Genomic DNA, 115,343 nt, shown 5'->3' with positions numbered 1-115,343 from the left:
TGGAGCGCCAGCCCTGGGAGTTGTTATCGATCAACATGCCTTCGTCTTCTTCCCTGTAACGTACATAACCAACTGCCAGATCATTGTTATCTGCTTTGGAAGCACCTGTGAGCCTGTAGTTGTACAAGTCGCCGGTGCCACCGGTTTCCATAAGATTTTTTAAAATAGAAGCCGCTTTATGATAATCATTTCTCCACAGGTAAAGCTCGCCCAGTAAGGCTTCTTTGTTTACGAAAAACTTCTTTGTGGTATAGCCATCTACTGTTGCAACCAAACTTGATGTAGCTGAATAAGGTTTTATGTATGGTAAGCCTTCCATTGTTTTGATCAACTCATCCAACAATTGATTGAACGGAATGCGTGGCATCAATCCTACATTTTGCATGTCGGTTGTTGTAGATAAAGGGTCTGTAACATAAGGCACACTACCGAACTGTATACCTAGTTGCAAATACACCCATGAACGCAATGCAGCTATATCAGAGTAGCGCATATTGTATTCTTCCTGCTTCAATTTTTTATCACGCAACATGATGTCGAAGTTCGCCATCACATCATTGCAATTCATGATAACAGTATAAAACGGTTTTGGATTGGCATAGAGGTTGCCTTCTTTTACATCATGCTCGTTCAGCTGCTTCAAATATTCATCAGCAGTTGCAGTAGTGCTCATGAGATCGGCCCTTACTTCATTAAGCACTATGTAAGGGGTGGCAAGACTCATGAATTTTCCATACACGCCGATCACTGCGGCATCTGCATCAAATACGTTACGGTACATGTTCTTTTCCTCCAGCACATCTTTCGGAGCTACGTCGACCAATTTATTGCACGATGCGATCATTGCTGATAAAGCCAGTGCAGGAACAATATATTTATATGCTTTAAAAACTCTCATAACTTCTAAGCAATTGTTTTATTAAATGATTACAAACCAAGGCGCAGGCCCAACTGAAATGATTTATACTGTGGCTCCAGCACGGCATCAACTCCCTGACCAAATACACTTGATGTAGCGCTAAACTCAGGATCGTACCCAAGGTATTTTGTGAACGTGAGCAAATTATTTGCAGTAGCATAAATGCTCGCATACTTTACAAATCGTGGCTTCATTGGTACATCGTATGAAAGCGATGCTGTTCTAAGGCGTATGTATGAGCCATCCTCGATCCATCTGTCGGAGAAACGGCTGTTGCCCGCAGGGTCGCCCCAGGTTGCTCTTGGCACATTTGTTACCTGCCACTCTGTTCTCCATCTGTTAACCGCGGCTAATGTTTGATTCTCGTAGCCACTCATTGATTCAAGCTGGCGACGTGTATAATTGTACACATCATTTCCTTTGCTGTAAGTGAACAAGAGATCAAGTGAGAAGTTTTTGTATGACAAATGGCTGGTGATAGCCCCAAAGAAATCAGGGTTTGGATTACCGATAACCTGTTTATCTTTTTCGTCGATCACTTTATCCATGTTGCTGTTTACAAATTGTACATCCCCAGCCCGGAATGCGGTGTAGCCTCCGGTTGCGTTCTTTGTACTGAGTCCATCACCAAGCGCCTGAGCAGAAGTAGCATAAACCCCTTTTGTTTTGTAACCATAGAAAAGATTTGGCGCACTACCTACTTTAGTAATGATGGATGCATCTGCGAAATCAGTAATGATTTGGTCCACAGGCAACTTCGTGATGGTTGATTTGTATTGTGCAATGTTGAAACCAAGATCCCACTTGAAGTTTTTGTTGTTGATCAAACGTGCATTTACGTTTACTTCATAACCGTTGGTTTTCATGCCACCGCTATTGGTCACCATGTAATCCATACCGGTTGCTGTAGCTGCCGGTTCATACACAATCATCTTGTCTGTTTTGTTGTGATAAACGTCAGCGCTGATGCTGAGTCGTTCGTTGAACAATGAAACATCAAGACCACCGTTCAGTTTTGTTGCCGCTTCCCACTGTAGAGAAGGATTGCCTGCATTACCGCGAACAAGCCCTTCGATACCCAACAAGTTTTGTGAGGTATAATATTTACGGGAAGTAAAGTTGCCTATATCATCATTGCCGGTCATGCCAACAGATGCACGTAATTTCAACAGGTTGATCCATTTTGCACGTGACATAAAATTCTCAGATGACACCAACCATGCACCTGAAAGTGAAGGCATCAACGGATAATTGTTGTTTCCAAAATGTATAACAGTAGCGTCTGTCACGTCTGTACCAAATCTTGAAGAACCGTCTATTGCCATGTTGAATGACAGGAAATATTTGCTGCGCAAATTGTAATCTGCGTTAAAATAAGTATTGAACCATCTCCACTCTCCCATGGTTCCACCAATGCGGCGTAATGAGTTCAAGCCATAGCCAACGCCTTTCATATCATCTGTTGCAGAGTTATAGCCAAAACCATTATCCTGCTCGCTTGTGCTTTTGATATAACGGAAACCAACTCTTGCTGCAAATGAATGGATGTTGTTGATCGTTTTTGTGTAAGACAAACGGGTGTCATTGGAAACAGAGAACATTCTCAAAACCTGCGCTCCGGACTGGTTTAAAGCAATCGCATTATCCAATGTATCGCCTACTACACCAGCCTGTGGGACAAAGAAAGATTCTCTCACTTTATCCATAGTCACTGCAAGCGTAGAAGCTAAAGAAATATTTTTATTGATGCTGTAATTGAAATTTACCGAACCAATAAAGCGATAATTCTTATTCAACGCTTGCATATTCTGTATAATCGCAACCGGATTGCTTTTGCCAAAAATATCAGCATCGGCAAGTGATGGTGATTCTATTCCGTTGTCTGCAACTTCGTGCGTTGACAGGAACGGCGATTTAATTAATGCAGCGTAAATTGGATTCGTTTTGTAATTGGCTCCCTGATCTTTTAACTGCTGCTCCGTGTAGGTAAAACTTAAGTTGGTAGCTGCGGTCAATCTTCTGCTCAAATTAAAATCTGCGTTGAAGCGGGTATTATATCTTGACAAACCTGAAGATGCGATCACTCCGTTATTTTTTAAAAAGCCCATTGACAACGCATACTTCGCCACGTTATCACCACCGGTGATCTTCAAATAGCCATTCGCAATCGAACTGTTTTTCAGTACTTGTTTTTGCCAGTCGGTACTGTTATGATACATGTAGTAACCTGGCTTTGACGGATCATCGTTCATGTAAGGCAATGACTGAATGTCTTTTGCGGTCATGCCTTTTGACTGCAATAACTCATCAAGCATGATGCGGTAATCGCTGGCATTCATAACCGGCAAGGGATCTGGAGCAATGTTTGCACCGCCATATAAAGCAACATCAATCTTTGTTGCTTCTTGCCTTGCACGTGCAGTAGTGACAAGTATTACGCCGTTTGCACCTTTCGTACCATAAGTGGAAGAACCATCTTTTAATACGGTAATGTTGTCAATATCTTTTACGTCAATGTACTGTAACGGATTGTTGTAATGATTTTCAATGAGCGAACTACCATAAGAAGAAATATCAAACACAATACCATCTACTACGATCAACGGTTGATTGGTAGCATACAAAGAAGAGTAACCTCTTAAGAAAAGATTCGCTCCGATGTTTGGCGTTCCTGAACGACGAATAGCATTCAAGCCAGGAACTTTTCCCTGCAAGTAAGAATCCGGCGTTTCGCCCACCAAAGAGCTATTGTTTGTTACCTGCACAGATGTAGCAGCATTGGTAAGCGCAGATTTCGGCGCAATATTAAACGGCAAACTTATCTCATCATAGTAAGATGTGAAGCCGTTCTCATACAGCGCTGCCATTACATTATGCTCGCCTTTCAAAGCAATTTCTTTTGCCTGGTAGCCGTCTGCTTCTACGTGCAACGTCACTTTGTAATCCGGAACTTTGATAGAAAAATTTCCTGCACTGTCTGTGATCGTCGCTGCACTGTTCAAATAACTAATTTTTGCGCCATTCAACACTTTGCCCGTTGCTGCATCTCTGATGGAGCCTGTCGCCACGCCTCCTTTCGATGCTTTTTTCCCATCCTGAGCATGCACATATACACCGGAAGAAAGCAAAACTGCTATCATCCAAAATCTTTTTATGTTAACCATTCGTAGCATTTTTTCTTTGTAATAGACCTGGGTTTTCTTGATTAAAACGATGGAACGAATTTGAGATAATCGAGTGTGAGGTTCAACGGCACACCAGTTGTGGCAGTAGCCGGAGCAAGCAGCCGGATACGCTTCATCGACGCTGTATCTGAGCGATCAGTTGCCGGTGGCGCAGACAATGGATAATCATAGCTTGCATTTGTATAATCTCCCAAGTACACTTCACTATACACTCTCGGTGTAACAGCCATCTGTTTATTAAACACCGGGGTATATACCGGGCTAAAGCTGTAATCACCAATCTGCAATATCTGCTGCAATGTGGAGTCAGTGCCATACGGATCATCGCCTTGTCCGGAAATTGTTTTATCGCTGAATGCCACCCAGTACACCTTGTATTTTCCGGTGTACAATTGATTGGTCAAATAATCAACGTAATAATTAGCCCCACTGGATCCCAGGTTCATGTAGATATCTTTAAAGTTCAAACCAGTCAAGGTATTGAGGCGATTCCTGTAAAATATTTTTGTCAGGTATTTATCGGCAGTACTTGCAAATCTTGAAGGATACTCTCCTTCTACTTTGAAAGAAGGAATTTTTTCTGCCATGTCGCAAGCTGCTTCGCTAAGTACATACACGATGCCATTGCTCACTTTACGCGTTTCAACAATCTTCGCCTGGTTGATCGGAACATGTACGCCAAACTTCGACAACAACGCTGATGGTAATTGTGACGGTGTGTACAGTCCTGAAATGGCAAGATCCTTCACTACGTTCCATGATGAGTTATTCGTTACAATGTCAGTCTTGCTGCTTTGGAAATAAGGTCTCTGCCTGTCTACTTCAGAATTAAATCCAGGGTTTGTTAAAACGATGTATGTATATAAGCTGTCTTCAGCAGCAATGTCGTAAACTTTTGTTTTGAACGTATTCACCACTACCATTCCGGTATTTGGTTTGAATACAGAATCGCCTGTTATTGGATTGATGCTGTCCAACACTGCTTTGGTACGATCCTGCTGCAAAAAGTTCAGTGAAGAAATGTAGCCGTTTTGTGTATACGTACTTGCAGATGTTACTACATAATCCCAAACGTTTGGCAATGGCGTGATCACCTTATCTATTATGTGCAATACACCGTTGCGCACAGCAATGTCTGCATCTTTGATATTAGCGTCATCAAACTTTTTGTTGTAAAAAAATACACGTTTGCCGTTTAACATTGCTACCCTTATAGAGTCCATTGCATTGCGTGTGAAAAATTGCTGGCTTGCTATCATGTTTTGCAGCACAGCTTTCAGCTTTGCTGTATCACTTACCACATCTGCCGGAAGTGCTGCCAGTGCTTCATTTACAGGCGCAAATACGGTGTAGTTCTTCGAAGAGCTAAGCACTTTATCCAAACCTGTTTTTGTTAAATACTCACTGAATTTGCTGAGGCTTGCATTTTTATTGATCTGTTCGAGCAGGTTTTCATTAAGTGCCTGTTGACCTACTGTATTGTGCTCATCCCATTTTTTACAGGACCATGTTCCTGTCACAGCTATGAAAACTACCAGCAATATATATTTTGTTGTTGACCGCATTTTTCAAAAAAATTTATAACTACAATTCTTATCACCTGTCATTTGTGATGACGCTTATTAATACTCAATCGATCCATCCGGATTGAATCTCGGAACGGTTTGGTTCATGCCTACAGGAATGAAATGTACCATGTCGAAGTTGCAATCTGAGTTACTTCCGGATACAAGGTCAAATCTGATCTTGTGTCTGCCTGTAACTTTCACGTCTACGATTCCAAGCATACGTGCCGCAGTAGAACCGGATTTTTTTGCAGCACCTGCCCACCATTTCCAGCCAAGTGCTTCCTGCTCTGCTTCTTTCAGCGGATCTATTGTTGATATTTTTGCGTGGAACTGTATCAACGCACTGTTCAAAGGAATGGAATCAAATGAGCCCTGTACAGCGATGATCTTGCTTGTATTTTGCGTGAAGTATGTGAACCACACTTTGTATTTTCCTTTTACCAACAAAGGCGTTGTGAATTCAATCCATGTGTTACCCGCACAGTCACCAAGGTTATCGGTGTTACTTCCTTTTGTTCCAAGCCCCATCTGCCAGTAATCGCCCAAGTAACCAGTAACACCTGCTCTGTATTTTAAACAGCTTTTTTCCCATTTCACATCTTTCAAAGTGTTACCATCGCCATAATCAAACAGGTAAGTTTTCTTTTTGTACACCGCTGTAAGCCTTGTTAATTCAGGCACTTCAGCGCACAGATCCCAATACACAGGGAACGGATTTCTCACTTTGATCTTCAGGTGACCCAATGCTTTGTGCAAAACACCATTCGTTGCTGACACATCACTGCCGGCTTGCTCAAGCTCTACACCAGGCTCATGCACGGTGCCGTCGATAGTGCTGTACTCATCGTCATTGAGCAATACTTTTTTGTTGATCATTTTATCTGTAACCACTTCAAGTGGTGCGAGTGTTTGATGTGAACCTGACATCACGATGTCTGCCAGGTATTTCACATTGTCGAGGATATGATAGGCTACATATAAATGCAGACTATCTTTGGGATTTTTAGGGTCTCCTGTGTTGCAATATTTCGCTTTTAGCTCCGCATAATTATGGAAGCCTGAGTCAGCCAATGCTTTGTTGGTCTCTGCAATGAGCGTGAGCCATCTTTGAGAACCATTAGCATATTTCATGGAGTTCAATGTATCGTAGTAGCCTGTTCCCTTCAGGGCTTCTGTGAAAACTGAGTAGTCCGGGTTTTGCGCGGCCAGTTGAGCCAGCGTATAAGTAGTAGGTGTCAGCACAGCATCAACAACTTGTATGATACCGTTACCTACAATTATGTTTGCTTGTTTTACCAAAGCCTGGCGATTCACCACAAAAGAAGAAATACCATCTTTATTGCTAACGCCGGTTACAAGAAACTGTCCATACATTGTTACAGATGGAAGCTTACCATCGTTGAAATCGGCAGTACTCACGATTTCTTCCAGCATATGGAAACGGATAATGTCTTTCATCTGATCAACTGTCAGCTGATCAAGAGATGATTTTCCAATAGATTTGAGGTAGCTATTTATCGCATCGTCTGTCGGTGCAAATAAAGTGTAGGTACCATATGCATTCAGGAATGCATCGTAGCCTGTTCTGTTTACAATATCTATCAACAAAGAGAATCGCTTCAAAGTATCCTGTTTCAGATAGTCGAGCATGTTCACATCTGTTGTTGTAGTTTCTTTAATATCAACTTTTTTACAGCTTTTCAATGTAACACCCGCCATACAGGCAATAGTGATGATCATTAAAAGAAATAAAATCTTTCTCATAAACAAGCGATGTTATTATTTGTAAAATGGGTTTTGAACCAATGCTTTGTTAGTTTGCAATTCGTATTGGTATATCGGGAAATAATGACTGTTGTGATCGAGCATTTTTGCCTGCGCAGTACGAACCATGTTCGCTGGTACGATGCCCGCAATCATGTCTTGCAAATAAGCAATGTTCTCGTAGTTGTTTTTCTTCACATAACGCAGTACATCGTACCAGCGTTTTCCTTCAAACATAAATTCGCGTGCTCGTTCTTCGAGAATGAACAGAGACACTTCATTAACATTCGCAGGATCGGGATTGTTATCTGTTCCCGGCAATGCGTTTCTGTTGCTACGCAGTGCTCTTACGATGTCAAGTGCTGCGGAACCTTGTCCTTTTTGTGCAAGTGCTTCTGCTTTCATCAACAAAACATCTGCAAAGCGATATACAAACCAATGGGCATAAGAATCGCCGGGTGCAATCATGTCCTTATCATTTTTGCCAATGTATTTCCAGATCACGCCATCTTCTGCACGAACAGATACTCCATCTGCACGAATATCTTTTGCTCCAAAAACCGCATCACTTGTGTACACCTGGTCCATCACTCTGTTAGCTGCAACGAAACGCCTAGTGCCTATTCCGAACATGTAATAGAAATCATTTACCTTTTGAGCATTGTATTGCACTTCAAACATACTCTCTGTAGAGTTACCTGTGCGGTAAACGGTATTGTACCATGCGCTTGATGGTGCCAATAAACCAAAGCGACGAGAGTTGATCACTTTGTCGCAGGCAGCAACAGCTTCATCATACTTTTCCATCCATAAATAGACATCGGCCTGAATTGCATTTACAGTGTATCTTGTAAGGCGCCCTTTGTCAGATGCATTGTCGCCGTATGTGAGCAGTATTTTTGGTTCTGCTTCATTCAAGTCTTTAATGATTTGTGCCAGCACATCCTGCTGCGAACTTTTTGCAATGGTCACTATCTCCTCATCGCTTGATGTTGATTTCAATTTTAATGGCACATCACCAAAGCTTCTTACGAGATAAAAATACATGAGCGCTCTCATCGCCTTTGCTTCTGCCACATAAGCATCCAATGCTTCCTGTGTAAAAGTTTTATCTGAAGCCAACACATCGGGAGCAAAATCAATGACTGTGTTGCAATAGTTGATGGTTCTGTAAACCGGACGCCAGTTAACGATTGAGTTGCTGGGTACAGTGTTCACATTCATCACTTCAAACTCTTCGGCAATCGTTCCAGTTGAAGGAGCGAGCATGTCTGCACGCAACTCTCCCCACAGGAAGAACTGCTCCGGCAATGATCTGTCCTTGCCGGTTGGATCATCGAGCAGAGATGCGTAAGTGCCTATTACCGCTGCCTTCACCTGTTCTTTCGTGTTCCAGTAATCTTGTCTTATGATGCCGTCCGATGGTTTCAGATCGAGCCACTTGCTACAGGAGGCTGCACTGAACAGAACCAACAAAAGACAGCATGTTTTCAACCAATATTTTCCTTTAAACATCTTTATCCGTTTTGAAGTATTTTTAATTAGAACGAAGCAGTTAACCCAAGTGTGAATGTTTTTACCGGCGGTGTCATCGCTTTATCTGTGGCTACACGGAACGGATCTGCACCACGCATGTTCACTTCAGGATCCTGTCCTCTGTACGTTGTCCATGTAAACATGTTTTCAGCTGTGAGGTAAGTGCTTAGGTTTTTAATTTTCAGTCTGTCAGTTATTTTCTTTGTAAATGTGTAACGCAATGTTGCTGTTCTGAAACGAAGGAAAGAACCATCCTGTACGTATCTGTCAGAACCAAGCCAGTTGTAACCTGTCTGATACAATGCACGTGGAATATCTGTTTCGTCACCTGGTTGTCTCCATCTTCTCAGCACGGCTGTACTTTGATTATCGTAGTAGTACATGTTTGTACTTGCCATTTCAGTTCCGTTGATGATGTCATATTTGTAACGGAAGTTGAAGAATGTAGAAAGTCTGAGCGTGTTCTTATAACCGATGTTAAATCCGAAACCACCGGTAAACATTGGGTTACTATTACCAAGGTATACGATATCGCGATAGTCGATATTACCATCGTGGTTTACGTCTTTATATTTCGCATCGCCCGGTTGGAAAGTGTAGTCAGTTGTAGGATAGTTAAAACGCATATACACTCTGTCTCCTTTTGGAGAAACGATTTGCTCGCCTTTTTCATTTTTTGCTACTGTCGCGTCAAGATCTTTATACACGCCTTCGTATTTGAAGCCATAAAAAGAGCCGAACGGATTATTTACCTGCATGTATGTTTTATACTGTCCGTTCTGTGTGATGTTTCCTTTTTCCAGCGGATAGAATTCTGATATTTCACGGATAACGTTTTCGTTACGTGCGATATTAAAATTCACATCAACAGTCCAGTTTTTTGTTTTCAACGGAGTAGTGTTCACACCCAACTCCCATCCCTGGTTGTCCATGGTGCCCACGTTCATGTCCACATTGTTGAAACCATTGATGGAAGCGATCTGCAAGCCATAGAACAACAGATCTTTTGTACGATTTCTGTAGAACTCCACATCGATGTTTACCCTGTTTTTAAACATGACAAGGTTTACACCTGCGTTTGCGCCAACTACAGTTTCCCATTTCAATTGATTGAGCTGCATATTGGAGGAATAAACGCCTGCCTGATCAAGATAGTTCCATGCAAAATTGTTATAGGTGTTGTAGAAAGAATAATCGTTCTTAGGTGCGTTACCGCTGCGGCCATAACTCAACCTGAAGCTCAAATCATCTAGTTTATTTCTATAGCGTTGCATGAACGATTCGCCGGACACGCGCCATCTACCTGATATAGAAGGAAACAAACCATAGCGGCTATTCGCAGAAAGTCTTGAGTTACCATCGCCACGTACACCTACGTTGACGATGTAACGATCAAGGAATCCGTATTGCGCGTTGAGCAATGCGCCCACGCTTCTTGATTGTTTTGTAACTGAAGTTAAATTTGAACCAGTACTTGTAGCACGCGAAGGCACTGATGGATCCTGCAAATCAGAAGATGCGGTGTTGCTTGTCAGCGCCTGATACGAAACGGTTTTGTTATCGTAGGTCATCACATTGAACAATGCAACCAGCGAGTGTTTTGGACTTTTAAATTGTGGTGTGTACACCAAACTTGTTTTTGTCTGCACGTTGAATGCATCGTTATCCCCGTCATACGCTTTGTTTACCACAGCTTCTGTCCATGGTCTTCCGGTTGCAACCTGTGGCAGGAAGCTTTTATTTTTTGTATTACTGATATCGAACTGTACATCTGCAGTAAGCATCCAGATGTTTGGCACAAAGCTGTACTGAAGATTGAACTTAGGAATAACTCTTTCCGTGATCACATTATTGGTGGCTTTGCTTGCCATTGCCATAATGTTGTAAGTTCCCGGATATTGACCTTGTATATTAGCTGCCGGTGAAAAAAAGTTAGGTGTCAGATTTCCGTACTCATCATATTCGTAAATGCTTTGGTTAGGCATTTTGATGTAACTGATGTTGCGCAGTGCATCAGAATAGTTTTTATTGTTTTCAGTATGCGCATAAGAAAGATCTGTTCTGATTTTTATTCTTTCAGAAACGTTGTAATCCAGGTTGATCCTTGTGCTGATCCTGTTAAGATCTGTTCCAAGTGTAACCCCTTTCTGATCGAAATACCCCAGTGATGCATAGTATCTCGCCTTATCGCCACCACCAGTTAGTGATATGTTATGATCCTGAATGGTACCGTTGCGTGATATCGCGCCGATCCAGTCTGTGTTGTTGCTGTAGTTGTAATACCAGTAAGGATCGTTGGGATCAAAACTAAATTCCTTAACGGTTTGTGTATTTAAAGGAATACCGTTTCTATTCATGAACTCTTCCGGAATCAGTGTCGAGTACTGATCACCTGTAAGCATTGGAAGCGGTTTTGCTTTTGCAGAAAGTGATCCTTTAAATGTATAGGTTAAAGAAGGTTTGCCTTTCGCGCCTCTTTTTGTAGTGATCACCAAAACGCCGTTTGCTGCACGTGAACCCCATACTGCGGTAGCAGCTGCGTCTTTCAAAATGGTGATGTCTTTAATATCAGAAGGTGCAATGTTTAATAAGGATGCGTAGCCCTGATCATCTGCTGTACCGAAGTTAAAATCTGATGGAACCTGTGTTTCATAAGGCATTCCATCTACTACGATCAATGGATCGTTAGAAGCATTGATAGACGATGTACCCCTGATGCGTATCTGCATGCCGGCACCGGGATCACCTGAGTTTGCTGAGATATCCACACCCGGCATACGACCTTGCAATGCCTGATCAATGGATGATGCCTGCATTTCTTCCATCTCTTTTGCATTGATCTTGGATGCGGCGATTGTAAGGTTTTTCTCAGCAACCGGCAACATGCCGTTGTCAATTCTCTTCTGCCCTACTACCACCACTTCTTCAATTTCTTTGGAGTTGGATTCCATCGAGATGTTGAATACTTTTCTTCCGTTGATAGTTAGTTCATCAATGGTTTTGTAACCGATGATGGAGAAGCTGAGCTTATTCTTTGTATTGGAAATATGAATGGCAAAGTTTCCTTCCACATCCGTGCTCACACCGCGTATGATACGCTTGTCTGCATCTACTTCCGTAACGGACACATTACTGATCGGATGCCCCTTTTTATCTACGACCTTTCCTGTTACTGTAACAGATGTTGCTGCATTCTGTGCAAACAATCCCACTGTTACCAATAGCAGCAAGGCAAAGCTGAACAGTTTTCTGGTTAAAAGAATTTTCATACAAATAATTATGGGGATTAGTTGTCGTTATACTTTAAGTAGTTATCAATGAGGTGTATCACGCAGCGGCTGGAAAGGTTGTTGCTTTTTGCGTTGATCACGTTTGCCGCACGATTGTAGTTGTCAATTACCGATAAAGCACCGGGGCTATTCACTACCGTCATCTTTAAGTTGTTACCCAATGCGTTCTGGTAAAACGAATTGAACACACCTGAAGAAACGCCATCTGGCACTACTGTGTGGCCAAAAAGGAAATGGTACTGCAGGAATTTTCTCACCAGGTTTTTTTGGCCTTCATCTGTTGGATTAAAATTTGGAACCTTGTTAGGCGCGGTTCCCGTACCAGGCAAAATGCCATCATTCACCGCTTGTGTTATTGCAGCATTGGTTGGAATGAATACTGTTGAAAAGCCCGTCAATCCAATGATATCGTTTGTCGTAGCGTTGAAAACAGCAACACTGTTATTCAGATACTGCCAGAAATAATTGTAATCGGAAGTTGTGGGTGTACCCAGATTTTTGATGTGATAACCAACAGGTTTATCAGTATAGATCGGCAACTGGTTGATGAAATATACTTTACCATTCACTGCTGTTTTTACACTGTCTACTTTTGCTACTATACTTGCATCCTGTAAGCCTGCTGTTACAATGGTGTTGTTGTTGAATTTGATGTAATCACCTTCTGTACCTGCGTCACCGGATCTTACAATGTCTGCACCTGAAAGATCATCAATCATTGCGCGGAAAGGATCAAAGAATACGCAGGTTTTCGTGATACGTGTTAATTTATCATCTACGCCGTTCGTAGTAGCACTTCCGCCCGCTGGTGTATATTCAAACTGGCTCTTGGAAACGTTGTAACTGTAACCGGCTGCTGTCCAAACGTTATCAGGGATCATCAGCACGTTTACCGGAACATTTGATTTTGCCACTAATAATTTAAGACCGGTGAAATTCAGCAAACGTGTCATCATCGTGAATTTCGGATTCAGGTAAGCTTTGCTGTAAACGGTACTGAACACATCTGCTTCCTCTACTTTATTGGTGCCGTACAGGAACCCATTGCTTAATACTTTTCTGTCGAAAATATCAGTGTATGGATCGAAGCGCGGAGGCTCACTGAATTTATTACGTGTTACTGAAAACTTAGTTGGCCAAACTGCCGTAGAAAACAAGTGCGCATTCAGGAAGTCGGCAATAATGTCAACAGGCATTTGATCCAATGAAGGATAGTATTCGCACAAAACGGTTTTCACGTATTTGTCAACCGCGTCATTTTTTGGAATAAACATAGTCCAGCAATCTTTCTGTCCGTCGTTGTCTTCTTCTTTAGTAAAGTTCTCGTTGTTAGGTGCGTAAGATAAAAGGCTGGAATAAACTTTTACAAACACTGAATCTCCTTTACCGGACAATACCTGGTAGCGGTGCGTGGCATCTGCATTATAAATATACTGCACCATGTTGTTCACATACAAACGGTTAAGTATTGCGCGGAAGCTGCTGTACTCGGGCTTTGTAGCGATGTACTCATCAATGCTTTGCAATGGAGTGATTACTTTGTCCACTTCATGAATGATCCCGTTTTCTGCAACGATGTCTTGCTTAACAACTGTAGCCGGCCCCACATTAAATCCTTTATATTCTGATTCAGGATAAAAATATTTGTAGTCTTCTGCAGTCAGATTATTTGCTTTGAAAAAATCATCAGTGAAGTAGGTAATATATTTATTGTTGAAATCATTGCTGATGTAGTTACCATCCAACGCGCCTTTACTATTTCTGTTATTGGCAACCGCAACAATAGGTTTATTGTTTAATCCGAAGTCGTTGTAGAAGCCTGTGTAGTACGCGGTACGTCTCCTGAAAGCGGCTGATGCCGTCCATCCTGCATTATTGGCTGTTGCCTGGTAATCATCCAGCCTGTCTTTTTTAAATTCGTTGTACACAAGTAAATACTGCACCATTGCCCGCGCCGTTACAGAGTCGATCGCCCCTACACCTGCAATGCCTTTTTCCTTAAAGAACTTTTGAAATGCATCATCGTTGGGTGCGAAGAATGTCCAGTAACCAGCAGCACCAAGCGTTTCTTTATAGCCTGACTTGTCGATTAAAGCCAGCAGACTCTTAAACCTACCCATGCTATCCAGTTGCTGGTAGACAGGCGGCTGTAAATTATCGGGACGACCATAATAGGCGGCCCATTCTTTCTTGCGGCAATTGGCAAATAGCAATGTAGCGGCAACAAAAATGCAAACTCTTTGAAGCGTTTTATTCATATGACCTTTAATGTGGTTGTGAATATCAGAACAAGGAAGTGCCTATATCTCCTGCATCAGGAGATAGCAATCAACTATAAAAACAGGATAAAAAATCACTCACGCACATACATGCGTTAGGAGTTATTACCTATCCTGGTGAATTAAATGACCAATAAAACTGTGGATTTTTTTACGTTGCCGGGAATGTGGCATACGCGTATTTGAAAGTATAATAGTGGTTACGTACATGGCAGTGTCGTTTTAGGTTTAGAATCGCATGAAACGAAGCCTTTTGGCATTCCTTTCAATGATAAAATTAGCCGGATATTCAGTTTAACCATCCTGAGCCATCCTGAAATTTTTACATTTATCTTACAAAACAGGCAATTTTATTGATTTTATATGAAATCTACCTGATTATTTTTAAGTTTCACAAACCTTTTATTATTGCAAATAGATCAACGACACTTCCGGCAACGATTGCGTAAATAAATTTTGCGGGAACGCTTGTCCTTACATGGGTTTCGACTGTGCTAACCTAACTGTCCAAACGTAAATTTTTATTGCTGTATCACCCTTGTTATTATCGTACAAGTGTTGCGCTCATCAATCCAATCACTACATCATTAGCAATGGCAGTCACAGTAAGCGATACCAGCTCTTTCGACGCATCTAGCGGCAAATCCAGTACTGTAGCGGCTCCGCCTTCAATAGCCATATTACTGAATCCCTTAATACTTTTGTAATTGCTGTAGTCGTTTGTGATCAAACCTGTTGCCAGGTGAACGCGAACGGGCCTTACACGACTTGCATAAAACGCATGGCCATCAATGTAATAGTCCTGTTCTATGGGCAGCCAGTTGGTTGGATTCTCCAGTTGTAAAGTGTCGGCAGATCCGTCTGTATAACGAACAACTACACTCCCATTCGTCAGCCTTGTTTGCATTGGATTGGTAGAACCGGCCATAAGCATATAAATATGCGAAGCCTTGCCGCTGAGCGGAACTCTTACGCTTTTCGGATAGTTGTCCCATTGTGAAGTGAATGCAATATTGTTCATCTCCGGTGAAGAAGTGGTCGCTAAAGGAATATTGTTACCAACAGTAATTTCATTTTGAGCACCTGCTTTGCTGCGCAGTCCGGCATCATCAATCGTTGGTTTAATCATTGGATAACACCAGTTACCGATACCTTGATAAGGCAATTGTAAAGTGGTTGTAGCAGGACGCGGCGATTCGTATTTGTTTTTGAAAATGTTTGTCACCTTGTCATTGAAAATAGCAGACAAATCAACTTTATCATAGCGTTTACCTGCATCCTGGCTCACATTCCAGTTTTGGACAGTTTTTTCTACAACAAATTTGCCTGCGGTTACTTTGATTTTGTTTGAGCCATACACGAGATATTTCTCAGGAACAACTATCGATGAAGATGTCGCGGTCCTTTGCAAATCAATCTGTGTTGTGAACGCATCGTTAACCGTTACAGACACCAAATGATTCATCGTAAAATTTTGCACCGCAAATGAAATTTCTTTTTTGTGCTCATCTGTTGAATCACGCACCACAAGCGGTTCGTTGATGGTAATATCTACCGGCTTCCACCATTGCATTGAACCTTGCTTCAGTTGCACAAAAAAAGTTTTGCTCCCTGAGCTTGTGTTGATAATCGCACTTACAGTTCCTTTATCTATTTTGGGACTTTGCAATATGTGCTGAGGATCATGAATGGCAAGGATGTTAGCTATTCGATAATTGAGTGCAAACCCTTCGCCACTTACCGCCGATGCCTTGTCGGATATTGGATATAAGTCGTTACCCTTCCATTTTATTTCTACAACATGCTTACCAGTTTTAGCATCTGCAATTTCTATCACTGCCTTGCCGACTGCATCGCTAACGACTTTCCAGGAAACATTTTTTCCATTCACTTTTATATACGCAATATCATCTTTGAAAGCCTGCGCTTGCAACCGAATGCCTGTTGCCTTTGCTTGTTGAATAGTATATGAGTCAATATCTCCTTTTCGCGTAAAACTAAAATTGATGTCAGGCGTTTTGATGGAGGCATTGTTCCATTCCCTCGGAAATCCAGGTGTAATAATCGTTTGGCCGTGCAAGGCATCTGGCGTGATACCAAACAACCCTTCTGTTAAAGAACGCGCAGCCATACCGATAGGATCTGCAAAGTCCCTGTACAATTCGCCACGCATCGCATCATAGAAAGATAATTGTTGAAAATTTGCAGGCGATATACCGAGATACATGCTCTCAATCAAAGCACTCTTCCATAAACGAAATGCAGCCTCGCTCCTTCCGCCCTGCCAGTATGCAAGTGAAGTGTGTAGATTTTCTGCCAGTACAACATTGTTAAGCGACCAGTCATAAGGTTGCCAGTTGGTTGTTGCCAGCACTTCATATTTTTTATCCAGGCCATTCGCAACAACAGGAATATGAGGTATTTCGTTATCCACATAACGTAATAACTGATACGATTGAAACGCATCAGACACGCCTTCATCGATCGCATGATACACTGTCCACAAGCCCGCTGAAGGATGCAACAATTGCCCGCCCATTTTATCTTTATATTCTGCAAACCAACCTCTGTCACTAATCCAAAGATTTGTTTGTATCGCCTTCAATATTTTATCTGCCTCCCGCTGATAAGGTGTTGCGTTTTTTCCTATCAACGTCGCAAGCATTGCCGCTGTCTTGTTTGCGCGATAGTTGTACGCAGATGAGTGTGTAACGCGCCCTCCGCTATATTGCAATGCATCACTCGCCCAAATGCACGCATAGGCATCATACAAACCATCATCATCGGTATCAAAATTTCGTTTCTCCCATGCGAGATGACGTTCGAGTGTTGGCCACATTTCCCGTACATAATTTGTATCACCAGTGTAATTGAAGTGATTGAGCAATTCGTCGATGAAGACAAGATTCATGTCATAGTGATGCGGCCTTTTGTCGCCACCGGGGTTGCGGCTTATATAACCACTGCTAAACATTGATGTGCCCATCTTCTCCAATTGTCTTGCAATGTTCAATGCGGTGTCTGCAATGACAGGAGCTTCCTGCGGGTCGGTAACCTGCGACAAAGCATAACTGCTAAAATGCATTCTGGCTCTATCATGCCAGCCCAGTGGATCAGCTACGTATGGCCCGCGCCACGCGTTCAAACGCATGCGCCACGCAACGGCTCCGTGCATGTATGAGGGATTTTCCCAAATACCATCTGCAGCAATGCTCAGCGCACCACCAACAGCATTTATGTAAGGATCAGGTGTGTTGACGATAATGCGATCCGCTACCGATTTTCTTTTTGCTTCTGCATCTGTGAAAACTTTTGGCAACGCATTATAAGCTGGTATTGCACCTGGATCACTGTTTTGCAATAAGAAATAAGCAGCGGCGTTTGAGATGCTCATTGTGCCATAGATCAACGGCGCTTCCGCAGATTCCTTTTTCATCAATTGCAATGGCGACTCCTGTTGTGACGCATCTCCTTTTTGCAATGTCATTTCCTCAGGAAAAATGCCCGTTATATTTTTTTGAGGATTCTTTTTATTGTCACTTTCCTTCTTTGAATTGGGAAGATGCTGTACCTCATAGCGCTCTTCCTCTGTCTGCACTTTACCGGAACCATACAATAAGTTGAAAGTATTTTTTTTTATGCTAAATGCATTGTCTTTGCAATAACCAGGCTGTAAATAAAATGATGATTCAGGATCAGCGCCAATGTCGCCATCACGTGAAAACTTTTTACCGGTTGCACCGCCGTAAACACAAATCAGTTTACAATCTTTCAATGCATTGCTGCTGCTGACTTTCACGATCATCCCTTCTTTATCTCCCAGTGGCAAAACTGTAATATACAACATCGCATCACCGAGCATTTCATCTTTGACTTCATACAACATCGATCCGGGTCTGTAGATGGCTTTGATATTTTTTGTCGCGATCAACCATTTATTGCTAACACCTTTTATCAATCCAAACTTCAGATTGCCGCCCATTCCGGGCATGTACATTGCAAATTCGGGAAGATCACCGGCTTCTACGCGAAAGGCTGTGTTGGTCCCATACAATGCACGATTGAACCTGTGCGTACCATTTTCCGTTACAAAATCATTTCCCTCCGGACGATAATGAATGGTGCGCATTTTATTGTGCCAAATCTGCTGCGCATTGACAGCTTGCATCATTAAAAATAGAATGCCGTATACTAGATGTTTCATGAAGTAGTGTTGTGTTCGGTAGAGACAAGGCACTGCCTTGTCTTGCATTGCATTGCCTTGTCCGTATTGCGCAGTATGATTCAAAATCAAGACAAGGCAGTGCCTTGTCTCTACTTGATAAATGTCATTGGCGTCAGCGTTACGCTGCTTAACAATCCTGATGGAAGCGGACTCCAGTTTTCAGCGGTAAACAATCCGTCAGCGCCCTTATTGGCAGGCTTTCTCGCAGGGAAATTGATGTTGTAAAACACTTTATAATTTTCATGATTTTTCTCCATGTCAATGACCCTGTTGGCCATGGTATTGGCAACTTTTATGAGCAACGTATTGTTTTGTAGCAATGTGCTTGCATCAACCACTACAGTAAACACCGGCCCGATGAGTGTCGCGATTTTTTTACCATTCAAAAACACTTCTGCATTGTCACGTACATCACCCAGATCGAGCAGCCATTTTTCCGCTCCGCCTTTTGGCTTTGCAAAACTCGTAGTGTAAGATGCTGTGCCCGAAAACTTTTTCACTTCTTCTCCGGGAAGATTTGTCCATGATTGCAATTGTTGCATCACCACATCTTTTGGTAACACAGGACCACCTTCTTCAAAATGCAATTTCCATGAACCACTGATCACAACTGATTCGCCAGCGGGTTTCAAATATTCATAAGACTTTCCCGTTAATGTTTTTGATGCAGTTTGCAGCAAGAGACTTTCCCCTTTTTTCATTTGCACATAAACACTAAGCGAGCCATCTGCATTTTGTTTTGTTTTGGCTATTCCTGCTTTCTCAGTCATTGGGTGGTAGATAATAGCAGAGCTTGCATTCGTTGCGAGATTTATCCAGCCTCCATAAGCTGATGCTGCTTTGTTGGCTATGAAATAAATACCGCCATTTTCATTCTTCTTCCTGATATACGTAAGGCTGTCATGTGCCAACGTTTCCTTCCGGATATGTGCATAGTCAAGCAATTTCAATATATCATTACCTATAACAAACTGCCCGTTGCCCAAGTTTGCTTTTTGTAAATTACCGTCATTTGTAAAATGCAATGAAGCGATGGATTGCTTGTAAGCAGTTTGTCTTTCTGCGAGTTTTTCCATACCCGGCACATCCTCCGGAAGTCCTTTGTACACAAGGATCGTAGCGCCTTGTGAAGCAAGCTTCATGAGCTGTTGCCATGTCTCCAAAGGAATCAGTTTATTGTTTGGCAAAACGATCGTCTTGTATTTTGATTTGCCTGTTAGCAATTCATTTCCCTCATTTTTTACGTTCATCAATTGCTTGTCGGAAATATAATCGAACGCATATCCGTGATCGCTCATAATTTCTGCGTTCTCTTTAAATCCAGTGCCTTTGAACTCTTTGTCAATCGCATCGAAATGTTTTAGCAGTGCGCCACCTGTTTTTGAAATGATGTCAGTAAACGGATAGTACAACAATACATCATTGTCTGGTGTACTGTTTTGCAGGAACGACTGGCAATGTGCGATATAGTTGTTGAGGGTTGAAAAATCATTCCAGAAAGGATTTGCCGGTTGGAAATGCACTGAGGCATAAAACAACCATCCGGGAAATGGAGCTTTTGCAGGAGAATAATTTAACCCATGATAAAACACGTGGTTGATTCCGCCGACAAAATAATTGTCTACTGCTTGTTTTACATCGCCTAAAGTAGATACAAAATGTTCGTCGAGCCAGGTCGCAGATTCAGAAGAGATCAACTGCTTGCCGGTCACATTGCCTGCTGAGGAAGCTACTTTGAATCGCAACAACTCTGTTCCTTCTGTTTCAGGAATATCGATGGCTCCGTAGAGATCCAAAATGTTTGCCGGTGAGCCGTGTGCCTGGTTACGCACGAGTTTGCCCTTCTGTGCGCTCCATGTATGCCATGCTTTTGTATAATTTTCGTAGATCAAATCATTGATTGTTAGCCTGTAATCATAGATAACTCTGCTGTTAAGTTCTTCTTTGTCTTTACCAAACAATGCAGGAAGATAGTTTCTCAAATCATACCCTCTTCTCTTTTGAAACTCATTGAGAAAATCAGGTGTCCAGCTTGCCTGCCCTGTTGCATCATCCACCTCATACGAGTCGTTGAAGAAAGCACGCAAAGAAGAAAGATCATGCCCTTTGAATGACTCATCAAATTTGCCAAGGTAATGATCGATTGCTTTGAGAGAAAAGTGATCCATCGCGTACCCTTCGCCACCCGGCGCCGCACGTTCTACCATTTTGCCATGCAGCGATTGAAACAACGCGTAAACCGTCCATGAACCTTTTGGTGCTGTCCAGTTCAAATCGCCTGCTGCACTTACTTTATCTGTAAGATTGATTTGTTGTCCGTCATTGCTGTAAGCCATTACGAGCGTCGCAGGAAAGCTGCCGGGATATTTTATCTGATCAAGTGCCAGCGACTGCAAATTCTTATTGCTGTACACCGGATTTTTTACCTCTTCTATTTTCACTCTTTCCTGTCCGGCAAAACGCAGCAAAGTCTCTTGTTGAAAAACAATTTTCTCCTGGAGCTTCTGTCCTTCTGCAAGTGTATAGGTTTTGTAGTTGATCGTTTTTGCGGCGTTGTCTTCATGTATCCACGGACCGCCAAAAGGCCAACCAGTGCCGTTTGCCATGTCTATTCCAAGATTCAATCTCTTTCCTTCACCAAGTGTGTGATCAAGCATCTGCATCCATTCAGGACTTAAGAAGTTCAGCCATTGCTTTTCCGTTCCCTTCACGCCATAGATAGGCACTATTTCAAGTCCGCCCAATCCCGCTTTTGCATATTGCTGCATCACGGTTGTAAGGTCAGCCTTGTTTACTGCGCTGCCCTCCCACCACCATCTTGTCCATGGTTTGTTTGTTTGTGTTATTGCAGGCCAGTTTATTTGCGCGTCCGCAATGCCTGCTGTACAAAGCATTCCTGCTACACAAAGGGATCTGAATAGATTGTTCATTGTTTTGGCTGTCTGGTTGTTGTAATATTTTTTAGGGTCTAATTTCTCAAAACTATTTTGTCTCTGCAATTTCTACGGCATACACATTTTGTTTGCCTTCGAAATTTGCACGGAAAATAATCCATTTATTGTCAGGTGAAAAATGTACGTTGGGTTCCAGTTTGTAATCGTGATTTTTCATGTTTACCAAACGCGTAGATTTAAAATGATCACCTTCTGGTGTAAACAGATATATCCACATGCCGTCTTTAGCTTTGGCTACCTGGGTGTCATTACCGCCGTCACCGGCAAACAATTGCTGATCATGTGATATGGTAAAATGAATGCTCCACTCGTCACGTGTCAATCTATACTTCTGCTCTTCACCTGTTTTTACATTTGTGCCACCCACAAAAAAGTTTTCACTGCGCGGCATTTGCAAGTCGTACCAAATGATTTTTCCATCGGGCTGAAACCATTCGTGTCCAGCTATTTCCATATCCATCGTGCGTTTGTGAATAAGCTTAACTTCTTTTGTATTTACATTGATTGTCCATATCCTATCAACTTTGTGCCACGGGCCTTCGTGGCAGAACATCAGTAGTGACGGTTCCTTCGGAGAAAACTGTACGTGATTCAACCATGCAGTGTCTGAAAAAACTTTTGTCAATTCGCCCTTCTTAATATCGATCACAAACAAAGTTCTTTTCAATTTTGATTCGTAGATGCGATTGAAATAATCGTGCTTTTCAGGATATTTTTTACTGATCTCTTTTTCTTCGTCAGTCGCCCATGCGCCACCGAGCAGTGTTTCATCTGCATTGACAGTCGTGATGCTTGCTTTGAAATCCGCGGGAAAAACAAACAGTAATTTCGTTTGCTTCGTCTTGGTGTTGGTAGCATAAACGCTGTCACCGGTCTGATAATAAATGTTGCCGGTTTTCGCGCCTGCTATCTCTCCGTTGATTCTGCCACCCTGACTGGTGATCTTATCCGTTTGCAATGTTTTTAAATCAACGGTATACGCCTGGCGCCCGCCGCGGCCACTGTTATAGTACACCATTTTATTTCCAATAAACGGATTGTTATGAAAATAAAAACTGCTGTTGGAGCCTTCTGTTCTTGCAATTTTAACTACTTTATGATGGGTGTCTTTATCGATCCATTCATCGGGCATTTCCTTGCCCCCGGTTTCCATCAGTTGTTGTGCCGTTGCGTTCTCGACGCTCAACAAAGACGCAGCTATTGCTGTCGCGGTGAGTAATTTTATTGCTTTCATGGTTGTTGTTATTTTGTTTTAAGGGACCAGTCAGGCTTGATGGTATCGAGCGCCTGCTGTATGTTGATATATTTTGAAAGATCTTTTAATGCAATTACTTTGTAATGATGATTGTGGAGGTATTTCATGTACACCTCAAACAATTCAGGTGGCGTTGTTACCCAATCATGCGCATAGTCCGGAACGCCATGAATGGTCAGCACTACGACCTTTCCATCCTTTGCAAGTTTAATTGCGTCGATCACTTTTTGCTGATCAGTGCCACTCGTACTAAAACTTGGAATGAGGTAAGGATGATCTTTCAGCGGATCATACACACGGCCTCCACCTGCCCGTGCAAACAGATAGTCGCGATCTTTTAAAATCTTTAATGTCGCCGCACGAGTGTCATAGCCGGGATAGGCGAAACTTACAAGTTTCGGAATATTCAAAGAGTCACATTTGCTTTCAATGTAACCAAGTTGTTCATTTACTTCCGCATCCTGCATTTTGTTCACATGCTTGTGCGTGCGGGTATGATTGCCTAGTTCAAAACCCATGACCGATAAAGCCTGTATTTGCTCCCAGTTCATGTATTTGGTTGTATCTGTAAAATCGGGAGGAAATTCACAAACAAAGAAACTGGCGCCAAAACCATATTTCTTCAATATCGGCGCGACGTAATTGAAGTGACTTTTCGCCGCATCATCAAACGTGAGTACAACAAGCTTGTCGGGGATTTTTTTATGGATGATCTGTGCTGTGCCAATGGCATAAGCAAAGAGTATGTAGAAAGAAATAAGTAGTATTCTTTTGGCAAACATATGGCTGTTGAGGGTCAATCGTTGTTATGGGTATGGTATGAAGATGCGTAAGACAGTAATAGTCTTGTGGTGATTTCTATTTGCTCATTCTATTGCAAACATTCAATAGTAAAAGAAAACTTTGCGCTTCGGTTGTCGGCTGCACAGTTTTTAATAAAAGCAAAACAGGAACAGAGGATATTTCATTTTTCATACGACATCAATTTTAATCATTTCGTAACCCTTAAAGTTAGGATACGAAGGGTTTTAACCATCCCGAGCTGTCCTGATAGAATAACAGCTCCGGTAAATTTTACATTTAGGCGGAAGATTTTGTGGAACAAGGAACCAGAATTCTTCCAGAGGGATTTTATGAAAGAATGTAAATGATGTTTGGCGATAGCACCGCGACCAACAAGGCGGACTCTAAAATTGCAATTTAATTATGGTATCCAAATCCTCGTCTTTCAATGAGCCATAGACCTTTAAAGAATCGCTCAATAAACTGCTATAGTTGTTTTCGATAAAATCTAACTCCACGTGCTCTGCGATATTTATCCTTTTAAAATGTCTCTGATTATTTTCATCGAACGATTTTGTGACGTAGAATGTGAAAGTGTGCTTATTCAAATCGTCCTCGAACAAAAACCCAACATTACCGCCATAACGGCCATCTTTACTAATAAAATCCAAACCCAGAATATCAGCTAAATCACTCTCTTTTGAAATTTTATAGTTATGGGCCGATAAAATATTTTCAAATGCCTCCCTACACATTGCTATACGCTCATGTAAGTGATTAAAATCTTCTCGTGTAATGTTTGTATATATTATATATAAGACATAAAAATTATTACGGATAACAACAGCACCAGCGTAGATAGCATACAGACCTACAACCTAGCCATCCGTTTTTTATTTTGGCTCTGATTTGCATTCAAACATAATAATTTATTTTGAGGCCTTCAATCCCGTAACACACCTAATGACCAACAACTTCTGATTTGATCCGAAAATTCATTTTTTAAAAGTCTAAAAAAGAACGTTACCAATTTGGTAACATTTCGTATATTTGCAAATGAGGGTTATTGCCGTAAAAACCTTAAAAGAGGGTTGTCAAAAATTCCCGCAAGCGGAACAAGGACTATTATCATGGTATGAAGAAGTAGAAGAGGCAAAGTGGGCGAATCCTAATGAATTAAAGACTCAATATGGGAACGCGTCTGTTTTGACAGATAAAAGAGTAGTATTCAATAATCATGGGAATTCTTACCGCTTGATAGTAGATATTGAGTTCCGCCTCAAAATAGTTTTCATTGTTTGGTTCGGTACTCACAAACAATATGATAAAATAGACGCTAAAAAAGTAAGCTATGTTAAAGCCAATAAAAAGTGACGAGCAATATGAAGACGCTTTAGAGCGTGTTTATATGCTGATGCAAAAAAACATAAAACCGAACTCCAAAGAATCAGACGAATTGGAAATTCTTTCGATTTTGATCAAGGAGTATGAGAACGAACATTACCGCATTGCCAAGCCAAACCCAATTGAGGCTATTAAATTCCGTTTGGAACAAATGAACATGTCAGAAGCTCAGCTTTCCGAAATTTTGGGATACCGTTCCAGGAAATCCGAAGTTTTGTCAGGGAAGCGCAAGTTAAGTCTATCAATGATCAGAAAGTTGACTGAAACGCTGCACATACCGGCAGAGGTTTTAATTCAGGCTTATTAGTTGTTGATTTATGTCAAATAATGGGCCATGGTGAAAGATAATGTCCTACAGACAAAATGTACTTATTGTTACAGTTTCCATTGATATAAATGCCCCACAGAAAGAATTTAATTCTTAATTCTTAATTGAAAATCTACATCTTAGCATTCGTTTTACTCAACGCTTCCTTCAACCCTTTCGCAAGTTTTTCAGGATCGCCAACGGCCCAAAAATGCATCATGAATAAGCGAGGTTCATCGTGCAGCATATGGCTGTGAATAGCGGTGGGCATAATGCCATTTTCTGTGAGGGCTTTTACAACAGGAGTTACTTCATCTGCCAGCAATACAAAGTCACCTGTTATTGCGACACTGGTGCCGTTCATTTGAAAATTAATGGCTGTTGCCATACCCATTGCGGGAGGCATTTCCATGCCACTTTCCATTGTCTTTTCTTTGCGCGGAAATGTGTATTGAAGCAATGATCCGGTTGGCTTTCCTGTATTACCAAGTATTGCGGTGACTTTGCTCCAATCAGGACTTTTGGGGGTTATTAGTGTTCCTGTGGGAGGAGTAAGAGGTGTTCCGGTAACCTGCAAAACGGCTTTTATTTTTTGCGCCAGCTCAACGGCATTTCCCTCTCCGTGATAGTGGATATATTTTACGGCTGGCGTTTCATTTATGAGGTGATTATGGATGGCTGTTACTTCCAGGTTTTCTTCCATCAGTTTGGTTATCACTTTTGGAACTTCTGAATCAAGTAAGACAAGGTCGCCCATCATCATCGCCTGGCCGTGCATTTGTATGATCCCGATCCAGCTTCCCAATGCAAGCCCCGGCGCAACGGGAAATTCATCAACCGTTACTTTTAGATCGGATCGCGGATAGGAGATTTTATATACATCTCCCGTTACTGTTCCTTTTTTCCCAAACACATTATTTAGTGCGGCAGAATCGATTTGTGCGAAGCAGGAAATAGCTGCTAGCAAGCTTAACGCTGACAACATAATCTTTTTCATGGTCGAAATTTTATTTAAAAAAGATGAATTAGTTACAGCAGGTTCTTTAGGATCAATCCAACAACGGCGCTTATCAGAATGATATAGGGTTCTTTTATTTTCTTTATATACAGCAACGACAAAGCAGCTGCAATTGCAATGACTGCCGTGAAAACGTCTGTTATACTTCTTGTAGCTATCACAATTACCGCGCCAACCAAAGCTCCAATTACGGCGGCTGTGATACCATCCACAAATGCTTTGATGGACTTGTTTGCAGATATCTTTTTAAAATAAGGGGCGGGAATAACAGTGAACAGATAGCAAGGCAAAAAAGTTGCCAATGCCGCCACTGAAGCGCCCGGAAAACCGGCAACGAGATAGCCGATAAATCCCACTGTTATAACAACAGGCCCAGGCGTGATCATGGCGACCGCAACAGCGTCTATAAATTGTTGCTCTGTAAGCCAGTGATTTTCTGTGACCACACCCGCATGTAAGAATGGCACAATTGCCAATCCGCTGCCAAATACAAATGCCCCCGCTTTAGCAAAGAACACAGCTATTTTTGCGAGCAGTGAATTTTCATGACTATCTAAACCAACCTGAAGCAACACAAGGCTGTTCACTGTTTTTACGCTATTCCATTTTGGCGGCGCTTTTACAAACATATACAAAATGCCTGCAGCAACAAACAGCAACACCTGCTCCCGCTGAGTCACAAAAGTGATGACAGCACCGGTCAAAAAAAACAACCAGAGCAACCAGTTTTGCCTAAATGACTGAGCATTAAACTTGCCAATTGACTTGGTGGTAAGTTTATAAGAACTGATTGCTATAATGCCAATTACCGCAGCGCCTACGCCATAAAAAACTGCCTGCATCCAACTAAGGCCGCCATACATTTTATAGGCAATGCCCAACAAAACAACCATAATAAAGGATGGGAGAACAAATGCTAAACCAGCTAAGGTTGCGCCGATAATACGATAATGAACAAAGCCGAGGTAGATGCTTAATTGTGCGGCCAGTGGTCCCGGAGCGAGTTGTGCCAAAGCAAGGCCTTGCTTGTATTCATCTTCAGACATCCATTTTTTGTCTTCCACCAAATCCCTGTGCATATATCCAACCAATGCTACAGGGCCGCCGAATCCAACTGTGCCCAGTTTTAGGAAGTATAGTACAAGTTGTCGTAAAGAGTATATAGGTTTGTTATTCATAACTTTTAAAATGAAATACCGAATTGCAGTCCAACAGAGGCAGTTGTGGGTTTATCGTTGCCGAAGCGCACGGGCAGCGGGACAGCAATAAAATAGTTACAACTTTTGCTTTTTGCAAATACTTTATTAAAAACAGGCGTTATGCCATACCGGCCAGAAGTTTCAAATGCCATTCTTCCCACAAATGTGTATCCCTTTCCCAGTGCCACCAACACTCCGGGATGAAATAACAGGTAACTCATTTTACTGGTGCCATTTTCCGACTTTATGAATGGAGACAATTCAAACGAAAAGCCAACATTTGAAGTTTTCCAATAGTTTATGCCAAAAGGAAATCCAACAGCATAGTAGTCTTTAAAATTGTACGACGGCCCATCACTGCTAAACGCGACTATTGGATGAACAATGCTTGCATATGCGCTGATCTTTGGCGTACTGCTTTGCGAAAAAGAAAGGTTTACATGAGCGAGAAGGACAAACAAAACCAGTAAATATTTTCTGAACATAATTTCAATAAAAAAGCAAAACTATGCTCAACATTTAAGGCAAAATTGGATGCTGTTTACCTTTTTGTATCTGGTTTACTTTTCGTGATATTTTTTCTGAAAGAGGAAGGACTTTTTCCTGTGTGCTGCCTGAATATTCTCGTGAAATGGCTTTGATCCGAAAAGCCTGTCAGGTAAGCGATTTCGGTGAGCGAATAAGAAGAATTTTCTATCAGCGAAATGGCTTTTTCAATTCTTATTTTCCTGATATACTCTCCAAAATTCAGGTCTTCAAAATACTTCGAAAACTCTCTTGACAAGTAAGAAGGATTTAGCGATAGCTCGGTAGATATCTTTTTGAGATCAAATGTGAACTGCGTGTCGATCTGGTCCTGGATAATAGCTTTCAATTCGGCTACCCAATCAGGCACTTTCTTTTTATCTGATTTCTTTTCTTTTAAGAATTTGTTGTAAACCTCATGCAGTAAGCTTTCAAACGGACTGTTTTGCAAATGTCGCTGCTGATACAAATTTGTCGCCCAGCTATACAACGCATCATAAATGAATGTTGATGTTTTCAGCAATTCGTAATCATTTGTAATGTTGTAAGCGAGGCCGGCAGAAATGGCCCAAAGCCCCGCAGCTTCTTTCGCAATATCGTGCCTGTCTGTATCTGCGCCACGAACAATGGTTGCGATGATGGCAATTGCCGGATCGGTAATGTTGTATTTTTTTACGATGTAGTCAAAAGTGCTTTGATCGTCGTAATGTGTAAACTCAACGTTAGGAATGTCGAATGGAACTGCATTTAATTCTTTGGCCTTTTCAATCACCTGATCGTAGGGAACGTACACAAACTGAGCACCTTCATCCACGAACTTTTTAATGAGCCATGGGCAAGCGAGGCGGTCTATTTTGGGGCGTTCACGAGTGATCCAGAGCATGAGGCGAAAATTAATAATTAATAATTAAGAGGAGACTGCAAAACTATTTAGATTGGCATTCAAAAATTTCACTCCTTATTTTTTACCTCATAACCTTTTTTACATTAACTGTTAAGTATCTTAAACACAAGGACCTGACAGTTTTTTCGAAACCAGTCAGGTCTTGCACTTCAACGGTGTTTAAATTTATTTGGAAAGCCTCAATATTAATTTTTAATTATTAATTATTAATTCGCTCCCTCATTTCTCAAACACAAAAATCGGATACTCTCCTTTCAAGCCACATTTCTCTGGTTCGCGTTCTTCTTTGTTGTAAAGCCAGTTGAGAATTTGTTTGCCGAATAATGGTGCGTGAATATAATATTTCATAAACGGCACGCTGATACTGCGCCATACTTTCAGTTGGAACGCGAAAGGCAAATTCTTCCTGAAATATTCGTAAGGATGTGCATGGAAATACAACATCTTTTTCGGAGCGCCTTTTCCTGCCACTTTATTGAAAGCTTCTTTGAGCCTGTTTTTGGTAAACACAACTGCACGGAACGGAAACAAGCCAACATTCATCCATGGTGAATGTTTGAACCATTCGTACACAATCACGCCTTTACCTTTTGCCGCCAGTACGCGGTACAACTCCTTCATAGCAGTAACCTGCTCGTCTTTTGGAATATGGTAAATAGTATTAAGTGAAATAAAGCCATCAATTTTCCCATCTTTAAAAGGCATGTTGGTCATATCGCACAACACGCAAATACCTTTGTCGCCGAGCTTTCTTTTCGCTTCAGAAAGTGCGGTGAAGGAAAAATCTACACAAATGCGGTATTTGTAGTTGTCGGAATATTGCAGATAATCAGGGAATTGCAATGCACCGGAAGCCGCATCCAGCATATATGTTCCGCTTGGATTGAGAAAACGGCGCACACGGTCGTGACATTTTTTAATGTACTCTTTGGAAACGTCACGCAGATCTTCGAAAATTACAGCGTCTTCATAATCGCCCTTTTCATTGGCGGTCCATCCTTTTTCATCATAGAAGTTTTTAACCAGCTGTTTATCAGCACTAATCGTTTCTCTCAGCAGTTTATCCTGAGAATCCACCACTGCCAAGTCTTTCAGCAGTAATACGATTTCGTTGATGATTGGATAGATATAAGCTCCGTCTGAAGTAATCAAGCCTTTGGTGAGTGGAGTGGAAAAAACTTTGCCATCTGCCTGCCACACGGCCCCTGCGGCCACTTTGCTGTTGAGGGTTTCAATTTCATGGGGTTCTAATGCACGAACATCTTTGCCAGTTATAGGGCACTTCAAAATCTCGATCCATTCCATATTGAGGTAAGTTTTTTAATGGTAGCGCTAATATAGGCAAGGATCGTTATTTGTGCAAGAAACGTAAATTATGAATTGTTGAATTATTGAGGGACTATTGTTGGATTAACTGAATAACTGAGTAACTGAATAACTGAAAGTTGAAGGTCAAAAAGTCTTTCAATTATTCAGTTATTAAGAAGCTTCCCTATTCTGCCCTTTCCACCCGCCAGATACAAGGCTTTTCCTTTCTTCGCCTTGCGGCAAACGTGATAGCCATCGGTGCTGATATTGCGCCAATTAAGGCCTCCATCGTTCGAAATATCCACGCCGGAAGTGCCACAAGTGATGATTTTATTTTTATCAATAAATTCTGCGCACGATCTATAACCGGTTGGCGGAGTTGCGGGTGCGATCCATGTTTTGCCGCCATCTTTGGTAATGAAACAATTTTTTTCTTTCAATGTATCTTTTGAAAAATCCCCACCCACCACTACGAAATAATCGCTGGTCGATTTATTGTTATCTCTTATAGCGATGGAATTCGCACCGGTGTTTTGGGCGCCCTGGATGATGGGGATATCGATTGGTGTGTTCTGGATGAACAGCCTCGAACGTGCTCCGCCAGAGACAAGGCATGCCTTGTCTGTACCGAGGATGCGAATGTTGGTGCCACTTGCCGCGAAACACGCTTCTCCGGAATCTGCAGCAGGTGCATTTTCCGAAGGAACTTCCGTCCAGGTGTTGCCACCATCAAATGAACGGGCAATGAAAAATTTTCCATTGATCGGATCGCCCACCACGATTCCGTTATCATTGTTCCAGAATTCCATAGCATCGAGAAACATGCCCGGTGTATGATTTTCATAAACCGTTTTCCATGTTTTACCGCCATCAATTGTTTTCAGTATTACGGCAGGAGTATCAACAGCAATTATGATGGCCGTCGATTTATCAAAAGCTTCTATGTCGCGAAAATCTCTTTTTTCAAATCCGGGAACGGGCAACCATGTCCATGTTTTTCCTGCATCCACACTTCTTCCAACGGTTCCGTTGCTGCCACTTACCCAAACTGTTTTATCATCTACAACGCTCAAACCGCGGAAACTGGCTTTAACATTGGTGTTCAGTGGAATTATTTTCTGTGAAAACACCGAAAGACTGAAAACTAAGATTGTGATTGTAAAAAGCAGACGCATAGTCCCTATTTTTAAATTAGAAGAACCGTTAACTCAAGATGGTTGAAAATTAAAAAGCATCTTGCTTGTCATCCCGAGGCACGAGGGATCTGAGTCTCGCGCAAACAAGCCGTTTAGGTAAACACCCAGATCCCTCCTTCGTCGGGATGACAAGCAACATACTTTATTGGTTGTTACACTCGAATAATTTGAAAAATAGAAACGCAGATTTTTATGCGTCTTTTATGATCAATCGATTTAACAATCTTAACTAATCATCAAAATCATAACAATCTGCGTTCTTTCTTATTTTCAAACTATCCGATCTTACCAAGCGCACCAATAACTCTCTGAAAAGTCTCTACTTCAGTTAGCGCCTCAGGAACAAATTGCTGGCCAATCACTTTTTCGTATAACTCAATATAACGTTTACTAATCGTGTTGATCCATTCATCATTCATCTCAGGAACAGTTTGTCCTTCCTTGCCCATGAAGTTATTTGCAATGAGCCATTCGCGTACGAATTCTTTACTCAATTGCTTTTGACGTTCGCCTGCTGCCTGTCTTTCTTCAAAGCCATCAGCATAAAAATATCTTGAAGAATCCGGTGTATGAATTTCATCCATCAGGTAAATGGTATCTCCTATTTTTCCAAATTCATATTTGGTATCAACGAGGATCAGTCCTTGCTTTGCTGCAATTTGTTTACCTCGCTCAAAAAGCGCCAGTGTATATTTCTCCAATACCGCCCAATCTTCAGCAGAAGCTAACCCCTGCGCGATGATCTCTTCTTTGGAAATATCTTCATCATGTCCCTCATCTGCCTTTGTGCTTGGCGTAATGATTGGTGTTGGAAAGAAATCATTTTCTTTCATTCCCTCGGGCATGGTTACACCGCAAAGCATTCTGCTTCCACTGCTGTAGCTACGCCATGCATGCCCTGTCAGGTTGCCGCGAACAACCATTTCTATTTTAAATGGCTGGCAACGTTTGCCAATTGATGCAGATGGAGCAGGTACATCCAGCAACCAGTTTGGACAAATATCTTTCGTTGCATTCAGCATGTATGCAGCAATTTGATTTAAAACTTGTCCTTTATAAGGGATGGGTTTGGGTAAAATAACATCAAAAGCAGAGATACGATTGCTGGCGATCATTACCAGCAGATCATTGCCGATGCTATATACATCACGCACTTTGCCTTTGTAAAAGCCTGTTTGACCGGGAAATTGTATTGTAGACATGCTGCAAAATACCTACAAGACAGTCAATTATCCAAATTCACGGGAATGTCTTTTAAAAACCGCGTTTCAACACCATTTGGCCTTCAGCAACATTCGCTTTAAAGAGGCAATAAATACAACAATTGGCAACAAAAATTTGTTACCCTATTGCAGGCCTTCTCCATAAATGAAAACCCTTACGACCCGCGTGTAACACTAGTTTCAGAACACTTTGTGTGTATATAATTTTTTTGGTCACGTTATTATAATATATATTTTGCCGCGTATATTCTACAAACCAAATTCGACGATCATGAGATCATGCCGTTTACTACTATGCTTGCTTATCTTGACTTTTTCAACGATTGCATCTTTCGCTCAGGTAACTATTACCGGAAACGTAAAAAACTCCTCATCAAACGAAATGGTTGCTGCTGCTTCTGTCGCTATTAAGGGCACAGGTACGGGAACTTTTACAGATGATAAAGGAAATTTTAAATTGGTATCAAAAAAAACACCACCGTTCACTTTGGTGGTTAGTTCTGTAGGTTACGAATCAAGGGAAGTGATCGTAACAAGCACAACCCCTGTTACGATTGTGCTTGACCCCGCAGTATCGCTGGGTTCTGAAATTGTTGTATCTGCAAGCCGCGTTCCGGAAAGAATCCTGGAATCGCCCGTTTCTATTGAACGTGTAAACGCCGGCAGCATAAGGGTTGCCCCAGCGACTTCGTACTACGATATCATTGGCAACCTCAAAGGCGTTGACATGACAACTTCCAGCTTAACTTTTAAAACGCCGAGCACCCGTGGTTTCAACGCCAGTGGTAACACCCGTTTGAACCAGATTGTAGATGGCATGGACAACCAGGCTCCGGGCCTCAACTTTTCTGTAGGCGGCGTTGTAGGCCTTACAGAACTGGATGTTGAGAGCATCGAACTATTGAGCGGTGCGTCTTCTGCTTTATACGGCCCCGGCGGTATGAACGGAACCATTCTTATCAATAGTAAAGATCCATTCAAATATCCCGGCGTTAGCGCACAGGTAAAGGGCGGCGTAATGAACATCAACAGCCCTGTGAGAAATACCTCTGCTTACCAGGATTATTCTATCAGATGGGCGCAAAAAATATCTAACAAATTCGCGTTTAAAGTAGCTGCTCAATATATGCAGGCCAATGACTGGGCTCCTTATGACAGCTCTAATTATGATGCTATCGCATTTAAAAGCAAAACCAGCAACCGCGCTACTGATCCAAACTATAACGGCGTGAACGTTTACGGAGATGAAACAACCCTGGACATCAGGGGCTCGCAAACTCCGTTTATCCAGGGCGTAATTGCGTCTTTACCGCAAAACCAGCAACAACAGGTTGCGCAAATAATGGCGCCTTACCTAAGCTCAGCTTTCAATGTATCAAGAACAGGTTACAACGAAACAGACATTGTTGATCCAAAAACATATAACCTTAAACTTTCAGGAGGCCTTTATTATAAAATCACTGACAAACTGATGGCATCTGTTTCCGGCTATTGGGGAACAGGTACTACAGTGTATACAGGTAGCGACAGATATGTGTTAAAAGACCTGAAAATGGGCCAGTACAAACTGGAGCTGAAATCAAAGAACTGGTTCCTTAGAGGATATACAACGCAGGAAAATTCTGGCAAATCTTACAATGCCACAGTAAGTACACGACTTACAAACGAAGCGTGGAGACCAAGTTATAATCCTGCAAACCCTCTGGGTAGCTGGTATCCACGATACTCAGGAGCGTTTGTACAAGGGGCTGTAACAACTTTTCAGCAAGCATTTAATGCGGCAATAGCAGCCGGACAAAATCCGCAACAGGCAGCAGCAACAGCACAAGCTGCAATGCTTGCCAACACTACACTTTTAAATAACATTGCAAGAGGTTATGCAGATTCAGCAAGGCCTGCACCGGGCAGCGCGGAGTTTAAAAATTACTTCAACAGTGTTATTACCAAACCAATTCCACAAGGCGGTTTGTTTGTTGACCGCTCCGATCTTTATATGGTGGAAGGTCAGTACAACCTGACTGAACCTTTGAATTTAGAGCATAAAGGAACAGATATTCTTGTTGGTGGCAACTGGAAACAATATGTGTTGAATTCACAGGGAACCATCTTCGCCGACACAACGGGCAAAATCAAGATCAACGAAATGGGTGTGTATGCGCAGATATCTCAGAAATTATTTGGTGATGCATTGAAACTTACTGCATCCGGCAGATATGACAAGAACGAAAACTTCGATGGCAAATTCACTCCGCGTTTCTCTGCAGTAGTGAAAGTGGCGAAAGATCAAAACATCCGTTTGTCTTATCAAACTGCTTACAGGTTCCCTACAACACAAAACCAATGGATCAACCTGCAAACAGGTACAGCCTTTCTGATCGGCGGTTTGCCACAACTGAGGGAAGGTCACCACTTTGATACAAACCCTGTTTACACGCAAGATAGCTATCTTGCTTTTGCTGGCAGCGGTGACCCTTCTAAACTGGTTGTTCAGCAATTTAATAAATACAAACCCGAAACTTCAAACTCATATGAAGTTGGTTACAAAGGTTTGTTTGCAAACAAATTGATGTTCGATGTGTATGGTTATTATGCACACTATAAAGATTTTCTTGGAAGAATAAATGTTGTTCAATCGTCTACCGGTGAAATTTCAGGCCTTTCAAAACCTGTTTTCTACTCTGTAGCTGTTAACAGTGCTTCCAGCGTAAACACTTATGGTTACGGATTTTCGGTAGAATATTTGCTGAGAAACAATTTCTCTGTGAACGGCAATTTCTATTCTGATGATATCACAAACGTTCCTGCAAACTTCCAGGCACAGTTCAATACACCGAAATACCGCACCAACATTGGTATTGCGAACAGCGGCTTTGGCTGGAAAAAAAGAATGGGCTTTAACGTGGTGTACAGATGGCAGGATTCTTACTACAATGAAAGCACATTTATCAACGGTAACGTAAGTGCGTTTAGTACAGTGGATGCAATGGTGAGTCTGAAATTACCAGACATCAAATCAATGATCAAACTGGGTGGTACAAACATCACCAACCACTACTACCTGAACTCATACGGAAACCCACGCATCGGAGGATTGTACTACGTGAGCTTTGCGTACAACGTGCTATAGTGAGCACGCAGATGACACAGATTAGACTGATTTACGCTGATCAATTTCTTATTTTACTTTATATAGAAAAGGCTTCGATAATGTCGAAGCCTTTTACTTTTTATGCAGATACAACTCAAGGCTTAATCTCTAAAATTTACCACTAAGACACTAAGTACACTAAGCCCCACTAAGGGTTGCTCAACTTTAGACCTCTCTTAGTGTCCTTAGTGCCTTAGTGGTGAAAAAAGGCCCGCACTATGATGAGGCGATTCGCCACCCATTTTCAACTTTCAACTTTCAATATTCAACTAACCTACTGCCTTTCATACAATACCACCTTGTTCGGGTCCAGCAAGGGGTGATGGCCCTCTAAGCCTTTTGCAGTGAGCCGCAGCGAGAAATTATCAAACGTTACTTCAGCAACCCAAGGTTCCAGTTCAAACTCAAAGTAATTTTTATTGGCCACTTTAAAAGAGGATATGCGCTCTGGGCACAACTCAAAAACCACGTACAAACTATCTGCACTTTTCATTGGAACAGTAGCTATGCCGCTGTTATCAGTTCTGCCAAAGTTTTGCTCTTTGCCGCTCTTAGCAACGCAGCTCATGTAGGAAAGTAAATTACGATCGGGATTGGAAAATTTTACGGTGAGGTCTTTGCCGGGATGTTGTTCGCTTTTTACCAGCTTAAAACTACTTGTATGTTTTTCATCGCTGTTCAAAATAATGGAATCGCCTTTCTGATGCCATTTGCCTTTGCCATACCTGTCGACAGCACCGTAACTGTAGTAAAACTCGAATGTACTGTCCGCCTTCAAAGCAAAGGCACTGGCGGTTTCCATTACACCATGCATATAATATTCGCCAACGGCAGAAGGTTGCTGGGCTTGTAAACTGGTCATTGCAACAAACAGTAAAGAGGTTATAAAGGTTTTCATTGCAGCGTTCGTTTAAATGAGCGCTGCAAAAATAACACTATAACTTATGGAAATGTTTGCTGCGCAAAAATCAAAAAAAGTCCCGGATGATAAACCAGGACTCTTCAATCTATCTATTAATGCAACTTAAATAATCGCTACGTATAAATTTCCCGGAGCAACAATTTTTGTACTTTTTAAAACGGAGTAAGGCATATAAAAATACCCCTTGTAACCCCAGTTTGTGTTCCATGAATTTTCACAAATGAAAACGCCTCCGCCCGGCTGAGAAGCATCATCAATGTAGCCAATAAGCGGAACTGCATGACCACCCAGCAATCTCAAACCTTTCGCCAATGAGCCGTTTGAAGTGAGCGGATTGTAAGTATAATTATTCGGTGCATAACCCGCTATGCCAAGGCCCTCAAAGTATTGATATCTCGAATTGTCATACACATTGAAACCCATCATTACCGGCTTATTATTAGCAATAGCTGTCTTTGCATCCGCCACTACATCGTTTGAGTTGATCACGTAATAACCGTGAGTAGTGGAGCCTGCGCTTCCTGTTGTTCCGGCCTGGGCACTTACGGTGAAATTAGTAGCATTTGAAATAGCTGCTGAAGAAGGTGGCGTTCTGAATTGGGTAGAGGTACTTGAACCATTTGATGGATAAGGGTAAAGATCTTCATAGCAATCGCCCGCAAAACTATATTTGGTACCACTGATGGATAATGTAAGTGCAGCACCTGTTCCAGAATTATTTGATAGTCCCTGCAGCGCCTGGGCTATGTTTACGATATACGCCCCGTTGTCTGTAGAGATAGATTGTTTATTTATCACACAACGCTCCACATAATAAACAAATAGCGGACTCAATGCAGAAGATGAACCAAACAAAGGAGAATTTACCAGTTGTGTGTTTACTGCCTGCGACAATCCAGTGGCTGCGGTCAAACCAGTCGTGGTAGCGGAGTTAGTTTGATAATAATAAAGTATTTCATTTGTTTCAACGCCGCAGAATCCTGTGCAGGAGCCGATTTGACCCTGATCCCTTACAGCAGGCGAAGCCAACAAGTAACTAGAAGGAAGTGAAGCCGCAGAAAGACCGTTTTCACTTCTTCCGCCCGTCAAAACACTTCTTGAAAATACCGGAACTGTTGCCCATTGCTCGGGTTGCGTTGGCAACAATCCGTAATTGTGAGCTAATGGAGACGGCTCGTTTACTGTATCGTCGTTTATGCTGTTATTATTGGCAGATTTGGTACAACTAAATAAAATAGTTGATGACATAAGAAGAGCGCCAAGAGCTATGTAGGCAGGATGCATCGTTAGTTTTCGTTTAGTTATACTAAAAATAAACAAAACTTATAAAGTTATCAAGTACGTGCAGGAGAATGCATTTACTTTTTACGTCCAACCCAGGAAAGTCCGTTGCTCGAAAAATAACGGCCATCGTTGTTTGATATCGTTATCTATATCAAAAGCCTAGCTTCTTGATGTTCAAGCATTGGATGCCCCTACCATTTACTTGAATCAACGTTATACAAATCGTCTTCCTTTATCCAAAAGATGCTTGATTTGTTGTCATTACCTTTTGGATTGTATTCAACTTGATCCCATCCGTCGTCTTGTTTCGAAATTAATTTCAAAACATCATTTTTTACTAAATAGCCTTTCCGAATTGTTGAAGAATCTGCCGAATTATAAACTCTTGCTTTTACCGATTTTACCAATCGAACTTCAATCCATTTTTTTGATTTTGTTAAACTAGTTTTAACTCCGGCGCTATCAGTAAAATCTACGTCATTGTATCCGTTTGGCTGATCATTTAAAATTACCTTTATATAAGGATTAGGGGCAACGTTACCATAAACCAACTTTCCGCTTAAACTTTGATCATTCCCTGGCCAACCAGCATGAATCACAAACACCGAATCTCCACTTTTTTCCCCATAAAAATAAAAAACATTTATGTTGGCGTATTCTTTACTATTCTCATCCCAATTGTCATAATACTCATATACGCCCGTCAAAACGTTGTCTTTACCAAATGCCAGCGAAATGTCGCCGTAACTTCCTGAAACTAAATCTCCGAATATATTCTGGCTAACAGTGTCTTTCATCGATTTCGCAACCAGGCCAGATGTTACGGTTTGATTGCTGGTATTATCTTGTTCTTTCAGTTGATTACCACAAGAACAAATTAAAATGCAAAAAAATAAAAAACTAAAAAAATTCATACTCTTGAAATTATGGAAATCGATTTTTCTGACTACTAGCCCAAGAATTCGAGCGTAAAAAAACAAAATAAATTATTTACTACTCATAATGATGCCTGAATATCTCAAATCAATTACACCCCAACAACTCACACAACTTCGATTCCAATGCAGGGCCGCGCAAATCACGGGCAACAATATTTCCGTTGGGATCAATTAGAAAGTTTTGAGGAATGCTTTGCACTTTGTACATGGTAGCCACTTCATTTTGCCAGTATTTAAGATCACTTACCTGCGTCCATGACAGACCGTCGTCTTTAATGGCTTTCAACCATGCATCTTTGTTTTTATCGAGGGATACACCCAGTATTGCGAAGTTTTTATCTTTAAATTTATTGAAGGCGGTAACTACATTTGGGTTCTCCATTCTGCATGGGCCGCACCAGCTTGCCCAAAAATCCACCAGCACATATTTGCCCTTGAAAGAAGACAATGAAACAGGTTTGCCTTGTGTATCGTTTTGAGTAAACTCCGGCGCTTTACTTCCGATTGTCCCGAATTTGCTGTCGGCCAACTGTTTACCTAAATACTTGCCGAAGAAACTATTTTGAGCATCAGGGGTCAGTTTACTATAACGCGTTTCCAAGGCTGCCATGTCCTCGTTTAATTGCGATGTAACCAGTAACACAAAAGGAGAAACACTCGAGTTTGGTTTCGTTGCAATGAACTCGTCCACTTTTGTAAACACCTTGGCAACAGTAGAACTGATTGAAGTTTGCAAACTGTCCGTCATTCCGGATGTTTGCGCCATTTGGTTGTCTGCCGTTAGTTTATCAAAATAAGGATTGAATGTTTTTTGGAACTCGTCAAAATCAGCCTGTGCGGGCGATCCGGTTACCTTTAGGTTTTTAACGTCGTTAATATCGCCGGTCGCAGTTGTTTTTGAATTGTCGAGGAATAGAACTGTTTTCTTCTGTTGCGGAGTAAAACCGATATAGTACAACGTCGATTCTTTCAAATCTCCTTTTAATGTAAAATTAGTTTTACCGGAGATCGTTTTGCAAACGGTATCCTTCGGATTATTCGCGTCAATCAGAAAAACCAGGGATTTATCTTGCAGTCCCGCCACATTTCCCTTCATCTCAAAACCCTTCTGTGCATATAACGAAAGGGGCAAAAAAGCCAATATTCCAACAATTCTCTTCATAGTTATCTATTTTGAATGACGGCCCTTTAAAACTTCAATTACATCATTCAAACTGTAACCTTTTGCATTGATTAACAGCATGTAATGAAACAGAAGATCAGCCGCTTCTCCCAAAAATAGCTCTTTATTATCATCTTTTGCCTCGATCACCAGCTCCACTGCTTCCTCGCCTACTTTCTGGGCAACCTTATTGATTCCGCGTGACAATAATTTTGCCACATATGATTCTTCTGGCTTCGTTTGTTTACGCAGGTTAATGATTTCTTCCAGGTAAAAAAGAAAATCTTCCGAATGATTTTTTTCGCTCCAGCATGTGTCCGCGCCTGTATGGCAAACCGGCCCAACCGGATGAGCCTTAATCAGCAACGTGTCGTTATCGCAATCAACCGCCAAAGAACGCAACTCAAGGAAGTTGCCGCTCTCCTCACCTTTTGTCCATAAGCGTTTTTTGCTGCGACTGTAAAAAGTCACTTTGCCGGTCTCTTCCGTTTTCTTCAACGCTTCTTCATTTACAAAGCCAAGCATCAGCACCTTCAAAGTGCTATTGTCCTGCACGATCGCAGGCACCAAACCATCGGAGTATTTACTGTAATCGATCTTCATAATAGTATAAGTGAGAACGCAGATTTTCATGTTTATCATGATCTGTCAAGATTTAATAAGATCATAAAAAATCATGACGATCATGAAAATCTGCGTTCCTGTATTTAAATCCTTACGTTAATGTTCTTCCCTTTCAAATAGCTTTTCAAATCAGGAATAGCTATTTCCTTAAAATGAAAAATACTGGCTGCCAGCGCTGCGTCTGCATATGCATTTTCAAACACATCGGTGAAATGCTCCATTGTACCGCCGCCGCCACTGGCGATCACCGGAACCGGCAATTGCGTCGCCAAAGTTCGGGTAATATCCAATGCAAAACCCTGCTTTGTGCCATCATGATTCATGGAAGTGAGCAATATTTCGCCCGCCCCTAGGTCAACAGCCTCTTTTGCCCAGTCAACGCACTTTTTATCCGTCTTTGTACGACCACCATTCAGGTACACGTACCACTCGCCGTCTTCCTCTTTTTTCGTATCAATGGCCAACACGACGCATTGACTACCGAATTCTTTCGCCAGGTCATTGATCAATTGCGGATTCTTGAATGCAGCAGTATTTACAGAAATTTTATCGGCACCATTTTGCAGCAGCGCACTTACATCTTCCACACTGCTGATCCCACCGCCTACTGTAAATGGAATGTTCACATGATGGGCAATGCGGTTCACCAACTCTCTCAGTGTTTTGCGTTTTTCAACCGTTGCTGTGATGTCAAGAAACACCAGTTCATCTGCACCTTGTTTTGCATACAATGCACCCAACTCCACAGGATCACCCGCATCGCGAAGGTCAACAAAATTTGTCCCCTTTACTGTTCTTCCGTCTTTTATATCGAGGCATGGTATGATTCGTTTTGTCAGCATTATTCTTATTTGAGATTTTACTTAAATTTTAAGACCCGACTTCACCACTAAGACACAAAGGTACTAAGCAGCTAAGGGTTCTCTAAAGGAAACTTAGTGCCTTAGTGGTAAGGCGAAGAGCTACACAGCCAACCTCTTCAAATCATTAATTGCTATCCGCCCTTCATAGATTGCCTTGCCAATAATGGCACCGCTACAACCAATCTCACGCAACTCATGCACATCATCAACATTACTCACGCCGCCACTCGCTATAAAATGAAGCGACGGAAACTTTGCAATAATGTTCCTATACAAATCAATCGACGGACCTTCGAGTTTTCCATCCTTACTCACATCTGTACAAAATATTTGTTGCACACCGTGATTAATATACTTTTCTATGAAATCATATATCCACACATCCGTTGTCTCCAACCAACCGCCAACAGCAATCTTTTCATCCTTCACATCTGCACCCAGTAAGAATTTTTCAGCACCAAACTTTTGTAACCACTGCACAAAAGTCTTCTCATCTTTAACAGCAATGCTTCCCACCGTTGCCAACGCCGCACCGGAGTCAAACACTACTTTTACATCTTCTTCTTTTTTTATACCGCCGCCAAAATCAATGGTGAGCGAAGTTTTGGAAGCAATGGTTTCCAAAACCTTCCAGTTCTTCACCGCACCGGCTTTGGCACCATCGAGATCAACAAGATGCAAACGTTGTAAGCCTGCATCTTCAAACTCTTTCGCTACTTCAAGCGGATGTTCGTTGTAAATTTTCTTCTGCTCGTAATCGCCCTGTGTTAAGCGAACGCATTTGCCATCAATAATATCAATTGCCGGAATTATTTCCATTACTATAATTGTTTTTCCATTTTAATAAATTCATGTCCGTCTTGTAACCACGTGTCGCCGGTTACCTGCATTCCAAATTTCTCATAAAACTTTTTGGCGCTCACCCTCGCATTGCACCAGATAGAAATGCAGTGCCGGTCCTTCGCCAACTTCATCACATATTCAAGCAAGTGCGTGCCGTACCCTTTGCCCTGGCATGATTCTTTTGTTGCGAATTTTCTGAATTGCATAATATCGATTCGAACAAAAACAGATATCACAGCAATCAATTTTCCGTCAACATAAAGTCCTATGTGATTACCTTCTTCATCATCTTTAAGCCTCACTTGTTCGATGGAAAACGCAGGATACATCACCTCTCTGCGCATTTCCAAAACATCTTCTAACGGAGCATCTTTTATCACTCTTTCCATTACAAAGTGTTTAACAAATCAAATACTTCATTCAGTTCCACTATAGCGATGTCAACATCTTCACGCGTTGTGCGCCAGTTCACAAATGCGGCGCGAATGCATGACATGCCTTTGTACATTGTGGGCGTCATGAACACTTTGCCACGTTTATTTAATTCTGCTAAAACTGCTGCTATCTTTTCTTTTCGGCCATTGTCTTCTTTCACCGTAAAGCAAACCGTGTTCAAGCGCACAGGCGCCGCAAGCGTATACTCATCTGACTGGTTGATCAACTCACCAAATGCCACAGCCTGCTCAATATTTGTTTCCACTATATTTTTATACCCTTCTTTTCCGTAGGCCATCAGCGTAAACCAAACCGGCAAAGCCCTGAAGCGACGTGAGTTTTCAGGCACGTAGTTCAAGTAGTTAAAGTCATCAAATGCATTGCCGAGATAAGGCGCATTTGAATTTTGAAATGTCTGCACCTGCAATATTGCATGCTCTTTTCTTGTGAAAACAACTGCACTGTCATAAGGCACATTCATCCATTTGTGATTATCAATCGTAACGCTGTCGGCGTTTTCCCAACCTTTCAGCAAGTGTTTATAGGCGTCACTGCAAGCTGCAAACCCACCGAACGCCGCATCTATATGCCACCAAAAATTGTATTGCTTCTTGAGCGCCGCTGTTTCCTCCATGTCATCAAAGTCAACCGTATTCACTGTTCCGCCGCTTGAAATTAAAATAAAAGGTTCATCCGGAAATTTCTCTATGGTTGCTTTGAGTGCATTTACATCCATACACTCCCTGCCTTCTAAAGTCGGCACGCTGATAATATTCTTACTTCCAATGCCAAGCATCGAGAGGGATTTAACAGAAGATGAGTGGGGAACAGAAGTATATATATTTATTCCGGGCTGCAATCCTTCAAGTGCAACATCATAGCCCTTTTGTTTGCCGAACCATTGCCTTGCTACGGCCAATGCGGAGAAGTTTGACATCGTCGCACCGGTCACAAATGCGCCCATAAACACATTCGGCAAACTGAACAATTGTAACAACATTTGAACGGTATGCATTTCCAGCATGGCCGATACATCGCCATTGCCTTTCGCATTCTGCGTATTCTGATCAAATACAGATGTGAGCCAGTCGCCCGCAATTGCCGCAGGTGTTGAACCTCCCGTCACAAAGCCATAATATCGCGGTCCCGAAGAAGCAATGATGTTATGTAAAAATTCTTTTTCAAATAATTGCTGTGTTTGTATCGCACCCAGTCCTTCGTTTGACAACAGTGGCAAACGATGAGAAGGCTGATCAATGCTAATAGGCCTTTCATCCAATTGCTGCAAATACGAAATACTCAATTGCTTTGCCGCATCGAGTATTTGTTCTATTTGCACATTATCGTTCGCGAGATTTGTATTCATTTCATTAAACTCTCAACGGTGACTGGGCGAATGCGATTCGCCCCTACTTTATTCCCAAACAAAAGTTTCTCAAAATCTGCTCGCCCACCTCCGCACTTTTTTCGGGGTGAAACTGTACGCCGTAAAAATTGCCTTTGTGCAATGCAGAACTATAAGGTTGAATGTAATTGGTTGTTGCCATTGTATGCGGCCCCAGCGCAGCATGATAGCCGTGAACAAAATAGCAATAGCTATTTTCCTTTACACCATTAAACAGCTCTGTTTTCAAATCGTAAATATTGTTCCAGCCAATTTGCGGTATCTTTTCCTGCGCAGCAGAAGGCTTGAACTTAGTAACGCGTTCGTCAAAAATATCCAGACATGGCGTGTCGTTTTCTTCGCTGTAAGAACACATCAACTGCATGCCAAGGCAAATACCTAACACAGGCTGTGTAAGGTTTTGCAACACTTCATCCAGGCCTCTTTCTTTCAAATACTTCATCGCGCTGCTTGCTTCGCCTACACCAGGAAATATTACCTTATCCGCCTCTTTGATTTGCGCATGATCATCCGTAACAACTGCTTCCACTCCTATCCTTTCCAGTGCGTACAAAACCGACTGAATATTTCCTGCGTTGTATTTTACAATTGTGAGTTTCATGGAAAGAGAACGATGATTTTTATGATTGTTGAAAAAGTAAAAATTCAAAAGCTTTACAAGATTATTTACGACAAAACATTGGCGATAAACCTCTTTGTGTCTGCTTTAATATCGGATGAATTTTCCAATGCTTTGACAAATGCACTTCCAATGATGGCGCCATTTGAGTGCTTGCTTGCCGATTCAAATGTTTGCTTGTCTTTTATACCAAAACCAACCAACACTGGATTTTTTAATTGCAGATTTTTCAATCGTTGCAAATATGTTTCAACTGCCCCAAAGTCTTTATCATTCCCGGTTGTCGACGACGAAGACACTGCATATAAAAATCCGGTGCTTAGGGCATCCAATTCCTTCACTCTCTTTTCGGAGGTTTCAGGTGTTACAAGAAAAATAAAATCAAGTCCGTATTTTTTTATGATTACTCCGTACTCTGTTTCAAATTCGTATTGAGGTAAATCAGGTAAAATCAAACCGTCAACACCCACAGCCGCCGCATCTGCACAGAACTTTTCAAAACCATATTGCATTACCGGATTCATGTACCCCATTAATATAACCGGAACCGTAACGGTTTTGCGAAAATCCTTCAGTTGTTTAAATAATGTCGCGATGGTCATGCCGTTGCTCAGTGCAATCGAACCGCTGTGTTGAATAACCGGTCCATCTGCCAAAGGATCACTGTACGGCATTCCAAGTTCAATCAAATCTGCTCCGCCTTCCTGCAGCGCCTGCATTACCTGCAAAGTGCTGTCCAGCTTAGGATAACCTGCTGTGCAGTAAACATTGAGAACCCTATTATTTTTATTTTTAAAAACCTGCTCTATACGATTCATCGAGTAATAATTGAATAACTGATTAACTAAATAACTGATGTCTTGAAGGCTGCCGCACCTTTCATTTTCAAATTTTCACATCTTCAAATTTTCAAATTGCCTCAGGCATCCATGCGCTTCATATAAGTGGCCAAATCCTTATCCCCGCGACCACTAAGGCAAAGTACTACAACGTCTTTTTCCTTTAGCTGCAATTGATTTAATCCTGCTAGTGCATGGGCAGATTCCAATGCAGGAATGATGCCTTCCAGCTTGCAGAGATTGAATGCTGCCTGTACAGACTCGTCATCTGTGGCGCTCAAGAATTTACCGCGGCCGCTGTCAAACAAATGTGCATGTAAAGGTCCAATGCCTGGATAATCCAAACCGGCTGAAATACTGTGTGGCTCTACAACCTGTCCATCTTCTGTTTGCATTACAATGCTTTTACTACCGTGTAAAACGCCCGCTGTTCCAAGCTGGGTTGTTGCTGCACTGTGTCCGCTATTTACGCCGAGGCCCGCTGCTTCAACTGCTACCAACTGCACTTGCGGTTCGTCGAGAAAATGATAGAAAGCACCGGCTGCATTACTTCCTCCACCAACACAAGCTACAACGTGTGTAGGTAATTCGCTGCCTGTTTTTTCTTTTAACTGCCATCTCACTTCTTCACTTATCACACTTTGAAAACGTGCAACCATGTCCGGATAAGGATGCGGGCCTACCACACTTCCAATTACATAATGCGTATCTGTCGGATTGTTGATCCAATCGCGGATAGCTTCATTGGTCGCATCTTTCAGCGTCTGGCTACCACTTGTTGCAGGCATTACTTTTGCTCCGAGCATTTTCATGCGGGCAACATTTGGCGCTTGCCTTTCAATATCCTTCACGCCCATGTACACGATGCATTCAATGCCTTTCAATGCGCATACTGTTGCAGTTGCCACACCATGCTGACCGGCACCTGTTTCTGCAATGATACGTTTCTTACCAAGGCGTTGCGCCAACAGTACCTGGCCTATTGCATTGTTAATTTTATGTGCGCCTGTATGATTAAGATCTTCTCTTTTTAAGTAAATGTTGGTGTTGAACTGTTTGCTCAAACGCTCTGCTAAAAACAGCGGTGTTGGTCTGCCGACATAGTCTTTCAACAATGCGTTGAACTCATCCCGGAATCCTTTCTCGTACATGATTTCCAGGTATTTCGATTGCAATTCCTCTACATTGCGGTGCAACATTTCAGGAATGTAAGCACCTCCAAATTTTCCATAATAGCCCTTTGTATCAGGCGATGTGAATGTTTGTTTCATTTTCTATTATTTCACGCAAAGCAGCATAAGAAGCAAAGGCGCAAAGGCTACAAGTTATTATGAGCTTTGTTAAAAGAGATATGTTTAAAAAATCATGTTGCTCATTTTCAATTTCTCAAATCTTCAAATTTTCAAATTTGCAGTTTACAACGTTAGTTGCAAAAACTTCAAGTCAAGCCATCGGTCAAACTTATAGCCTACCTGTTTAAACAACCCTACTTCTTCGAATCCGAATTTTTTATGCAGGTTAATGCTGATATCGTTTGTAGCATCGATGCCCGCAACGATCACGTGCATGTTTAGCTTTTTTGCTGCATCGATCAAAGGTTGCATAAGCAGTTTGCTAATGCCTTTCCCTCTTGCTTTTTCTGCTACATAAATAAGATTCTCTACGGTAAATTTATATCCCGTCCAAGGTCTGAAAGGCCCAATGGAACTGAATCCCAGCACCGCTCCATTTTCTTCGGCGACAAATACCGGGAAGCCCTGTTCCTTTTTTGTAGAAAACCACTGCTGACGCATTTCTAATGTATGCGGATGATAATCATACACAGCGGTGGTGTTTAATATCGCATCGTTGTATATTTCCAGTATTTGCGGCAAATCGGCTTCTGTGGCGTCTCTTACTATCATGTGAAATGTATTACGACAACTCTTTAATAAATGTTTTTACCTTCTCCATGTCCTTTACTCCAGGACTTACTTCAAACTTGCTATTGATGTCAACAGCGAACAAAGCCTTTGACGACGGCTCTCTTGCAAACTCTTTCAGCTTCTCCACATCGTCAGGTTGAATGCCACCACTCAGGAAATATGGTTTACCTATGGTGACATTTTTCAATTGGTTCCAGTCAAATTTCTTTCCGGTACCGCCATAACCCGCGCCCATCGTATCGAACATAAACATGTCACACACATCCATATAAGGCTTGATCATCCACTCGATACTATCGTTTTCACTCAGACGGAATGCTTTTACTACTGAGATATAATCTGAAATGCGTTCGCAGTAGCGGGGTGATTCATCGCCATGCAACTGCACCATGTGCAGACCGCATTCATCTACCATGTGCAGTACTTCTTCTACCGGTGCATTTACAAACACGCCTACTTTGTTGATGTTCTTAATTTTCTTCAATTGCAAAAGGCTCATCTGTTTGAAAATGTACCTGGGCGATTTCGGATAAAAAATAAATCCCGCAAACGTAGCGCCGCTGCTTTCTAATTCTGCTACCTGCTCTGGTTGCATCATGCCGCAGACTTTTACTCTCATGTTCTTGTCGATTGGTTTTTAAGTTGTGAAACGAATGTGGCGAATGCTTTTGAGGGGTCAGCCTCTTTCATAAAGTTCTCGCCGATCAAAAATCCACGAAATCCGTTTTGTTTAAAAATATTGATATTTTCAATTGAACTGATACCGCTTTCTGCAACTTTTATCTTATCTGCCGGTATCTTTTTCGACATGGCAATGCTTCGCTCTATATCTACAATAAATGTTTTCAAATTTCTGTTGTTCACCCCCACAATTTCCGTTTCGTTACAAATGTGTTGCAACTCTTCCTCATCATGTAATTCAAGCAAAACTTCCAATGACAATGACTTTGCAAATGCTGCCAACCGTTTTACTTCTTCCGGCGTAAGGCATGCTGCGATCAGCAAAATTACGTCAGCGCCCATTGACTTCGCCTCTACAATCTGATACTCATCTATGATAAAATCTTTTCGCAAAATAGGAATATTGTTCACTCTTGCTTTGATCAGATCTTCAGTGCTGCCGCCAAAAAATATTTCATCTGTCAAAACCGATAAACAGGACGCTCCATTTGCTCTGTATGCGCTTGTAACCTCGACCACATCAGCAGTTCCATTGATCATTCCTTTTGATGGCGACTTTCTTTTAAACTCTGCAATGATGCCCGTTCTGTCCTCATCAAGCAAAAACTGTTTCAGAGACAATGTCTCTCTTCCAAAGAACTCGCTCTGCTTCAATTCTTCTATCGATTTTTTCGCTTTCCTTTCTGCTACTTCAATTTTCTTCTGCTCAATTATTTTATCTAAAATGTTCATTGGTTATAAGTTAAAAGTCGAAATTAAAAAGTCAAAAATCAAAAGTCAAAAAACGTCCGAAAGGTCGCACGCGTTTATACTTTTTACTTTTGAATTTTGAATTCCATGCATACCTTAATATTGTTTCTCTCCGTCACCGCAAATCCTAATCGTTTATAAAAAGCTTCAGCCCGTTCATTTATCGCCAAAACCTCAAGTCTTATTGGCTTATGCAATTCTCCTGCTCTTTCAATTAACTGTTTCAAAATAGCTGTCCCAATTCCTTTTTCCTGGTATTCGTTTACGATCAGGATGTTCTTTAAAAAAATTTCGTCGTCATATTCCTGCACTTCCAGTAACCCGATGCAATGATCTTCGGCAATGATGAACTCGATATCCTGAGGTTTATAATTTTTGTAAACAAATTGTCGCTGCCATTCTTCGTCCCATCCAAACATCTTCTCAACATAAGGTTTGATCGACCTTTTCTTAATGTCGAAAATCAATTCGCTGTCACCATTGATGGCGCGGATCAATTTGTATGTCATTGCATTGCTATTAATTTTTGTAAGCTTTCGTAAGCTTTGCCGCTTTCGAGGCTTTCCACCGCTGCGTTATATGCTGCATCGTAGTCTCCGTATTTCCCAGAGCCATTGAGTGCCATTGCTGCATTTGCCAGTACTACTGCGTTCTGCGCCCATGTTCCTTTTCCCTGAATTATTTTAAGAAAAATCTTTGTCGCCTCTTCCGGCGTATTGCCGCCATAAATATCGGATGCATTTACCATTCTTTTGCCTAACTGCTCCGGTGTCATGATGCGCTCTCCGCGATTGGTGATTACTTTGGTATCGTTTGTCAGTGAAATTTCATCATAACCATCGAGACTGTGAATGATGACAAATTCGCGGTTGGTTTGCTGCAGCAAATACGTGTATATCCTTGCCATTTCAAGGTTGTACACACCTACCAATTGAAACGCCGGATTCGCTGGGTTCACCATTGGCCCAAGCATGTTGAAGAATGTCCTCACTGCAAGATTCTTGCGGATCGGCGCAACTGTCTTTAATGCGGGATGAAATATTGGTGCGTGCAAAAAGCAAATGTTTGCCTCATCCACTTCCCTTTGTAGCGCTCCGTTATCTGCCTTGAATTTGTAACCCAACTGCTCCATCACATTTGATGCACCACTTACCGATGTGGCGCCGTAGTTGCCGTGTTTGGCCACTTTGTGCCCTGCTCCTGCTACGACAAAACAGGATAGCGTAGAGATGTTGAATGTGTTTTTTCCATCGCCACCGGTTCCAACAATGTCAATTACTTTGTGGCCGTTCAAATCAACTTTCACACACAGTTCCAGCAATGCATCTCCAAAACCCTGCAATTCTGCAATGGTAATGCTGCGCATTAAAAATACTGTTACAAATGCTGTTATTTCATGCTCGTTGTACTGTCCGCGGCTAATGTTTACCAGCACATCTTTCGCCTGCTCGCGGCTCAATGTTTTATGTTCGAATAAATATTGTAAAATCTTTTTCATTTTGGTTTTTTGTTTAACACCCGGCTTCAATCACCAATTTCTGTTTCAATTCATCTCGCTATTTGGGCAACAGGGCGAATGCGATTCGCCCCTACAGCTCCCCACATTTTCAACTTTCAACTTTCAATTAACCTCCAGCCAATTCCTCAAAATCTTTTCGCCCATTGGTGTCAATACGCTTTCTGGGTGGAACTGTACGCCTTGCACATCATACGTTTTATGGCGCAGTGCCATGATAAAACCGTTTTCATCTTCTGCAGTAATTTCCAGTTCTTCAGGAAATCCTTTTCTATCTACCACCCATGAATGGTAGCGGCCAACTTCTAATTCTGCAGGCAAATTGTTGAATACTTCGTTTGTGCCTTTTGGTGCAACTTTCTTTTGCATAATATTTGTTGCCACACCGTGATAAACAGTTGACAGATTGGTTAGGTTACCACCAAATGCCTGCCCTATCGCCTGGTGCCCAAGACATACACCCAGTATAGATTTCGTTGGCGCATACTGTTTGATCAAAGGCAACAACAAACCTGCTTCTTCAGGAATGCCAGGACCTGGTGATAAAATGATCTTGTCATATTTATTAACGTCTTCCAATGCAATTTTATCGTTGCGGTAAACGTCCACCTTTGTGTGTGTTATTTTCTCTACAAGATGCACGAGGTTGTAGGTGAATGAATCGTAATTGTCAAACACCAATATTTTTCCTACACCTTTATTATCTGTTGTATTGTTAGCCATGGTTTTGTTTGTTTGTTCAGTTCTATTCAACCGCTGAAGTGTGCGACGCAATGATGTTTAATAGTAGCATCACTGCTGATTACCAAAAGAATCAAATTGTTTCAGCGAACTCGATTGCTTTTTTCAAAGCTCCCAGCTTGTTGTTTACTTCCTGCAATTCATGTTCAGGATTGCTTGCAGATACTACGCCTGCACCGCCTTGGTAAGTAAGGGTATTGTCCTTACTTAAGAATGTGCGGATCATAATTGCGTGGTTGCAGCTGCCGTCAAATCCCATAAAGCCAATGCCTCCACCGTAATAGCTGCGGCTCGTTGGTTCGTATGAATCGATCAGTTGCATCGCTTTAATCTTTGGCGCGCCGCTTAAGGTACCTGCAGGAAATGTTTTTGCAAGCAGTTCAAACGGATTGCTGTCAGGACGCACTTTTCCGGTTACTTCACTTACCAAATGAATCACGTGAGAATAGTATTGCACCTGCTTGTAGTGAACCACTTGCACATCATCGCACAGGCGGCTGAGATCGTTGCGGGCAAGATCCACGAGCATTACGTGTTCCGCATTTTCTTTGGGATCATTTCTTAAACGCTCTGTTTCACGTGCGTCAATTTCATCGTTGCCGGTTCTTTTGAAAGTGCCTGCAATAGGGTGTACAACCGCTTTGCCGTTTTGGATGATCAGTTGCGCTTCAGGACTTGAGCCCATTAATTTATAGTCGCCGTAATCGAAGAAAAATAAATAAGGAGAAGGATTGATGCTGCGAAGTGCGCGATACACATTGAATTCATCGCCGGTGAATTTCTGCTGGAATCTTCTACTGAGAACGATCTGGAACACATCTCCGCGGAAACAGCTTTGAATACCTTTCTTCACCATGTCCATATAATCTGTGTCGCTCATGTTCTTTCCTTCTTCACCTTGCACTGCAAACGGATAAACCGGAATGTCGCGACTGCGTATCAGCGATTCTACCACGCTGAGTTCGCTTTCGATACCGTCGATTTTATTTTCGCAAATGAACAGTTCGTCTTTAAAGTGATTGATGGCAATCACATATTGATATAACCTGTACCGCATCAACGGAATGGTCGGTTGCTGACCATTGCCAACGCTGAGTTTTATAGTATCAAAGAATTGTACCGCGTCGAAGGTGGTGTAACCATATAAGCCTTGTGCAAATCTTGCTTCTTTAAGTGTGCTTGAACCTTCAGCGATCTCGAAGCGCTTCATAAAGTTCCATAGGTGCTGCGGAACTTCTTCTGTGGTTTTAATGGGTAATTTTTCGGGAGACTGGCCTGGCAGTTTGAATTCCAGGCTTTCTTTTGAAGTGATTTCCATTCCGGCAATTGCGTTGATGCCGATGAATGAGTAGCTGTTTTCTGCTACGTGGTGGTCAGTGCTTTCAAGCAGGATCGTGTCGCGAAACCTGTCTCTTAACCTGAGGTAGATGCCAACCGGCGTAAATACATCTGCCAGCATTTTTTTTACGTCCGTTCTTATTGCAATTCGTTTCATTCGGTGACTAATGGATGTTTTTTAACTGTTGTTTCTAATTCGCCTCGCTACCCGGAACCAAATAAAAAAGCCCCGAATACTTCGGGGCCTGATATAATGCGTTTATATAAACATGAAAATGACATTACACAACCCCGGAAGAGTTTGTATGCCACCACCACTGAATATTTATTACTTGTTTTTTCATTGCATGGCAAAAATGAACCTCATTTTCCAAACCACCAAATTTTTTGAAAAGAATTTTAAGAAACAGCGGAACAATTAGATAATTTGAAAATTAGAAAATGCGAAAGCCGGAACGCAGATTTTCATGATTTTGATGATTAATTAAGATTTAATGCACATAGATAATACTGAGTATGCAGATTTTTCGCGATTCATTGTCGAACCTGTAAGCCGCCTCGGTTCGTGTCTTCACGAACCGAAATGCACATCGTGATTGCTCTGAGTGGTTCGTGGGGACACGAACCACGGCAGCAAGAATGCTCGCTATCACTTCCTCCGGCACACAAAAAGCATTCTCAACTTTCAACTTTCAATTCTCAACTATTCCTGTCTCTCTCATAATGCAGCATCTCCGGATAGGTCATTGCATTGATCAAGGCGTGAATCACTTGTGCAGTTCGTTTGTCCTGGGTAGGACTTGTTTTTGCGGCCAATATCCATTTCACAAAATAGTTTCTATGTGAGCCCGGCAGACTATTGAAGTAAGCAATGGCTTTGGGTTCATCTTCGATGCATTCCATAAACCACGATGGAATTTCGAATGGTTTGTCTATTTCTAATATTACTATCAGTTTGTCACCCTTTTGCTTTTTGATGCCTTTACGCATAGTGCCGTTCAATGCCAGGATAAAATTGCCTTCACCCATCGGCAACAGGGCAGCTCCTTCAAACTCATAATTATCCAGCTTTCCCTTTACGCGAAATGATTTTTTGTTACCGGGCGAAAGTTTCTGTGCCAAAGCAGCCGGCACTTCAATGTAGGTCCAGCCAGTTTTTTCGCCTTGCGAGTCGAAACGAACAATGGTGGTGCTGAATTTTACCATAGGCTAAAATTAAAAAGTAAAAATTCAAAAGTCAAAACGTTCACACTGTCGCACCATTTTTGACTTTTGAATTTTTACTTTTACCTTTTCTTGTACTTTTTTAATCTCTCAGTTAAAATACCGTCAGCATTGGATTATAAAATTCAAACCGTCATTTGAAGCAAGCAAACTTCTGTTTACATTAGTGCTTTACAATAACACAACCAACATTTTTACGAATGAAACAGCTTGCTATCGCCACAGTGGGATTACTGATATCTCACTTTTCCTTTGGGCAAACTCCTGCTGACAAACAAAAGGTAGAATCACTTCTTAAACAAATGACGCTGGAAGAAAAAGTGGGCCAAATGGCACAGGTTACACTCGGTGTTGTGGCTTCTGCGGAAGACGGCGTGCTTAATCCTGCTGCCTTGAAAAAAGCAGTCGTTGATTATCGCGTCGGTTCTATTTTGAATGTAACCAACCACGCATTGTCGGTAGATCAATGGACCAAAGTGATCACGCAAATACAAGATGAAACAAAAAACAGTCGTTTGAAAATCCCCGTATTGTATGGACTTGACGGCATTCACGGTCAAACATATACTTTGGATGCAACACTGTTTCCACAGAATATAGGTATGGCCGCAACACGTAATCCTGAGCTTGCAAAAGCCGTTACGAAAGTGGCGGCGAAAGAATTGCGTGCTTCCGGTGTACGCTGGAACTTCGCGCCGGTGCTGGATCTTGGCCGTCAGCCTTTGTGGTCAAGATTTCCGGAGACTTATGGTGAAGATGTGTACATCGGCAAAACGATGGGCGCTACTGTTATTAAAGCCTATGAAGAAGATGGACTGCGCAACCCAACTGCAGTTGCCAGTTGTATGAAACATTACCTGGGTTATTCCGCTTCAAGGACCGGAAAGGACCGCACTCCTATTTACATGCCCGAGATCGAAATGCGCGAATATTATTTACCACAATTTCGCGAAGCTGTAAAAGCAGGCGCTTCTACGGTGATGATCAATTCAAGTGAAATCAACGGCACGCCTGTTCATGCAAGCAAGTATTTGCTGACTGATGTTTTGCGTAAAGAACTCGGTTTTGAAGGCGTTGTGGTTACAGACTGGGAAGACATTAAACGTCTCAATGACAGACATTTTGTTGCATCAACTCCAAGAGCTGCAGTAGCGATGGCAGTGAACGCAGGTATTGACATGAGCATGGTGCCTACTGATTTCTCTTTTTATGATCTGCTGATTGAAGCAGTAAAGAAAAATGAGGTACCAATGACACGCATTGATGATGCCGTTCGCAGGATACTTTTATTAAAAGCAAAACTTGGTTTGTTCGACAACCCATATCCTGAAAAAAATGCCGCCACAAATTTTGGCAAACCCGAATATCAAACTTTAGCATTGGACGCTGCTCACGAAGCAATGACGTTGTTGAAAAACGATGGCAACATTTTACCTATACCTAAAACTGCAAAAATATTGGTAGCGGGCCCGGCAGCACAAAGCATCAGCGCTCTGAATGGTTGCTGGAGCTATACATGGCAAGGCAAAGACGAAACCTGGTACCCGAAAGACAGCAAAACAATCTTCCAAACCATCGCTGATAAAATTGGTGCAGGCAACGTAATCACCACAACCGCTAAAGGCTTTGATGCTCCGCAAAATTTTGATACTGCAGCATTAAAAAATGCGGCTGCAAGTGCTTCTGCAATCATTTTGTGCCTTGGCGAAAATGCTTATGCAGAAAGCCCCGGCAACATCACCGATCTTGCTTTGCCAGAGAACCAGATCAATTTAGCGAAGGCTGCCTGGGCCACAGGCAAGCCTGTTATTCTTGTTTTAACAGAAGGGCGACCACGTTTCATCACAAGCATCGAACCGCAAATGAAGGGCGTGCTGATGGCTTACTGGAGTGGTAAAAAAACAGGTGAAGCGATTGCTGACGTTTTGTTTGGTGATTACAACCCAAGCGGTAAATTACCTTACAGCTACCCTCGCAGCATGGGTGAAATAGTGATGTATGACCGCAAGCCCACAGAAGAGATCCGCGAAATCTTCAACTCCGATATGACGATGGATGGTTATAAACCTCTGTTTGCTTTTGGAGCAGGTTTGAGTTACACAACTTTTGAATACGGCGATATTCAACTTAGCTCGAAGCAATTACAAGGTGCGGCAAAATTAAATGTCAGCATCACTGTAAAAAACACCGGAACTCGCGATGGCAAACACACTGTAGAGCTTTACACGCATGATCAATATGCAAGCATTACGCCTAGTGTACAACGCCTGAGAGCATTTCAAAAGATCGATTTAAAAGCTGGTGAAAGCAAAGTAGTAACGTTTACATTGGATAAGAACGACCTTGCGTTTGTAAACGAAAAATTGAAGACAATAACTGAACCGGGAGATTTTGACGTAATGATAGGCAATAAAAAAGCGACTTTTTCGTATATACAGTAGAAAAGAACATCTTACGTCTCTAACCCATCCATTATAGTTTAGCCGCTACAGCATGTAGCGGCTTTTTTAATGACTGAATAACTGAATGACTGAATAACAGAGTGGCTGAATGTCAAAATGCAAAATTGAATGTAAGCTTCAGTTATTCAGTCATTCAGTTATTCAGTTATTATGCAAAAGAACCAGGTCGAATAATCAATCGAAAAGGTCGGATGAAAGATACCTGTCTCCTCTGTCACATACAATGAATACAATCACTCCGGACTCTAATTCGTTTGCAAGTTGTATAGCTGCATGCGCTGCTCCGCCACTGCTCATACCGGCGAAGATTGCCTCTTCTTTGGCAAGGCGCTTGGTCATAGTGCGAGCCTCTTTTTCATCGAGTTCTATTATTCGATCAACTCTGCTGCGATCAAATATTTTAGGTAAGTATGCTTCGGGCCATTTGCGAATGCCGGGAATGCGCGAACCATCTGTCGGTTGGCAACCCACTATCTGCACGTTTTGATTTTGCTCCTTTAAATATTTTGATACACCCATGATCGTTCCTGTTGTTCCCATGGAGGAAACAAAGTGGGTGATCTTCTTATCTGTATCCTTCCATATTTCGGGGCCGGTTGTGCGATAGTGCATCATGTAGTTATCAGGATTGGCAAATTGATTCAGCATCAGGTAACCACCTTTTGCCACTTGCTCGTTTGCATAATCAATGGACCCTTCCATAGATCTTTCTTTTGGCGTAAGAATCACTTTTGCGCCAAAAGCCTTCATAGTGGAGACCCTTTCTTTGGTAGCATCATCAGGCATTACCAGTTCTATTTCTACACCAAATAAGCTGGCGATCATTGCCAGTGCAATGCCTGTGTTACCGCTGGTGGCTTCAATTAATTTGATGCCCGGTTTTATTTCTCCCCTGTCCAATGCCCCTTTGATCATGCCATAAGCTGCACGGTCCTTCACACTTCCGCCGGGATTATTGCCTTCCAGCTTCGCATATACAGTAACGTTTTTATTGGTAGGAATATTCTTAAGCTCTACTAACGGTGTATTCCCAACTAAATCGAGTATACCTGCCATAGTCTATTATTTTAATGGACTGCAAAATAAATTGAAAATGGAATGCAGAACGCAGATTTTCATGATTGTCATGATTTATTATGATGAAGGATTGTTTTTGGGTATGTATGGTATCTTGAGGAGAGTTGGCTTAAACAAAAGATCCATACTATATTAATCAGCGCAAATCATGACAATCATGAAAATCTGCGTTCCGTATTAAAAAAAGTTGCTACAAACTCGTAAGCCGGATTCTGTTTTTACACTATCATTTATCTGTCCCGGGAATTACTTCGCGGAATCAATCTGCCTACCCTCCGGCATCGGGCGAGCAGCCCTCGGGCGCCGGTATACGTGGCATTTCAGCATGCAAGGTTTACCCGCTGTACGCATTACTGCGTACGGCCGTGGGCTCTTACCCCACATTTTCACCTTTTTCCCAACCAAAGGTCAGGATAGTTATTTTCTGTGGCACTTTCTGTTGCTCCGATTGCTCGAAACACCCGGCTGTTCACCGGTGCATTTGCTCTGCGCTGTCCAGACTTTCCTTACCGCAAGGCGGTACGATAGTTCGGTTTGTAGCAAAGGCGAAATTACTAAATAACAAGTAAAGAACGCAGATTTTCATGATTGTGATGATTCGTTATGATTTTTTGCTAGTTATGGTTCAAGCTCACATATGTAGCTTGTCGAAGCCGCACAAATAGCCACATGATGGCAGATTCCATTCTGGTTACTGCACAAAAATTTATTTCATGATATTAACAAAATAAGATATGTTTATCTAAATTAAATTTTAGACACAACTAAATATTTTTTTAGTTAAATGAAAAAACTATTCTTTCTTAGCTTTCTTTTTACTTCATTTTGCGACGATCTGCAGTCGCAAACATCTGAGCAATCGAAACACAAGCACACAATAAAAGGTATTGTAAAAGATGAACTGACGGGCAATGGATTGGCAGGCGCTTCAATCTATATCCATGCAATTAAAGCAGGTGTTCTTAGCAATGAGCAAGGGAGCTTTGCCATAGTAGTTCCTGATTCCGGAAAGTATGAAATTGAAATAACTACCGTAGGCTATCGCAAAAAAAATGTTACCGGTAATGCTCCGGCTACTATACACATCGAACTTACAAAGACTTCTGCATCGCTTGAAGAAGTAGTAATTACGGGTGTTTCAAAAGCTACACTGATACGGGAAAATCCTATTCCTATTGCGACTGTTTCTTCTGTTAAAATTGAAAAAACAATTGAGAGCAATATTATTGACGTGCTGATGAAGAATGTTCCGGGCCTAAATACAGTAAAAACTGGACCGAATATTTCCAAGCCATTCATCAGGGGACTTGGTTATAACCGCGTACTAACCTTGTACGACGGTATACGGCAAGAGGGACAGCAATGGGGAGATGAACACGGCATTGAAGTAGACGCATACAACATTGAAAAAGCAGAAGTGATCAAAGGGCCATCCAGTCTGATGTTTGGCTCGGACGCACTGGCGGGCGTTGTAAGTCTTTTCCCCAATGTACCTAAAGACAAAGATGGAAAGCTGAAAGGAAAATTCACGACAGAATATCAAAGCAACAACGGCCTGGTTGGAAACGGGCTGCGACTCAATTATAGCAACGACCACTGGCTGTATGCATTGCGTGGCTCCTATCGTTTTGCAAAAAATTATACTAACCCAGTTGATAGCCGCGTATACAACACAGGTTTCAGTGAGAAAAATTTTGCGGCACTCGCCGGCTATAACAATGGCAAGTTCTCTTCTACACTTAACTTTACTTTGTACGACAACTTACAAGGTATTCCGGACGGAAGCCGTGATTCGGTTTCAAGAAAATTCACCAAACAAGTCCGCGAAGGCAGCATTGACGATATTGTCCATCGTCCGGTTGTAACGGATGCAGAACTCAACAGCTATGGGCTTTCGCCATTGCATCAGCATATACAGCATTATCGCATTTACAACAATACCCGATATGATTTCGGTAATGGCAACATGGAGGTTTTGTTAGGATTGCAACAAAATATTCGCCGCGAATTCAGTCATCCTACAGCGCCTAAGCAAGCTGCGTTATTTGTGAGATTAAATACTTTGAATTACAACATCAAATACAACACACATTATTTCTCCAATGTTGACCTAAGTGTTGGAATCAATGGAATGGCACAAAACAACAGAAGCATGGATGCCACTGACTTTCCTATTCCTGATTATAATTTGCTCGACATTGGTTCTTACATCTGCGCTTCCTGGAAATATAAAAAATGGACACTTAGCGGCGGCATCAGGTATGACCTGCGCAGCATGCACACAAGTGATATGTACATCGGAGCAAATCCGGATAACGGTTTCAACAAACAATTTTTTCTGCCGGATACAGCAGGCTCCGTTTTACAATTTCCTGCTTTACAAAAAACTTTTACCGGTGTTTCACTAAGTGCGGGTGCAACGTACAAACTCACCGAAAAGATTTCCATTAAGGCCAATATTGCCAAGGGTTACAGAGCGCCCAACATCACTGAGCTCGCTTCAAACGGCCTCGATCCAGGGGCTCACATTATTTATTTGGGCAACAGCAATTTTTCACCCGAATTCAATTTGCAGGAAGATATTGGTATCGACTTCAGTGCGAAAGATGTAACTGCCAGTATCAGCGTTTTCAATAACAACGTACAGAACTACATTTACTTTTCCCAGCTAACAGATGGTGCAGGTAACCCATTGACAGATGCGCAAGGCAACAAAACTTTTCAATACCTGCAGGAAGCAGCGCAGTTGTATGGTATAGAAGCGTCGCTAAGTATTCATCCACAACGGTTGAAGGGATTTATGATCAGCAATCATTTTTCTGCTGTGTACGGTTTTAACAAGAACAATAACTACAAAGGAAAAGGTGTTGATGGAGAGTATCTGCCATTTATTCCACCGGTGAAATTATTGAGTTCCATTTCCCAGGAAATAAAAATAAAAAGCTCGCTTATCCCCTCTTTATCTGTACAAGCAGACATTGACTACAATGGCCGCCAGGACAGATTTCTACAATCATACAATACAGAAACGGCCTCAGAAGCTTTTACTCTTTTCAATGCTTCTGTGAGTACCGTTGTCAACTACAGCAAAAAATCTTCGTTGCAATTTCTTTTGCAGGTAAACAATATTTTCAATACTTCTTTTCAGTCAGGCTTAAGCAGGCTTAAATACTTTGAATACTACTCGCAATCGCCCAACGACAAACTGGGCATTTATGGAATGGGGAGAAATGCGTGTGTAAAAATGATAGTTCCGTTCTAATTCAAAATTTAAAAGTCAAAAATGGTCCCAAAAGTTGAACCGTTTTTGACTTTTTACTTTTACATTTTGACTTTCCCTTTTTTTACTTCTTTACATTGTCCTTCCCAAATCTATCTCCGCGTTATCACCTACGTTCAAACTGCGGCTTTCGCCCTTCACTTCTGCGTCGCTGCCAATGAGAGAACGGGTTATAACGATGTCGCTAAGGTTAGAAAAGGTTCCAATAATGGCATCTTTTACGATAGAGGAATGAATGGTCACATTTTCTCCGATGGTAACATTGGGCCCGATGATCGCATTGCGAATGTTGCAGCCCGATGCGATGTTCACCGGAGGAATGATGATTGTGTTTTCAAAAATGCGGTCCTCTGCTATTTTGTGACCGAATTTTTTAAGCAGGATCGCGTTGGTGTCCAAAAGTGTTTCTTTTTTGCCGCAGTCAAACCAATTCTGCACTTTAAATGGCGCGATCTTGATACCGTTATTGATCATGCACTCCAATGCATCCGTCAGGTTGAATTCTCCATGACTGGTCAAATTGTTCTGCAGGTTACTTTCGAGGCATTCAAAAAGTTTTTCAGATTCCTTTATGAAATAGATCCCAACGAGTGCCATGTTGGATTTAGGGATGTGAGGTTTTTCCACCACGCGGCTTATCATACCATCTTCCCCTATTTCGGCTACACCAAAATCACGCGGATCATCTACCTTTTTAACTCCCAATACCGAATGCTCGTTTTGCAGCACATCCTTTGGGTTGTATTCGCAAACAGAGTCTCCAAGAACAATAAACAGTTCGTCGTTATTCACAATATCCTTGGTTAATGCAATCGCTTGCCCTATTCCTTTTCGTTCGTTTTGCTGCACAAAATGAACGTTGAGGCCCGGATATCTGTCCCGTACATAATCCTGTATCTTATTACCAAGATATCCTACTATAAAAATGTATTCTGTAATACCGGCCTCCAACAGCTGATCGACTATAATGCTTAGAATGGTTTTGCCTGCCAGTGGAATAAGAGCCTTCGGTTGAGTATATGTATGTGGTCGCAGCTTGGTGCCAGCACCAGCTACGGGAATAATAGCTTTCACTTGTAAAGTTTTAATATAAATATCTCCGAAAAATGAGCTTGTTTACGGCTTAGCCATAAACTACCGGCGCATTTCGAGTAACAGAGCCTTCCATTTTATCTTCTTCCGCACTCTGCAAACGAAAATAGGTATTTTTTGGTTTCTCCTATAGAAATCGATTGCAAAGAGAACAGGAATTAGAAATTAGGAATTCAATGTCGTTTAGTTAAGGTGTTTGAAAAAACAAAAGCATCTCGCTTGTCATCCCGAGGAACGAGGGATCTGGGCCTAACACTAGCGAACACTATGCGTAAACAATCACGCAGATCCCTCGTTCCTCGGGATGACAAGCAGTCTTTCTTTCCTGGACATAGCAACCAAGTAATTGAAAAGTTGCTTAACTAAACGACATTGAATTAATAATTAGGAATTAGACCGAGGTGATTGACAATTTTTTATGATACCTCCAAATTGTCTTAGGTTAATGACATTTTGTATTTTTTTGGTGGTCGCACCTTCTAATTTCTATCTCCTGATTTCTAATTTCTAATTCCTCACATTATCTTTGCGCCATGCAAAAAGACACGTTAGTATTCGACCTGCTGCGTAAAGAGAAAGAACGTCAGCAAAATGGCATTGAACTAATTGCCTCTGAGAACTTTACATCACTGCAGGTTATGCAGGCGATGGGTAGTGTAGCAACCAATAAGTACGCTGAGGGTTACCCCGGCAAGCGTTATTACGGCGGCTGCGAAGTGATCGATGAAATTGAACAATTAGCCATCGACAGGATAAAACAAGTGTTTAATGCAACCTGGGCGAACGTGCAACCGCACAGTGGCGCACAGGCAAATGCGGCAGTTTTTCTTGCCTGCCTGAAACCGGGCGATACCATTCTGGGTCTCGACCTGAGCATGGGCGGTCACCTTACACACGGCAGCCACGCTAACTTTAGCGGTAAAATTTACAACCCTGTTTTTTACGGTGTAACAAAAGAAGATGGTTTGGTTGACTACGACCAACTGGAAAAAGTAGCGAGAGAAGCTAAACCCAAAATGATCATCGTGGGTGCATCTGCTTATAGCCGCGACTGGGATTATGCAAGAGTAAGAAAAGTAGCTGATGAGATCGGCGCTTTGATCCTCGCTGATATCTCTCACCCTGCTGCATTGATCGCCAAAGGCTTATTGAACGATCCTTTGGAACATTGCCACATTGTTACTACAACTACACATAAAACTTTACGCGGACCTCGCGGTGGCGTTATCCTGATGCGCCACGATTTCGAGAATCCGTTTGGTATTAAAGATCCAAAAGGCAATACACGTTTGATGAGTGCATTGCTTGATCTGGCTGTATTCCCTGGTATCCAGGGTGGTCCGCTTGAGCACGTGATTGCTGCGAAAGCTGTTGCTTTCGGTGAAATCTTGAGCGACGACTTTACTGCTTACGCAAAACAAATTCAAGTAAATGCACAGGCTATGGCGAAAGCATTGGTTAGCCGCGGTTATAACCTTATAAGCGGCGGTACAGACAACCACCTGATGCTGATCGACCTGCGTAACAAAAACATCACCGGTAAAAAAGCACAGGAAACGTTGGATAGAGCAAACATTACGTTGAATAAGAACTCTGTTCCTTTCGATGACAAGAGCCCGTTTGTTACCAGCGGTATCCGTGTAGGCGTTCCTTCTGTTACTACAAGAGGAATGAAAGCAGAACACATGGAAACAGTGGTTGCTTTTATCGATAAAGTGTTAATGAACATTGACGAAGAAGCGGTTATTACCCAGGTAAACGAAGAAGTAAAAGCGTTCATGAAGCAGTTCCCGTTGTATCCTGAATTAGGATAAAACAAACAGCATATATTTCGAAGCCTGTTGCAATTGCAGCAGGCTTTTTTATTTCACGCAAAGGCAAAGGCGCAAAGATTTCACGCGGCGAACACAACGAAGCAACGGCGCAGCTGTTATTGATGAGCTTGGTCTGTATGTTTATTGCCACATTCTGATTATTGATCTCTAATATATTTAAGACTAATATCCTAACAACATACATCGCTGCGCCGCCGCTTCGTTGTGTTCGCCGCGTGAAATAAAACACTTCACACACTATTTTCTACACTTCATTTCTTTTGGCATTTTCACGCGATTGATCGCGATATACTTTTACGCTTTAAACACTCTATTATGCAAAAAGCTTATCGTTTCACCCTTATAACCTTTGCCGTTGTGTTAATGAGCATGACCGCTTACAGGAAGCTCGCTTCCATCCTTGTTTCACAAAATGATATTGATGAAGCTGTAAAAAATTATTTGCTCAATGATGTATTTGCCACTAATTACGATTCGTGGTACAAAATACGTCCGCAGGGTTTGAAGTTGCCGTCAGGAGATCGCGCAGCACTAATGTCAGATCTTTTAAAAAGAGCAAAAGACCTGGTAAACAGTAAGGAATTTAAAGAGAGTTATGAGATCAGTATTGAGACCAACAAAGAGGCATACGATTATAAACACAAAGACACGCTGCAATCAAAGACTGGGCTGGCCTATAACAACGCGATAGCTGCACAGAAGCAAGTTTCCGAGTATCAAATGCCGGATGCCGAAGCAACCAGGAAAGCAATGATCCAAACAATGAATTCGTTGCCTCCTTCTGTTCTCGTGCAAGCGGTTGGTCAGCAAATTGTTGAGATAAAAGAACAGATGCAGGACAATGAAAAAAACGAAGCCGAAAAGAAACAATTGCAAAAAAGCTTGAAAGAAAAACAGGATCTGCTGGCTTTATCAAAAACAAACCCTAACGAGTTTAAGAAAAAAGCTATTGAAAGTTTGTACCCGGCTGATATGAATGAGAAAATGAATAACGCCAAAAACGAGCAGGATCAGCAGTTCCAGGAGCAATTGAAAAAACTGAAAGAAGACATGGCACAAGAGCAAAGGAACTACGATACATACAAACTGGAAAATGTATTGCCTGAAAAACTCAAAGCGTTTATCGAGGAGGCGAAGTCAGTAGATTACGATGCCACCGTAATTAAAGGAAGGTTTACTAACCCTGTGTATGAAAGAAAGAACAACAACTGGAAGTATTTCTATCGCATGGGCAGAGAGCCGATGCAACAAGCAATAAGCTTTGCTGAAAAATGGCTAAGTGAATTGAAAAAATAAATCAGTAGAGACAAGGCAGTGCCTTGTCTTTTTTACGCAATCAAACTAACAGTATAGGCAAGACAAGGCACTGCCTTGTCTCTACCCCTAAATTCCAGCCGGACGATCATCGTCTGGCCTTTCTTTTTCGCATATACATTCCTCCTCCAATTGCGATAATCAAAAGTGTTCCTCCAAGCAAGTATTTCCAATAGCTCCCGCCTCCTGCAACCACAGGATCAACTGTTCCTACCAGCACCGGTGCAGCCCAGTAATAAGGCAATGTTCTTTCTTTTGAAGCTTTCTTCATAAACTCCAGCTTCGCTTTCTGCAGTGCAACATCTTTGGGAAAGCCCTGCGCAAGATATTTGTACATCAGCTCTGTAAGCTGGTAGGTTGATTCATTGTTTACCGACCACAAATTGGTAAGCGAAGAAGGAATACCAACAGCCGCAAAGGCCCTGTTGAAGCTGAACACGCCCTCCCCTCTATACAATCTTCCTGTTCCTGTTTGGCACGCAGACAGTACAATGAAATTTGTATTCATAGTATTACCCGCGATGATGTCAGACAAATACAAAGCAGAATCTGCAAAATAAATAACGGGCTCTCCTATTGCACTGGAGTCTGCGGCATGGGTGTATAATTGAATTATTTGGTATTGAGAAAAATCATCGAGGAATTGCTGGCGCGATGCTTTGTTGGTAACATAAACTGCAGGCGAAGAAAAATAATCGCTGATGTTGTCCAGTGAGGCGTCGCTTTTTTGCAATGGTGGCAAATGCATTCCAGCAGGATACGTAACCGGTGCCATTCCCATGAACTGTGCAGTATTGCCGACTGCATTGTCTTTTACTTTGTTGTTCATTAAAAACTTAGCAGAATAAGTATAACTGATCGCATGATCTTCTATCATGTATTTCACAGAAGATCCGCTATAAGAGGTAATCAAAGCCTCGAAAGGAAAGAAATTATCTCCCGGAGAAACAATCAGTCTGCTCTTGAATTTACTCGTGCCTGCGATTAGTTTATACAGATCATTCGCGCATTTTTCAAAGGCTCCAAAGAATCTGTTAAGTTTATCGGCATCATCACAATACTGAAGGAAGCAAAGAGTAAGTTTGTCATATTGCTTCTTGTCAATTTTATAAAGATTCTTTTCTGTTTTGGAAACATGCAGCACATAAACGGCACTGTCTCCCGAAAAAACTTCCAGCAACGATTGATCGTTTTCGAGAAACCGGCCCTGCACATCTTTCAGCGTGATAAATACGGAATCAACGAGCGATTGGCTGTAATTTTTGTTGTGTTCGCGAATATTGTCCTGCATTTTCTCCAGCATCTTTTTGTTGTCAAACAACTGGTTCTGGTAATCACGGTATTGCGCGGAGTCAGCGGAAATATCTTTTAAAATTCTTTCAAGCATTACAATATTTCGCTTAAGCTGCATGAATTTTACTACGTCTTTTTTACCTATTGCATCCAGCTCTTTTATTTGATCATTCAGAAGATTCGCCCTGCTCTTCTCAAAAAAATAAAACGCAGCTTCGGCGTTATGTGAAAGATTACACGCCTCAATTGCATGTTCGTATAAACGATGACTACTTTCGCGCCAGAAAAGCTTTGACTGCACATCTGACTGCTCGATCTTTAACCTGTCGAAAAATCTGTCTGTTGTATGATACACGCTGATCGCCTTCTCAAGATCAGGCATTGCACCGGTAGCCTTGTATTTGGCCAACCAGGCATCACCCATATCAATCACAAATCCAGTGAGGTATTTAACTTGAACGTTTGCAAGCGGCATCTGCAACAACATTTTTTCTGAACCTCCAGGCTCCAACAGATCAAACGCCCGTTGAAAGGTTTTCATCGCGTTACCGAAGTCTCCTTTTTTCACATAAATATTAGCAACATTGCCCAGGATGTTGAAAATTTCGAAAACGCGTGTTTGTTCATCAATTTTTTTAATGTTTTTAAATGTGTTAATGGACTGCTGATAAAGCGCCAGGGCTTTATCGTATTCACGCGTTTTATTGTAATAAACTTCAAACGCGATATTGTCTAACGCACTAGCATATTTTACATCTTCATATTTGCTCTTCCGTGCCTCATCCAGCGCTTTATTAAAATAGTACAAAGATTGTTTCACATCTCCTCTCCGTGCGTACAGCTGCCCCAGATTTCCCCATACGTAAGGCAATAACGCCTGACTTTCTTTGGTGCTGTGCATTTCAACAAACTGTAGCAAGATATTTTCCGCCTCATCATATCTTCCAAGATTCATTAGTGAAAGTCCTTTCCATACTGGAAGGAAACTTGCCAGATAAGGACTGTTGTAGCTTTTTTGAATTACTTCACCATACCTCACATAATTCAGGCAGCCGTGATAGTCACCAATATCAAAGGCGTGGTCTGCTGCGTTAAACAATACCCTGAAAACATAAGGAGTCTGAACTTCTTCTTTTGCAACGATCGAAAGACAACTGTCTGTAGCATATTTCATTTCAATCGGCAGGTGCAGCGAATCATAATACCTGATCAGATATATATAATCCAATACCAACATCTCATTCGCGAATGCAGATTTGTTTTTCGGCAGGCGGCCAATTGCAATTGACTGTTTTGTAGAAGAAACCGCATTCAAAAAGTCACCTCTTCTCGAATACATCAGTCCCAGCGTAAGCAGCAAATTAGCATGCGTTGTATCTTCTTTATATACACATTTGTTTATGCTCGTTTTGTACTGCAAAAGCTCTTTCATGCAGCCTTCCGAATAACCCTTTACAGAGTCTCTTACATACAGCACCCGCTTAAATAAAACATCCTTGTCAGGACATTGCGCCGACAAGGATGAAGAAATAGTTAACAGTAAAAATATACAAACAAAAAATCTTATCCTGGCTATAATTCTTTGTGCATTGGCCACATACAGTATACTAAACAGGCAGTAGCGTTGTTTCATTAGTCAGCGATGGTGCTTTTAATTACATCGACGCCTTGAAGGTATAACTTTGTTGCGGGTTAAAATATTCCGGTCATAATGTTGGTACATTCTCTGCTGCAAAAGCTTTGCGCTAAGGAGTGGGCGGTGGTGGCGGGGGTTTTGTAGTTGTATCACCCGTTGTAGATTTTGCAGAATCTGCATCTTGTTTGGGCTTGGTTAGGCTTTTGGTACAGCCAACACTTACAAGCATGAATGCTGAAATGGCTGCCAGCGCAACAATTCGTGTTGTTTTTTGCATTTAAAATAAATTTAATATGTGGCGAACGTAAAAAGAATTATTTGCATTTCCAATAGCCATTTGTAGCCATTATCATATTCCATACAAGGTCAGCCCGATTGAAAATTAGAGTATCCCTTAACGATAGTAAAAGCTATCTAAATAAACATCCCTGTCTGCGCTTAGCACCGACAGGGATGAGGAAATAGTTAGCAGGAAATATGCAGATGAAAATGCTTGTCTGGCTTTAGTTCTTGATATATTGGCCATTAACAGTATACTTAACAGGCGCTGCATTGTTGACACCGATGCCTTGAAGGTATAACTGTGTTGCAGGTCTGAATCCATTTTGAATCATATAATTTACAATTTTACCGCTCACTACCGGTGCCACAAAAGAAGAGCCTTCTACCGGATATTCGAGGAACGGCACATTCATGGTACAACAACCTGTATCGTTTTTTAGCACACCCATTGTTACATATTCACCGGAATAGTTTTGATAATAGCATGGCCAAATGGAATCCTTATTCCCTGTCAATCCTGTAACACTTATCAGATCGGCAGTTGACTTTGAAAAACACGCAGGAAAAAACATGTGGAGAGATGTAAGTTCGTTCGAAGACTTTACCGGTTGATAGCAAAGTTTGTTGTTGTCATGGTGCTCGCTCGTATCATTTCCTGCCGCTGCAACTATTACAGTCGAGTCGTATATTTTGGTAAAATACTTTGTAAACACCGGGTCTTTCGCGCCGTAGTAGCCAAGGCTTGCATTGATAACCGATGCGTTGTTTTTGCGGGCATAGGCCAATCCGCAGCTTACAGAAAATACACTGCCGTGACCATGTGCATCCAGAACTTTCAGCACCATAATCCGCGGCGACTGAATTGTTACCTGCGATAACGCTATGGCTGTAGCTGCACTTCCATGTTTGCTTGAATTGTCGTCCAGCAACACCTTTGGATCTTCGCCAGGAAGGAAATTGTACAAAGTATTTCCCCGGACCGGTTCCTGCCAGATCATGCTTCTGATCTGCGGATCAAACAATGTGGTATCAAGTCCCGTATCCATAATGGCGAGAATTCTATTCTTGCTTATAGTGCCAGGGAAGCCTTTGATCCGGACACCTTGTCTGATCGATTGAACGATAGTATCCATTCCAATTTCCGATCCAAATGTTGGAGGGTTTGGAGTGGGCGGCGTTAAAATAATAGGCGGCGTTTGCGGTGGTGGCGGCGGTTTCAGCGTGGTATCACCACTGCTGTCTATCACGATTAAATTGGCTGTAATGTTTATAAGATCAGGATCACAAGGGCAGGTGTAAACTTTGATACTGTCTGTTTTCAACGAAATGTGCAGCTTTCTGCCGTTCTCTTCTTCCATGATCTTTAAAAGCCTGTCGGTCAACTTGAATTCCCTGATAAAGTTAATAACACTGTCGAGGCTTCTTTTCTTTTCGTCATCACTTGCGCCCGGCCTGACAGAGACGTTCCAGTTTACATAATTAGAAAAGGGGAAGGTCGTTATTTTCGGACGTGGTTTGCATGCAGACATAAAAAAAACCACAACACATGCACTAAACAGTATTATGGTATTGGCCCGCTTATTTGCCCAGGTGTACTTCATTGACAATCGATTTGCAGTATGATTGATAATTAATGAACGTTGGTGGGCTACGGAAGAGAGTTGTTAGTTGTTGGTGTTAGGCTTTCCACTCAACTTACTTCAATCTCTAGCTGTCAGATACTATTGCAAAATTGCATTCTAAGGTCTAACAACTATCTACAACCAACAAACAACTATTTCGCTACATTTTTTTCAACCATTCCGCTGCAATGTCTTTCCCTTCAAGATTTTGATCAACAACTTCTTTGAGAAGCATATGAGCTCTTTCCTTATCCTGTGCCTGGTTGCGTTTCATAAGGGTGAGGGCAACATAAAACTTGCCTGGATTTGAGTAAAGATTTTTTGTAGAAAGATCCTCGAAGTAAGAAATCGCTGTGTCGTATTGCTGCAAACGCAATGCCGAGATGCCGGCATATCTTTCTGCGAGATCTTTAGTATTGTCGTTTTTGTAAATAGATTCAAATGTTTTAAGCGCATCTTGTAGTTTGCCCGCATTGAATTGTTCGAGGCCTTCCTGCATGTTGTCGTGTGCCCCCATGCTTACGCTTAAGGTTGTTAGTTGACTGTCGATATAGTGATTAGCCAATTTTTCTGTGGAAACCGGTTTGAAGAACAACCAGCTCATTACCACCGCTGCGAGGAACAGACAAGCGGCGGCATATATTACCGCTCTGCGCATAGACACAACCTTTGCAGGCTGTGAAGAACGATGATTGTAATTAAGTTGTTTGAATCGCTCCCTTCTTTCATCATTTGCCATTTCTGCTGCTGCGTGCTGACCCGAAAGATAGAAAGCAACCTCTTCCGCAAAAGAAGTATCGTTCTGTATGCGTTCATCAAAGGATTTAGTTTCATCAGGTGTTGGTGTGCCTTTGAAAAAATCTTCTATGTACTCTAAATTGTTCATTCTGACTAAGGGTTTACTGTTTATACATGTGTCTTAATTTTTCCATGCATCTCAGTCTGCTGGTTTTAGCAACCGCTGCAGTTTTAAAGCCTACCATAGTAGCTATTTCTTTGTCGCTGAAACCGTCTGCGAAAAGCAACAGCATTTGTTTACAATTTTCTCCTATCTGACTTAGTCGTTTCCTCAGCACATCAAAGTCCGTTTTTTCTATTAGTTGCTGGACAATGGTCTTGCTGGTGTCTGACATCGTGTTTAATGCGTCTGTTAGCACAAATCCGTGATGCATTTCATTCTTCTTAGTCGTGTTTTTCCTGACCTGGTCAACACATTTGTTGTGGAAAATCTGATATAGATAGGTTTTTAGTGAAGATCTTTCCTGGAAATTTGCATTTATTACGTTGTTAATCACTGTAATAACTGCATCTGAGTAAGCGCTAAAGGCATCTTCGTAGTTGACCGAATATTTGTGCCTTCCCTCCTCTATAAAATAGGCAAACTTCATGTAAAGCGCATTTTCGTACTCTACATGCCTGTTATCTTTTCTGCGTAAACCCTCAATAATGTCTGTATCTGTAATAGACGTTGATTGCATATTAGCCTTAATGGGTTCTAAATTAATCATTTACAGCTGTTTTTTAAAGCAAACGCTGTGATAGTTTTTTTACGATCAGTCTAAAAAGCTTCACTGGACAACAAAAACCGGATCTTTAACGGTTTGGGGGTGCGTGAGTAAAGACTAAAACAACTCACAAATTCATAAGAAAGGTAGTTGCTGCAACTTGAGTATTATTTACAAATAATCCATTATAAAGTTCGGAGGCAGAACGAAACGAGTTAAGTAAAAAGCAAAAATTAAAAATCTCTTAAAGTAGATTGTTTTCCAGGATAAATCTATAGGGGCTAAAACCAAACGTCTTTAAAAGACAGTATAAAAAAAGTGCGAAAAATGCACAACTGGCGTGAGTTTCACGCCCTTTTTATTTCTGCCAACAAAAAAACGAAATGTACTGTAGTTGTATTTTGCTTTGACTTTGCTTTTATCTTTTTGAGAATCATAAGTGTTATCGTTTGTTATACTTCTATTCTGCTGCCAAATCCCCGCCAATTAAGCATTTTAAACGCCGTTTACCTGGTCTTTTTACACTTTTTAAATACACCGGCTTTGTTGTTATTTACATTTTTACAAACACGCTTTTTGACGTGTTGGGCATTCAGTTGGACATTCAGATGGGCATTCAAAATGCCCGACAAATTTGCCCATAGATAGCTTCATAATGCCCAAAACTCAACGAAAAAAGACTTTTTTTGATCGTTTCCTTAGTAGATAATTCCAAAGCCTGAAAAACTGGCGATTGCGTGAAACGCCTATAAACATTGAGTTTTAAAGAAAAACAACCAGGAAGAGCATTGAAAACCTTCCAAAAAACTTATATTTCAATTACACATTTCGTTTTTATTTCGTTTTTCTTAGCAACTGTACCACGTTAAATATCTGTGCTACGTCCGTCAAGTGTATTGTATTGTCTTCATATTCAGGATTGAGGCTATGAATGGTGATCGTCTTATTTTCCACATCGTGGTTTATGATTTGCTTGATTACTATACCATCATTTTTTGTAACAATAACAAAGCTATTCCATCGCTTGTAATGCAACTTACTGTCACAGTATAAATGGGGCTGAATGAGCCTGCCTAATGCTAAATCGTGTTCGACAATACTATCGACCGTTCCATCATTCATGCTTTCTCCCTTTACTTCAAACGCTAAATAACTGCCTTTGGGTGTAGGCCCATCTGGCAAAACAAAAGGTACAGTTGGCAGTGTTCCTAAGTATTCTGCATCGCCATAACCGTTTAAGTATCCAGCGTAAGCATATTGACTCACCAGCTTCACCTCGAAAATGTTTGGATTACTCGATGTCGCTGACGCATTTTTTAGCATCTCACCCTTACCAGTCAGAAGCCATTCAGGGCTGATTTCCGGATACCTGTCAACTATTTTCATCAAATTATCCGATCCTACACTCTTTACTTTTCCAAGAAAACCGTTAGAAACACCAATTTCTTCACAAAATTTTCTTTCGCTAATTCCTTTACTGTCAATTATTTGTCTAATTCTATCGATTATGCTCGACATTTAATGTAGGTTTTAGACTACAATATTTTTGTAGTGTAGATTATACTCTATAGTTTTGTTCCACAATCGTAAGCAATAACAAAAACAAACAAATATATGGCCAAACACTATAACACAACAGTAATTAAACACCTAATTGAGAAGCATGGTTTAACGCGGAGGTTTATTACTAGTTGCCTAAAAGGCTCCCGTAACAGTTTAACAGCTGAAACCATACGAAAAGAGTATAAAGCTCTTTGTGACAAAGTAGAAACAGCACTTATTTAAAATATTACTGACCACCTTACCCAACCCATACCTACCTATCTCCCAATACTTCTCTTTAGTAACCTGTGACCATTTACCTGCCAATTTTTTAATTACTAAAAGAAAGTATTATGTCAAATCATAATAGATATTTCAAAGTCGAGGTTCTAAATCCAATAGGCGTATTTAATCATTGGGTTACCAATTTCAACAAGCCTTCATTTATTGATGCACATTACCAATATGCAGATAATACTGCTAAGTGGAAAATTTCTGCAAGCGAAATCTCCTTTCAAGACTACAAGACAGCGACCGGAATTTAAGAATAATTCCCGGCAGGCAGGCCCCAACGTTCAAGCCGTTGGCGGGATCAATAATGATTTTGTAGAACATGGAATATTACAACAACACAACATTGTGTATCTCGTACGATAATATGGTTCCGGACATAGTTACAAAAAGTAATTATGATAATCTGAGCCAGCGAAAACAACTCACCGTCCTGCGCCGTGGCTGCTATGGCACACCAGCCCTCATCGACTATGAGAGCCTCCCCGAGCGCATCAAAACCGCGATAAAATTAAAGTACGGCCCTAACCTCGAAAAGGTAGCAATGGCCAATCCTATAAAAAAAGCAATTGTTCCGGACGTTAAGGCTGTTGAGTTTTTTAAAACACACCGCTTACCAGGAGGAGAATTATTGAAGCCCGAAAAGCAAAAGCAATATGCAGACACCGCTGCTGTGCTGAACGCAATAATACATGTAGTAAACGACCGCACCGGGTTTAAAAAGACTTGTGGCGGCAATGCAAGTGGTGTGTGGGAAGGATTAAAGGCCGCATTGCTTGCGATACGCAGTGAATATAAATATGCATTACCTGGTAGCGTTCGCCGCCTTCGCCAAAAAGTAGAAGACTATAAAAAAGAAGGTTTCATTTCTCTTGTGAGTGGCAAAATTGGTAACAGCAATGCTGATAAAGTGCAGGAAGATGAACAACAAGCCACCATGCGCAAACTGCTGCGTGATCACCGCAATCTTGACAATGCTCAAATAGCCAGCCTGTACAATATGGTAGCTGAAAAGCTTAACTGGAAACGTGTAACGCCTGCTACCATTGGCAACCGCCGTATTGATTGGGATGTAGTGACCTATAGCGGACGCCGTGGCGAAACATCTTTCAACAATGTGGTCGCTATGCAGGTAAAACGCCGTGCGCCACAATTTCCAATGCTGTATTGGACAATGGACGGCTGGGATGTTGAATTGCTTTACCAAAAAACAACTACTACCATAACAGATGAGGGTAAAACAAAAACTGTTACTACTTACCATCACCGGCTTACTGTCGTGGTTGTTCTTGACCCTTGTAACAAATATCCTGTTGGCTTTGCCATCGGCACACATGAAAATCCAGCACTTATTAAAGAAGCTCTGCGTAACGCTATAAACCATACTGCTGAATGTTTTGGAATGCATCACAAACCGAAACAATTGCAAACAGACCGTTACGGTAACGGAGCGCTAAAAGACTTTTACGAAAGTGTAACAGCTAAGTACACACCGGCACGTGTTAAAAATTCAAAGAGTAAAGTAATTGAACCGTATTTCAAACGCCTTAACAAAAAGTATTGCCAGCTATTACCCAACTGGGCCGGCTTTGGTGTTACTGCCGATAAAAACAGCCAACCCAATGACGAATACCTAAATAAAATTCGTCACAGCTTTCCGGACGAAGCCGAATGCATTAAGCAAATCAAACGCATCATATTCGCTGAACGCAAAGAAAAATATGAGCTGTACAAACAGCTTTGGAGTGATTTACCCAACGAACATAAACTGCCCGTTAGTGAAGTGGACTACCTGCTGAGCATGGGCGAAACCACAGGCTTTACAAATCGCCTTTCTGCACCTGGTTTAATAGTAACTATCAACGGCATCAAACGCACTTATGACAGCTTCGACAGCAATTTCCGCAAGCTGTCACACGAAGATTGGACGGTGCGTTACAATCTCGAAAATCTTCAAAAAATTGTAGTAGTCAACAGCACTGGCACACAACAATTTTTGCTTTCCGAAAAATACGAACAACCAATGGCGCTCGCCGAACGTGTGGAGAATGATGCTATAGAGCTGAAACGTGTCAATGACTTTAATAAGGCTTTGAAATCAGAAGTAATGCAATCTATTGAGAGCGATGCCCAAAAAGTAGAACAATTGTTCATTCACAATCCGCAGCTCGACGATACGCTTAGCAAGTTTGTGTTGGTAGACAGCATGGGCCAACACAAAGACCGCAAATCAGCCAACAGGCTACAACACAATGCACAAAAGCTTCTTAAAAAACAAAACGATAAGCTGGAACTACAGGAACAAAAAACATTTGCTGCCGAACAACTTGAATACCTCGAAAGCAAAACAGATTTCTCAAAATACTTAAACGCTTAAACACTATACCATGAATATCACCACGAAAAACAATATTGTTGATGCCCTGGAACAATTTCTAAAAGAGCACAGCATCTCACAAAACGAATTTGCCGCCAAAACAAAGATCAACAGCGCTTATATCTCCGTAATGCTCAAACGCAAGTACACAACCAATGCTGGCGCTGGCAAAGAGGTGGAGATTGCCGATAAATGGTTCAAAAAAATCGCAGAGTTTATTGGGTTTAGCCTCGAAAAAACGTATTGGGAAGCACGTCAAACGCCACAAATGATGCACATGGTAAGCGGTTTGATAGATGCTAAAGCACACGGCAATACAGTAGTGCTAATAGGCGAAAGTGGTTGCGGAAAAAGCTTCACAACCAACCTGGTTGTAAAGCAAAACCCAACAGATACGTTTGTCGTAACAATAGGCAGCAATGATATATTGGCTGACATTATAGACAAAGTAATGGATGTGTTGAACCTCACAACGGCCAAAACAAAAGGCAAGAAAATTCGCAAGATAGTAGCGCACCTGCGCGAAATGAAAATGCAAGGCAAAACGCCCATGTTGATTTTTGATGAAAGCGAATACATGAAGCAAATGACGCTTTGCATGATGAAAGAGTTTTATGATGGACTGCACGGTTACTGCGCCATCGCGCTTATTGGCACCAACCAATTACTCCGCAAGATTGAGAACATGCGTAAGAAAAATAAAGACGGCATTCCTCAGTTCTATCGCCGCATAAAATTTGGCATTCGCCACCTGCCATTGATCGACAAAACATTTAACCAGTTTTTAAACGGCCTTGAAAAACAGGTTATACAGTTCGTGCAAATGAACTGCGACAATTATGGAGAACTGCACGATATGTTGGTGCCTGTAATGCGTGAGGCTGATCGTGCTGGTGAAAAAATCACAGAAGCGTTTATACGCAAAGTGCACAACATGCCAAAGATGGCGTAAATAAAACCACAGTAATTCTTTTGAGCGAATAATCAAACTTATCTATGAAAAAAGAAACAATTGAACCTTCTGAACTTGAAAAACCGGGAAACGTCACTCATGAGAAAATTGAGCGTGGCACATCTGTAACCGAAGTCCTTGAAACAAAAATCGAATGCCTTGATTTTGAAGGCGAATGGTTTGATGCCTTTGAAAAACCACAGTCTACAGGCGTTTGGTTCATTTGGGGCAATAGTGGAAACGGCAAAACCCGCTTTACATACTTGCTGTGTAAATATCTTACAAAGTTTGGTAAAGTAGCTTACAACTCTTTAGAAGAAGGAAAAGTAAGCCGCCCGATGCAAAAAGCTTTTAAGCAGATAGGGATGAGTGAAGTAGGCGGCAAACTCGTAACAGTATGCGAAGACATACAGGAGCTAACCAAGCGCCTTGAACGCCGCAAAGGCCCTGATATTGCCGTAATAGACAGCGTGCAATATGCTCGCCTGAAAAAAAATGAATACCTGGCATTTCGGGAAAAATTCAAAAACACCAAGCTGTTAATCTTTATAAGTCAAACACGCGGCAAGCTTCCTGCTGGCAGTTTAGCAAACGATATAATGTTTGACGCCAATCAAAAAATTTGGATTGAAGGCTTTCGCGCAATCACCAAAGGGCGCAGCATTGGCCCTGTTGGTCACTACACAATTTGGAATGAAGGCGCTGCAAAATACTGGGGTGAACCTATTAACAACTAAACATGACTAAATGAAAAAAATACGAATTCACTTTAAAGATGAAGGGCAAGACCTTCTTTGGCTAGATGTATCTCAAGATGCTGAAGTTAAGCCTTCTTATAAAAACACTGCCACCGTTGTGGAAGTTAACGCGTGCTGCTCGTTTGCTTACAAGTCTTACATAGGTGACAAAGTGCTTATGAATGAAATAATTCCTAGCAATTCTCTTTCTCTCTTAGACATCAAAGATTGTTATAAGTATCAAACAAAATGGATTGTTGAACACATTGAAATCATATAATCGACCTACCATGAAACGCTCCTCCCAACCGGCAAAACGCCGCTTAGCCGCACAAGCCGTCAATGCTGCAATCGCTTTTACAAAAACATTTACACCTTATTACATGATAAAAACACGAGTTCATTTTTTTGATAACGGACAGGACTTATTGTGGATAGATATTGTGGGTATGGAGCCAGGAGTAATAAAAAAAGTTAGTCCCGCATGCTCTAAGGTTGTTGCAAATATCTATTTAGGCAAAGTTGTCCACATTCCAGGTGCAAAGATTGGTAGAGGGCTGTCAATTGCTGATCCATGGAACGACTTCAAGGTGTTTAGAACATCACACATTGTTTCTGCCATAAAAGAACTTTAAAACCTTACCCATGAAAAAACGCATATCCAATGCTGCACTACGCAAAGCAGCTGCACAAACTACAAAGGCCGAGATACTCGAAGCAACAACGCTTACATGTGAAGAATATAAAACTATGCAATACCATGTTGGCCGCAGCTTTCTTTCTGTAGTCGTTAAGGAAAAAGAAATTATCAAGTTGCTAGAAGGTTCAAAAATGTTTTGGGGCTGGTGGCGCAATCAATGGCACCTGCGCGATGAACAGTTTTTGAGTGAACAAAAGCTTAGCGGTCTTGAAGTAAATTCCTGCGGTCAACTGCAAACCCGCGATGAATATACAGGCAACGACTACGGGTATTACCACAACCTGCATCACCTTACAAGTTCCTTTCATCCATTTGGTGTAAGGCTGCAAAGCTCTTTCGCCCACATGATCGGCCTTGTAATTAAAAACGAAGTAAAGCCCTAGCCATGATACTTAAGAAAGAAGATACGGCTTGGATCGAAAGCGAATTACAAGCCTGTCAGCAACGGATAAAGCAACGCTGCAAAGTAGATGTTGCCCTTTCTATCAATCAAGCCGGAGAAGTAAAGATAATCGCCGCAGAAACAATTATCGATGTCGTGGCAAAAGCGTTGAATGTTAGCAAAATTGCTTTATTCGGCCGATACAGGTCAAAGGATATACTATTTGCCCGTTACATCTGTATCGACCTGATAAGGCAGCACACGGGCCTGTATAGCCCTTCAGTGCTATGCAAAATATTCAACCGGGACAGAACAACCATTATCAACTCTATCCAGGAGTTAAAGGCCATGCTGGAAACCAAGCACAAAGAGTTTTGTAGCATGTACGAAATAGCCCGCCAGGCAATACTAAACGAAACAACTAATACCAATGAAAGCAACGCTGAATAAAAAACGCAAGCTATTGCTAAGGTTGAATACAAGTGAGTTTGATACGCTGTTTGATCTTTTTGAAAGCGAAGTGGCGGACTGCATGCCGCGCGGCGATTACTTTGAACTACTGTGGCTAGTAATGATAGACGTACGCGAACGCAAAATATTTCCAAAAAGTTGCCGCCGTGAATCGAGTTACACCATCACCCTTGAGCCATATGAAGCCAAAGCCTTTTCGCTCTTTTGGCGGCAGCACAATCTTGCTACAACCAGTTATGCAGGAAACCTTCTTGACCGAATTAACAATGAAGTGCATCAACACTATTCATCATTAATTAAATCTTAGCCATATGATACACTTATTCATCGCTGGTGTTGTAATCGGCCTCATTCTCTTCTCTGTATTCCTTTTTGATTATTGGGAACATAAGGCAAAGCGGAAACGCAAGCAGCACACCCCAACCGAACAAACAAACAACTTGAAAAACTTTTTTAATAATTAAATCTTAACACTATGAGTACAGTAACACTAAACCAGTTGACCGCAGAAGAAAAAAAACAGCTATTAAAAGAACTGGAAGCCGAACATGCGCAAGTGTCCAAACGCAAGCAGGAGGAACGCGCAAACTATAAAAAGCTTGCCAGCGAGGCGGTAAACAATATTTTCCCTATTCTTAAAGATGTCAGTGAAAGCCTTGCCGATGCGAAAAAGTTTGCCTATAGCGAACTTGGCACATTGATAACATTGAAGGCCGAATTATACAATAAGTCGCAGGAGCAATTTAGCCACACTTTTACAAACGAGGATAGCTCTATAAGCATAACCGTTGGTCACCGCATTGTTGACGGCTGGGACGATACCATTAACACTGGTATAGCTAAGGTGAATGATTTCATTGCCCGAATCAGCGAAAACAAAACAAATGATGTAAAGGCCATCATTGACGCAATGCAGAGATTGCTCAGTAAAGATGCGCAAGGCAACCTGAAAGCTAGCCGCGTACTAGAGCTAAAAAAAATGGCTGATAAATTCAACGATACAGAGTTGAACGATGCTATTGAGATTATTGAGCAGGCATACAAGCCAAAGCGCACTAAACGCTTCGTTTCATGCCAGTTTAAAAATGAGGACGGGCAGTTTGTTGTATTGCCCCTTAACATTGTTGATGCAGAAATAGCAACTCAAAAATAATTATGGTTAGTAAGTAGGCGGCTCCGTTTCTACGGAGCTGCATTTTATCACATTCAAATAATAAAAATGATACTAGGGTTCAAAAAAAAGTTTGCAGATGGCACGCCAACCTTATTTAAGGAAAAAATACTTGCAGGTGTTGGCTTAATACCAATGAGCGCGGCCAACGATCTCAAAAAGATACACAGTTTACGTGAGGGCGACCGATGGCGTTCTGGTATGGAAATACACATGGCATACGGCGTTAACACAAAGCAATATGTGCAATTCAATAAAGGCATTCCAGAATTAAGCAAATGTAAAAGCACCCAAGAGGTTTTCATGTTATTATATCGTGGAATATTAGTGGTGCATATAGATGGCCACAATTTCAATGATGTCAATTTGTTAATCACAAATGACGGGTTGACAGATCAACAGTTTACCGATTGGTTTTTTCCAAACAGTGACTCAATATGGCGTGGCCAAATTATTCATTGGACAGATTTCCGATATTAAACAACTAACAATGATTTTAAAAGTAGGCAGCATTTACGCTGGTGCTGTAGATGCTTTTGGTTACGCCGTCAATCAACTCAATAAGCCCGCACAAAAGTTTGAACTATCCTGGCAGATTGAAAAAGAAAGAAAAGCGCAAAAGTATCTCGCAAAGCATCACCCCAATACAAAACGATATTACTATGACGAATGGTTTGAACAATATAACCTTGAACATGTACACATCCTATGCGGAGGTGATCCATGCCAGCCGAACAGCAACGCCGGGCTCCAGCTCGGCGAAGCTGATGACCGTTTCCGCTGGCCTTTCATGCTTAGCCTCTGCAAAGCTCTCCGGCCCTCTTGGATTATTAACGAAAATGTTACTGGCTCAATCGGAAACATGGTACTCGACAAAAAGATTACTGATTTGGAAAAGATCGGCTACCAAACACAATCGTTTAATATACCAGCTGTCGCCTGTAATGCCTGGCACGAAAGAAAGCGCATTTTCCTTATTGCCTACGCCAATGTTCAAAGACGGCGAGAGCTGGTATGTGCTAACTATGGAGACATCTTTGAAACGTGTAGACCGCCAATTGCACTGGGGACATGCGGCAATGCTTTTCTACAATTTTCAGAAAGCATGGGCGAACCCGCACTTTTCCCTGTGGATGATGGGCTACCCGACCACATATTTAGACTTGGAGCCGCAGGCAATTCAATCTACGCTGCCATTCCAATAATACTATTAAACGCTATTTACGAAGTTGAAAAAATTGTGAATCAATGAAACTTTATCACTTAACCTCTCCCAATATTAAAGGACATGTAGAGGTGATTTACCAGGGAAACGGCAGGTTGCTAAGAGTAAATTTCGGCACTGTAGAAATGAATGACAAGCAAATAGACAACTACAAAAACAGGGTTCCTGTGCTGGCAGATCACATTTACAAATACTTTGAAGAAACAGAAGTAACTGTTACTGAAAAAGAATTCGAGGTGACCTTTGAAGATTTTACCCGCGAGTATCCATACAGCCGCAATACTTTCAGGGCAAAGGAACAGTGGCCCAAAATGACTAGCGGACAACAATATTTGTCAGTTGTTGGTGCAATTCCTTACCGCAAATATTGTGTCCGCAACGCCGATTGGTATAAGCCAATGGCCGCAGATCGCTTCCTGAAGGAAAAACAATACGATAATAATTGGGATAAACTTTAAAAAGAAAACAACTATGACAGTAAAAGAGTTAAAACAAAAGTTGCATCAATTACCAGATCACATGGATGTTTTCATAAAGCAGGTCAATGATGAATATCCAGTCTCTCTGGTTGCCGTTGCAGAAAAGATAAATATTAATTTTTCTGATGGACATTATAGCGCAAAAGATGAATGTTTGGTTTTGTCAGACGAGTGCCTTTTTGAAATTTAGAAATGCTTCAATGATCTATTCTATGCACTACTACAAAAAAACAAACCTGCCAATTTACATAGCCATCAAATCAGCTCCCTACTTTGCTATTCAAATAACGCTTTTTGATACTGTAAAAGAGGTCGCCACAAGCAAGGAAAAAGAGATATGCGAAGTATGGGTAGTCGGTACTGAATCAGCAACACGTGCGGAATTTTTAAAGGCATTTCAAAACTATTTAAACAGCAATTAATGAGGGCGATAACCAGTAAAGAAAAACTTTTACTTAAGCTGAAGAAAAATAATTTATTGACAGATGGCAATATTTTTTATCTGTCCGATTTTCACAAAACCACGGTAGGTAATGCACTTGCAACAAAACTAATAGATCATTGGGAGGTAGAGCCCACAAGCGCTATGAAAAACTGGTTTGAAACGGAATGGAAACTAAGAAAGCCAGTTGGCAAACACAAAGGCGTGAATGTTTTTCACAATGACATTACCGGCAGCTTTTTCTTTAATGTTAAAAAAGGGAGATATTTAAAGGGCTCGTATAAGGAGTGTATCGAGAAAATAGATTACCTCGATGCAATTAAGGAGCCATTAAAATAGTACCAGCAAAATTAAAACTATGGTACCGACATCGATGTCGGTACCATACATTCAAAACTATCAATATGAAACGTTTCCACTACCTACTTAAACTTGCCAACTTGCAAGACCAAAAGGAGAACCTGGTTCTTGCATTTAGCAACCAGCGCACAGAGCATGCCGATGAACTAACAGGATTAGAGTTGCTGCAACTCTGCAACTACCTGCAAGATGAATACAACAAAAGCGGCAAAAACGAGAGCTTTATGGCGGGCGATAAAATGCGTAAACACATCATTGCAATGGCAAAAGAAATGGGCTGGAAGCTACCTAACGGCAAGGCAGATATGGAGCATATCAACAATTGGTGCAAACAGCAGTTTGGCAAAAAAGAACTTAACGGGTACACCTACACGGAACTGGGCAAACTGGTAAGTATTTTTAAAGAAAAGGTTTATGAGGAATTTTTAAAAAAGGTGTAGTTGTTGTTATTTCCAATATATTTGTGTTCAGGGGATCAATACTTGCTTATTTGATTTTTCTTAGTAAAAGTCCATTCGTTGCTTACAACCTGTACTTACTTTTTTTGTGATAAAAGCCATTCGTTACTTATAACCTGTACTTACTGTGTTTTGTTATTAACCAATGCCCGTCAGTTTCCTGCCAAATACTTCCTTTTTTAAAAATCTTATATATGGGAACAGTAATCATATGGATCGCTTTGTCTTTTATCATAGCCTTCTTCGGTAGCAACAAGAAAATTGGCTTTTTGGGTAGCCTGTTAATTTCATTATTATTATCACCAATTGTAGGGTTCATAGTAACACTACTGTCAAAGGATTTGCAAACAGATAAGGCTGAAAAGCTTTTGCTTGAAAAGCAAAGGCAGCACGACTTTGAAAACTATAAGCCTTCAAATAAAGACTTTGAAAACATTGAAAGTGCATTTAAAGCGAAACTGATAACAAATGCTGAATATGACAGAATTGTAACCAGGTTAAAAGAAAAAGAATAAAATAAAAGCAGCTCCAATAAAAATGGAGCTTTTTTTTTATGGTAACTGTTGAAATCTTCCTGTATTAAAACGTGCTTGTTTTCAATATTTTTGCCATACACTATGGCACACAATCCTATCTATATCAAAAAGCGTAACGAGCATATCAGGAATAGGTTTAGATACCATCGCAAAAAAAATCCAAACTGGACGATCATCGCAGTAATTAAAACCGTTTCAGAGGAAGCTTTTTTATCTCCCGCCACAATCGGAAAAATTCTAAAAGAACAGGATGTGAACGTGCCAGATGTGAAAACCATCTGCAAGTATTCTACAAAATACCTGGTTGCTTAATTTTCTGCTCCGGCCTGAAATAAATATCCGTACTATAAGTAAATACGCTAAACACGCACATCTCCTGGTAATTCATTTCATTTGCCTCCTTTAAAATAAACTGCTGCGTGAGCAGTTCATCATTGAGGTTGCGCACAACCTTACCATCAAGCAAGTCCTGTACATTAGCAATCAGTTTTTGGTGTTCAGCTATTGCACCATCTTGTACACTATTGTCAGCGTTTTTAAAAGGAGCATAGCTGATAATGTGAACCCTTACAAGCGCTTTCCGCAATACTTTAACACCTTTTGCGTAACTATCTACTCTGCATTTTTTTGGTAGTTCAATGTAAATAGCCGGTACACGATAGCTCGTGTTGTCTTTACTTTTCAAATACTGGTTAATAAAAAAGAAACATGGGGCAATGTTTTTCAATTGCTCTTTAAGTGCTTTGTAAATGGGATATGTGAACATTTTTATGATAGAATTTTGGTGAGATCTCTTGTTAGTTTTCCGTTGATGTTTTCGTTTAATTTTTCTGAAGGGCCAATAAATTGCCGCTTAGGGAAAACCAGTTTTTTGGCAAGCGCCATGTATTTATATTGTTCTGCCACATCGACCCTGCCATTCTCGTTTGCCTCCATATGCTTTGCCCAGAAGTATTTTTTCATTTGGGGCGTTACAGGTACTTCACCGCCGTTGTTATGTATTTCGGCATAAGGCAGATCGGTATAAATAATAACAGTATTGCCTTGTACACGAAAATCAATGCTGTCGCCTAAATCACCACTTTTTGTTAAAGTTTTTTGTCCGTTGGTACCGCCTTCTCTTTTGGTTTTACGGCTTGCCCACTTGGTAACAGCGGAATCAACAAAGCCCTCCACCTGGAAGTTGTTTTTAAAAAAGTTTACAGCTTCCTGCCCAATGACGGTGAGGGCATCTGTTTCGAGATACCGCCTTGCCTCCTCCAGTTTTTCCAGCAGGGCATCCGCACCTTGTATATTTTTGTTATCTAAACTCATTGTTATATATTTGTGGTGCGGAGGGCATGCCACATCGGAAACAGAGCCAACCGCTCCCAAAAGCCGCAAACTCGTTTGCGGTTTTTGCTTTTTAGAACCAGCTGCCTTCTAATATTTCCTGCCTTGTAAAGCTTTTCCAGTCACCATTAAAAAATATCCAAAGCATTTGCCAGTCATCATATCCGGCGTGTGAGAGCTTCCCTTTAACCGCACGTTGCAGGTCATGCGAACTAATGTAATTGTCCCTATCTATTTTCAAGGCAATGTTGTTGCATTGCTTGTTACAACGGCCTACAGCCTCTTTAACCGCGTCAATGGAGTTAATGAATACAGTTTTAAGGTCGGTAGCATAAGTTCCGGTAATAAGATAGTCGGGGCTTTTGTTTGGCTTTGCTCCTGGTATTACAAACGCTTTACGCAATGCAGGGTCTTGTATATCCGGCAATACCTTAACCTGTTCGCCAAAGTTTGCCAACTCTCTCGCTGTTACCAGTACTTCTTTAAAATCGGTGTTATTAAATGCCAGGGGATGCACCTCCACGGTGCCGCCGCTTTTGGCTTTGTAAACGGATTGGTAATCTGCTTCCAGAGCCATTTCATTATTGACGATGGTCTTCGCTTGCTTTATCAATGCAGGCTGATCGGCAGGCGGCACAGATTTAATATAGCCGCTGTTCTCAATATCAAACACCTGGCCTGTTTTGCCGGGATTGAAGCGAAAGTGTTCATCAGGTAACGGAAGATCGTGCGGAATGTCCGTTGGTTCCTTATCCGTTGGCCTCATTCCGCACTGGCACAAATAGCCGTTTGGCGGCCATATTGTGTTTAGTATCGGGTCGTCTAAACGAAATACAAGTCCGTAATACTTTATATGATCCTGCCTTGGGTTGGCGGCCCGGCTTGGTATATATTCAACACATGGGTACAAGCGCTTTGTTTCCTGTGCCTTTTGCCACACCGTAGCCATGCGACAGGAACGAACTGCTGTGTCATACTCTGTGCCAAGCCAGTCCTTGCGATAAGTTTTATCAACCTTTAAGGCTTCGTTGATAAAGTCCTGTTTGCTTCGCCTGTTGCCATCGTTGTCCTTCAGTAAAGCCCCAATTTCTTTTACGCATGCATGGCTTTTAAAAATGCTAAATATTGCTGTGTTTGTTTGCAGCTGCTTAAGCATTTCGTAATTAGGTGTACCATATTCAGCTTTTAGATTGTAACCTTCCTTTACGCCGGCCTTTAGTGGCTCGTAAAAGCTTTTGAATAAATCTGTTTGCGTTTTCGATTGAACAGTTCCTTTTTTGTAAAGCTGCTCAATCACGTCATTCACCACTTTGTTTGCATCAACAGTTAGTACCTGGTCTCTTTGCTTATCAGATAAAAAAAAGGCTTCGCTGTGATCGCAGCACACGTGAATGGGTCTATTGTTCGTCGGTTGGTTCCTTGTCAGTGTCTTTTGCATCTTTCGCCGGTTGGTTTTCAAATGATCGGGATAGTTTCTTTTTGCGTTCCTGTATCAATGCAGGATAGTCAAAGCGAACATTCTCCAAATCTGTAAAGCCTTTCAATCGCAGATAAGGAAACAGTTTTAAGTTAACCATGTCCGCTACACGCTGTAACCGGCTAAGCGTAAGGTCTTCAAAATTGCGTTCCTGCACTTCTGCAGAACCAACGAAAGATTTTTGTGAACTGGTGGCAACCTGGCCATTTACGAGTAGTGTAAACTCTTCATTACACAATTTTATGTTGTCGTAAAAAATATCGTGCATACGTTGGCCGCTTCGTTCCAGCATGCCAATATCATCGCCCTTTTGCCCAATAATGTACCCATCACTACCAAAGTTTGACGCCCTTGCTTCGTAGTCATCCAGCTCTGTATCGGAGTTGGTGTCAACAAGAACCTTCAGCAATGGATTGCCCCATTTTTCACTGGTACGGCTCCAGTCTGTGCGGGAGTAATATTTCCAGATAACGTTATAAGCGCATTCCAATAAAATGCCATAATCATTGCGGCTATCACAGAACTCAACCAAATCAATATCAGTTGCGATATCTGCATAAGAAAGGTAGCTGCCGTTCACACTAGCATCAATTAAAATGCACTGCTTTTCTATACTCACGTATTCGTGGTCTAAGCGATTTACAACGCCAATATCAGCAGCCTTTGCATCTATCTGGTCATATTCCACTACACCATACCCATGCATTTCAGATTCAACGGCATACTTAATAGAATCGTTTAACCACTTCTTACGATACCTGGTACTAAGCGTTTCGTCTGCTTTGTCAGAATCATGAGCATACAACATAAAAGGTTCGCATTGTACCTTCATAATGGCATCCCGTATTTGGCTTTTCAGTCTTGCATCCCTGAGTATGTATCGGTATATCTGGTGAAGCTTTGACCTGTCGGGGTTCTGTGGGTTTTCGGCCATTACAAGGGCGGTGCGAATGTCAGCTATCTGAAAACTCACTTCACGTTTGTTTTGTTTTCTTATAACCGAGCTTGCTTTCTTCCTTCCGGTGTTGCTAATCGCTTCAGGCTTACCAGCGCCTTTGCTTAAATTGATTGTATAGCCTAATATTTTTACTGATCGCATAATAATTGTTTGAATAGCGTTTAAATAGTGTTTAAGGCATGTGTGAGCGTTTAGGGTTGCTACCAAAGCGCCTTAGCCCGCTGCCGTCTTGAACGGCGATTTCGGGGCCGTTTGCGCCATTGCTGCTGCCATTGTTGCCGTTGTCATCTGTACTACCTGTACTCTTAGCGGGTAGATCAAGGTTTGTTTTTCCTTTGCTCAGATTGAGCAATTCCTCCATTGCATCATCATAGTTTTTTATAACCTTTTCCGGTATGTCGTTATCATCAGCATTTTGGTAAATGTTATAAAGGGCAATGCTGATGGCAAGGGAAAGAATGTAAAAGTTTCTTTGCGTTCCAGCTTTAGAAAACTCCGGCACTATATCGTACAGGTTGCCCAGGAACGAAGCGATAGTATCTTCAGCTATTTTACTCGCTTCCGTTAAAACATCTTCTTCCGTTTGGTCATTCTGTGTCGCATTTTGCAATAGCAGATCAAAGAGGGCCAGTGAAATTCTAATGCGATAATCTTTTTTTTGTATATACATTTTTGAAAATTTACATGGCTCGTTGATTCTTCTTTTTATACTTTCCACTGCGTGGTGGCTGGTGCGGCTTCTCTGCCTGATCTGCCATCCATATGGCACCTTCCAATGCATCCGGGCCGTCATCATTTACGCGGCTGCCTTTTTCAATAGAAAGCGTTTGCGCACGCAGCAGCTTCATATCCGGGCTGGTTTTCTTATTGAGGTTAAACCGGATTTTGCCCCGCTCAAATAGTGGCTGCATGGTAACCATGCGCTCGTATTTGTCGCCCTTACTACGTTTATCAAAAAGGCATCTTAGCGACCTGTTTTTATCCTCTTCCACACGCTCCAGTTCTTTACCATGTACAACATCCTGAATGAAGTTTGCTTCCATTGCATGCTTGATGGTGTACGAGTTGTATTCTTCATCTACTTCAAAAGCATGCTCCCACATTTTTTTGCTGGTTGCTTTTCTTATCCAGCAATCAATAATGTCGTAGTATTTGCCGCTTTTGCCCAGCAGCACCCATGCTTTAAAATCGCTTTTATCAGTTGCTTTATAGGAAGGGTCGAGGTAATGTACCAGTACACCTGAGGGATATTTTATTTGTGAACAGTCTACCCAATTATTCATCCATTCAGCAAGGAACTCTTTACCTTCTTCAAATGGTGTGTTCATCCGTTCACGTGTAAAACCAGCACCTTCAGTCTCTTCGAGGTCTGCAATTAATTCCTTTGTGAAGTCGGGGCTTTCCGGCCAATTACTATTTCCATCTTCGTCAAGAATATTTACCTGGTGTACTTTCTTTTTTAAAGCTTCATCCTCTTCAATAATGGCTGTTACGGTGTTATCGTGGTACTTATTTTGCGCCACAACCAGCCACCATTTTCTTGTCCACAATGCAGGTTTGAAAGAATCTATTACCCACTTCTTGTCTGCTAAAGCAATATCCCTGTTCTTGATTTGCACATCATCGTTCAAGTCATCAACGAGGCCGTAGTTGGGCCGCTTCCATGTGAACTTGGTTCCACGTGGGTTTTGCTTTTTGCCAAAGGCATAAAAACCTACATCATCCTTTGTTTTAAAAGCACCATCTTCCCAATTGCCGTAACTGTATTGCTCTCCAAAGTCGTTCTTGATGCGCTGGTTGTTTTGGAAATTTGCTTGTAAGTCTGCAAGTTTATCAGCGGCCATGTCTTCATTGTGGCTACCCACCATCATACCGTTTAACTGACCGTTAAATTTTATGAATGACGGAAGGAACAACCCAAAGTGTGTAGACTTTGCAAAACCGCGACTCCATTGCTCCAAAAAGATATTGTTGGGGCAATCATAAACATCTGGTTGAATGTTTTTGTGAAAATGAGCAAAGGGTGCAAAGCAGTAGAGATGGTAATAATAATTGCAAAATGCCTCGTAGTTACTTAACAGGTATTTAATGCGCTTGTTTTTATCACCAATACTCTCGTGAAGATCAATAGGCGTAGTTGCCTTGACCACTTCCAGCAGGTCTTGAAAGTCCCTTATATATTTACTATCTCCGGGCTTAATCATTTTTGAGGGATGTTGCTTTGTACTTTAAAAATTCAAGCATTACAGGGCCGAACCGTTTCGCTGTTTCATTGTCATTCTTATTCATCCATTCAAGGCATTCTTTTAGTACCGAATGATAGTTGGACAAATTGTACTTCTTACCCAGCGTATCAATGGAATTGGTAAGCTTAATAATCTGGTCAGTTTCCGCAGGCGTTAAGTTGCGCTTCTCTGTGTTGGCAAACTTTTTAATGTTCGCCATTTCCTGATAGAAGCCACGCACCAGCTTTTCTTTTGTTACCTGGTTGGCTGTCTTGTCCAGTTCCCAATCATTATCCTTTGCCCATTTTCCTATTTGCACTTCGCTCACCTTTACAATACCCGCAATCTTCTTACGAGTTAGCTCTGTATTGCAAAACAGGTCGTAAGCTTCGTTGTATTCATCTGTCTTTTTCCTTCCCATATGTTGCTTTTATTATGGTTTTACCAACACAAAACTCATAACAACTACTGCCGTTTTAAAAACGGCATTTCTGCATGGTGGAGAAATTCCACCAAGTAGGTGGAAATCTTCCACCAATGAGGATTTGTGATTTTTTACAGCGTTGCCGGCTCTTCATTTTTGTGTCCTCAAAACATCGAAACAAAAGCGTAGCAGATGGCATTTAAGAAAAGATTTTTAATAAGCGATGAAAGTGTAAATACCTACGGTTTCGCAGTAAGAACAGCCGGTATCCGACTTGATAACGCAATGAAAAATTGTCCTGCTTTTTACGAGCATGACACTGACGAGGTGCCATTGGGCCATTGGGAAAATTTTACTGTCGAAGGCATTAGACTATATGCAGACCTTGTTATTGAAGGAGCTAATGACATTGAACGCACTTACATCCGTAAAATTCAAAACGGAGACATGAAAGGTGCAAGCATTGGAGCTGACCCTATAACATGGAATGGTGATCCGCAGCAACTGCTACAGGGACAAACATTACCCTGGCTGGAAGAATGCGACCTTTTTGAGGTAAGCCTTACCGCATTGCCCGGTAATAAAAACGCTTTAGCATTAAAAAAGGACGGTGCGGTTATAAAGCTTAACAGCACTAATGCTCCTCTATTCATAAAGCCACTTAAAAAAGAAGAAGACATGAAGCAAATTGCTTTAAAACTAGGGTTGCCGGAGAATGCAACCGAGCAGCAAATAATTGATGCAGTCGCATCTATACAGCTAAGCCAGCAAAGTACTACCGCCACGCAACAAAAGATCATCGAACAACTTTCAAATGAACTGGAAGGCGACCAAAAAGTTTTTTTTGTAAAACTGAGCAAAACAAGCCTGCCAGATGCGTTGGAATTTTTAACACTCAGCCAAAAGAAATTGGAGCTTGTAGCTGAGCCAATTGCACCAGCTACCACAACAGTCACCGGTAAAGTAGTAAAAGATGTGCCAGTTAGCACGTTGCTTAATAAAAGCGCTCTCATTAAAAAAGAAGAAGGTGAAGACAATGAAGGTAAAAACACCTTTGATTACTTACAAAAATTTGACAAAGCGGAACTGTCCCGTATTAGCAAAGAAGAGCCTGCACGCTACACACAATTGACGGCAGACTACGGTAAAGGCATTCGCTATACCGGTAAAGGAAAATAGCATTTTGAACCACAATAAAAACAACAATCACATTTTCACTAACAATAGTAGTAACATGAAAAAACTTAATTTTTTACAGGCAGTTCTATTCAATGCCTTTGTAGGTATCGTAATAGCGTTCATTTTCTCATTCAATCCATTTGTTTTCGCCATTGCCGTTAACTGTATTGGCATAACGATGGCGAAGGTAAAGCAGGCCACTGGCATGGTGTTTTTTGATGGCCTTGCACAGGAGGTTTGGCTGGCAGATGTATTGCAGGACTTCTACCCAAGCAATCACTTTCTATCTGCCGCACGTGATCTTAGTTCCTTATGCGATAACGAAGCCATTAATCTTGCCGAAGTTGGCGCGGACCCTGATGTATTAGTGAATAATACGGTGTGGCCCATTCCTTATACCGTTGCGGCTGACAGCCCATTAAAAATTCTTTTAAAGACTTACGATACAACAAGCTCTGTTGTGCGTAATGCAGTTGCCATTGAGCAGGCGTACGACCAAAGAGCCATTTACGTGCAAAAGCACCAAAGGGCCTTGTTGAAAAAATTGGGTATGGATGCCGCGTGGGCATATGGCGTTGCCACAGCTGACAGCACAAAAAGCAATACAATTACCGAATTAAATGCTAACGATAGCTTTATTGATGCGGTAATTGACAAGCAAACCGAATATGCTGACATGGATGCGGATACAGAGGACTGGATTGCAATCTATACACCTGCGCACATGGCTATGATAGCCAAGGAAGATAAAAAATTATACAAGGCTATTATGGCGAAGCCAGGAGATGTGTTCTATGGTTTTAAAACCTACACATACAGTAAAAACCCCTACTACATAACAGCTGCTAACGCTCCGGGAGGCGTTGCCACAAAAGCCGGTTATGGCGCGGCCTTTAATCCTGCCGTTCACAAGAAGAGTTCTCTATTCTGCCTTGGCAGTGAGATCATGGTAGCTCAGGGCGGCTTTGAGTTCTTTAGCAGAATGAAAGACCCGGACTACAAAGGCGACATTTTCAACTATCAAATGCGCGGCGTTGCGGCTCCTTTGCGTAACAAACATCTGGGCGCTATCATAGCATAAAAGAAATGGGGCAATAATAATAACGGCAACTCCCTGCCTAAATTTTGCAGGGAGTGCCACGACCCCACATTACAAAACTTCAATACTTTTTTATGGCAAAAGCAAAACTGCCTGAACAAATACAGGACGGAATCACTGACGAACAAAAACGGTTTCCCGCTGAAAACCCGCTTCCAGTTGAAAATAAACAAACGCAAGTGCAAGTCACTGGAGAGCAGTTAAATGTCACAAGTGATACGGTTGTAGATAAAAAGGAAGAGCAAAAGCCCACTCCTGATCTCGCGAATCCTAAGCAGACACAAGGCGAAATCAACCAGGAACAGGAACCTGTTTTGGTTGGAAGTTCTTTACCGACCCAAAACGAACAAGTACAGGAGTCAACAAACGAAAATTCCGACGAACAGTTGAATGTTACAGGTGATGAATTGGTCGAAGAAACGGAAATGCAAAAGAGTCTTTACAATCCGGCAAAACTGATTAGGACTTATGTTGAGTTGTATCCAAAAAACAAAGTATTCTACATCACCACTGATATGCAGGTGTTTCTTTCAACTGGCAAACGGGATGCTGAACTACATCAGCAAAATGTTGACCCCAATGAGGAAGTCTATGTTTTTGAGGCGTAAGCTTCCATTTTTTTAACACTCAATTCTTTCTAAAATAGTATGGGATTACCTACTGTAAATATACCACGCCTTAACGGGCAACTGAACCGCACACAGCCGGTTAATGATGCGGTGGCTTGTATTGTTTTAACCGGTGTGGGAAATGCAGGCGGCGCACAGCTAATGCAACCTTACCGCATTTTTGATACCAATGCTTTGATTGACCTTGGCATTGATGAAACAACAAATCCGCTCGCCTTTAGTGAAATTGCAGACTTCTACGAAAAAACAGGTAACGGCGCTGAGTTAAACTTTATGCTGGTAAGTGATGCAACATTGCTGGCAGACATCTGCGATAAAGAAAAAAACATCGCATCAAAACTCATCGACAGCACAGAAGGGCGTTGTGTAATTTTCGCAGCCAACCGCATACCGCCAAACGGCTATGCAGTGCAAAAGCAAAATGGTCTTGATGCAGATGTATGGAACGCCGTTGATAATCTGAATGAACTTGCAAAGTCTTACGACAACAGCAATACACCTTTTGTGGCCATGTTACCAGGCATTGGCTTCTCTGTTGATCATTGCACAGAACTGGCAGATAGAAACACCATGAGCAACGATTATGTTGCAATAAGCCTGGCATGCTCTACAACCAATAAAACTGTAAGCATGGGCATGCTATGCGGTGTAATTGCCAACCGACAGGTACAGCGCAACATTGCACGAGTGGCAGATGGCGCCGTTACAAATGGCGCTTACTTCCCGGACGGTACATCTTCCACTGATTCAAAAGTGATCAATGTGCTTGGTAGCATACACGATAAAGGCTACATCTTCCTGCGCAAGATCGCAGACAAGGCCGGTTACTTTTTCAATGATGATCCAACCTTCACAAAAAGCACGGGCGATTTTACCAGCATCAGCTGGAACCGCGTAATCAATAAATCGAAGCGCATTTGTTTTCTCACGCTTATTGAAAAATTGATGGATGACATAGACATTAACACTCAAACCGGGCAAATAGAACCGGGCTTAGCCAGCGATTGGGAAAGCGATGTGGAGAATGCCATCCGGGCGGCCATGATAAGAGTGAGTGGTAACAAAGTGCCTGAAATCAGCGGCGTTAAATGCACGGTGAATCTTGACAGTGATATCAATAATGACATTATTGATTGCTCACTTCAGATTGTGCGTAAAGGGCAAGCAAAAACAATAAACGTTAACATCAGCTATGCGGCCACCGTATAGCCTAAAAAACAATAAAACACAATGGGTTTAAAAGTAAACGGCATTGAATACGAGTGGGGAGATGTTACCATTACCGCTATGGGGCGCACGTTCGAGCGTGTGCTTGAAATCGAGTACGATGTGGAAGTAGAGAAAAAACAAATATATGGCCGTGGCCGCAAAGTGAAAGGCATCCAGCGGGGCAACGAAAAACCCACTGGCTCTATAACGCTTGGGCAAAGCGAAGTAGAAGCCATGATACGAAAGGCCCAGGAGATGAACCCGCAGGCGAAGCTAACCGATCTGGTAATGGATATACAAATCTGTTATCTAAGTGGCGTGTCTGCTTCAAGAAATGGCACTGACCTGGTGCGGGACAGGTTGATAGGTGTTGAGTTTACACAACAGCCAAAAAGCATGAAACAAGGCGACACGGATATGAATATCAAGCTGCCGATTTTATTCATGGACGCACAATACAATTTTTAATTCTAACGGGTTTTAATTCTTATTTGAACATCGTTTAACTACCCTTTAAATATCATTTCATGGAAAGGAAAATAAAAGCTGCTGAAGTAACTGAAGATGTTATTAAGCAATGGAAGGCGCAATATGGCAAGGTGTTTCAGTTTAAAGCAGAGGACGGTAAAACGGCTTACTTCAAACAACCGGATCGCAAGGCCGTTGATGCATCTTTTGCCATTGCTAAAACAAGCCCCGTTCGGAGTGATGAAATTATTGCAAAGAACAGCTTTATCGGTGGCGACGAAGAAGTAATCACAGAAGACAAATACTTCTACTCCCTTAGCCGTTACCTGGGCCAACTGATTGAAGTGGTTGTGGGGGAGTTAGCGGAGCTTTAGACAAAGCGAGGGCTAACGCTTCTCCTGACTCGCTGCAATATCTCAATTACCTGGTAAAGTACTATTACAAAATAGACCCTTACGCATTAACAACCGAAGAGTGGGCAGATCATGTGGCTTACCTCGAACTGATACGTGAACGCGAAAAAATACAGTCCCATTTTTAATATATGAGTGGAGTTGCATACAATATCAATGTAGAACTTTCAAATAGCGTTTCGGCAATTCAGGAGTTTATTGAAAAGCTGAAAAGCAGTGCGGCTACTGCAACAACTGTTACCGAAAAATTGAAAGATGTAGGTAACACAAGTACACGCATTTTTATAAAAATGGGCGCTGATGAAAAAGCGTTGGATGCGCAAACCAAACTTGTAAAAACCGGTATTGATGAGCTTCGAGAAACGCTGAAGAAAATGAACGACCTGCAGGCAGCTCGTTCATTAAAAGATGATTTTAAAAAAGCGGGGGAGGAAGTTGAAAAACTAGAAGGTAAAACTAAAAAAGCTGCTACCGGAACTCAAAGGGCTTTAGGTGATTTAAAGAAAGTGCTAATGCCCTTATCCGTTGCTGGTGCAGTAGCAGGTGCATTTTCATTCGGCAAAGAAAGCATTAATGCTGCCATGCAGTATCAAGCCACCAGCAAGAGTTACGAAGTGCTTGCCGGCAATCGCTCAAAAGGGAAAGACCTTGCGGGTAATTTAAACAAGCTTCAACAAGACACTATACTAGGCCCGGAAGTTTTCAAAGCAGGGCAAACCTTAATGGGCTTTGGTATTACTGCCGAAAAAGTAATGCCCATTGTAAAGCAGCTCGGCGATGTGAGTATGGGTGATGCGCAGCGGTTTGATTCGCTTACCCTGGCATTTAGCCAAACACAGGCGGCAGGCCGGTTGATGGGGCAAGACCTTTTGCAATACATCAACGCGGGGTTTAACCCACTCCAAACAATGAGTGAGCGTTGGCAGGAATTTGGTTTCAAAGCGAAAAAAAGTGTTGGCGAGCTTAAGAAGGAAATGGAGAAAGGTGCCATTTCTTCTGAGATGGTGGCAAAGGCATTTGATCTGGCAACGAGCAAAGGCGGAAAGTTTGCCAATATGATGGACACCATCGGGCAAACATCTTACGGCAAGCTGAAGGTTTTGGAAGGGCAATGGGAAAACTTTAAAATACAAGCGGGAACCGCGCTCATGCCCATTGCAGAAGGCTTGATGACTGCCGCCAACAAAACCATGGAATGGATTACACCAACTGAAACAATTGCAGATAAGTTGCGTGTGGAAAAGCAAACGGTAAATGATCTGGTCAGTTCCATTACCGGGCTTAATGAAAATAATGATACCAGGAAACTGCTGCTTGACAAACTGATAAAAGCGTATCCGGATCTGTTTGGCAACCTGGACACAGAAAATACAAAAAATGCTGACCTGCTTGAAAAGCTAAAGGAGATTAACAACCAATATGAACGCCGTATTGGATTGGCTCAAGCGTCATCAGACTATGATGTTTCTAAAAGTGAAGTTGGAGAACTGGAGGCGCTTTCTACGGCCATTCAAAACCAGATATCCTATTACAAGCTTCATCCTGAGGAACAAAACTCAATGAACCTGTTTAACAGGAATAAATATTTAGGATTTGGCAACGCCATGAAAATAGCTACTGATGGATATGGCGATGCGAGCATTGACAATCTTGAGACTTATAAGAAAGCGGTGCTTAATCCTAAACTTGACAAGGCACGAACGCTGCGGGATAAAGCAGGAGACAAATATAAAAAGACACAAGCTACTTACGAGTTTGAGTCCGCTATAAAAGATGCGTACGATCTGGCACATGATGAAAGCAAGCTGGATGCTTTGTTCACAAAGAAGAAAGACAAGCAGAGCTTTTTGTCAATGGCAAATAAAATAAGCCTTAATGGTGGTATTTATAATACGGATGGTGGCGGAGTTGCTTTCGCAGATAAGCTTAAGAAAATGATGAATCCGGTAACGGCTCAAACCCTTTCCGGTGAGGATAACAAAAAGCATAAGAAAGAAAAGCTTACAACCATGGGTAGCAACATTACAGGTGGCGGACCCCGTAACGTAACCATTAACATTGGCAAGCTGCAAGATCAAACAGTGATCCATACAACCAACCTGCAAGCGGGTGCTAAACAAAGCGCGGATGCCATTATAGAAATGATTTTAACGACACTGAAAAGTGTAGACGGTAAAACAATGAACGAGTAAAATGCCAGGATTTAACGACATATTAGACACACGTGCAACCACAGTAAATGTGTTTGATGTACTTGGTAAAGTGTATGGTGCGAGAGGCATTCCTTTTCCTGGCAAACCGAAAGAAGGCGATAATAACATGATCGCAACAGGGTTTGAGAATTTTGCCATACCACCTGATAGAACGATTGGCAAAAGCGGCGTAATAAAGCAATACACAGATTCTGTTTTAGGCCGATATGAGTTTTTGCCCGCAACAATTAACAATGTGCTGATTCCTAATGCAGTGGTATTGATAACAGGAGAAAAGGAGATCATTGAAACTACTGTCATAGATAACGGAACCGTGTTTGAAAAAGTATTCGAGCGGCCTTTTGATATTACCATTATCGCCACTTTAATCAGTGACGATGGTAACTGGCCGGAGAATGATTTTATTAAAATGGCAAAGCTGTTTAGAGACAATGACCTGGTTACGCTTAAATGCGCATCCACCAACAACTTTTTACAGCCGGAAAATAACTTCCTGATTAAGAAAATAGATCTGCTGGATAGTGCAGGTAGTGAGAACGTGGAAGTGATACAGTTTAGCGGACGCAGTAACGTTGATTTTTTACTCGAAATAGTGTAGCGATGTATTTAGGACAAACCACATGTGAAATAGCGATTGCTGACAAATACAAGCTGCGCGGCCTGCACGAAGTGCAGATAAAGAAAAGCGTTCACCAGATTGTTCAAACTGCAAGGTTGACCCTTCCGCTAAGCGTTGTTATGAAGAATAGTGATACAGTTGGCAATGTAATAAACAGAACAAAGCTGATTGATTATATAAAGGAAGGCGACAAAATAAGCATTGCTTTTGGTTATGACGGGAAACATAGAAACGAGTTTTCCGGGTACATAAAAAGAATGAACCCGAAGCAACCGCTGGAGCTTGAATTGGAAGATGAGTTTTACTTATTGCGCCGTCTTCGCCTAAGAAAAAGTTTTTTAAAATCGGATGTAAAGGTGGTGCTTACCTGGTTAATGAATGAATTGCACAACGCCTTTGGCGTAAGCTATCCGCTTTATAATAATATACCGGATTGCATCATTTACAACATGCGCATTGACAATGCAAACGGTGTTGAAGTGTTGCAAGATATAGCGAACAAATATCTTCTTGTAAGCTATTTAACAGATTTAAATGGGGTTAAAACGCTGTATTGTGGTTTGAAATATGGTTTGAGAAAACAGCATGTAAAGTATGTGCTGAATAAAAACACAATACGAATTGATGATTTGAAATTTAGAACCGTTGACGACACAACATACAAAGTAGAAGTGTTTAACCAATTGCCAAACGGGCAATTAAAAAAGTTTGTGTTTGGTGATACAAAGGGCGAAGTACTAAAACTGCGAGTATCCGGAGAACGAAGTGAGGCCGAATTAAAACAACGGGCCGAGGCAGAAATGACGACATACAATACCACGGGATATAAAGGAAAGCTTGAAGCGCTTTTGTTTCCTTACATAGAGCCGGGATGTATAGCGGATATATCAGACCCTCAATTTAAAAATAGAGCTGGTTCGCATTACGTGGGAACAGTTACAACAATCTTCGGCGTAAGCGGTGGTAGACGAATACCGGAATTAGACATAACAGTAAGTGCATGAAACAAGCAAGGGAACTGGTACAGGCGTTTAAAGATATTGTTGGGAAGGATGTGAACATCTTTCCGGCAACTGTTAAGTCAGTTGATAAAGAGAGTAACACATGCGTTGTTGACTTTGAAGAATTGGATTTGGGCGGTGTCAGGTTACAGTCTATTGAGAAAGCAACAAAGGGGCTTACCATTTACCCGGCAATTGGAAGTGTGGTATTGGTTCAACGGCTAACCGACGAGGACTATTTTATATGCATGTTCAGCGAAATTGATCAGGTTGTCATCAAAACGGATGAAACGGTATTTGAAGTGAAGGACGGCGTACTGGTAAAGAAAGGCGACGACACACTAAAAGATGCGCTGTTGTTGATTGTTCAGGCCGTTCAACAAATAACAGTTTTATACGGTAATAATCCTGACTATGCAAAGCTTCAACAGGCAGTTACAAAAATTAATAACATTTTGAAATAATGGCACTCAGTAAAGATGTATTAGGTAAAGGTTTATACAATGCGCTGAAAGCTTTTAATGATAAAGACAAAGATGCACTGGGTGATTTGGAAGATGCCCGCTTAAGTTTTTGCAAAGCCCTGGCTGATGAAATTATCAAACACATTGCAAGTGCCGGAGTAGTTAAAGTAACCGTAAATACAACAGGTACAGCAGCCGCACAGGCAGGAACTGGAACTGGCACAATAAGTTAAAACATGAAAGATTTTATACTCGATGAATCAGACGATTTATTAATAAAGAACGGAGACTTTGTCATAGATACAAGTGATGAACAGCAACAACGCCTTATGCTGCTCTGCGCTCCTGGTTCTTTTAAAAACGCTCCTGATAAAACGGTGGGCATTGAAAGGTTTCTTATGGATGACGATGTTGCAGGCATGTTACACGCTATCACTGCGAGGTTTAAGGATGACGGCTGCCCGGTAAACAGCATCGAGTTCAATGAGCAAACAGGCGATCTATCGTATAACGCAAAATATGTTGAGTGATGGGAACTGTAAAAGCAATGGCCGGTCAAACCTTGATTGATCTGGCAATTCAGGCAAGCGGAAGTTTAGAAGCGCTTTTTGATATCGCCTTGCTAAATGGGATATCAATAACTGATGAGTTGACTATAGGACAGATTTACAAACTGACCGAGGTGGTTGATGATAGTGTGGTCAATAATCTATACCCTTTAAAACCTGCGTCCGCACTGTTTGACATAAGCGACCAATCCGAAGGAATTGACTACTGGGCCATCGAAAAAGATTTTATAGTGAATTAAAACAGTTTTAAACCTATGGGAACAACATTAGCTCAAGCGGCCTTACAAATAGCTGCGACACAAATATACGTTCAGGAAGTGCCAAAAGGCAGTAATGCCGGGCCACAAGTTGAGAAATACTTAAAGAGCGTAGGATTGGGAAAAGGATATAGCTGGTGTGAAGCTTTTGTCTATTGGTGTGTAAATGAAGCGGCACGCAATCTGGGTTTAGTGAACCCCCTTGTAAAAACAGGCGGTGTGTTAAACCAATACAACACCTGCACATTGAGAAAGTTGCCAAACAGATCGAATGCCGTAAAGCCGGGCGACATTTTTATAATGGACTTTGGCGGCGGCAATGGACATACCGGGTTTGTAGAAAGTGTAGGTAGTGGTGTAATTACCACCATCGAAGGAAACACGAATAATGACGGCAGTCGTGAAGGGTACGAAGTGTGTAAACGCACTCGCCCTTTGAGTGCAATTAAAGGATTTATCCAACTTAACTAGATATGAATATTGATAGCATAATGGAAGTCCTTCTTCCTGCCATTGCGACTGGTGGTGTAGGTTGGTTATTTGGCAAGCGAAGAAGCAATGCAGAAACCCGTGGTGTAGAAATAACCAACGCAGAACGGTTGGCTGAAGTGTGGCAAAAAAATGCGGAAAGCATGGAGAAGCAAATTGCCGATTTGCTGGCCGTAACTGAAGCACTTCGAAAAGAAAACCTAAGCCTAAAGGAAACGGTGTACGGGTTGCAGAAAGAGGTTGCTGAACTGAAGGCCCAGAACAATAAATTAATTAACAAGCTAAACGAAATAAAGAAGTATGCTCAAAATAACAATAGCAATAATAGCATTCCTGGCGTTGATAGTGGCACTGTGTAGTTGTAAAACAGTAACGCCAATTATTACAACAAAAATTGATAGTACGATTCGTGTTATTACAGTTAAAGAAACCTTGCATGATACGACCCTGATTGTGCAAGCTGATAGTGCTTCGATTACTGCTTTGCTTGAATGCGATAGCGCAGGCAATGTATTGCTTAAACAGTTGTTACAATACTCGCAAGGTAATCGCATTGCCCCTCCGAAAATAAGCCTTAAGAATAATGTGTTAAAAGCGTTATCCGTAACAGATTCTGCCAAGATTTACTTGGCAGTAAAAGAATTAATTGAAACGGATCATACTACCGAGAAGACAAGCGAAGTAAAATTCGTTCCTGTGAAAGAAAACTATATAACCCGTTGGCAATGGTTTCAAATATACCTGGGTCGAATTTTCGGACTGTTCATCGCTGGTTATTTAATTGGTGTGATCCTAAAGAACAGGCTCGCATTGTTGAGTTTGTTTAGCAAAAAAACTGTGTAAATGTCGCGTTCGATCAACGAAATACAACAATCAATTCTCACAAGTGTACAAGCTGATGAGAATTTAAGCGAATTGAGCAGCAAAAGCAGCACCGCTATCTGGCGCTTGTGGACGTACATCGTCGCAGTGTGTGCATGGAGTTTGGAAAAGTTGTTTGACACTTTTAAAGCAGATGTGCTGGAAACCATTTCCCGCATGAAGCCCGGCTCTGTTCGCTGGTATGCAGAAATGGCAAAAGCTTTTCAGTATGGTTGTCAATTGCCGCCCGATACTGATCAATACGACAACAGCCATTTAACTGACGACCAGGTACAAGCCAGCAAGATTGTTAAATATAGTTCGGTTGTTGAACAGGCAAAAAATTTACGTGTTAAGGTTGCCAAGGAAACAACAGACTTGGAGCCATTGACCAGCACAGAACTGGCAGCATTTAGAGAATACATGCAGCGTATTACATACGCAGGCGTTAGGCTACAGATAGAGAGCAGGCAAGCCGATACAATAAAAGCGAAGCTGATCATTTACTATGATCCGCTGGTGCTAAACGATCAGGGGCAAAGGTTGGATGATAGCGATAGTGAACCAGTACAAACGGCTTTTAAAAACTATTTAAAACAGTTGCCATTTAACGGGCTATTTGTAACAACATACCTGATTGATGCGCTGCAAAAAGTTGAAGGGATTGTTATTCCTCAACTTGTAAGCTGCTCCGCAAAGTACGGAGACATTGAAACAGCTATTGATGTAATGTATGTGCCGGATGCGGGTTATTTACGACTGGAAAACGAAACCGATTTAGAACTAGAATTTATTCCACAAAGTGTTATCCAATAAAAACATATACAATCTTGACATTAAGAAGCTGGCAATTATTCTTACGCCAGTTATTCTGCGAAAGCGAAGATTTATTGCATGGCTCGCAGCGCTGGTAACGCCCATTGATTACGTGTACAAGTTGTTCGTACGTTTTCGTGGTGACATGTTGTACAGGTTGCAAATAACCGGGCAGGTGTGTTATGTCGAAAAAATGCTGAATGATCGCTACGACACTATTCAACGGCGTATCTATATAAGGCAGGCTAAGGAATACCCACCGTTGTTTCTCTATCAAAAAATTGAGGGCAAGCCGGTAATACTTTACACCAAAGCAGAACAAAGGGATAAAACATTCCTTTACACCAAAGCAGAATCAGGAAAAGACACGGTTGATTTTATAGTGTACGTTCCTGCTATCATAAATTTTAATGAAAAAGAGTTGTTGGCGCTTGTAAACACTTACAAGTTAGCAGGCAAAACATACAAAGTGAGTTATGTATAAAAAGATTGATTTTTCGAAGTTGGAAGGTTTGGCAGTGTTCCAGGGCACTCTTGATTTTCTGCAAATCTGCTATGAAAACACGTTTTCGGCTATTGCGAAAGTGTTAGGTGATAAAGTGATTATTAGCGGTGCGGAGTTAATCAACGGCAGTTATACCGAAGGCTGGATTTGTTTAAATGGCGAACTATTGCCATTTACGGGCGGGTTGCAGCAACCTAAAATTGTAGTCGAACAGTTGGCAGATACTGAGCTGTTTGGCGACGATAGTATTCAAACGGTTTACTTTACTCGCCGTGCCAAGCTTGCCAGCGCCAGCAATGTAGACGGTATTGCGATTGAAGATTTCAAGCGATTGAGCAACTTGCAAATTATAACGCGAGATGTTGCCAATTTGAAAAACGATTTGGGAAATCTTGAGGATGCATTTAGTAAATACAAACCTGATTGGAACAACATTCAAAACAAGCCTGACACATTCGCACCAAGTGCGCATAAACATAAGTGGGCGGACATTACGGACCCGCCCGAAATAGGCGTTCAAATTGTTTATAAGGCAAGCGTAAGAGTTGGTGATCCCGGCAGTAGTTCGCAAACTAACCCCAAGTTTCAGGATGCTGCCAGTCCCGATTCCCGCTTGTATGTGTATCACAACCTGGGTTATAGTAATTACATGGTTATTGGTAGTCTTAGAAGCATTTCGTCGAACTGGAATGATGATGATGATGTCTTTCACATGATAGGTAAATGCAACAATGATTACTTCGAATTGCTATTGAGAGAGGTAAACAACCTTTCGCAAAACCTGCAATTTGATTACGTGATTATAAAAATGTAATAATGGCAAAGCAAACAATAGAAAAATTAAAAGGCTGGTTTAAGACAGGCTTAAAACCAACACAGCAGCAGTTTTGGGATTGGTTGGATAGTTTTTGGCATAAGGATGATAAAATTCCGGTAGGCTCAATTGATGGGTTGCAAAAGGCGTTAGACAATATGCCGGATGCAGGTGTTATCAAAGGGCTTGGAGATCAGTTTCAGAAGCATGTTAGCGATACTGAAAACCCGCACGAAGTAACGAAAGATCAGGTTGGCTTGGGTAGCGTAAACAATACGAGCGATGAAGACAAGCCAATAAGCAACGCGACAGCGGCGGCGTTGCAATTCGTTAATAACGCTGTGAGCACAGTTGATGCAAAAGCCGATACCAAACTTACACAGGGCGGCGATGCGTTGGGTGAAAATCTTGTTGCCGGAACTAATGATAACTACCCCTTCATTGTAAAACAAAATGGAATTGAGCGAGAAAGACTTGCAGCAACTACAGGGAATAAATTAATAGGGACTGCTTATGATAACGGCATTGATAAACTACAGGTAAACGGAAGCATTAATGCAAACAGCGCTACTTTACATTCGGAGGGGCTAGGAAATTCGCAAGTAAGTAACGTGAATATTAATAGAACGGAGGATGGCGCCACTTTTGGACTTAACATTGGTACTGGTAAAACCTACGGATTACGTTATCTTTTGTTTCAATCATATGGCACCAGTTTTCCAGCTTTATTTTACTTCCCCAGTACAACATTCGTTGGTAGTCTGAGTGTTAGCGGAATATTTAATTGCCCTACCATAGAGACAAGTTCACCAGAAGGGTGGAGTTTTATATCAGGTCTTGGAACAACTCGCAGAGATATTTCAAAACCTATTTTAAAAATAGGTAACACGGGACATGTTAAAATAGCTACAAATCCTGCCACTTCAAGTGTTGATAACTATGCTGCGGCATTGGATGTTCAAAGTACGACTGCAGGGTTTCTGCCTCCGCGCATGACAACAGCGCAAAGGGATAGCCTAGATGGAATATTTGAATATACTGTAACAAACGGAGGAAGTGGATATGTTTCACCTGTAATAACAGTATCAGGAGGTGGAGGTAGTGGCGCAATAGCCTTGGATATAGAGATTGTTAATGGTACAATAACAAGAATATTCGCTTCTTCTTCCGGTTCTGGTTACACAAGCCAACCAACGATAACTATAACAGACAGCGGTGGAGGCAGTGGTGCAACGGCCATCGCAAAGCTAGGTAAGCTTGAAGGGGGGCTAACAATTTACAACCTTGACACTCGCACAATGCAAACGTGGAACGGCACCATGTGGAAAGACCATTTCTAAAAATTAAACCAATACATTATCGATGAAAAATTTAATAATTCAGATGCCAATGAAGTTGGCTCTTTGGTGCGGCCAAGGACTTTGGGATAATAGAGATTATCTACCAGAAGCACGCAGTTTGGATGCTTCAATATTGAATACACAGTATTCCGAATCGGAAAACATTTCAATTGAAATGCGACCTAATACTATTATTGATATTTATAAGCGAATATCAAACCTTCCAGTTGGTGTCTCAGCAGCAATAAATTCAGATGCGAAAAATAATTTGTTACCCCAGTTAATAGCATTTGCGCAAGGAACAGATGCAGAACTGGCTGAAAGTGCAGCGCACGTATTGACCATTTTACAAGAATGGGATGAGAAGCAGCAGCAAGACGCAGAAGCAATTATTACAAACCTCGTATCGCAATTATTTACTAGTTAAACATCGTTCATTGATCACTAAAAGTTATGATTTGAGAATGGTAACAAGTAAGAATGTAGTTCAATTATTAATTGCAGATGATCTCATAAAGGTCGCTTATGTGTATTCATACAAAAGCTGCGATTATTGGAAGGTATTGGACCAAATTACGGTGCAGCTTTCCTGTGGCAAAGTAACAACGATACCAGCAGGTTTTTATACCGATATGTCGAGCGTTCCGCGGTGGTCGTGGTCGTTAATGTCTCCTGTTGGAGATTTCAATTTTGCAGCAATCTTACATGATTGGTTATACGACGTAACGTGTGATGTTGAAATAACACGCGAACAGGCGGACAACGAATTGCTTTACTGGAGCCGCATTATTAATAAAAGCAGGTATAGTAACAGGATTGATAACTGGATAAGATATTGTGGGGTAAGGCTATTTGGTAAGAGCCACTGGAAATAAAAAAAACCCTGCCTTACTAAGAGCGGCTCTCACCCCGCTAAAAGATTAAAGGTGCTGACACACCACGACAAGGGCTAAAGCCTTTGTTGTTTGGTGTGTCAGCACCTTTTTGTTTGTGAGAGGTCGCAAATGTAAATGATAAACAATAGATAAAAAAATGAAGAGTTACAACAAAGCGCCCCTGCCATTTATGGGGCAAAAGAGGAATTTTTTAAAGGATTTAAAAGAGGTGTTGAAACAATACCCTGAGGACGCGACGTATATTGATTTGTTTGGCGGTAGTGGCCTGCTGGCTCACACAATTAAGCAAGAACTGCCAAAGGCCAGCGTTATATACAATGACTTTGACGGTTACCACGAGCGAATTGACAATATTCCTAAAACCAATAAGCTGTTGGCAGATATACGCAAAATTGTTGCTGACTGTCCAAAAGACAAGCTGATCCCTGCGGAAACAAAGGCACGAATACTAAAGCGCATTGCGAAAGACGAAAAGGCCGGTTTTGTGGATTATGTTACGCTGTCTTCATCGCTGCTATTCAGCGCAAATTATGTTACCAGCTTCAAAGCTCTTTCAGCCAGTACGATGTACAACTGCGTCAGGCAGGGCGACTATAACGCAGATGGCTATCTGACCGGAGTTGAAAGGGTTTCTGCCAGCTATGAAACAATATATCGCAAGTACAAGGATAACCCGAACGTTGTTTTTGTCGCCGACCCGCCGTATCTCTCCACAGAAACAGGGACATACAAGATGTATTGGAAGCTGAAAGACTATCTGAATGTGCTTCAGGTACTGGAAAAACACAGGTATGTTTACTTTACGTCCAATAAATCGCAGATTCTTGAATTATGCGAGTGGATTCAGACCCGGACAATGGCCGCTAATCCCTTTGCAGGTGCAACAGTTCGAACGGTCAATGCAACTGTCAACTATAATTCCAGCTATACAGACGTGATGGTTTTCAAAAGTTCAGTGTAGTAGTTAATTAAATAGCCTTTAAAGTGGGTTTAAAGGCTATTTTTGTTTGTATTAATCAAACGATATTATGGAAAGAAACATGGCAAGGTTTAATGTTATTGAAGATGCGGTGAGCCTTGAAGAGATAGTTTCATTGATATTAGCAAGTTTGCTCGGAATTGAGAAGGACACGTCAAAAAGCTTCGGTAATACAAGTCAAGCTCTGAGTTTTAACAGTAAGATTAACTTATTGACCGATTTGAAGTCCATTGAAAAGGATTCCGCAGCAAAATTTGTTCATTTTGCGCAGATCAGAAATCAATTTGCGCACAATGTATATGCGATTAATTTCGTGAACTGCTTGGCTGATAATGAGAGCTGTAAGAATTTTCTAAAGAAAAACTATAAAGAATTCTTTGATGAGCATCAACAGGAGGAAGTCCAATTAGAACAAATGTATCATGCATTGTTTAAGGATTTGATGAGCATTTTACAACGATCTTATCAGTTAAAATTGAAATAATCACATTTATTACAAGCTTTCTTCCACAAAATTGGTTAGTCGCAAACTTGTACTTAAAAAAATGTCCTAGATTTAAGGACATTTCGTTTTAAAAAATAGGACATTTGGTTTTGCCGCTTATAAATCAGTATCGAGGTTTTCACTTTTTACTTTTTACTTTTTACTTTTTACTTTTTTCCCTCCTCCTGTTTCCATCATTTTCATCTGCGCGACAAAGTATGTGCATGCAGCAATGAACAAGATATCTCACACAACTCCTCCCTTCGAAGCCTTTACAGCCGAGCCTTTTGAGCATTTTAAACAACACCATTTAACAAACAAAAATTTATGAAAAAGATAATCTTCAGCGTTCTGACTATTTCAGGAATGCTATTCGCAAACGCATCAAATGCACAGAATCAATACATCGCGTTATCAGGCAAATCTTACGATCCTAAAACAGAATCAGCAACCAGCAGTTCTGCAGGAATGAACACTTTAGCCTCAACCAATCCCAAAGCCTATAAAACCTTTATAAGCCAATACAGCAACATTTCTGATATCACAGTAACTGAAGGCAAAAAAACCAGCACCGTAGTTTTCAAAAATGCTGGAATTCTTACCCGTGTTTGTTACAATATGAAAGGAGAATGCCTGAACACCATTCGCTACTATGATGCTGCCAATCTTCCTCAAAGCGTGAAAGATGCTATCAATACTGACCATCCGGGCTACTCAATATTTGGTGTTACAGAAGTTACAGTTAACCATAAAACAGGTTATTTAGTTAAAATAGAAAACGAGAAATACTGGAAATCAGTAAAAGTTGTCGATGGAGAAACTGAAGAAACAGAAAAATTTACAAAAGCTAATCCATAATATACAAATCAAGTTTTGTCCCTTCTCTCCTCCCCTTACCACTTCAAGCCATTCATCTCTCCGAATGGCTTTTTTGCTTTTTGAAGCTTGCACCAACTAAGCAAGTGTACGATGTACGGTATACGGTGTAAGAAATTGTTTACAGTATTGCTCTGGAATAAAATTCGTACATCGTACTCATTACACCGCACATCTTAATTTCCTTCGTACATCTTTTTGTTTATTTTTACCGCAGTTAAAAACTCATTATGATTCAACGTATACAAACGATCTGGCTGGTACTCGCCGCCATATGCGGATTTGCAATGTCACGCGTACCTTTATTCGATGCGACTTTGGCTGATAATTCAAGCCGTATTGTTTTTGCTTCGGACCACCTTGTTGTTTTCGCACTCAGCATAGCTGTTGCTTGCATGTCAACAATCGCTATTTTCCTGTTCAAAAAAAGAACAACTCAGTTTAAACTCGCAGTCGTTGGCATTTTACTTTCAATTGTTGTTGTTGGGTTAGAAGTATATTATATAAATTCATTCAAGCAATCAACTCCAATAATAAAAGGAACTTACAACGTCGGAGGATTATTGCCCATCGCAATGGCAATATTTCTTTGGCTCGCAGCCGGCGGAATTAGAAGAGATGAGAAATTGGTGAAAAGTTTGGATAGGCTTCGTTAATTGAAAATTGAAAGTTGAGAATTGAAATGGCTTTGTATACCAGAAGCATTACTATTTTCAACCTTTGTCAAATACAAAAAGGCTCCGATAAACCAGGTTTATCGGAGCCTTTAAATTTTATCGGGATTGAAAACAATTAGAATGTAAGTATCAAAAGCATTTTCAACTTTCAATTCATCACATGTATCCCAAAATCTTCAACATGCTTTGAGCGCTCTGCTCTTTCGCGTACACCCAATCCGTTAGTTTGCCGTTCTTATCATAACCCACAATAACGTGCTTTGGAGAAGGGATCAAACAGTGTTTAATACCACCATATCCACTGATCTGATCCTGGTAAGCACCCGTGTGGAAGAACCCAACATATAGAGGTTCATCCGGCGTTACTTTAGGCAGGAACACCTCGTTGATGTGCTCTTCAGAATCATAGTAGTCATGACTATCACAGGTAAGTCCGCCCAAGACGACTCGCTGGTACTCCGCGTTCCATTTGTTAATCGGCAACATCAGGAAGCGCTCACCAATACCCCAGGTATCAGGCAATGTGGTAATGAAAGATGAATCGATCATATACCATATTTCACGGTCGTTTTGCGTTTTCTGAGCAATTACACTGTAGATATGCGCCATGCTTTCACCAACTGTGAAGCTTCCAAACTCCGTGTAGATGTTTGGCATTGGCACTTTAGCTTTTTTGCAGGCGTTTTTAATGGTGCCTACAATTTCGGTTACCATGAACTGGTAATCGTAGTTAAAGCCCAGGGAATGTTTGATCGGGAAACCGCCGCCAATATTGATCGAATCGAGCTCAGGACAAATTTTCTTCAGCTGGCAGTACAGGTTCACCACCTTATTCAATTCACTCCAGTAGTAGATGTCATCTTTAATACCCTTATTCAAAAAGATATGAAGCATCTTCAGCTGGAACTTGTTTTCGTAGCCTTCGATGTTGTCTACATAAAACTCCAGAATGTCTTTCGCACGTATACCAAGTCTCGAAGTATAGAATGGGAAATTCGGCTCTTCTTCCGCCGCTACACGAATACCCATTTTGAACGGAACTTTCACAGATTTTCTGTAGGCATCCAATTCTTCTTTATTATCCAGCACCGGGATCACATTCTTAAAACCTGTGTTCAACAAGTTCGCAATGCGCCTTGTGTAGGTTTTTTGTTTGAATCCGTTGCAAATGATAAAAGTATCTTTTGTAATCTTTCTGCGCTGGTAAAGCTTTTTGATGATCTCAATATCATATGCATAAGAAGTTTCCAAATGAATATCATTCTTCAAAGCCTCTTCTACGATAAATGAGAAATGCGAACTTTTAGTGCAGTAACAGTAATAGTATTTGCCTTCATACTTATGCTTCTTAAAAGCGTTGGCAAACATATCCTTGGCCTTGTTGATCTGCTTACCAATTTTCGGCAGGTAAGTAAGCTTCAAAGGAGTACCGTACTTTTCGATCAGCGCTTTCAGATCGAGGCCATTAAACTCAAGATACCCATTATCAACATCAAAACCTTCCTGAGGAAAATTAAAGGTTTGATCCACTAACTCATAATAAGTTGTGTTGTTCTCCAATTGGCGATAGATTAAATGTGAACAATGTTTTTAAAAATCGTTTAGCCCTTTTGTAAGGGTTTTGAAAAAACTTCACAAAAGTAACTGTTTGAATGATTTAAAAAACAAAAAAAACCGGAGTATACATAAATGTAACTCCGGTTTCTTCTTATAGTAAGAAATTCATTCTTATTTTACTGAATTCACCAGGTTTTTGAAAGACTCTGGATTGTTCATTGCAAGGTCAGCAAGTACTTTTCTGTCAAGTGTGATACCTTTTTTGTTCAACTTGTCGATGAAAGTAGAGTAAGTCAAACCTTCTTCTCTTACTGCTGCGTTGATACGAGCGATCCACAAAGCGCGGTATTCTCTCTTTTTAAGTTTACGACCTACATAGCTGTAAGTAAGACCTTTTTCTACAACGTTTTTGGCAACTGTATAAACGTTTTTACGTTTGCCATAGAAACCTTTCGCCTGGTTAAGGACTCTTTTTCTACGTGCACGTGATGCTACTGCATTTTTTGAACGTGGCATATCTGAATGATTTTAAAGTTTTAATTAATTGGTTACGGGAAAATTACTTAAGACGTAATAAACGTTTAACGAAGAAAGTGTGTGAAGCACTTACAACTCCATCCTGACGCAAAGAACGTTTACGTTTTTTAGATTTTTTTGTAAGGATGTGACGTTTGAAAGACTTTTGGTGAGTAATTTTTCCAGTAGCCGTTACTTTAAAACGCTTCTTGGCACTAGAATTTGTTTTTACTTTAGGCATTTTATTACCATTATAAAAGTGATACCCTGCTGGCGGTCCCGAACAGACGGAACTCTTATGGAGCCTTGTGGGCAATACAAATATGTAGGTACATATTTGGGAGTGCAAAAGTAAGGTAATTAATTAAGAATTAGGAATTAAGAGTTAAGAATTTTTCAAAGCAGGCTAACCTACATCATCATAAAACGTTCATTTTGTACACTTTATGCAAAAATCATAGTTTCCCTCTACAAAAATTTCTCTCTTTTTTGACATCGGCTGCACACAACTACTGGGCTGTCGTTGCGTCGCACACTTGTACAGTAGTAATTCTATTCGCCAATACGGAAGTTTGATCACATGAGGTAATCAGGAATTTAGACAATTCCTAGTCTTTAATTCCTAACTCCTAAATAAAAAAGCCCCTCGCGGGGCTTTTCACTATTCTTCAGCTTTAGCTGGTTTCTTTTTCGCTTTAGGCGCCCAAATGGCCAGCATTCTTTTGCCTTCCATTTTCGGCATACCTTCAAGTGCGCCGAATTCTGCGAGACGCTCCGCAAATTTCAGCAGGAGAAGCTCTCCTCTGTCCTTGAACTGGATCGCACGGCCTTTAAATTGTACATAAGCTTTCACTTTGTTGCCTTCTTTCAAGAAGGTTTCAGCGTGTTTCGCCTTGAAGTTAAAGTCGTGATCGTCGGTATTTGGAGTAAAACGAATCTCTTTCACTTCAGAAACTTTGGCTTTCGCCTTCATTTCTTTCTCTTTCTTCTTCTTTTCGTATAAAAACTTGTTGTAATCGATGATTTTACAAACAGGAGGATCTGCATTTGGAGAAATCTCTACTAGGTCCATTTGCTGGTCTTGCGCCATACGTAATGCTTCCTGGATGGAATATACGCCTACTTCAACGTTGTCTCCAACTAGCCTCACCTGTGGCACTCTGATCATGTGATTAGTGCGGTGTTCCTGCTGTTGCTCCTTCTTAAAACGGGGGTTAAAACCTCCTCTAGAAGATGGTCTGGGTGGAAATGCCATATTATTTTGTCCACTACCTGCTGTCGGCAGCACAGGGGCGTTTGTGGAATGCTTTCATTTTAATTTTAAAAATCTGCCGCTTAGTCAATCGTTAAGACAATTCTGAAACCAAATTGTTCGAATCGCCTCTTTGTACTTAAAAAATCGTTCCAAAAATACAAAAGAAAACTAATTTATTGCCACGAACTTTTTTGACCAATTAAGAATTAGGAATTAAGAATTATGAATTCTTTCTGTGACACCCCCTAACCAGTTTCTGAAAACTCTGGTTGTGACACAATTGTAGCGGATCTTGCATCGGGAACAATTCTTAATTCTTAATTCACAACTGCCTTATTCTTCATTTCTTTTCTCCTGAATCTCTGCTACAGCGTCCGCGATAAAGTCTTCCACTGTTTTAACGCCTGAATCACCTTTACCGTGTCTTCTGATCGCTACTTTGTTTTCGTTCACTTCTTTTTCGCCAATTACCAGCATATAAGGCACTTTCATCAATTCTGTGTCGCGGATCTTCTTACCTATTTTTTCATTTCTGTCGTCAATTTCTGCTCTGATTCCGGCTTTTTTCAGTTTTTTCACCAACTCTTCTGAATATGGGAAAAATTTATCGCTGATAGGCAAAACTTTAACCTGCAAAGGCGCCAACCATAATGGGAAACGACCCGCATAATGCTCCAGCAGGAATCCGATGAAGCGCTCATGTGTACCTAATGGCGCACGGTGAATGATCAATGGAATTTCCGGTTCATTGTTTTGATTAGTGAATGAAAGATTGAAACGGCGCGGCTGTGCAAAGTCAACCTGGTTTGTAGCCAATGTAAATTCTCTACCAATAGCGCTCCAGATCTGTACGTCGATCTTAGGGCCATAAAAAGCACCCTCGCCTTTTACCTCAACGAAAGGAATATTGCTTTCAATCAACACATTTCTTACCATCGCCTCTGTTTCAAGCCACAATTCCGGCTCATTCACATATTTCTGTCCCAATTTCTCAGGATCATGTAGTGATAAACGCATCACATATTTCTCAATACCGAATATTTTGAAATATTTCTGATACATATCATTCACCGCTCTGAATTCTTGTGCGAACTGTTCTTTAGTGCAGTAAATGTGAGCATCGTTCATATGCAGACAACGCACACGCATCAAGCCAAACAATTCACCACTTTGCTCATAACGATAGCAGGTTCCGTACTCTGCAATTCTGTACGGCATTTGGCGGTAGCTCTTTGGCTCTGCATCAAATATTTTGTGGTGATGCGGACAGTTCATTGACTTCAGATAATATTTTTCGCCGTCCATTTCCATTGGAGGGAACATACTGTCGGCATAATAAGGCAAGTGACCACTTGTTATGTACAGGTTTTCTTTTGCAATGTGAGGAGTTACCACGCGTTTGTAACCTGCATCTTCTTCAGTTTCCTTCGCCAATTTTTCCAACTCTTCAATGATAACGGTACCGTTTGGCATCCATAAAATAAGACCCTGGCCGATATCATCATTTGTGGTATAAATACCTAGTTCTTTACCCAGCTTGCGGTGATCACGTTTTTTCGCTTCCTCCAGCATGTGGAGGTATTCGTCCAGTTCTTTTTGGTTAGGAAAAGAAACTCCGTACAACCTTGTAAGTTGTTTATTTTTCTCATCACCTTTCCAGTATGCACCGGCGATATTTGTTAGCCTGATCGCTTTGATCAAACCTGTTTGCGGAATGTGGGGCCCGCGGCACAAGTCTGTAAATCCGCCTTGCGTGTAGAATGTGATGCCACCATCCTGCAGATTGCTCAGCAAGTCAAGTTTGTATTCATCACTTTTATCTTCAAAATATTTTACTGCATCCGCTTTGCTGATCTCTTTGCGGATGTAAGGATTGTTTTGTTTTGCAAGTTCTGCCATTTTAGCTTCCAGCTTGCGCAGGTCCTCTTCAGTAACCTGTTTGCCGCCAAAATCTATATCGTAGTAAAAACCGCCTGTTTCCAGTGAAGGACCAACCCAAAATTTCACACCCGGATATAAAGCCTCAACTGCCTCTGCCATCAAGTGTGCAGAAGAGTGCCAGAAAGTAGCCTTGCCGTCTTTATCGTCCCAGGTTATCAGTTTCAGCGTGGTGTCGTTGTAGATAGGACGCGTAGCATCCCACACTTCTCCATTTACGTTTGCTGCCAATACTTTTCTTGCTAATCCTTCACTAATGGATTTTGCAACGTCCATCGCTGATGTTCCTGGCTGATATTCTCTTACCGCGCCATCCGGAAATGTTACTTTTATCATTGGTTCTTTGTAAGTTTTTTTGCTGCTAAGACATAGTTGTTAGTCGTTGGGGGTAGTTGTTAGAATTGATCCATTTTCTAACTCCTGGTTCCTAACTTCTAATTTCTCTCAAATAACAGGGCTGCAAATTTACGAACTATTGGCTGATTAAAATTCTTCAATCTTTAAAATTGAACCTGGGGATTTTTCGCTTCGCGAATACTAACATGTCGCCCCTCTGGGTTCGTATTTGATTGACCAGATTATTTTCCCTTTTTGCTACTAACGTACCGCCCCTCCGGGGCTTGTCTTATTTTCGAATGTCTACTATAAAACTGCTGGCCTTTTTTACAATTTCAACCTATGGTTCCAATGCCCCGGAAGGGCGGCACGTTAGTAGCAGCAAAACATTACGAAAATTAACGAAATGTTTCGTGGATTGTTTTTTGTGCAAATTGTTATGAGAGAACTTTTTCCGTAATTTCAGAATATGTTTATGCGATCCGTTATTGTAGTCTTTTTACTGAGCCTTATCCACTGTGCGGTGGCACAGGATATTACCGGTATTTGGCGGGGACACTTCAGCGATAACAACCGGATGAATCAGATTTTAAATATCGATGACCGCTATAGATTTGAAGTACAGATCGCACAAACAGATAAGAAACTTCAAGCCATTACCTACTCTTACAAGAACACAGAATTTTATGCAAAGGCTTCTGCAACAGGAAGCATTAATCCAAAAACAGGAAAGGTTCGGGTACTGGAACTTAAGATTATTGAAGTCCGCAAGGGAATGAACACGATGGTTTGCAGCATGGACTGCATGCTGACATGGACAAAATCCGGCGACGAAGAATTTTTGGAAG

111 protein-coding genes and 1 other RNA gene (2 of these 112 cut by a window edge) are annotated in these 115,343 nt (G+C 41.4%); 53 read left to right on the top strand and 59 right to left on the bottom strand.

The window, feature by feature from the left end:
• The 11 genes from QJ048_RS05495 to QJ048_RS05445 all read right to left on the bottom strand — a co-directional run.
• On the bottom strand, nucleotides 1-898 hold the 5' portion of the coding sequence (locus QJ048_RS05495; protein WP_282333329.1) for a RagB/SusD family nutrient uptake outer membrane protein. Its footprint begins 800 nt before the window's first position; the window shows 898 of its 1,698 coding nt (coding positions 1-898); it begins with the start codon at nucleotides 896-898; the stop codon falls past the left edge of the window.
• Nucleotides 899-927: 29 nt separating this feature from the next.
• The gene (locus QJ048_RS05490; RefSeq protein WP_282333328.1) at nucleotides 928-4,083 is read right to left on the bottom strand and encodes a SusC/RagA family TonB-linked outer membrane protein; all 3,156 of its coding nucleotides are present in this window, start codon (nucleotides 4,081-4,083) and stop codon (nucleotides 928-930) included.
• Between the two features lie 41 nt (nucleotides 4,084-4,124).
• Nucleotides 4,125-5,669 (bottom strand): fasciclin domain-containing protein, encoded by a 1,545-nt coding sequence (locus QJ048_RS05485; protein ID WP_282333327.1) that lies wholly within the window; start codon nucleotides 5,667-5,669, stop codon nucleotides 4,125-4,127.
• Between the two features lie 57 nt (nucleotides 5,670-5,726).
• Nucleotides 5,727-7,436, bottom strand: a complete 1,710-nt coding sequence (locus tag QJ048_RS05480) for a fasciclin domain-containing protein (protein ID WP_282333326.1) — start codon at nucleotides 7,434-7,436, stop codon at nucleotides 5,727-5,729.
• 15 nt (nucleotides 7,437-7,451) lie between these two features.
• Entirely contained in the window at nucleotides 7,452-8,951 is a 1,500-nt protein-coding gene (locus tag QJ048_RS05475) for a RagB/SusD family nutrient uptake outer membrane protein (protein ID WP_282333325.1), read from the bottom strand.
• A gap of 26 nt (nucleotides 8,952-8,977) precedes the next feature.
• On the bottom strand, nucleotides 8,978-12,241 hold the full coding sequence (locus QJ048_RS05470) for a SusC/RagA family TonB-linked outer membrane protein (protein ID WP_282333324.1): 3,264 nt from the start codon (nucleotides 12,239-12,241) through the stop codon (nucleotides 8,978-8,980).
• A gap of 17 nt (nucleotides 12,242-12,258) precedes the next feature.
• Nucleotides 12,259-14,520, bottom strand: a complete 2,262-nt coding sequence (locus tag QJ048_RS05465; RefSeq protein WP_282333323.1) for a fasciclin domain-containing protein — start codon at nucleotides 14,518-14,520, stop codon at nucleotides 12,259-12,261.
• Nucleotides 14,521-15,085: 565 nt separating this feature from the next.
• The gene (locus QJ048_RS05460) at nucleotides 15,086-18,745 is read right to left on the bottom strand and encodes a DUF4450 domain-containing protein (protein ID WP_282333322.1); all 3,660 of its coding nucleotides are present in this window, start codon (nucleotides 18,743-18,745) and stop codon (nucleotides 15,086-15,088) included.
• Nucleotides 18,746-18,855: 110 nt separating this feature from the next.
• Nucleotides 18,856-21,696, bottom strand: a complete 2,841-nt coding sequence (locus QJ048_RS05455; protein WP_282333321.1) for a glycosyl hydrolase — start codon at nucleotides 21,694-21,696, stop codon at nucleotides 18,856-18,858.
• A gap of 52 nt (nucleotides 21,697-21,748) precedes the next feature.
• The gene (locus QJ048_RS05450) at nucleotides 21,749-22,954 is read right to left on the bottom strand and encodes an oligogalacturonate lyase family protein (RefSeq protein WP_282333320.1); all 1,206 of its coding nucleotides are present in this window, start codon (nucleotides 22,952-22,954) and stop codon (nucleotides 21,749-21,751) included.
• An 8-nt stretch (nucleotides 22,955-22,962) separates the two neighbouring features.
• On the bottom strand, nucleotides 22,963-23,757 hold the full coding sequence (locus QJ048_RS05445; RefSeq protein ID WP_282333319.1) for a polysaccharide deacetylase family protein: 795 nt from the start codon (nucleotides 23,755-23,757) through the stop codon (nucleotides 22,963-22,965).
• A gap of 1,057 nt (nucleotides 23,758-24,814) precedes the next feature.
• Here QJ048_RS05445 and QJ048_RS05440 point away from each other — a divergent pair.
• Nucleotides 24,815-25,132 (top strand): type II toxin-antitoxin system HigB family toxin, encoded by a 318-nt coding sequence (locus QJ048_RS05440; protein ID WP_282333318.1) that lies wholly within the window; start codon nucleotides 24,815-24,817, stop codon nucleotides 25,130-25,132.
• Complete coding sequence (locus QJ048_RS05435) at nucleotides 25,110-25,469, top strand: helix-turn-helix domain-containing protein (RefSeq protein WP_282333317.1); 360 nt, start codon at nucleotides 25,110-25,112, stop codon at nucleotides 25,467-25,469. The genes QJ048_RS05440 and QJ048_RS05435 overlap by 23 nt, the downstream gene beginning before the upstream one ends.
• A gap of 133 nt (nucleotides 25,470-25,602) precedes the next feature.
• Here QJ048_RS05435 and QJ048_RS05430 read toward each other — a convergent pair whose 3' ends face one another.
• From QJ048_RS05430 to QJ048_RS05400, 7 genes are all read right to left on the bottom strand, one after another.
• Nucleotides 25,603-26,466, bottom strand: a complete 864-nt coding sequence (locus QJ048_RS05430) for a DUF1259 domain-containing protein (protein ID WP_282333316.1) — start codon at nucleotides 26,464-26,466, stop codon at nucleotides 25,603-25,605.
• 32 nt (nucleotides 26,467-26,498) lie between these two features.
• A complete protein-coding gene (locus tag QJ048_RS05425; protein WP_282333315.1) occupies nucleotides 26,499-27,665 on the bottom strand; it encodes a chromate transporter in 1,167 nt (388 codons plus the stop codon).
• A 5-nt stretch (nucleotides 27,666-27,670) separates the two neighbouring features.
• A complete protein-coding gene (locus tag QJ048_RS05420) occupies nucleotides 27,671-28,171 on the bottom strand; it encodes a hypothetical protein (protein ID WP_282333314.1) in 501 nt (166 codons plus the stop codon).
• 56 nt (nucleotides 28,172-28,227) lie between these two features.
• Nucleotides 28,228-29,094 (bottom strand): chromate resistance protein ChrB domain-containing protein, encoded by an 867-nt coding sequence (locus tag QJ048_RS05415; RefSeq protein ID WP_282333313.1) that lies wholly within the window; start codon nucleotides 29,092-29,094, stop codon nucleotides 28,228-28,230.
• A 240-nt stretch (nucleotides 29,095-29,334) separates the two neighbouring features.
• Nucleotides 29,335-30,420 carry a class I SAM-dependent methyltransferase gene (locus QJ048_RS05410; protein ID WP_282333312.1) on the bottom strand — a complete coding sequence of 362 codons (1,086 nt, stop codon included), beginning with the start codon at nucleotides 30,418-30,420 and terminating at the stop codon, nucleotides 29,335-29,337.
• Between the two features lie 167 nt (nucleotides 30,421-30,587).
• Nucleotides 30,588-31,598, bottom strand: coding sequence for a beta propeller repeat protein (locus QJ048_RS05405; protein WP_282333311.1), 1,011 nt, complete (start codon nucleotides 31,596-31,598; stop codon nucleotides 30,588-30,590).
• A 296-nt stretch (nucleotides 31,599-31,894) separates the two neighbouring features.
• Complete coding sequence (locus QJ048_RS05400) at nucleotides 31,895-32,821, bottom strand: phosphoribosylaminoimidazolesuccinocarboxamide synthase (RefSeq protein WP_282333310.1); 927 nt, start codon at nucleotides 32,819-32,821, stop codon at nucleotides 31,895-31,897.
• Between the two features lie 292 nt (nucleotides 32,822-33,113).
• On the opposite strand from QJ048_RS05400, the gene QJ048_RS05395 reads away from it, so the two are divergent.
• Entirely contained in the window at nucleotides 33,114-35,969 is a 2,856-nt protein-coding gene (locus tag QJ048_RS05395; RefSeq protein ID WP_282333309.1) for a TonB-dependent receptor, read from the top strand.
• A 295-nt stretch (nucleotides 35,970-36,264) separates the two neighbouring features.
• Here the strand turns inward: QJ048_RS05395 and QJ048_RS05390 are convergent, their stop codons facing one another.
• The 20 genes from QJ048_RS05390 to QJ048_RS05295 form a co-directional block, all read right to left on the bottom strand.
• The gene (locus QJ048_RS05390) at nucleotides 36,265-36,888 is read right to left on the bottom strand and encodes a hypothetical protein (RefSeq protein WP_282333308.1); all 624 of its coding nucleotides are present in this window, start codon (nucleotides 36,886-36,888) and stop codon (nucleotides 36,265-36,267) included.
• Between the two features lie 126 nt (nucleotides 36,889-37,014).
• A complete protein-coding gene (locus QJ048_RS05385; protein WP_282333307.1) occupies nucleotides 37,015-38,196 on the bottom strand; it encodes a C1 family peptidase in 1,182 nt (393 codons plus the stop codon).
• A 191-nt stretch (nucleotides 38,197-38,387) separates the two neighbouring features.
• Nucleotides 38,388-39,110, bottom strand: a complete 723-nt coding sequence (locus QJ048_RS05380) for a hypothetical protein (protein WP_282333306.1) — start codon at nucleotides 39,108-39,110, stop codon at nucleotides 38,388-38,390.
• Nucleotides 39,111-39,219: 109 nt separating this feature from the next.
• Nucleotides 39,220-40,296 (bottom strand): TlpA disulfide reductase family protein, encoded by a 1,077-nt coding sequence (locus QJ048_RS05375; RefSeq protein ID WP_282333305.1) that lies wholly within the window; start codon nucleotides 40,294-40,296, stop codon nucleotides 39,220-39,222.
• Nucleotides 40,297-40,302: 6 nt separating this feature from the next.
• Entirely contained in the window at nucleotides 40,303-40,929 is a 627-nt protein-coding gene (hisIE, locus tag QJ048_RS05370; protein ID WP_282333304.1) for a bifunctional phosphoribosyl-AMP cyclohydrolase/phosphoribosyl-ATP diphosphatase HisIE, read from the bottom strand.
• A gap of 74 nt (nucleotides 40,930-41,003) precedes the next feature.
• Complete coding sequence (gene hisF, locus QJ048_RS05365) at nucleotides 41,004-41,762, bottom strand: imidazole glycerol phosphate synthase subunit HisF (protein ID WP_282333303.1); 759 nt, start codon at nucleotides 41,760-41,762, stop codon at nucleotides 41,004-41,006.
• Nucleotides 41,763-41,882: 120 nt separating this feature from the next.
• Nucleotides 41,883-42,602 carry a 1-(5-phosphoribosyl)-5-[(5-phosphoribosylamino)methylideneamino]imidazole-4-carboxamide isomerase gene (gene hisA, locus QJ048_RS05360; RefSeq protein ID WP_282333302.1) on the bottom strand — a complete coding sequence of 240 codons (720 nt, stop codon included), beginning with the start codon at nucleotides 42,600-42,602 and terminating at the stop codon, nucleotides 41,883-41,885.
• Nucleotides 42,603-42,604: 2 nt separating this feature from the next.
• On the bottom strand, nucleotides 42,605-43,015 hold the full coding sequence (locus QJ048_RS05355; protein ID WP_282333301.1) for a GNAT family N-acetyltransferase: 411 nt from the start codon (nucleotides 43,013-43,015) through the stop codon (nucleotides 42,605-42,607).
• Nucleotides 43,015-44,427 (bottom strand): pyridoxal phosphate-dependent decarboxylase family protein, encoded by a 1,413-nt coding sequence (locus QJ048_RS05350; RefSeq protein ID WP_282333300.1) that lies wholly within the window; start codon nucleotides 44,425-44,427, stop codon nucleotides 43,015-43,017. Before QJ048_RS05350 ends, QJ048_RS05355 begins: the two co-directional genes overlap by 1 nt.
• A 43-nt stretch (nucleotides 44,428-44,470) precedes the next feature.
• Nucleotides 44,471-45,067, bottom strand: a complete 597-nt coding sequence (gene hisH / locus QJ048_RS05345) for an imidazole glycerol phosphate synthase subunit HisH (protein WP_282333299.1) — start codon at nucleotides 45,065-45,067, stop codon at nucleotides 44,471-44,473.
• A gap of 65 nt (nucleotides 45,068-45,132) precedes the next feature.
• Entirely contained in the window at nucleotides 45,133-45,903 is a 771-nt protein-coding gene (gene trpA, locus QJ048_RS05340; RefSeq protein ID WP_282333298.1) for a tryptophan synthase subunit alpha, read from the bottom strand.
• Nucleotides 45,904-46,004: 101 nt separating this feature from the next.
• Nucleotides 46,005-47,195, bottom strand: a complete 1,191-nt coding sequence (trpB, locus tag QJ048_RS05335) for a tryptophan synthase subunit beta (protein WP_282333297.1) — start codon at nucleotides 47,193-47,195, stop codon at nucleotides 46,005-46,007.
• Nucleotides 47,196-47,339: 144 nt separating this feature from the next.
• Complete coding sequence (locus QJ048_RS05330; RefSeq protein WP_282333296.1) at nucleotides 47,340-47,828, bottom strand: GNAT family N-acetyltransferase; 489 nt, start codon at nucleotides 47,826-47,828, stop codon at nucleotides 47,340-47,342.
• Nucleotides 47,829-47,838: 10 nt separating this feature from the next.
• Nucleotides 47,839-48,468, bottom strand: a complete 630-nt coding sequence (locus tag QJ048_RS05325; protein WP_282333295.1) for a phosphoribosylanthranilate isomerase — start codon at nucleotides 48,466-48,468, stop codon at nucleotides 47,839-47,841.
• Nucleotides 48,465-49,262 (bottom strand): indole-3-glycerol phosphate synthase TrpC, encoded by a 798-nt coding sequence (trpC, locus tag QJ048_RS05320; RefSeq protein ID WP_282333294.1) that lies wholly within the window; start codon nucleotides 49,260-49,262, stop codon nucleotides 48,465-48,467. The genes QJ048_RS05325 and trpC overlap by 4 nt, the downstream gene beginning before the upstream one ends.
• A gap of 83 nt (nucleotides 49,263-49,345) precedes the next feature.
• Complete coding sequence (locus QJ048_RS05315) at nucleotides 49,346-49,789, bottom strand: GNAT family N-acetyltransferase (protein WP_282333293.1); 444 nt, start codon at nucleotides 49,787-49,789, stop codon at nucleotides 49,346-49,348.
• Nucleotides 49,786-50,778, bottom strand: coding sequence for an anthranilate phosphoribosyltransferase (trpD, locus tag QJ048_RS05310; protein ID WP_282333292.1), 993 nt, complete (start codon nucleotides 50,776-50,778; stop codon nucleotides 49,786-49,788). The genes QJ048_RS05315 and trpD overlap by 4 nt, the downstream gene beginning before the upstream one ends.
• A gap of 123 nt (nucleotides 50,779-50,901) precedes the next feature.
• A complete protein-coding gene (locus tag QJ048_RS05305) occupies nucleotides 50,902-51,519 on the bottom strand; it encodes an anthranilate synthase component II (protein WP_282333291.1) in 618 nt (205 codons plus the stop codon).
• A gap of 91 nt (nucleotides 51,520-51,610) precedes the next feature.
• Nucleotides 51,611-53,032: an anthranilate synthase component I family protein gene (locus tag QJ048_RS05300; protein WP_282333290.1), complete on the bottom strand. Its 1,422-nt coding sequence runs from the start codon at nucleotides 53,030-53,032 to the stop codon at nucleotides 51,611-51,613.
• Nucleotides 53,033-53,574: 542 nt separating this feature from the next.
• On the bottom strand, nucleotides 53,575-54,081 hold the full coding sequence (locus QJ048_RS05295) for a YdeI/OmpD-associated family protein (protein WP_282333289.1): 507 nt from the start codon (nucleotides 54,079-54,081) through the stop codon (nucleotides 53,575-53,577).
• 218 nt (nucleotides 54,082-54,299) lie between these two features.
• Here QJ048_RS05295 and QJ048_RS05290 point away from each other — a divergent pair, with 218 nt between their 5' ends.
• The gene (locus QJ048_RS05290; RefSeq protein ID WP_282333288.1) at nucleotides 54,300-56,540 is read left to right on the top strand and encodes a glycoside hydrolase family 3 N-terminal domain-containing protein; all 2,241 of its coding nucleotides are present in this window, start codon (nucleotides 54,300-54,302) and stop codon (nucleotides 56,538-56,540) included.
• 195 nt (nucleotides 56,541-56,735) lie between these two features.
• Here the strand turns inward: QJ048_RS05290 and cysM are convergent, their stop codons facing one another.
• Both cysM and rnpB read right to left on the bottom strand, forming a co-directional pair.
• On the bottom strand, nucleotides 56,736-57,617 hold the full coding sequence (gene cysM, locus QJ048_RS05285; protein WP_282333287.1) for a cysteine synthase CysM: 882 nt from the start codon (nucleotides 57,615-57,617) through the stop codon (nucleotides 56,736-56,738).
• Nucleotides 57,618-57,823: 206 nt separating this feature from the next.
• An RNA gene (gene rnpB / locus QJ048_RS05280) (RNase P RNA component class A) lies at nucleotides 57,824-58,179 on the bottom strand.
• A 243-nt stretch (nucleotides 58,180-58,422) separates the two neighbouring features.
• Here rnpB and QJ048_RS05275 point away from each other — a divergent pair.
• Nucleotides 58,423-60,900, top strand: coding sequence for a TonB-dependent receptor (locus QJ048_RS05275; protein ID WP_282333286.1), 2,478 nt, complete (start codon nucleotides 58,423-58,425; stop codon nucleotides 60,898-60,900).
• Between the two features lie 90 nt (nucleotides 60,901-60,990).
• Here QJ048_RS05275 and QJ048_RS05270 read toward each other — a convergent pair whose 3' ends face one another.
• The gene (locus tag QJ048_RS05270) at nucleotides 60,991-61,992 is read right to left on the bottom strand and encodes a sugar phosphate nucleotidyltransferase (protein WP_282333285.1); all 1,002 of its coding nucleotides are present in this window, start codon (nucleotides 61,990-61,992) and stop codon (nucleotides 60,991-60,993) included.
• A 551-nt stretch (nucleotides 61,993-62,543) separates the two neighbouring features.
• Here QJ048_RS05270 and QJ048_RS05265 point away from each other — a divergent pair.
• Entirely contained in the window at nucleotides 62,544-63,824 is a 1,281-nt protein-coding gene (locus QJ048_RS05265; RefSeq protein WP_282333284.1) for a serine hydroxymethyltransferase, read from the top strand.
• A 336-nt stretch (nucleotides 63,825-64,160) separates the two neighbouring features.
• Nucleotides 64,161-65,141 (top strand): hypothetical protein, encoded by a 981-nt coding sequence (locus QJ048_RS05260; RefSeq protein WP_282333283.1) that lies wholly within the window; start codon nucleotides 64,161-64,163, stop codon nucleotides 65,139-65,141.
• A 106-nt stretch (nucleotides 65,142-65,247) separates the two neighbouring features.
• Here the strand turns inward: QJ048_RS05260 and QJ048_RS05255 are convergent, their stop codons facing one another.
• From QJ048_RS05255 to QJ048_RS05230, 6 genes are all read right to left on the bottom strand, one after another.
• Complete coding sequence (locus QJ048_RS05255; protein WP_282333282.1) at nucleotides 65,248-68,085, bottom strand: CHAT domain-containing protein; 2,838 nt, start codon at nucleotides 68,083-68,085, stop codon at nucleotides 65,248-65,250.
• Nucleotides 68,086-68,197: 112 nt separating this feature from the next.
• Nucleotides 68,198-68,365 carry a hypothetical protein gene (locus QJ048_RS05250; protein WP_282333281.1) on the bottom strand — a complete coding sequence of 56 codons (168 nt, stop codon included), beginning with the start codon at nucleotides 68,363-68,365 and terminating at the stop codon, nucleotides 68,198-68,200.
• Nucleotides 68,366-68,591: 226 nt separating this feature from the next.
• Nucleotides 68,592-69,971 carry a S8/S53 family peptidase gene (locus QJ048_RS05245; RefSeq protein ID WP_282333280.1) on the bottom strand — a complete coding sequence of 460 codons (1,380 nt, stop codon included), beginning with the start codon at nucleotides 69,969-69,971 and terminating at the stop codon, nucleotides 68,592-68,594.
• 181 nt (nucleotides 69,972-70,152) lie between these two features.
• Nucleotides 70,153-70,878, bottom strand: coding sequence for a tetratricopeptide repeat protein (locus tag QJ048_RS05240; RefSeq protein WP_282333279.1), 726 nt, complete (start codon nucleotides 70,876-70,878; stop codon nucleotides 70,153-70,155).
• A gap of 13 nt (nucleotides 70,879-70,891) precedes the next feature.
• Nucleotides 70,892-71,500 carry an RNA polymerase sigma factor gene (locus QJ048_RS05235; RefSeq protein WP_282333278.1) on the bottom strand — a complete coding sequence of 203 codons (609 nt, stop codon included), beginning with the start codon at nucleotides 71,498-71,500 and terminating at the stop codon, nucleotides 70,892-70,894.
• Nucleotides 71,501-72,331: 831 nt separating this feature from the next.
• The gene (locus QJ048_RS05230) at nucleotides 72,332-73,015 is read right to left on the bottom strand and encodes a S24 family peptidase (protein ID WP_282333277.1); all 684 of its coding nucleotides are present in this window, start codon (nucleotides 73,013-73,015) and stop codon (nucleotides 72,332-72,334) included.
• A 377-nt stretch (nucleotides 73,016-73,392) separates the two neighbouring features.
• Here QJ048_RS05230 and QJ048_RS05225 point away from each other — a divergent pair, with 377 nt between their 5' ends.
• From QJ048_RS05225 to QJ048_RS05135, 19 genes are all read left to right on the top strand, one after another.
• The gene (locus tag QJ048_RS05225) at nucleotides 73,393-73,584 is read left to right on the top strand and encodes a hypothetical protein (protein WP_282333276.1); all 192 of its coding nucleotides are present in this window, start codon (nucleotides 73,393-73,395) and stop codon (nucleotides 73,582-73,584) included.
• A 68-nt stretch (nucleotides 73,585-73,652) separates the two neighbouring features.
• Nucleotides 73,653-75,707 carry a hypothetical protein gene (locus QJ048_RS05220; protein WP_282333275.1) on the top strand — a complete coding sequence of 685 codons (2,055 nt, stop codon included), beginning with the start codon at nucleotides 73,653-73,655 and terminating at the stop codon, nucleotides 75,705-75,707.
• 10 nt (nucleotides 75,708-75,717) lie between these two features.
• Nucleotides 75,718-76,659 carry an ATP-binding protein gene (locus QJ048_RS05215; protein ID WP_282333274.1) on the top strand — a complete coding sequence of 314 codons (942 nt, stop codon included), beginning with the start codon at nucleotides 75,718-75,720 and terminating at the stop codon, nucleotides 76,657-76,659.
• 44 nt (nucleotides 76,660-76,703) lie between these two features.
• On the top strand, nucleotides 76,704-77,396 hold the full coding sequence (locus QJ048_RS05210; RefSeq protein ID WP_282333273.1) for a P-loop NTPase family protein: 693 nt from the start codon (nucleotides 76,704-76,706) through the stop codon (nucleotides 77,394-77,396).
• Nucleotides 77,397-77,406: 10 nt separating this feature from the next.
• Nucleotides 77,407-77,676, top strand: coding sequence for a hypothetical protein (locus QJ048_RS05205; protein ID WP_282333272.1), 270 nt, complete (start codon nucleotides 77,407-77,409; stop codon nucleotides 77,674-77,676).
• A gap of 10 nt (nucleotides 77,677-77,686) precedes the next feature.
• Nucleotides 77,687-78,031, top strand: a complete 345-nt coding sequence (locus QJ048_RS05200) for a hypothetical protein (protein ID WP_282333271.1) — start codon at nucleotides 77,687-77,689, stop codon at nucleotides 78,029-78,031.
• 10 nt (nucleotides 78,032-78,041) lie between these two features.
• Complete coding sequence (locus tag QJ048_RS05195; protein WP_282333270.1) at nucleotides 78,042-78,479, top strand: hypothetical protein; 438 nt, start codon at nucleotides 78,042-78,044, stop codon at nucleotides 78,477-78,479.
• 2 nt (nucleotides 78,480-78,481) lie between these two features.
• A complete protein-coding gene (locus QJ048_RS05190; RefSeq protein ID WP_282333269.1) occupies nucleotides 78,482-78,928 on the top strand; it encodes a helix-turn-helix domain-containing protein in 447 nt (148 codons plus the stop codon).
• Nucleotides 78,909-79,256, top strand: a complete 348-nt coding sequence (locus QJ048_RS05185; RefSeq protein ID WP_282333268.1) for a hypothetical protein — start codon at nucleotides 78,909-78,911, stop codon at nucleotides 79,254-79,256. Before QJ048_RS05190 ends, QJ048_RS05185 begins: the two co-directional genes overlap by 20 nt.
• Before the next feature lie 168 nt (nucleotides 79,257-79,424).
• The gene (locus QJ048_RS05180; RefSeq protein ID WP_282333267.1) at nucleotides 79,425-80,102 is read left to right on the top strand and encodes a DUF3164 family protein; all 678 of its coding nucleotides are present in this window, start codon (nucleotides 79,425-79,427) and stop codon (nucleotides 80,100-80,102) included.
• A 66-nt stretch (nucleotides 80,103-80,168) separates the two neighbouring features.
• Nucleotides 80,169-80,600, top strand: a complete 432-nt coding sequence (locus QJ048_RS05175; protein ID WP_282333266.1) for a hypothetical protein — start codon at nucleotides 80,169-80,171, stop codon at nucleotides 80,598-80,600.
• 10 nt (nucleotides 80,601-80,610) lie between these two features.
• A complete protein-coding gene (locus QJ048_RS05170) occupies nucleotides 80,611-81,372 on the top strand; it encodes a DNA cytosine methyltransferase (RefSeq protein WP_282333265.1) in 762 nt (253 codons plus the stop codon).
• Complete coding sequence (locus QJ048_RS05165) at nucleotides 81,369-81,803, top strand: hypothetical protein (RefSeq protein ID WP_282333264.1); 435 nt, start codon at nucleotides 81,369-81,371, stop codon at nucleotides 81,801-81,803. Before QJ048_RS05170 ends, QJ048_RS05165 begins: the two co-directional genes overlap by 4 nt.
• A 13-nt stretch (nucleotides 81,804-81,816) precedes the next feature.
• On the top strand, nucleotides 81,817-82,014 hold the full coding sequence (locus QJ048_RS05160) for a hypothetical protein (protein WP_282333263.1): 198 nt from the start codon (nucleotides 81,817-81,819) through the stop codon (nucleotides 82,012-82,014).
• A 22-nt stretch (nucleotides 82,015-82,036) separates the two neighbouring features.
• Nucleotides 82,037-82,246 (top strand): hypothetical protein, encoded by a 210-nt coding sequence (locus QJ048_RS05155; protein WP_282333262.1) that lies wholly within the window; start codon nucleotides 82,037-82,039, stop codon nucleotides 82,244-82,246.
• Entirely contained in the window at nucleotides 82,246-82,605 is a 360-nt protein-coding gene (locus tag QJ048_RS05150; RefSeq protein WP_282333261.1) for a hypothetical protein, read from the top strand. The genes QJ048_RS05155 and QJ048_RS05150 overlap by 1 nt, the downstream gene beginning before the upstream one ends.
• A 65-nt stretch (nucleotides 82,606-82,670) precedes the next feature.
• Complete coding sequence (locus tag QJ048_RS05145; protein WP_282333260.1) at nucleotides 82,671-83,066, top strand: hypothetical protein; 396 nt, start codon at nucleotides 82,671-82,673, stop codon at nucleotides 83,064-83,066.
• A 212-nt stretch (nucleotides 83,067-83,278) separates the two neighbouring features.
• Nucleotides 83,279-83,599 (top strand): hypothetical protein, encoded by a 321-nt coding sequence (locus tag QJ048_RS05140; RefSeq protein ID WP_282333259.1) that lies wholly within the window; start codon nucleotides 83,279-83,281, stop codon nucleotides 83,597-83,599.
• Between the two features lie 102 nt (nucleotides 83,600-83,701).
• Complete coding sequence (locus QJ048_RS05135; RefSeq protein ID WP_282333258.1) at nucleotides 83,702-83,932, top strand: hypothetical protein; 231 nt, start codon at nucleotides 83,702-83,704, stop codon at nucleotides 83,930-83,932.
• On the opposite strand, the gene QJ048_RS05130 is transcribed toward QJ048_RS05135, so the two are convergent.
• The 7 genes from QJ048_RS05130 to QJ048_RS05100 all read right to left on the bottom strand — a co-directional run bounded on the left by QJ048_RS05130 (nucleotide 83,910) and on the right by QJ048_RS05100 (nucleotide 90,033).
• The gene (locus tag QJ048_RS05130) at nucleotides 83,910-84,386 is read right to left on the bottom strand and encodes a hypothetical protein (protein ID WP_282333257.1); all 477 of its coding nucleotides are present in this window, start codon (nucleotides 84,384-84,386) and stop codon (nucleotides 83,910-83,912) included. The two genes, QJ048_RS05135 and QJ048_RS05130, sit on opposite strands and share 23 nt — an antisense overlap.
• Nucleotides 84,387-84,388: 2 nt before the next feature.
• Nucleotides 84,389-84,934, bottom strand: coding sequence for a phage virion morphogenesis family protein (locus QJ048_RS05125; RefSeq protein WP_282333256.1), 546 nt, complete (start codon nucleotides 84,932-84,934; stop codon nucleotides 84,389-84,391).
• 91 nt (nucleotides 84,935-85,025) lie between these two features.
• Nucleotides 85,026-86,390, bottom strand: coding sequence for a phage minor head protein (locus tag QJ048_RS05120; RefSeq protein WP_282333255.1), 1,365 nt, complete (start codon nucleotides 86,388-86,390; stop codon nucleotides 85,026-85,028).
• On the bottom strand, nucleotides 86,350-87,528 hold the full coding sequence (locus tag QJ048_RS05115) for a phage portal protein family protein (RefSeq protein WP_282333254.1): 1,179 nt from the start codon (nucleotides 87,526-87,528) through the stop codon (nucleotides 86,350-86,352). The genes QJ048_RS05120 and QJ048_RS05115 overlap by 41 nt, the downstream gene beginning before the upstream one ends.
• Before the next feature lie 31 nt (nucleotides 87,529-87,559).
• The gene (locus tag QJ048_RS05110) at nucleotides 87,560-88,057 is read right to left on the bottom strand and encodes a phage protein Gp36 family protein (RefSeq protein WP_282333253.1); all 498 of its coding nucleotides are present in this window, start codon (nucleotides 88,055-88,057) and stop codon (nucleotides 87,560-87,562) included.
• Between the two features lie 10 nt (nucleotides 88,058-88,067).
• The gene (locus QJ048_RS05105) at nucleotides 88,068-89,591 is read right to left on the bottom strand and encodes a hypothetical protein (protein ID WP_282333252.1); all 1,524 of its coding nucleotides are present in this window, start codon (nucleotides 89,589-89,591) and stop codon (nucleotides 88,068-88,070) included.
• Nucleotides 89,584-90,033, bottom strand: a complete 450-nt coding sequence (locus tag QJ048_RS05100) for a hypothetical protein (RefSeq protein ID WP_282333251.1) — start codon at nucleotides 90,031-90,033, stop codon at nucleotides 89,584-89,586. Before QJ048_RS05100 ends, QJ048_RS05105 begins: the two co-directional genes overlap by 8 nt.
• A gap of 195 nt (nucleotides 90,034-90,228) precedes the next feature.
• On the opposite strand from QJ048_RS05100, the gene QJ048_RS05095 reads away from it, so the two are divergent.
• From QJ048_RS05095 to QJ048_RS04970, 26 genes are all read left to right on the top strand, one after another.
• Nucleotides 90,229-91,215, top strand: a complete 987-nt coding sequence (locus tag QJ048_RS05095; RefSeq protein ID WP_282333250.1) for an HK97 family phage prohead protease — start codon at nucleotides 90,229-90,231, stop codon at nucleotides 91,213-91,215.
• Between the two features lie 55 nt (nucleotides 91,216-91,270).
• Nucleotides 91,271-92,296 (top strand): hypothetical protein, encoded by a 1,026-nt coding sequence (locus tag QJ048_RS05090; protein ID WP_282333249.1) that lies wholly within the window; start codon nucleotides 91,271-91,273, stop codon nucleotides 92,294-92,296.
• A 92-nt stretch (nucleotides 92,297-92,388) separates the two neighbouring features.
• On the top strand, nucleotides 92,389-92,922 hold the full coding sequence (locus QJ048_RS05085; RefSeq protein ID WP_282333248.1) for a hypothetical protein: 534 nt from the start codon (nucleotides 92,389-92,391) through the stop codon (nucleotides 92,920-92,922).
• Nucleotides 92,923-92,961: 39 nt separating this feature from the next.
• Nucleotides 92,962-94,152 (top strand): DUF2586 family protein, encoded by a 1,191-nt coding sequence (locus QJ048_RS05080; RefSeq protein WP_282333247.1) that lies wholly within the window; start codon nucleotides 92,962-92,964, stop codon nucleotides 94,150-94,152.
• A 21-nt stretch (nucleotides 94,153-94,173) separates the two neighbouring features.
• Nucleotides 94,174-94,620 carry a hypothetical protein gene (locus QJ048_RS05075; RefSeq protein WP_282333246.1) on the top strand — a complete coding sequence of 149 codons (447 nt, stop codon included), beginning with the start codon at nucleotides 94,174-94,176 and terminating at the stop codon, nucleotides 94,618-94,620.
• 59 nt (nucleotides 94,621-94,679) lie between these two features.
• The gene (locus QJ048_RS05070; RefSeq protein ID WP_282333245.1) at nucleotides 94,680-94,994 is read left to right on the top strand and encodes a hypothetical protein; all 315 of its coding nucleotides are present in this window, start codon (nucleotides 94,680-94,682) and stop codon (nucleotides 94,992-94,994) included.
• Nucleotides 94,995-95,164: 170 nt separating this feature from the next.
• Nucleotides 95,165-97,225: a tape measure protein gene (locus QJ048_RS05065; RefSeq protein ID WP_282333244.1), complete on the top strand. Its 2,061-nt coding sequence runs from the start codon at nucleotides 95,165-95,167 to the stop codon at nucleotides 97,223-97,225.
• Between the two features lies 1 nt (nucleotide 97,226).
• The gene (locus QJ048_RS05060; RefSeq protein ID WP_282333243.1) at nucleotides 97,227-97,844 is read left to right on the top strand and encodes a DUF6046 domain-containing protein; all 618 of its coding nucleotides are present in this window, start codon (nucleotides 97,227-97,229) and stop codon (nucleotides 97,842-97,844) included.
• Nucleotides 97,845-97,846: 2 nt separating this feature from the next.
• The gene (locus QJ048_RS05055; protein WP_282333242.1) at nucleotides 97,847-98,869 is read left to right on the top strand and encodes a hypothetical protein; all 1,023 of its coding nucleotides are present in this window, start codon (nucleotides 97,847-97,849) and stop codon (nucleotides 98,867-98,869) included.
• Nucleotides 98,866-99,330, top strand: coding sequence for a tudor domain-containing protein (locus QJ048_RS05050; RefSeq protein ID WP_282333241.1), 465 nt, complete (start codon nucleotides 98,866-98,868; stop codon nucleotides 99,328-99,330). The genes QJ048_RS05055 and QJ048_RS05050 overlap by 4 nt, the downstream gene beginning before the upstream one ends.
• The gene (locus QJ048_RS05045; protein ID WP_282333240.1) at nucleotides 99,330-99,563 is read left to right on the top strand and encodes a hypothetical protein; all 234 of its coding nucleotides are present in this window, start codon (nucleotides 99,330-99,332) and stop codon (nucleotides 99,561-99,563) included. Before QJ048_RS05050 ends, QJ048_RS05045 begins: the two co-directional genes overlap by 1 nt.
• Nucleotides 99,564-99,566: 3 nt before the next feature.
• Nucleotides 99,567-99,860 carry a hypothetical protein gene (locus QJ048_RS05040; protein WP_282333239.1) on the top strand — a complete coding sequence of 98 codons (294 nt, stop codon included), beginning with the start codon at nucleotides 99,567-99,569 and terminating at the stop codon, nucleotides 99,858-99,860.
• Entirely contained in the window at nucleotides 99,860-100,138 is a 279-nt protein-coding gene (locus tag QJ048_RS05035; protein WP_282333238.1) for a hypothetical protein, read from the top strand. Before QJ048_RS05040 ends, QJ048_RS05035 begins: the two co-directional genes overlap by 1 nt.
• Nucleotides 100,139-100,153: 15 nt before the next feature.
• Nucleotides 100,154-100,627 carry a CHAP domain-containing protein gene (locus QJ048_RS05030; RefSeq protein WP_282333237.1) on the top strand — a complete coding sequence of 158 codons (474 nt, stop codon included), beginning with the start codon at nucleotides 100,154-100,156 and terminating at the stop codon, nucleotides 100,625-100,627.
• A 2-nt stretch (nucleotides 100,628-100,629) separates the two neighbouring features.
• The gene (locus QJ048_RS05025; protein ID WP_282333236.1) at nucleotides 100,630-101,004 is read left to right on the top strand and encodes a coiled-coil domain-containing protein; all 375 of its coding nucleotides are present in this window, start codon (nucleotides 100,630-100,632) and stop codon (nucleotides 101,002-101,004) included.
• Nucleotides 100,946-101,488, top strand: coding sequence for a hypothetical protein (locus tag QJ048_RS05020; RefSeq protein ID WP_282333235.1), 543 nt, complete (start codon nucleotides 100,946-100,948; stop codon nucleotides 101,486-101,488). Before QJ048_RS05025 ends, QJ048_RS05020 begins: the two co-directional genes overlap by 59 nt.
• Nucleotides 101,489-102,322, top strand: coding sequence for a hypothetical protein (locus QJ048_RS05015; RefSeq protein WP_282333234.1), 834 nt, complete (start codon nucleotides 101,489-101,491; stop codon nucleotides 102,320-102,322).
• On the top strand, nucleotides 102,309-102,806 hold the full coding sequence (locus QJ048_RS05010) for a hypothetical protein (protein ID WP_282333233.1): 498 nt from the start codon (nucleotides 102,309-102,311) through the stop codon (nucleotides 102,804-102,806). Before QJ048_RS05015 ends, QJ048_RS05010 begins: the two co-directional genes overlap by 14 nt.
• Nucleotides 102,799-103,641 carry a hypothetical protein gene (locus tag QJ048_RS05005; RefSeq protein ID WP_282333232.1) on the top strand — a complete coding sequence of 281 codons (843 nt, stop codon included), beginning with the start codon at nucleotides 102,799-102,801 and terminating at the stop codon, nucleotides 103,639-103,641. Before QJ048_RS05010 ends, QJ048_RS05005 begins: the two co-directional genes overlap by 8 nt.
• A gap of 2 nt (nucleotides 103,642-103,643) precedes the next feature.
• A complete protein-coding gene (locus QJ048_RS05000; protein ID WP_282333231.1) occupies nucleotides 103,644-104,981 on the top strand; it encodes a hypothetical protein in 1,338 nt (445 codons plus the stop codon).
• Between the two features lie 22 nt (nucleotides 104,982-105,003).
• Entirely contained in the window at nucleotides 105,004-105,408 is a 405-nt protein-coding gene (locus QJ048_RS04995) for a hypothetical protein (protein WP_282333230.1), read from the top strand.
• A 37-nt stretch (nucleotides 105,409-105,445) separates the two neighbouring features.
• Nucleotides 105,446-105,856: a DUF1353 domain-containing protein gene (locus tag QJ048_RS04990; RefSeq protein WP_282333229.1), complete on the top strand. Its 411-nt coding sequence runs from the start codon at nucleotides 105,446-105,448 to the stop codon at nucleotides 105,854-105,856.
• Between the two features lie 157 nt (nucleotides 105,857-106,013).
• Entirely contained in the window at nucleotides 106,014-106,838 is an 825-nt protein-coding gene (locus QJ048_RS04985; protein WP_282333228.1) for a DNA adenine methylase, read from the top strand.
• 67 nt (nucleotides 106,839-106,905) lie between these two features.
• Nucleotides 106,906-107,340: a hypothetical protein gene (locus QJ048_RS04980; protein WP_282333227.1), complete on the top strand. Its 435-nt coding sequence runs from the start codon at nucleotides 106,906-106,908 to the stop codon at nucleotides 107,338-107,340.
• A gap of 327 nt (nucleotides 107,341-107,667) precedes the next feature.
• Nucleotides 107,668-108,198, top strand: coding sequence for a hypothetical protein (locus QJ048_RS04975; protein ID WP_282333226.1), 531 nt, complete (start codon nucleotides 107,668-107,670; stop codon nucleotides 108,196-108,198).
• Between the two features lie 248 nt (nucleotides 108,199-108,446).
• The gene (locus QJ048_RS04970; protein ID WP_282333225.1) at nucleotides 108,447-108,872 is read left to right on the top strand and encodes a DUF4293 domain-containing protein; all 426 of its coding nucleotides are present in this window, start codon (nucleotides 108,447-108,449) and stop codon (nucleotides 108,870-108,872) included.
• A gap of 177 nt (nucleotides 108,873-109,049) precedes the next feature.
• Here the strand turns inward: QJ048_RS04970 and QJ048_RS04965 are convergent, their stop codons facing one another.
• The 5 genes from QJ048_RS04965 to thrS all read right to left on the bottom strand — a co-directional run bounded on the left by QJ048_RS04965 (nucleotide 109,050) and on the right by thrS (nucleotide 114,495).
• Complete coding sequence (locus QJ048_RS04965) at nucleotides 109,050-110,453, bottom strand: type III PLP-dependent enzyme domain-containing protein (protein ID WP_282333224.1); 1,404 nt, start codon at nucleotides 110,451-110,453, stop codon at nucleotides 109,050-109,052.
• 168 nt (nucleotides 110,454-110,621) lie between these two features.
• Complete coding sequence (gene rplT, locus QJ048_RS04960) at nucleotides 110,622-110,966, bottom strand: 50S ribosomal protein L20 (RefSeq protein WP_217789580.1); 345 nt, start codon at nucleotides 110,964-110,966, stop codon at nucleotides 110,622-110,624.
• A 43-nt stretch (nucleotides 110,967-111,009) separates the two neighbouring features.
• Entirely contained in the window at nucleotides 111,010-111,207 is a 198-nt protein-coding gene (gene rpmI / locus QJ048_RS04955; RefSeq protein ID WP_282333223.1) for a 50S ribosomal protein L35, read from the bottom strand.
• A 420-nt stretch (nucleotides 111,208-111,627) separates the two neighbouring features.
• Nucleotides 111,628-112,221 carry a translation initiation factor IF-3 gene (gene infC / locus QJ048_RS04950; protein ID WP_217789582.1) on the bottom strand — a complete coding sequence of 198 codons (594 nt, stop codon included), beginning with the start codon at nucleotides 112,219-112,221 and terminating at the stop codon, nucleotides 111,628-111,630.
• A 333-nt stretch (nucleotides 112,222-112,554) separates the two neighbouring features.
• Complete coding sequence (thrS, locus tag QJ048_RS04945) at nucleotides 112,555-114,495, bottom strand: threonine--tRNA ligase (protein ID WP_282333222.1); 1,941 nt, start codon at nucleotides 114,493-114,495, stop codon at nucleotides 112,555-112,557.
• Between the two features lie 475 nt (nucleotides 114,496-114,970).
• On the opposite strand from thrS, the gene QJ048_RS04940 reads away from it, so the two are divergent.
• On the top strand, nucleotides 114,971-115,343 hold the beginning of the coding sequence (locus QJ048_RS04940; protein WP_282333221.1) for a hypothetical protein. The gene runs 782 nt beyond the window's last position; only the first 373 of its 1,155 coding nucleotides appear in the window; the start codon lies at nucleotides 114,971-114,973; its stop codon lies off the right edge, out of view.

The sequence above is a fragment of the Pinibacter soli genome (assembly GCF_029961145.1).
GTDB classification, from domain to species: domain Bacteria; phylum Bacteroidota; class Bacteroidia; order Chitinophagales; family Chitinophagaceae; genus Pinibacter; species Pinibacter soli.
The sequence above is the reverse complement of the archived record's forward strand: the minus strand, read 5'-3'. Positions and strand labels throughout refer to the sequence as shown.

Bases quoted from the DNA above. Each gene is read 5' to 3' on its own strand.
- QJ048_RS05490 (WP_282333328.1), bottom strand. From the start codon at position 4,083: ATGGTTAACATAAAAAGATTTTGGATGATAGCAGTTTTGCTTTCTTCC.
- QJ048_RS05485 (WP_282333327.1), bottom strand. From the start codon at position 5,669: ATGCGGTCAACAACAAAATATATATTGCTGGTAGTTTTCATAGCTGTG.
- QJ048_RS05480 (WP_282333326.1), bottom strand. From the start codon at position 7,436: ATGAGAAAGATTTTATTTCTTTTAATGATCATCACTATTGCCTGTATG.
- QJ048_RS05475 (WP_282333325.1), bottom strand. From the start codon at position 8,951: ATGTTTAAAGGAAAATATTGGTTGAAAACATGCTGTCTTTTGTTGGTT.
- QJ048_RS05470 (WP_282333324.1), bottom strand. From the start codon at position 12,241: ATGAAAATTCTTTTAACCAGAAAACTGTTCAGCTTTGCCTTGCTGCTA.
- QJ048_RS05465 (WP_282333323.1), bottom strand. From the start codon at position 14,520: ATGAATAAAACGCTTCAAAGAGTTTGCATTTTTGTTGCCGCTACATTG.
- QJ048_RS05460 (WP_282333322.1), bottom strand. From the start codon at position 18,745: ATGAAACATCTAGTATACGGCATTCTATTTTTAATGATGCAAGCTGTC.
- QJ048_RS05455 (WP_282333321.1), bottom strand. From the start codon at position 21,696: ATGAACAATCTATTCAGATCCCTTTGTGTAGCAGGAATGCTTTGTACA.
- QJ048_RS05450 (WP_282333320.1), bottom strand. From the start codon at position 22,954: ATGAAAGCAATAAAATTACTCACCGCGACAGCAATAGCTGCGTCTTTG.
- QJ048_RS05445 (WP_282333319.1), bottom strand. From the start codon at position 23,757: ATGTTTGCCAAAAGAATACTACTTATTTCTTTCTACATACTCTTTGCT.
- QJ048_RS05440 (WP_282333318.1), top strand. From the start codon at position 24,815: ATGAGGGTTATTGCCGTAAAAACCTTAAAAGAGGGTTGTCAAAAATTC.
- QJ048_RS05435 (WP_282333317.1), top strand. From the start codon at position 25,110: ATGTTAAAGCCAATAAAAAGTGACGAGCAATATGAAGACGCTTTAGAG.
- QJ048_RS05430 (WP_282333316.1), bottom strand. From the start codon at position 26,466: ATGAAAAAGATTATGTTGTCAGCGTTAAGCTTGCTAGCAGCTATTTCC.
- QJ048_RS05425 (WP_282333315.1), bottom strand. From the start codon at position 27,665: ATGAATAACAAACCTATATACTCTTTACGACAACTTGTACTATACTTC.
- QJ048_RS05420 (WP_282333314.1), bottom strand. From the start codon at position 28,171: ATGTTCAGAAAATATTTACTGGTTTTGTTTGTCCTTCTCGCTCATGTA.
- QJ048_RS05415 (WP_282333313.1), bottom strand. From the start codon at position 29,094: ATGCTCTGGATCACTCGTGAACGCCCCAAAATAGACCGCCTCGCTTGC.
- QJ048_RS05410 (WP_282333312.1), bottom strand. From the start codon at position 30,420: ATGGAATGGATCGAGATTTTGAAGTGCCCTATAACTGGCAAAGATGTT.
- QJ048_RS05405 (WP_282333311.1), bottom strand. From the start codon at position 31,598: ATGCGTCTGCTTTTTACAATCACAATCTTAGTTTTCAGTCTTTCGGTG.
- QJ048_RS05400 (WP_282333310.1), bottom strand. From the start codon at position 32,821: ATGTCTACAATACAATTTCCCGGTCAAACAGGCTTTTACAAAGGCAAA.
- QJ048_RS05395 (WP_282333309.1), top strand. From the start codon at position 33,114: ATGAGATCATGCCGTTTACTACTATGCTTGCTTATCTTGACTTTTTCA.
- QJ048_RS05390 (WP_282333308.1), bottom strand. From the start codon at position 36,888: ATGAAAACCTTTATAACCTCTTTACTGTTTGTTGCAATGACCAGTTTA.
- QJ048_RS05385 (WP_282333307.1), bottom strand. From the start codon at position 38,196: ATGCATCCTGCCTACATAGCTCTTGGCGCTCTTCTTATGTCATCAACT.
- QJ048_RS05380 (WP_282333306.1), bottom strand. From the start codon at position 39,110: ATGAATTTTTTTAGTTTTTTATTTTTTTGCATTTTAATTTGTTCTTGT.
- QJ048_RS05375 (WP_282333305.1), bottom strand. From the start codon at position 40,296: ATGAAGAGAATTGTTGGAATATTGGCTTTTTTGCCCCTTTCGTTATAT.
- hisIE (WP_282333304.1), bottom strand. From the start codon at position 40,929: ATGAAAATCTGCGTTCTCACTTATACTATTATGAAGATCGATTACAGT.
- hisF (WP_282333303.1), bottom strand. From the start codon at position 41,762: ATGCTGACAAAACGAATCATACCATGCCTCGATATAAAAGACGGAAGA.
- hisA (WP_282333302.1), bottom strand. From the start codon at position 42,602: ATGGAAATAATTCCGGCAATTGATATTATTGATGGCAAATGCGTTCGC.
- QJ048_RS05355 (WP_282333301.1), bottom strand. From the start codon at position 43,015: ATGGAAAGAGTGATAAAAGATGCTCCGTTAGAAGATGTTTTGGAAATG.
- QJ048_RS05350 (WP_282333300.1), bottom strand. From the start codon at position 44,427: ATGAATACAAATCTCGCGAACGATAATGTGCAAATAGAACAAATACTC.
- hisH (WP_282333299.1), bottom strand. From the start codon at position 45,067: ATGAAACTCACAATTGTAAAATACAACGCAGGAAATATTCAGTCGGTT.
- trpA (WP_282333298.1), bottom strand. From the start codon at position 45,903: ATGAATCGTATAGAGCAGGTTTTTAAAAATAAAAATAATAGGGTTCTC.
- trpB (WP_282333297.1), bottom strand. From the start codon at position 47,195: ATGAAACAAACATTCACATCGCCTGATACAAAGGGCTATTATGGAAAA.
- QJ048_RS05330 (WP_282333296.1), bottom strand. From the start codon at position 47,828: ATGATAGTAAGAGACGCCACAGAAGCCGATTTGCCGCAAATACTGGAA.
- QJ048_RS05325 (WP_282333295.1), bottom strand. From the start codon at position 48,468: ATGAGAGTAAAAGTCTGCGGCATGATGCAACCAGAGCAGGTAGCAGAA.
- trpC (WP_282333294.1), bottom strand. From the start codon at position 49,262: ATGAACATTTTAGATAAAATAATTGAGCAGAAGAAAATTGAAGTAGCA.
- QJ048_RS05315 (WP_282333293.1), bottom strand. From the start codon at position 49,789: ATGACATACAAATTGATCCGCGCCATCAATGGTGACAGCGAATTGATT.
- trpD (WP_282333292.1), bottom strand. From the start codon at position 50,778: ATGAAAAAGATTTTACAATATTTATTCGAACATAAAACATTGAGCCGC.
- QJ048_RS05305 (WP_282333291.1), bottom strand. From the start codon at position 51,519: ATGGCTAACAATACAACAGATAATAAAGGTGTAGGAAAAATATTGGTG.
- QJ048_RS05300 (WP_282333290.1), bottom strand. From the start codon at position 53,032: ATGAAACGAATTGCAATAAGAACGGACGTAAAAAAAATGCTGGCAGAT.
- QJ048_RS05295 (WP_282333289.1), bottom strand. From the start codon at position 54,081: ATGGTAAAATTCAGCACCACCATTGTTCGTTTCGACTCGCAAGGCGAA.
- QJ048_RS05290 (WP_282333288.1), top strand. From the start codon at position 54,300: ATGAAACAGCTTGCTATCGCCACAGTGGGATTACTGATATCTCACTTT.
- cysM (WP_282333287.1), bottom strand. From the start codon at position 57,617: ATGGCAGGTATACTCGATTTAGTTGGGAATACACCGTTAGTAGAGCTT.
- QJ048_RS05275 (WP_282333286.1), top strand. From the start codon at position 58,423: ATGAAAAAACTATTCTTTCTTAGCTTTCTTTTTACTTCATTTTGCGAC.
- QJ048_RS05265 (WP_282333284.1), top strand. From the start codon at position 62,544: ATGCAAAAAGACACGTTAGTATTCGACCTGCTGCGTAAAGAGAAAGAA.
- QJ048_RS05260 (WP_282333283.1), top strand. From the start codon at position 64,161: ATGCAAAAAGCTTATCGTTTCACCCTTATAACCTTTGCCGTTGTGTTA.
- QJ048_RS05255 (WP_282333282.1), bottom strand. From the start codon at position 68,085: ATGAAACAACGCTACTGCCTGTTTAGTATACTGTATGTGGCCAATGCA.
- QJ048_RS05250 (WP_282333281.1), bottom strand. From the start codon at position 68,365: ATGCAAAAAACAACACGAATTGTTGCGCTGGCAGCCATTTCAGCATTC.
- QJ048_RS05245 (WP_282333280.1), bottom strand. From the start codon at position 69,971: ATGAAGTACACCTGGGCAAATAAGCGGGCCAATACCATAATACTGTTT.
- QJ048_RS05240 (WP_282333279.1), bottom strand. From the start codon at position 70,878: ATGAACAATTTAGAGTACATAGAAGATTTTTTCAAAGGCACACCAACA.
- QJ048_RS05235 (WP_282333278.1), bottom strand. From the start codon at position 71,500: ATGATTAATTTAGAACCCATTAAGGCTAATATGCAATCAACGTCTATT.
- QJ048_RS05230 (WP_282333277.1), bottom strand. From the start codon at position 73,015: ATGTCGAGCATAATCGATAGAATTAGACAAATAATTGACAGTAAAGGA.
- QJ048_RS05225 (WP_282333276.1), top strand. From the start codon at position 73,393: ATGTCAAATCATAATAGATATTTCAAAGTCGAGGTTCTAAATCCAATA.
- QJ048_RS05220 (WP_282333275.1), top strand. From the start codon at position 73,653: ATGGAATATTACAACAACACAACATTGTGTATCTCGTACGATAATATG.
- QJ048_RS05215 (WP_282333274.1), top strand. From the start codon at position 75,718: ATGAATATCACCACGAAAAACAATATTGTTGATGCCCTGGAACAATTT.
- QJ048_RS05210 (WP_282333273.1), top strand. From the start codon at position 76,704: ATGAAAAAAGAAACAATTGAACCTTCTGAACTTGAAAAACCGGGAAAC.
- QJ048_RS05205 (WP_282333272.1), top strand. From the start codon at position 77,407: ATGAAAAAAATACGAATTCACTTTAAAGATGAAGGGCAAGACCTTCTT.
- QJ048_RS05200 (WP_282333271.1), top strand. From the start codon at position 77,687: ATGAAACGCTCCTCCCAACCGGCAAAACGCCGCTTAGCCGCACAAGCC.
- QJ048_RS05195 (WP_282333270.1), top strand. From the start codon at position 78,042: ATGAAAAAACGCATATCCAATGCTGCACTACGCAAAGCAGCTGCACAA.
- QJ048_RS05190 (WP_282333269.1), top strand. From the start codon at position 78,482: ATGATACTTAAGAAAGAAGATACGGCTTGGATCGAAAGCGAATTACAA.
- QJ048_RS05185 (WP_282333268.1), top strand. From the start codon at position 78,909: ATGAAAGCAACGCTGAATAAAAAACGCAAGCTATTGCTAAGGTTGAAT.
- QJ048_RS05180 (WP_282333267.1), top strand. From the start codon at position 79,425: ATGAGTACAGTAACACTAAACCAGTTGACCGCAGAAGAAAAAAAACAG.
- QJ048_RS05175 (WP_282333266.1), top strand. From the start codon at position 80,169: ATGATACTAGGGTTCAAAAAAAAGTTTGCAGATGGCACGCCAACCTTA.
- QJ048_RS05170 (WP_282333265.1), top strand. From the start codon at position 80,611: ATGATTTTAAAAGTAGGCAGCATTTACGCTGGTGCTGTAGATGCTTTT.
- QJ048_RS05165 (WP_282333264.1), top strand. From the start codon at position 81,369: ATGAAACTTTATCACTTAACCTCTCCCAATATTAAAGGACATGTAGAG.
- QJ048_RS05160 (WP_282333263.1), top strand. From the start codon at position 81,817: ATGACAGTAAAAGAGTTAAAACAAAAGTTGCATCAATTACCAGATCAC.
- QJ048_RS05155 (WP_282333262.1), top strand. From the start codon at position 82,037: ATGCACTACTACAAAAAAACAAACCTGCCAATTTACATAGCCATCAAA.
- QJ048_RS05150 (WP_282333261.1), top strand. From the start codon at position 82,246: ATGAGGGCGATAACCAGTAAAGAAAAACTTTTACTTAAGCTGAAGAAA.
- QJ048_RS05145 (WP_282333260.1), top strand. From the start codon at position 82,671: ATGAAACGTTTCCACTACCTACTTAAACTTGCCAACTTGCAAGACCAA.
- QJ048_RS05140 (WP_282333259.1), top strand. From the start codon at position 83,279: ATGGGAACAGTAATCATATGGATCGCTTTGTCTTTTATCATAGCCTTC.
- QJ048_RS05135 (WP_282333258.1), top strand. From the start codon at position 83,702: ATGGCACACAATCCTATCTATATCAAAAAGCGTAACGAGCATATCAGG.
- QJ048_RS05130 (WP_282333257.1), bottom strand. From the start codon at position 84,386: ATGTTCACATATCCCATTTACAAAGCACTTAAAGAGCAATTGAAAAAC.
- QJ048_RS05125 (WP_282333256.1), bottom strand. From the start codon at position 84,934: ATGAGTTTAGATAACAAAAATATACAAGGTGCGGATGCCCTGCTGGAA.
- QJ048_RS05120 (WP_282333255.1), bottom strand. From the start codon at position 86,390: ATGCAAAAGACACTGACAAGGAACCAACCGACGAACAATAGACCCATT.
- QJ048_RS05115 (WP_282333254.1), bottom strand. From the start codon at position 87,528: ATGCGATCAGTAAAAATATTAGGCTATACAATCAATTTAAGCAAAGGC.
- QJ048_RS05110 (WP_282333253.1), bottom strand. From the start codon at position 88,057: ATGTATATACAAAAAAAAGATTATCGCATTAGAATTTCACTGGCCCTC.
- QJ048_RS05105 (WP_282333252.1), bottom strand. From the start codon at position 89,591: ATGATTAAGCCCGGAGATAGTAAATATATAAGGGACTTTCAAGACCTG.
- QJ048_RS05100 (WP_282333251.1), bottom strand. From the start codon at position 90,033: ATGGGAAGGAAAAAGACAGATGAATACAACGAAGCTTACGACCTGTTT.
- QJ048_RS05095 (WP_282333250.1), top strand. From the start codon at position 90,229: ATGGCATTTAAGAAAAGATTTTTAATAAGCGATGAAAGTGTAAATACC.
- QJ048_RS05090 (WP_282333249.1), top strand. From the start codon at position 91,271: ATGAAAAAACTTAATTTTTTACAGGCAGTTCTATTCAATGCCTTTGTA.
- QJ048_RS05085 (WP_282333248.1), top strand. From the start codon at position 92,389: ATGGCAAAAGCAAAACTGCCTGAACAAATACAGGACGGAATCACTGAC.
- QJ048_RS05080 (WP_282333247.1), top strand. From the start codon at position 92,962: ATGGGATTACCTACTGTAAATATACCACGCCTTAACGGGCAACTGAAC.
- QJ048_RS05075 (WP_282333246.1), top strand. From the start codon at position 94,174: ATGGGTTTAAAAGTAAACGGCATTGAATACGAGTGGGGAGATGTTACC.
- QJ048_RS05070 (WP_282333245.1), top strand. From the start codon at position 94,680: ATGGAAAGGAAAATAAAAGCTGCTGAAGTAACTGAAGATGTTATTAAG.
- QJ048_RS05065 (WP_282333244.1), top strand. From the start codon at position 95,165: ATGAGTGGAGTTGCATACAATATCAATGTAGAACTTTCAAATAGCGTT.
- QJ048_RS05060 (WP_282333243.1), top strand. From the start codon at position 97,227: ATGCCAGGATTTAACGACATATTAGACACACGTGCAACCACAGTAAAT.
- QJ048_RS05055 (WP_282333242.1), top strand. From the start codon at position 97,847: ATGTATTTAGGACAAACCACATGTGAAATAGCGATTGCTGACAAATAC.
- QJ048_RS05050 (WP_282333241.1), top strand. From the start codon at position 98,866: ATGAAACAAGCAAGGGAACTGGTACAGGCGTTTAAAGATATTGTTGGG.
- QJ048_RS05045 (WP_282333240.1), top strand. From the start codon at position 99,330: ATGGCACTCAGTAAAGATGTATTAGGTAAAGGTTTATACAATGCGCTG.
- QJ048_RS05040 (WP_282333239.1), top strand. From the start codon at position 99,567: ATGAAAGATTTTATACTCGATGAATCAGACGATTTATTAATAAAGAAC.
- QJ048_RS05035 (WP_282333238.1), top strand. From the start codon at position 99,860: ATGGGAACTGTAAAAGCAATGGCCGGTCAAACCTTGATTGATCTGGCA.
- QJ048_RS05030 (WP_282333237.1), top strand. From the start codon at position 100,154: ATGGGAACAACATTAGCTCAAGCGGCCTTACAAATAGCTGCGACACAA.
- QJ048_RS05025 (WP_282333236.1), top strand. From the start codon at position 100,630: ATGAATATTGATAGCATAATGGAAGTCCTTCTTCCTGCCATTGCGACT.
- QJ048_RS05020 (WP_282333235.1), top strand. From the start codon at position 100,946: ATGCTCAAAATAACAATAGCAATAATAGCATTCCTGGCGTTGATAGTG.
- QJ048_RS05015 (WP_282333234.1), top strand. From the start codon at position 101,489: ATGTCGCGTTCGATCAACGAAATACAACAATCAATTCTCACAAGTGTA.
- QJ048_RS05005 (WP_282333232.1), top strand. From the start codon at position 102,799: ATGTATAAAAAGATTGATTTTTCGAAGTTGGAAGGTTTGGCAGTGTTC.
- QJ048_RS05000 (WP_282333231.1), top strand. From the start codon at position 103,644: ATGGCAAAGCAAACAATAGAAAAATTAAAAGGCTGGTTTAAGACAGGC.
- QJ048_RS04995 (WP_282333230.1), top strand. From the start codon at position 105,004: ATGAAAAATTTAATAATTCAGATGCCAATGAAGTTGGCTCTTTGGTGC.
- QJ048_RS04990 (WP_282333229.1), top strand. From the start codon at position 105,446: ATGGTAACAAGTAAGAATGTAGTTCAATTATTAATTGCAGATGATCTC.
- QJ048_RS04985 (WP_282333228.1), top strand. From the start codon at position 106,014: ATGAAGAGTTACAACAAAGCGCCCCTGCCATTTATGGGGCAAAAGAGG.
- QJ048_RS04980 (WP_282333227.1), top strand. From the start codon at position 106,906: ATGGAAAGAAACATGGCAAGGTTTAATGTTATTGAAGATGCGGTGAGC.
- QJ048_RS04975 (WP_282333226.1), top strand. From the start codon at position 107,668: ATGAAAAAGATAATCTTCAGCGTTCTGACTATTTCAGGAATGCTATTC.
- QJ048_RS04970 (WP_282333225.1), top strand. From the start codon at position 108,447: ATGATTCAACGTATACAAACGATCTGGCTGGTACTCGCCGCCATATGC.
- rplT (WP_217789580.1), bottom strand. From the start codon at position 110,966: ATGCCACGTTCAAAAAATGCAGTAGCATCACGTGCACGTAGAAAAAGA.
- rpmI (WP_282333223.1), bottom strand. From the start codon at position 111,207: ATGCCTAAAGTAAAAACAAATTCTAGTGCCAAGAAGCGTTTTAAAGTA.
- infC (WP_217789582.1), bottom strand. From the start codon at position 112,221: ATGGCATTTCCACCCAGACCATCTTCTAGAGGAGGTTTTAACCCCCGT.
- thrS (WP_282333222.1), bottom strand. From the start codon at position 114,495: ATGATAAAAGTAACATTTCCGGATGGCGCGGTAAGAGAATATCAGCCA.